Source organism: Acidovorax sp. FG42 (genome assembly GCF_057809195.1).
On the sequence record NZ_JBMDJM010000024.1, the window covers coordinates 1 to 90553 of the forward strand.

General features: G+C 62.4%; 81 protein-coding genes and 1 pseudogene. 34 read left to right on the top strand and 48 right to left on the bottom strand.

From position 1 onward, the window contains the following. The first annotated feature begins 88 nt into the window (after positions 1-88). A pseudogene (locus ACODSM_RS20610) lies at positions 89-801 on the top strand (IS5 family transposase). A 462-nt stretch (positions 802-1263) separates the two neighbouring features. On the opposite strand, the gene ACODSM_RS20615 reads toward ACODSM_RS20610, so the two are convergent. From ACODSM_RS20615 to ACODSM_RS20650, 8 genes are all read right to left on the bottom strand, one after another. Then, positions 1264-2355: a hypothetical protein gene (locus ACODSM_RS20615; RefSeq protein WP_488806723.1), complete on the bottom strand. Its 1092-nt coding sequence runs from the start codon at positions 2353-2355 to the stop codon at positions 1264-1266. Further along, a complete protein-coding gene (locus ACODSM_RS20620) occupies positions 2355-4031 on the bottom strand; it encodes an AAA family ATPase (protein WP_488806724.1) in 1677 nt (558 codons plus the stop codon). Before ACODSM_RS20620 ends, ACODSM_RS20615 begins: the two co-directional genes overlap by 1 nt. Further along, a complete protein-coding gene (locus ACODSM_RS20625; RefSeq protein ID WP_488806725.1) occupies positions 4028-5356 on the bottom strand; it encodes a restriction endonuclease subunit S in 1329 nt (442 codons plus the stop codon). The genes ACODSM_RS20620 and ACODSM_RS20625 overlap by 4 nt, the downstream gene beginning before the upstream one ends. Then, complete coding sequence (locus tag ACODSM_RS20630) at positions 5349-6806, bottom strand: class I SAM-dependent DNA methyltransferase (protein WP_488806726.1); 1458 nt, start codon at positions 6804-6806, stop codon at positions 5349-5351. The genes ACODSM_RS20625 and ACODSM_RS20630 overlap by 8 nt, the downstream gene beginning before the upstream one ends. A gap of 42 nt (positions 6807-6848) precedes the next feature. Next, positions 6849-10352 carry a type I restriction-modification system endonuclease gene (hsdR, locus tag ACODSM_RS20635; protein ID WP_488806727.1) on the bottom strand — a complete coding sequence of 1168 codons (3504 nt, stop codon included), beginning with the start codon at positions 10350-10352 and terminating at the stop codon, positions 6849-6851. Between the two features lie 23 nt (positions 10353-10375). Further along, positions 10376-10585, bottom strand: coding sequence for a hypothetical protein (locus tag ACODSM_RS20640; RefSeq protein ID WP_488806728.1), 210 nt, complete (start codon positions 10583-10585; stop codon positions 10376-10378). Between the two features lie 301 nt (positions 10586-10886). Beyond that, entirely contained in the window at positions 10887-11669 is a 783-nt protein-coding gene (locus ACODSM_RS20645; protein WP_488806729.1) for a hypothetical protein, read from the bottom strand. A 9-nt stretch (positions 11670-11678) separates the two neighbouring features. Next, positions 11679-12584 carry a helix-turn-helix transcriptional regulator gene (locus ACODSM_RS20650; protein ID WP_488806730.1) on the bottom strand — a complete coding sequence of 302 codons (906 nt, stop codon included), beginning with the start codon at positions 12582-12584 and terminating at the stop codon, positions 11679-11681. Between the two features lie 90 nt (positions 12585-12674). Between ACODSM_RS20650 and mblB the strand changes: the two genes are divergently transcribed. The 3 genes from mblB to ACODSM_RS20665 all read left to right on the top strand — a co-directional run bounded on the left by mblB (position 12675) and on the right by ACODSM_RS20665 (position 17139). Further along, complete coding sequence (gene mblB, locus ACODSM_RS20655; protein WP_488806731.1) at positions 12675-13868, top strand: anti-phage 6A-MBL system MBL-fold protein; 1194 nt, start codon at positions 12675-12677, stop codon at positions 13866-13868. Next, positions 13865-16117, top strand: coding sequence for an anti-phage 6A-MBL system cap2_3 protein (gene cap2-3, locus ACODSM_RS20660; protein WP_488806732.1), 2253 nt, complete (start codon positions 13865-13867; stop codon positions 16115-16117). Before mblB ends, cap2-3 begins: the two co-directional genes overlap by 4 nt. 248 nt (positions 16118-16365) lie before the next feature. Then, positions 16366-17139 carry a ComEC/Rec2 family competence protein gene (locus tag ACODSM_RS20665; protein WP_488806733.1) on the top strand — a complete coding sequence of 258 codons (774 nt, stop codon included), beginning with the start codon at positions 16366-16368 and terminating at the stop codon, positions 17137-17139. Between the two features lie 62 nt (positions 17140-17201). Here the strand turns inward: ACODSM_RS20665 and ACODSM_RS20670 are convergent, their stop codons facing one another. The 7 genes from ACODSM_RS20670 to ACODSM_RS20700 form a co-directional block, all read right to left on the bottom strand. Next, positions 17202-18452 (bottom strand): ComEC/Rec2 family competence protein, encoded by a 1251-nt coding sequence (locus ACODSM_RS20670; RefSeq protein WP_488806734.1) that lies wholly within the window; start codon positions 18450-18452, stop codon positions 17202-17204. A gap of 766 nt (positions 18453-19218) precedes the next feature. Continuing rightward, a complete protein-coding gene (locus ACODSM_RS20675) occupies positions 19219-20580 on the bottom strand; it encodes a hypothetical protein (RefSeq protein WP_488806735.1) in 1362 nt (453 codons plus the stop codon). 13 nt (positions 20581-20593) lie between these two features. Continuing rightward, positions 20594-22120 (bottom strand): hypothetical protein, encoded by a 1527-nt coding sequence (locus tag ACODSM_RS20680; protein ID WP_488806736.1) that lies wholly within the window; start codon positions 22118-22120, stop codon positions 20594-20596. A 49-nt stretch (positions 22121-22169) separates the two neighbouring features. Further along, positions 22170-22676 carry an SMI1/KNR4 family protein gene (locus tag ACODSM_RS20685; protein WP_488806737.1) on the bottom strand — a complete coding sequence of 169 codons (507 nt, stop codon included), beginning with the start codon at positions 22674-22676 and terminating at the stop codon, positions 22170-22172. Between the two features lie 219 nt (positions 22677-22895). Then, on the bottom strand, positions 22896-23186 hold the full coding sequence (locus ACODSM_RS20690) for an H-NS histone family protein (RefSeq protein ID WP_488806738.1): 291 nt from the start codon (positions 23184-23186) through the stop codon (positions 22896-22898). A gap of 472 nt (positions 23187-23658) precedes the next feature. Beyond that, on the bottom strand, positions 23659-23961 hold the full coding sequence (locus ACODSM_RS20695) for a hypothetical protein (RefSeq protein WP_488806739.1): 303 nt from the start codon (positions 23959-23961) through the stop codon (positions 23659-23661). Between the two features lie 266 nt (positions 23962-24227). Next, positions 24228-24713, bottom strand: coding sequence for a hypothetical protein (locus ACODSM_RS20700; protein ID WP_488806740.1), 486 nt, complete (start codon positions 24711-24713; stop codon positions 24228-24230). Between the two features lie 179 nt (positions 24714-24892). Between ACODSM_RS20700 and ACODSM_RS20705 the strand changes: the two genes are divergently transcribed. Further along, a complete protein-coding gene (locus ACODSM_RS20705; RefSeq protein ID WP_488806741.1) occupies positions 24893-25126 on the top strand; it encodes a helix-turn-helix domain-containing protein in 234 nt (77 codons plus the stop codon). Between the two features lie 40 nt (positions 25127-25166). Here the strand turns inward: ACODSM_RS20705 and ACODSM_RS20710 are convergent, their stop codons facing one another. The 5 genes from ACODSM_RS20710 to ACODSM_RS20730 all read right to left on the bottom strand — a co-directional run bounded on the left by ACODSM_RS20710 (position 25167) and on the right by ACODSM_RS20730 (position 32010). After that, positions 25167-26507: a TniQ family protein gene (locus tag ACODSM_RS20710; RefSeq protein ID WP_488806742.1), complete on the bottom strand. Its 1341-nt coding sequence runs from the start codon at positions 26505-26507 to the stop codon at positions 25167-25169. After that, the gene (locus tag ACODSM_RS20715) at positions 26504-27940 is read right to left on the bottom strand and encodes an ATP-binding protein (RefSeq protein ID WP_488806743.1); all 1437 of its coding nucleotides are present in this window, start codon (positions 27938-27940) and stop codon (positions 26504-26506) included. The genes ACODSM_RS20710 and ACODSM_RS20715 overlap by 4 nt, the downstream gene beginning before the upstream one ends. A gap of 10 nt (positions 27941-27950) precedes the next feature. Next, positions 27951-30218 (bottom strand): hypothetical protein, encoded by a 2268-nt coding sequence (locus ACODSM_RS20720; RefSeq protein ID WP_488806744.1) that lies wholly within the window; start codon positions 30216-30218, stop codon positions 27951-27953. Further along, entirely contained in the window at positions 30215-31222 is a 1008-nt protein-coding gene (locus ACODSM_RS20725) for a hypothetical protein (protein ID WP_488806745.1), read from the bottom strand. Before ACODSM_RS20725 ends, ACODSM_RS20720 begins: the two co-directional genes overlap by 4 nt. A gap of 266 nt (positions 31223-31488) precedes the next feature. Continuing rightward, entirely contained in the window at positions 31489-32010 is a 522-nt protein-coding gene (locus ACODSM_RS20730) for a helix-turn-helix domain-containing protein (protein ID WP_488806746.1), read from the bottom strand. A gap of 55 nt (positions 32011-32065) precedes the next feature. Between ACODSM_RS20730 and ACODSM_RS20735 the strand changes: the two genes are divergently transcribed. Then, positions 32066-33103 (top strand): hypothetical protein, encoded by a 1038-nt coding sequence (locus tag ACODSM_RS20735; RefSeq protein WP_488806747.1) that lies wholly within the window; start codon positions 32066-32068, stop codon positions 33101-33103. A gap of 18 nt (positions 33104-33121) precedes the next feature. On the opposite strand, the gene ACODSM_RS20740 is transcribed toward ACODSM_RS20735, so the two are convergent. The 7 genes from ACODSM_RS20740 to ACODSM_RS20770 all read right to left on the bottom strand — a co-directional run bounded on the left by ACODSM_RS20740 (position 33122) and on the right by ACODSM_RS20770 (position 40914). Then, entirely contained in the window at positions 33122-34111 is a 990-nt protein-coding gene (locus ACODSM_RS20740) for a TniQ family protein (RefSeq protein ID WP_488806748.1), read from the bottom strand. 676 nt (positions 34112-34787) lie between these two features. Then, a complete protein-coding gene (locus tag ACODSM_RS20745; protein ID WP_209816524.1) occupies positions 34788-35402 on the bottom strand; it encodes a chemotaxis protein CheC in 615 nt (204 codons plus the stop codon). Between the two features lies 1 nt (position 35403). Beyond that, positions 35404-35766: a response regulator gene (locus ACODSM_RS20750; protein ID WP_110960445.1), complete on the bottom strand. Its 363-nt coding sequence runs from the start codon at positions 35764-35766 to the stop codon at positions 35404-35406. Between the two features lie 23 nt (positions 35767-35789). Further along, the gene (locus ACODSM_RS20755) at positions 35790-37451 is read right to left on the bottom strand and encodes a GGDEF domain-containing protein (protein ID WP_488806749.1); all 1662 of its coding nucleotides are present in this window, start codon (positions 37449-37451) and stop codon (positions 35790-35792) included. After that, the gene (locus ACODSM_RS20760) at positions 37432-37980 is read right to left on the bottom strand and encodes a putative pterin-binding protein (RefSeq protein ID WP_488806750.1); all 549 of its coding nucleotides are present in this window, start codon (positions 37978-37980) and stop codon (positions 37432-37434) included. Before ACODSM_RS20760 ends, ACODSM_RS20755 begins: the two co-directional genes overlap by 20 nt. A gap of 197 nt (positions 37981-38177) precedes the next feature. Next, on the bottom strand, positions 38178-40085 hold the full coding sequence (locus tag ACODSM_RS20765; protein ID WP_015012139.1) for a GspE/PulE family protein: 1908 nt from the start codon (positions 40083-40085) through the stop codon (positions 38178-38180). Between the two features lie 25 nt (positions 40086-40110). Then, a complete protein-coding gene (locus ACODSM_RS20770) occupies positions 40111-40914 on the bottom strand; it encodes an exodeoxyribonuclease III (protein WP_110960909.1) in 804 nt (267 codons plus the stop codon). 10 nt (positions 40915-40924) lie between these two features. On the opposite strand from ACODSM_RS20770, the gene pyrE reads away from it, so the two are divergent. Together pyrE and ACODSM_RS20780 are read left to right on the top strand one after the other, a co-directional pair. After that, positions 40925-41623 (top strand): orotate phosphoribosyltransferase, encoded by a 699-nt coding sequence (gene pyrE / locus ACODSM_RS20775; protein WP_060986588.1) that lies wholly within the window; start codon positions 40925-40927, stop codon positions 41621-41623. Positions 41624-41628: 5 nt separating this feature from the next. Continuing rightward, complete coding sequence (locus tag ACODSM_RS20780) at positions 41629-42327, top strand: DUF4124 domain-containing protein (RefSeq protein ID WP_209816519.1); 699 nt, start codon at positions 41629-41631, stop codon at positions 42325-42327. A 106-nt stretch (positions 42328-42433) separates the two neighbouring features. On the opposite strand, the gene gatB is transcribed toward ACODSM_RS20780, so the two are convergent. From gatB to gatC, 3 genes are read right to left on the bottom strand one after another with little or no spacing between them, the layout of a single operon-like run. After that, a complete protein-coding gene (gene gatB / locus ACODSM_RS20785; RefSeq protein ID WP_488806751.1) occupies positions 42434-43882 on the bottom strand; it encodes an Asp-tRNA(Asn)/Glu-tRNA(Gln) amidotransferase subunit GatB in 1449 nt (482 codons plus the stop codon). Between the two features lies 1 nt (position 43883). Then, entirely contained in the window at positions 43884-45377 is a 1494-nt protein-coding gene (gene gatA, locus ACODSM_RS20790) for an Asp-tRNA(Asn)/Glu-tRNA(Gln) amidotransferase subunit GatA (protein WP_209816517.1), read from the bottom strand. Between the two features lie 12 nt (positions 45378-45389). Next, entirely contained in the window at positions 45390-45689 is a 300-nt protein-coding gene (gene gatC, locus ACODSM_RS20795; protein WP_488806752.1) for an Asp-tRNA(Asn)/Glu-tRNA(Gln) amidotransferase subunit GatC, read from the bottom strand. Between the two features lie 207 nt (positions 45690-45896). Between gatC and ACODSM_RS20800 the strand changes: the two genes are divergently transcribed. The 4 genes from ACODSM_RS20800 to mrdA all read left to right on the top strand — a co-directional run bounded on the left by ACODSM_RS20800 (position 45897) and on the right by mrdA (position 50591). Continuing rightward, the gene (locus ACODSM_RS20800) at positions 45897-46940 is read left to right on the top strand and encodes a rod shape-determining protein (protein ID WP_008907364.1); all 1044 of its coding nucleotides are present in this window, start codon (positions 45897-45899) and stop codon (positions 46938-46940) included. A 131-nt stretch (positions 46941-47071) separates the two neighbouring features. Beyond that, complete coding sequence (mreC, locus tag ACODSM_RS20805) at positions 47072-47995, top strand: rod shape-determining protein MreC (RefSeq protein ID WP_060986583.1); 924 nt, start codon at positions 47072-47074, stop codon at positions 47993-47995. Positions 47996-48038: 43 nt separating this feature from the next. Beyond that, positions 48039-48557, top strand: a complete 519-nt coding sequence (mreD, locus tag ACODSM_RS20810) for a rod shape-determining protein MreD (RefSeq protein WP_015012147.1) — start codon at positions 48039-48041, stop codon at positions 48555-48557. Positions 48558-48650: 93 nt separating this feature from the next. Further along, the gene (mrdA, locus tag ACODSM_RS20815) at positions 48651-50591 is read left to right on the top strand and encodes a penicillin-binding protein 2 (protein WP_015012148.1); all 1941 of its coding nucleotides are present in this window, start codon (positions 48651-48653) and stop codon (positions 50589-50591) included. Positions 50592-50675: 84 nt separating this feature from the next. On the opposite strand, the gene ACODSM_RS20820 is transcribed toward mrdA, so the two are convergent. From ACODSM_RS20820 to ACODSM_RS20840, 5 genes are all read right to left on the bottom strand, one after another. Beyond that, the gene (locus ACODSM_RS20820) at positions 50676-51563 is read right to left on the bottom strand and encodes a DMT family transporter (protein WP_488806753.1); all 888 of its coding nucleotides are present in this window, start codon (positions 51561-51563) and stop codon (positions 50676-50678) included. A 79-nt stretch (positions 51564-51642) separates the two neighbouring features. Continuing rightward, positions 51643-52398, bottom strand: coding sequence for an amino acid ABC transporter ATP-binding protein (locus ACODSM_RS20825; RefSeq protein WP_015012150.1), 756 nt, complete (start codon positions 52396-52398; stop codon positions 51643-51645). Further along, positions 52395-53177: an amino acid ABC transporter permease gene (locus tag ACODSM_RS20830; protein ID WP_488806754.1), complete on the bottom strand. Its 783-nt coding sequence runs from the start codon at positions 53175-53177 to the stop codon at positions 52395-52397. Before ACODSM_RS20830 ends, ACODSM_RS20825 begins: the two co-directional genes overlap by 4 nt. Positions 53178-53307: 130 nt before the next feature. Continuing rightward, the gene (locus ACODSM_RS20835; protein ID WP_015012152.1) at positions 53308-54072 is read right to left on the bottom strand and encodes an ABC transporter substrate-binding protein; all 765 of its coding nucleotides are present in this window, start codon (positions 54070-54072) and stop codon (positions 53308-53310) included. Positions 54073-54334: 262 nt separating this feature from the next. After that, positions 54335-55093, bottom strand: a complete 759-nt coding sequence (locus ACODSM_RS20840) for a sulfite exporter TauE/SafE family protein (RefSeq protein ID WP_488806755.1) — start codon at positions 55091-55093, stop codon at positions 54335-54337. A gap of 518 nt (positions 55094-55611) precedes the next feature. Between ACODSM_RS20840 and ACODSM_RS20845 the strand changes: the two genes are divergently transcribed. After that, positions 55612-56964 (top strand): ammonium transporter, encoded by a 1353-nt coding sequence (locus ACODSM_RS20845; protein ID WP_488806756.1) that lies wholly within the window; start codon positions 55612-55614, stop codon positions 56962-56964. A gap of 78 nt (positions 56965-57042) precedes the next feature. Continuing rightward, the gene (locus tag ACODSM_RS20850) at positions 57043-57372 is read left to right on the top strand and encodes a hypothetical protein (protein WP_488806757.1); all 330 of its coding nucleotides are present in this window, start codon (positions 57043-57045) and stop codon (positions 57370-57372) included. A gap of 36 nt (positions 57373-57408) precedes the next feature. On the opposite strand, the gene ACODSM_RS20855 is transcribed toward ACODSM_RS20850, so the two are convergent. Together ACODSM_RS20855 and ACODSM_RS20860 are read right to left on the bottom strand one after the other, a co-directional pair. Then, positions 57409-57759 carry an antibiotic biosynthesis monooxygenase family protein gene (locus ACODSM_RS20855; protein WP_488806758.1) on the bottom strand — a complete coding sequence of 117 codons (351 nt, stop codon included), beginning with the start codon at positions 57757-57759 and terminating at the stop codon, positions 57409-57411. A gap of 14 nt (positions 57760-57773) precedes the next feature. Beyond that, on the bottom strand, positions 57774-59465 hold the full coding sequence (locus ACODSM_RS20860; protein WP_488806759.1) for a GMC family oxidoreductase: 1692 nt from the start codon (positions 59463-59465) through the stop codon (positions 57774-57776). 286 nt (positions 59466-59751) lie between these two features. Between ACODSM_RS20860 and ACODSM_RS20865 the strand changes: the two genes are divergently transcribed. Genes ACODSM_RS20865 through ACODSM_RS20880 form a run of 4 tightly spaced genes read left to right on the top strand, consistent with a single transcriptional unit; the run spans position 59752 to position 63462 of the window. Continuing rightward, entirely contained in the window at positions 59752-60876 is a 1125-nt protein-coding gene (locus ACODSM_RS20865) for an MlaE family ABC transporter permease (RefSeq protein WP_488806760.1), read from the top strand. Beyond that, entirely contained in the window at positions 60873-61748 is an 876-nt protein-coding gene (locus ACODSM_RS20870) for an ABC transporter ATP-binding protein (RefSeq protein ID WP_488806761.1), read from the top strand. Before ACODSM_RS20865 ends, ACODSM_RS20870 begins: the two co-directional genes overlap by 4 nt. After that, complete coding sequence (locus ACODSM_RS20875) at positions 61748-62716, top strand: MlaD family protein (RefSeq protein ID WP_488806762.1); 969 nt, start codon at positions 61748-61750, stop codon at positions 62714-62716. Before ACODSM_RS20870 ends, ACODSM_RS20875 begins: the two co-directional genes overlap by 1 nt. 56 nt (positions 62717-62772) lie before the next feature. Further along, positions 62773-63462 carry an ABC-type transport auxiliary lipoprotein family protein gene (locus ACODSM_RS20880; protein WP_488806763.1) on the top strand — a complete coding sequence of 230 codons (690 nt, stop codon included), beginning with the start codon at positions 62773-62775 and terminating at the stop codon, positions 63460-63462. Positions 63463-63538: 76 nt separating this feature from the next. Here ACODSM_RS20880 and ACODSM_RS20885 read toward each other — a convergent pair whose 3' ends face one another. The 3 genes from ACODSM_RS20885 to ACODSM_RS20895 all read right to left on the bottom strand — a co-directional run bounded on the left by ACODSM_RS20885 (position 63539) and on the right by ACODSM_RS20895 (position 68348). Next, positions 63539-64915 carry an NAD(P)/FAD-dependent oxidoreductase gene (locus ACODSM_RS20885; protein WP_488806764.1) on the bottom strand — a complete coding sequence of 459 codons (1377 nt, stop codon included), beginning with the start codon at positions 64913-64915 and terminating at the stop codon, positions 63539-63541. Positions 64916-65001: 86 nt separating this feature from the next. Further along, positions 65002-66456 carry a DUF1501 domain-containing protein gene (locus tag ACODSM_RS20890; RefSeq protein ID WP_015012163.1) on the bottom strand — a complete coding sequence of 485 codons (1455 nt, stop codon included), beginning with the start codon at positions 66454-66456 and terminating at the stop codon, positions 65002-65004. Positions 66457-66464: 8 nt separating this feature from the next. Continuing rightward, complete coding sequence (locus ACODSM_RS20895; protein WP_488806765.1) at positions 66465-68348, bottom strand: DUF1800 domain-containing protein; 1884 nt, start codon at positions 68346-68348, stop codon at positions 66465-66467. 370 nt (positions 68349-68718) lie between these two features. On the opposite strand from ACODSM_RS20895, the gene ACODSM_RS20900 reads away from it, so the two are divergent. From ACODSM_RS20900 to ACODSM_RS20915, 4 genes are all read left to right on the top strand, one after another. Then, complete coding sequence (locus tag ACODSM_RS20900) at positions 68719-68937, top strand: CsbD family protein (RefSeq protein WP_015012165.1); 219 nt, start codon at positions 68719-68721, stop codon at positions 68935-68937. A gap of 120 nt (positions 68938-69057) precedes the next feature. Continuing rightward, positions 69058-69639 carry a hypothetical protein gene (locus ACODSM_RS20905; protein ID WP_488806766.1) on the top strand — a complete coding sequence of 194 codons (582 nt, stop codon included), beginning with the start codon at positions 69058-69060 and terminating at the stop codon, positions 69637-69639. Positions 69640-69823: 184 nt separating this feature from the next. After that, positions 69824-70360 carry a hemerythrin domain-containing protein gene (locus tag ACODSM_RS20910; RefSeq protein ID WP_488806767.1) on the top strand — a complete coding sequence of 179 codons (537 nt, stop codon included), beginning with the start codon at positions 69824-69826 and terminating at the stop codon, positions 70358-70360. Between the two features lie 183 nt (positions 70361-70543). Next, positions 70544-71590 carry a GGDEF domain-containing protein gene (locus ACODSM_RS20915; RefSeq protein ID WP_060985336.1) on the top strand — a complete coding sequence of 349 codons (1047 nt, stop codon included), beginning with the start codon at positions 70544-70546 and terminating at the stop codon, positions 71588-71590. A 104-nt stretch (positions 71591-71694) separates the two neighbouring features. Here ACODSM_RS20915 and ACODSM_RS20920 read toward each other — a convergent pair whose 3' ends face one another. Together ACODSM_RS20920 and creD are read right to left on the bottom strand one after the other, a co-directional pair. Beyond that, on the bottom strand, positions 71695-72057 hold the full coding sequence (locus ACODSM_RS20920; protein ID WP_488806768.1) for a hypothetical protein: 363 nt from the start codon (positions 72055-72057) through the stop codon (positions 71695-71697). Beyond that, positions 72054-73490 (bottom strand): cell envelope integrity protein CreD, encoded by a 1437-nt coding sequence (creD, locus tag ACODSM_RS20925; RefSeq protein WP_488806769.1) that lies wholly within the window; start codon positions 73488-73490, stop codon positions 72054-72056. The genes ACODSM_RS20920 and creD overlap by 4 nt, the downstream gene beginning before the upstream one ends. Positions 73491-73651: 161 nt before the next feature. Between creD and ACODSM_RS20930 the strand changes: the two genes are divergently transcribed. Then, positions 73652-74188: a hypothetical protein gene (locus ACODSM_RS20930; protein WP_488806770.1), complete on the top strand. Its 537-nt coding sequence runs from the start codon at positions 73652-73654 to the stop codon at positions 74186-74188. On the opposite strand, the gene creC is transcribed toward ACODSM_RS20930, so the two are convergent. The 4 genes from creC to ACODSM_RS20950 form a co-directional block, all read right to left on the bottom strand. Continuing rightward, the gene (gene creC / locus ACODSM_RS20935; RefSeq protein ID WP_488806771.1) at positions 74185-75651 is read right to left on the bottom strand and encodes a two-component system sensor histidine kinase CreC; all 1467 of its coding nucleotides are present in this window, start codon (positions 75649-75651) and stop codon (positions 74185-74187) included. The genes ACODSM_RS20930 and creC overlap by 4 nt on opposite strands. A 66-nt stretch (positions 75652-75717) precedes the next feature. After that, positions 75718-76431: a response regulator gene (locus tag ACODSM_RS20940; RefSeq protein WP_488806772.1), complete on the bottom strand. Its 714-nt coding sequence runs from the start codon at positions 76429-76431 to the stop codon at positions 75718-75720. A 6-nt stretch (positions 76432-76437) separates the two neighbouring features. Beyond that, positions 76438-77073 (bottom strand): MarC family protein, encoded by a 636-nt coding sequence (locus tag ACODSM_RS20945; protein WP_055402029.1) that lies wholly within the window; start codon positions 77071-77073, stop codon positions 76438-76440. A 176-nt stretch (positions 77074-77249) separates the two neighbouring features. Further along, complete coding sequence (locus ACODSM_RS20950) at positions 77250-77996, bottom strand: SDR family oxidoreductase (RefSeq protein ID WP_108497344.1); 747 nt, start codon at positions 77994-77996, stop codon at positions 77250-77252. A 133-nt stretch (positions 77997-78129) separates the two neighbouring features. On the opposite strand from ACODSM_RS20950, the gene ACODSM_RS20955 reads away from it, so the two are divergent. Continuing rightward, positions 78130-78819 carry a dienelactone hydrolase family protein gene (locus ACODSM_RS20955; protein ID WP_108497343.1) on the top strand — a complete coding sequence of 230 codons (690 nt, stop codon included), beginning with the start codon at positions 78130-78132 and terminating at the stop codon, positions 78817-78819. Positions 78820-78926: 107 nt separating this feature from the next. Further along, positions 78927-79787: an amidohydrolase gene (locus ACODSM_RS20960; RefSeq protein WP_488806773.1), complete on the top strand. Its 861-nt coding sequence runs from the start codon at positions 78927-78929 to the stop codon at positions 79785-79787. Between the two features lie 189 nt (positions 79788-79976). Here the strand turns inward: ACODSM_RS20960 and ACODSM_RS20965 are convergent, their stop codons facing one another. Both ACODSM_RS20965 and hemB read right to left on the bottom strand, forming a co-directional pair. Beyond that, complete coding sequence (locus ACODSM_RS20965; RefSeq protein ID WP_488806774.1) at positions 79977-81287, bottom strand: magnesium transporter CorA family protein; 1311 nt, start codon at positions 81285-81287, stop codon at positions 79977-79979. Positions 81288-81345: 58 nt separating this feature from the next. Continuing rightward, entirely contained in the window at positions 81346-82353 is a 1008-nt protein-coding gene (hemB, locus tag ACODSM_RS20970) for a porphobilinogen synthase (protein WP_343736226.1), read from the bottom strand. A gap of 288 nt (positions 82354-82641) precedes the next feature. Here hemB and ACODSM_RS20975 point away from each other — a divergent pair, with 288 nt between their 5' ends. From ACODSM_RS20975 to ACODSM_RS21015, 9 genes are all read left to right on the top strand, one after another. Continuing rightward, positions 82642-83070 (top strand): CopD family protein, encoded by a 429-nt coding sequence (locus ACODSM_RS20975; RefSeq protein ID WP_015012180.1) that lies wholly within the window; start codon positions 82642-82644, stop codon positions 83068-83070. A gap of 18 nt (positions 83071-83088) precedes the next feature. Then, positions 83089-84192: a VanZ family protein gene (locus ACODSM_RS20980; RefSeq protein WP_488806775.1), complete on the top strand. Its 1104-nt coding sequence runs from the start codon at positions 83089-83091 to the stop codon at positions 84190-84192. A gap of 98 nt (positions 84193-84290) precedes the next feature. Then, a complete protein-coding gene (locus tag ACODSM_RS20985; RefSeq protein WP_015012182.1) occupies positions 84291-84650 on the top strand; it encodes a (2Fe-2S) ferredoxin domain-containing protein in 360 nt (119 codons plus the stop codon). A gap of 87 nt (positions 84651-84737) precedes the next feature. After that, entirely contained in the window at positions 84738-85388 is a 651-nt protein-coding gene (locus tag ACODSM_RS20990; protein ID WP_056642991.1) for an alpha/beta hydrolase, read from the top strand. Positions 85389-85485: 97 nt separating this feature from the next. Further along, on the top strand, positions 85486-86655 hold the full coding sequence (locus ACODSM_RS20995; RefSeq protein ID WP_488806776.1) for a D-alanyl-D-alanine carboxypeptidase family protein: 1170 nt from the start codon (positions 85486-85488) through the stop codon (positions 86653-86655). 265 nt (positions 86656-86920) lie between these two features. Next, positions 86921-87298: a 30S ribosomal protein S12 gene (gene rpsL, locus ACODSM_RS21000; RefSeq protein ID WP_015012185.1), complete on the top strand. Its 378-nt coding sequence runs from the start codon at positions 86921-86923 to the stop codon at positions 87296-87298. 175 nt (positions 87299-87473) lie between these two features. Continuing rightward, a complete protein-coding gene (gene rpsG, locus ACODSM_RS21005) occupies positions 87474-87947 on the top strand; it encodes a 30S ribosomal protein S7 (protein ID WP_005798541.1) in 474 nt (157 codons plus the stop codon). Between the two features lie 147 nt (positions 87948-88094). Further along, positions 88095-90197, top strand: coding sequence for an elongation factor G (gene fusA, locus ACODSM_RS21010; RefSeq protein WP_015012186.1), 2103 nt, complete (start codon positions 88095-88097; stop codon positions 90195-90197). Between the two features lie 142 nt (positions 90198-90339). Continuing rightward, positions 90340-90553: GTP-binding protein (locus tag ACODSM_RS21015; RefSeq protein ID WP_488806777.1), on the top strand; the 214-nt coding region annotated here is incomplete at its 3' end.

A 90553-nucleotide genomic window follows, 5' to 3' on the forward strand; every position in this document is an offset into this window, starting at 1 on the left:
AGGTTTGGATGGAAATCCCGGGGGTTAGTGGGTCACTTCTGCGTGGAAATCAACACGATGGGTACTGACAGACGCGCAATGGGCCAAGATGGAGCCCCACTGCCTTGGCAAACCAAGTGACCCGGGGCGCAGCGGCGCCAACAACCGTCGGTTCGTTGAGGCGGTGCTGTGGATTGCCCGCACAGGCAGTCCCTGGCGAGACCTGCCGCAAGAGTTCGGCAAATGGAATACGGTGTTCAAGCGTTTTCGGGACTGGGTCAAGGCCGATGTGTTTCAGACCCTGTTCGATGCGGTGTGCGAGCAGCCGGACATGGAATATGCGATGGTGGATGCCACGATTGTGAAAGTACATCGGCACGGCCAAGGCGCAAAAGGGGGACTTCGGGCCAGGCCATCGGTCACTCGCGAGGAGGCTTGACCACGAAGATACTGGCTTTGACGGATGCGTTGGGCAATCTGGTGAAGTTCATCCTGATGCCAGGGCAGCGCCATGACATTACAGGAGTGAAAGAGCTGATCGCCGATGTTCGCTTTGATGCCTTGCTGGCCGACAAGGCCTTCGATGCCAACTGGCTGATTGAGGAGTTGAACAGGCGCGGCGCACAGGTGGTGATCTCACAGATGCCGCGTCGGCGATCACCTTTGGAGATCGACCTGGAAGTTTACAAGTGGCGTCACTTGATAGAGAACTTCTTTGGCAAGCTCAAAGAGTTCAAGCGCATCGCAATGCGCAGCGACAAGACGGACACCAGCTTCTCGGCCGTGATCTATCTTGCGGCTGCTGTCATCAACTCCCGTTGATTCTCAACAGGCCCTAGTCGACGCACTATCGGATCGGTCCGTGGCCGGTTTGGTCGCCACATTTCGCCGAGCCTAGATAGCTTCCTCGAAATGAGGATGATCCAACTATGTTTATCTCCCGTGTTCGGCGATTCAAATGATCTGTCTTTGCCGCGCGAGAAAGTTACACGGGCTCTCTTGTAAGCAGCGCCAGGCGGTAAGGCCGTGATCCACCTATGTTTCCAATGCCTACTTGCCCACTTGCCCACTTGCCCACTTGCCCACTTGCCCACTTGCCCACTTGCCCACTTGCTGTTTGTTGCTAACAAAGAGTGGCTTTTGCTAACGAAGACTGGTCGAGTCGCTAACAAAGAATGGCGAGGAGCTAACAGCGATAGATCACGCACTTTCGAGGCATGCGATGCGCCTTCGCGGCGACGCCAGAGGCTACCTTCCGCGTTCAGGACGCGTTGGCGTGTGCCGCTATTGAAAAAACAGCTCTTCCATGGCTTGAGTTGCTTGAGGTGTCGGCGTGGTCGCTTGGCGCAGGGCTTCACGGCTTTTGTGGTCCATGCCATAGACCGCAGCGTAGACACGTCCACGCCAATAGTTGAAGGGCGTTTGCCTTTTCGCTTGAATCTTGGCGATTCCACTCTCTCGGAGCTTCATCCGAAAAGATGCTTCATCTGGTGCGCGGGCATCCTCGGCCAACTTTGCTCCCAACTCTTTAAACTCACCCTCCACACGAGACTTGATCTTGTAGACATCATCCCAGGTCGCGAGCTTCTCTTGTCGCTCAGGATCATCACTCCTGAAACTCACAACCACGCGCGGAAACAGGTCGTTCGCATCATCTACGAGCACCTCGATCTCGTGCGATGAGGCACATTCCGTCCAAGGCGAAAAACTGAGGCGTCGCATCCCGCGCTTGAATACCAAATCCTTGGCCAGCTTGGCCTTGGAGTTGCACGTGTTGCAGATGGGCAGCAGATTCTGAGGATCGACTCCGTATAGCGGGTACAGGTCCTTTGCCAGAATGTGGTCGTACGGACCACGCCACTGCTCGTTGTCGTTCGCGTCTGCCTGAACTTGAGCAAGGTATTCTGTACCGCAAACGCAGCAAACATTGCCATTGCCTGGAGCGTTGCCATGGCGGAAACGCGCATAGTGATCGCCAACACCTTCATCACATGCCTGCTCCACCCCTTGGAGTTTTGCCGTGCGCTGAAAGAGGTGCACAGCGAGAGTCTTCAAAGCGGGAAAGACCGCCTCAGGTATGACTGGCAGCGGCGTCGCACGGTCAGACAGGAACACACATGGATTCGCGTTGAGTGCCAACGTACCCATGAGCGCTTGCTTTTGTCCGTCATCAAGCGCCGACAACTTTGCAGAGAGGTCATCAACCGCTGAGCGAGTCGGCTGGTTCTCAGCTATAGCTGCGCACAGACCGGCTGGAAGGTGTGTTTCGTCAACCGGCCGGCCTTCGAGCGTAGCCATCATCGTCTCTTTGAGAAAGCAGTTGAGCCCTTCAAACACCTTCGACTGCTGAAGATTGGGTCTAATCTCGAACAGCATCAGCCCGCTCTCAACTTGTTGATGAGGAACGAGCGTTCCATCGATTCACCGATGGATTCTTCAAGCCATTCCAGCTTTTGTTCGGTTGAGAGTTCAGGGTTTGCCAACTGTTCACGAATTTCCTGGACAGCGGTTTCTGAGATCGTCGCGCGGAGGTTGAAATGCTTTTTGATCAACACTTCGAACGACGCCCCGAAGGTCTCCCCTGGTGGGTTCGTCATCTGTGTTGCGCCATTTGTCTTTTTGAAGTGAAACACTGCTTCTCGTTGCAGTGAGGAGACCAGAAAGGGCGAATGCGAGGAGACGATGGCTTGGGCCTTGCCGTTGGCTGCGTTGGCTCTTTCGAAGTCCAGGTGGAAACGTGTGCGCCAGCTTGGGTTCAAGTGAGTTTCGGGCTCGTCGTAGAGGAACAGCGTCTCGTCGTCCCCGAAAAGTCGGACGGCACCGAGCGTTAACAGAAGCTGCACTTCCCCGTCGCTCAGGTCGTCAAACGCGACGGTTCGCTCGCCATCGGACATCGAGAGTTCTTGCACTGAAAGAGGGAGCTTCCCTTTCAGTGGCTTCTCGACATGACCTTGAAAGCCATCGCGTCGCAGCGCGCGTTTCACAGTGCCCGACCATTCATCAACGCCCAGAAGTTGAAGCTTGTATAGGGCAGAAAACCACTGGTCGGGCTCCCGCGAGTTGTCAGCCATCCGATTGATGACTCCCGGATCGTGGAAATTGATCTCGATGTCGCCCGCCAAATGGTCCAGCTCCAACAACTCATACTGGGTCTCGCTGGTTTTTGGAGAGATCGGCGTACACCCGCCTGGCCCTGCCAACTCGATCAAGCGCTTGATGTCGCGGGCATTGTCCGTAGCCGTCGCTTGCCCGCGAAGGTCATACCTCAACACCACACGGATTGGGTGACGGAACGGAATCTCATGCCAAACTGCATTACGATCTTCCCGCGAGAGCATGCCGAGCATCGCGATCAGTAGAGCTGCGCAGTCATAGTCAAGAAACATGTTTCTGGGAATCGGGGTGTCTGCCTCGCGCAGCCTGAACAATCCCGATTCTGAAGCATGCCCTTCAGGTGCGAATACGCCCGGGTTGCGCTTGAGATAGCGCTCATTGATGGCCAGCGTTGCCTTTTCGTCCACTTTGGGCTGCGCAAGCTCCTTCTTCAAGTTTGCCCGGACTCGAATCACGTCAAAGTACTGAAGCGCGTTGCGCATGAAGGCTCGCTGGAGGTTCTCGGACATGCCGGAGGCGTATCCAATGACCCGTGGTAGCGCCAACTCTTCCAATGAGCCATCCGCCGTAATCTCACACCATGTCCCCTGGGCCGGCTGCGCATCGCCATCGTGAGGCTGGTCAGCGAGCTGATGCACCGCAATACGAAGACCATTCCGCGTGTCTGCGACGAACCGGCGCAGACCTTCGTAGCGAGACGATGCCATCTCGTACGTAACGCGGAAGTCATACCCTAGCGGCGCACGTACCCGGAAGTCCCGTCGCTGTCGCCGTTCAAGGAATGCAAAGGCTTCGGCGATGAGTTCCATCACCTGCGACTTGCCCGAGCCGTTGACGCCGATGAGGACGGCAACATCACCCTGCACCGTGGAGAAGTCAAAGGCCTGATCCTTCAGGCCTTTGTATTCCCCGAACAACTCAACCAACAGCAGTTTCAAGCAACACTCCTCCTGCCGCGTTTCGTTCCAGCTGACGGCGCTTCCTGCAGCAGTCTTCTCAGCAACTGACCCGCTGGTTCGTCATTCGGGTCTTGCGGCACCAGTTCGCCGCGGAACGCCTTGGCCAGCAGGGCCGGGGTCAGGCGCTCGGTGGCGGTCTGTGCAGTTTGCAGACGGGCTTCGAGCCGGTCGGCAAAGGCGAACAAGGTTTCGACGCGGCGGATGATTTCGGCTTGTTCATTTGGTGGAGGTACTGGCACCGGAATTTTGTCCATCGCTGAGCGGGTCAGCTTGATTTGGTCAATCCCAGTCAAGAGGTCACTGATATCGCACCGTTCACAGTTCAACCAGTTCAACAAGTATTTGATCGTCATCCCCCCGTAGCCTTGGAGCACATGAGCATGGTTGTTAACCCAGAACTTCCCTCTCGCAACTAGTGCGATGGGGCGATCTCGACTTTCGAGGTTCTTTCCATCCTCAGCTAGAAGGAGGTATTCACCGTCAAGCAAATAATCGTCGATTGAATCGATCACTCCAAAGGCGCCATAGTAGGGGTAAGGTCCTTTACGGCTCGCTCTGTCGCTTGCCTTCACTGGAACTCGCTTGTTATCCGAACACGTACTCACCTCCCCTAGCGGCTTCCACATCCACGAATCTGGTAAATCCGCAGCTGAGTGATCCCTTGCTATTCGTTCAGTCGGCGCTGCGTTGTGAGAGCGCCAATCCTCCGTCAACCGCCCCGAGGTGGCAGCGGCGAGGACGGACTGGCGGAAGCGTTTGAGGATGGGGGCGACGTGGGCCAAGCAGTCGTTGACGGCGTCCACGCGGGTGAGGACGGTGTCGAGTTTGTCAGCGATGCGCTTTTGCTCACCGGCTGGCGCGACAGGCACAGGGAAACTGGCCACTCGCTTGGGTTGAGCTCGTGTCAAGGAACCACCAACACCAGTGACATCCGAGCACAGCATGTCCCGAAAAACTGGGCTGATGAAGTAGTAGCGAAAGAACCGCGCATCCATTTGACGGGTGCGAAAGCCGATCCATTCTGAAGAGGCGATTTGTCGAATGCCAACGGACGGTCCTACTTGCCAAACGCGGTTGATGCGCGGGTTGATCTTTGAAATCAAGACATCGTTGTGTTCAACCATCTGTTTGGTTGAGCCGACTTCTGATCCGAGTGGCAGTTCCGGTTTTCCTGCTGGAAAAGCAGGAATGCTGTAAAGCTCGAATCTCTCTGTGGGGTGGCTTGCTGGATTAACGTTGGCGCCGTAGAACTTGTTGAGTTCTCCAAATGGACGTGTGTCCCATGAAAGCGGTATCTCATTCATCCAAAGCCCCCAGCTCCAACAAGATCGCATCCAGTTCCGCCAGCGCCCCATTCAGCTCTTCCACCGCCTCCCGTGCCAGCACCGCCGGTTCGGGCAGGTCGGCCGCATCTTCGGCGCTGTCGTCCTTGAGCCAGGCGACGTCCAGGCTGTCGCCTTTTTCGCCGGCGATCCAGTCGCGGCTGAAGCGGCGAAAGCGCCCCTGCTCGCCCTGGTCTTGCCGCGTGGCCTTGCCGTTGGGCTCGTCGCCATACGCGTCGATGAAGCCAGCGAAGTATGCTTCGGTCAGCGGGGTGCGTTTGCCGAACTTGGGCGCGTTCGCGCGCATGTCATATACCCAGACCTCCTGAGTACTGCCGGTGGCGGCCTGGCTAACTTTCTCAAAGAACAGCACATTGGTCTTGACGCCCTGGGCGTAGAAGATGCCGGTGGGCAGGCGCAGGATGGTGTGCAGCCGGCACTTATCCATAAGGTCGCGGCGAATATCGGCTCCCACGCCGGCTTCGAACAGCACGTTGTCGGGCAGCACCACGGCGGCGCGGCCACCGTCCTTGAGGTGGCGCACGATATGTTGCAGAAAGGCGAGCTGCTTGTTGCTGGTGGCGAAGGTTAGGTCGTCACGAGTGGGGCCACCGCCGCCCTTGGCGGTACCGAAGGGCGGGTTGCTGAGGATGATGTGGCTTTTGGGCAAGCCGCTGCCCGCGCTGCCCAGGGTGTTGCCGACGTGCACCACGCCTTCGTCGTCCCCCTCCATGCCGTGCAGCAGGCAGTTCATCAGCGCTAGGCGGCGGGTGCCGGGCACCAGTTCCATGCCCAGGAAAGCCTGGTTGCGCTGGAACTGGCGCTCCTTTTCGCGGAGGTTGTAGAGGTCGTCGGTGTGGTCCTTGATGTAGCGGTCTGCCGCGATCAGGAAGCCGGCGGTGCCTGCGGCTGGGTCTTGGACGGTTTCGCCGGGCCGGGGCTTGATGACTTTGACGATGGTGTCAATGAGCGGGCGAGGTGTGAAGTACTGGCCGGCGCCGCTCTTGGTTTCGCTGGCGTTCTTCTCCAGCAGGCCTTCGTACAGGTCGCCCAGGCCGTCTTGCCTGGCGCTGAACCAGTCGATGCTGTCTAGGCTTTTGACGAGCTGCTCCAAATGTCGGGGTTCCTTCAGGCTGGTCCGCGCGTCGGCGTAGATGGCGGCGATCAGCCGGTCATCACTGGCCGAGAGCTTGAACAAGGTTTCGTGGTAGTGGCGCAATAGATTTAAGCCGCTCTTGTCACGTAGCTCAGGCCACCGTGCATACGCAGGCAGTTTGTGACTTCCAAGGATGCCGCTTTCGGTGTTCTCATACTCCATCTTGATGAAGAGCAGCAGAACGAGTTCGGTGACATAGTCGCTGTAGTTGATGCCGTCGTCACGCAGCACGTCGCAGAGGTTCCAGAGTTTTTGGACGATGTCTTGGGTAGTCATTGAAAAATCATGTGTGGTTGTTGGGGTTTATGAGTGGCACCGTCAGGCCATCCGAAGCCATAGACCATCAGACAGCGCACCCATTACCTCTTCAAGCTGGCCGCCAAGCAGCTTGTCGAGCTGTTTGGCTCCGCCATCGTTGACGAAGGCGCTGTTTACAAAGGCGTGGTCGATGACGAGTTCATGCGTAAGTTGTTTGGCAAGACGGTCGAGCCACTTGCGTTGTACAGGTGTCCAGGGGTGTTTGGTGTAGATCTTCTGCATTGCCTGAACCACACGTTGGTCGAAAGGTTGCAAGGCTTCGCCCAATGCGGCCTGACGGATGTAGGCAATAACGCCTGCAGCGATGTCCTGATTGTTGTGGTTCCGCCAAGCAGCCTTGAGGCTGGCCTCTGAGTACCCCGCACTATCGAGAAGCAGCCTCACTTCTTTGAGTTGGTCACGGGTCAGATCCTTGGGGCGATTCACCACTGTTGCTATGGCTGCAGATAGATTGACTTGCTCGCGCACAAAGTTGCCGAAGCTGTCGAGGTAGTCCTCGGGCTTGGCGTACAGGCCCCAGCTCTGACTGCGTTCCGTCAGCTCGTCAGCATGCGTTGAGATGACGGGCAAGTAGGCTGTGCCCAGGATCTGTTTGACCTCCGCAAGCTGAACGAGCAAGCGCGTGTTATTACGCAAGAAGTCGGCCGCAGCCTGTGGTCCGCTTTCCTGCCCTAGCTGGTGCAAGTGTCGGTGCAACTGCTGAGGGGCAACGCCCCACTGCTGTTCCAGCTGATCGAGCTTCTCTTTAAGTTCAGGTTTCTTTTCGGACTTATGCGCTGCATCACGCAACACACGCATGAGCTTCTGGTTAAGCTGGTCAAGAACATCGTGAGCGTGAGTGCGGTCTTGCGTAGTACCGGCTGCCTCATATGCGGCCGGGTTGTTCAGTTCGTCTAGCAGTTGTTCTAAAGTGACTTTGGGGTCCTTGACCAGAGGCTGCATGGTGTTGACTGCTTGCAACGAGGCATACAAGTCCACCGGGTCGTAAATCTTGAATACCGTCTTGCCGATCTCGTCGCAACGACGGGTGGCGCGGCCAATCATCTGCTCGTACAGGATGCGGGAGCGCACCCGGCGCATGAAAACAAGATGGCAGATGGGCGGAACGTCGATGCCTGTGGTGAGCAAGTCCACTGTGATAGCAATGGCGGGAAAACGTTCGTTCTTGTAGCGGCGAATGAGCAGGTCTACCTTATCAGACGCACCGGTAATCTTAACCACCGAAGCTTGGTTGTACTGGTCTCCGTGCACAGCCTTGAAGGCTTCATCAAGTAGACGTTTGACCATATCGGCATGCGCATCTGTGGCGCAAAAGATCATGGCCTTCTCTTCGCCCATGGGGTCCAATTCCTGAGCGAGCTGTTCGCAGATCACACGGTTAAACGGCTCGTTGATGACCCGCTTGTTAAAGCTCTCAAGCTCGAAATGCAGTTCATCGTCCAGCTCAGCTGTTTCGATTTCGCCTGTGCCAAGATTAATGGCCTCGACCTGTTGGCCGCTGTCGAAGTGAATACCGTGCTGGCCTAGTAGTGTCTGGTAGCGGACGGGAGGCTCGTGATCAATCAGCCAATCGTCGGCCACGGCTTCACGGTAGGAATAAGTGTAGACCGGGCGGCCAAAGATGTCGGTGGTATGGCGTGCGGGCGTGGCAGTCAAGCCCACTTTCACGGCGTCGAAGTAGTCGAGGACGCGCCTATATGTGGAAAGGTACTGAGCTTGATCACGTAGGGCGAGTTCGCCCTCGGTCATGTCTTGGTCCAACGCATAGCCGCGGTGGGCTTCGTCCACGATGATGCAGTCGAAGGCATCCAGCGGGGGCGCATTGTCGCTACTGAAGATTCGCTTAACCATAGCCTGCACCGTTGCCACCTGCACGCGAGTTTCGGCCTCGGCCGCCATGTCACCCAGCTCCGCAATGTTGTAGATCTTGGACAGCGGCTGACTTTGTTCCAACGGCGCTTCGTTGAAGGCGTCAATGGCCTGGTTACCCAAGGCTGTGCGGTCCACCAGAAACAATATGCGGCGGAAGCGCTCAGCCTTGAGGAGGCGGTAAATGAGGCCGATGATTGTGCGTGTTTTGCCCGTGCCGGTAGCCATGGCCAGCAAGCAATTTGTCTGACCGGCGGCAAGTGCGACTTCGACCGCACTGATGGCTTTCTCTTGGTAGTCACGCAGGCCCAGGTAGGCGAATCCTTCCTGCTGCAACTTGGCTTCGGCCTTGGCCTTGTTTCGGTGGAGCTGGTCGAGCAGACCTTCGGGCGAGTGAAAGCCTTGCAGCGGTTTGGCTAGGTTGCCTTTGTGGCGCAGATCTCGGAACCAAGTCCCGCTGGCCTCCGGACTCTGCTTCACCAACGGGCGACCATTGCACGAGTACGCAAATGGCAGATTGAACGCACCGTCTTGCCCGTCAGGCCAGGGACCTTGACGCCCTTCAGTGAGCCACGCTGCCTCGTGCTCTGGTTCGATGTGCAATCCGCGGGCGTAGCGCTCAGCCTGGCCAAGCTTTCCTGCTACGTTGACATTCATGCGCTTTGCCTCAATCGCCGCAATGGGAGTGAGCCCAGCGAAGAGCAGGTAATCAGCGCTCTGCTTACCGGCGGTAGGCCATTCGGCAATCGCCAAGTTGCGGTTGCGCTCAGGACGGACGCCCTTGGAATAGGTAAGTTCGAGTGTGTCTGCTTCCCAGCCGGCATCTCTGAGCATCTGATCAATGAGCAGGCGAGTGGACGCTTCGTCCATCGCCACCTTCTGAGCAGCCTGGGTCGCGCGCTGCGCGAAAGCCTGAATGTCCTGTGAGCTGGCAGTGGCTGTCTGAGCATTGGCGGTCTGCAGTTGGGCGTCAAACTCGGCCTTGAGGGCTGCGTAGCGAGTGCTAGCCTCCTCCGCTAGGCTCTCGTACACGCTACGTTCTTCAGCAGCCCGTTCGGCCAACACCTTCTCTTGAGCCGCTTGGGCGGCCAACAACTCGGCCATCCGAGCCTTGTCTGCCTGTTCAGCTTGGACTTCATGGAGGTGCTGCGTGAGGTCTGTCACCTGCTGCTGCAGCGTCAATAACCTCTGACTTGGATCGTCCGGCAGTATGAATGCACCGGGTTTGAAATTTGGATTGCTGCCGAAGGTGCGGTGGAACCATAACGCTACTTCCCGTGCGACCTTCAGCGCTTCTAGCCCTTCGCGGTAGCCGATTCCGTGATTGGCCTGATGGGCCGCTTCGTTCCCTCTCTGGCGTAGCAGGTGGAACATCTGACGCACCTGCGAATCCAGTCCGAGGCGTTGATCTACGGCCCGCAGCAATTCAGCCTGCGTGGGCTGCTGTAGGCGCACGCCAATGCGTGATGCAACGTCCTGAGTTATCGACTCGGCTAATAAGCGCAACTTGATCACGCAACTCGCTGGATCGAAGGGATAAACCCGCTCTGCAGTCGATCCGAGATCAGCGAGTAACGGACTGTGCACAGCTAAAAAGCTGAAATTGCTGGCCCTAGGTGTGTTGTCTTTGTCCATCGCTTCCCTGATCCCTGATGTTGTCAGTCAGCTCCATGGTTCTTTTCTGACGCTTTCTCTTCGACCACAGCACCTCGCACAGCGTCCAACCCATGCTCTTGCGCATAGGTTAGAACCAATGCTTCGACCATAGACGCTACGGATCGATGCTCCCGTTCCGCCGCAAGCTTCAGCAACTGCTTGACGTTTCTTGAGGTGCGGATGGACAAGGTCTCATCCTTGGCTTGCTTCATGGTCATGTATCCAAACGTGCTGGCCTGAAAATGTACTGCGTTTTGCGTACATTTCACCAAGCCATGTCCTACCATGTGCTAAGAACTCGTACTCAGACTCTCACCTCGATGGCGCGCCTGTGGCAGCGCATGACTTTGCGCAGGTTATTGTGGATGACCGCGTTGCAGCGATTTCGGCCATCCTATGGTATTGGGCGAACATACGATTAGTGCGAATATGCAGTCGCTGAGCTGATTTCCATCAGAACAGGCTGCCGGCAATTGCCGGGGCCCAGGGTCTGCTATGGGCCCTGGAAGTCGACTATGGCGCCGCCTCAGCCTTCTTCCTTTTGACCACCGAAGGCAGCGACGGCAAGCACTCGAAGAGACGCTCAGCGTATGCGAAGCCTACGCGCCGTACGGCGTCAGCTTCGAAATAGAAGAGCCAACTTGCCAGCAGCGCCACAGAGATCACCAAGGTCATCGCAGCAGCCAACCCGGGCCGCGAAAGGCTGACCAGGTTCACAGCGAGCGGGTCTAGTTCAACTACGCCAGCCAGCACCAAGCCGTAGAACAGTCCCAGCATGCAGGTCACGATGCCGATGGGCTTCATTGCCAGCATGTTGCGGTGGAAGCCATACGCGATGTTCTCTTTCAGCAGAAGGCTCTTGTTGCTCCGCGTCAGCTCACGCAGGCGCTTGGTGGCCCCGATGTAGGTGTCGTCGGCTTTTTCTGGGTCCGCCGCCTCTTCTTCGGCTGTCGGCATGGCGATGCCGAGCTTGGAGACGATGGCGTCGTGATAGCGACGCTTGCTGATGCTGTCTAAGGTCTTGTCACGATGCCGCAGTGCCAGGGTGGTCGGCATGCCGCCCCACCCTTGGACCAGCTTGTCCTCCAGCTTCTTGCCGCGCACGCGGGCGACGCTTGCCAGCGTGTACATGGCGCCGCAGCCTGCCAGCAAAGCCACTAACCCGGTCAAGACTGGGTGCCGCGCGCCGTAAACGCACACCAGCGGCACCAGCAGAGGCAGCGCAACAAGGAGGCCGGGCGCGAGCCGCGCCTTGCGTTCATAGGGGTCCTTAGCAAGTTCGACCAGAGCGAGCATTCGAGGTCCTTAGTTGGATGCGGTGAGCGCGTCGATGTAGGGCTGCAACTCGGTGCGATTTCCGAGGCTGATCTGCTGAGCGGCGGGGTCGCTCGGCGTCTCCGTGTGAAGCCCGAGGCGGCGCATGGTGTAGTACAGAAAGGCTTGCCGACACTTCAGAGCGACCTGCCCGTCCTTCATGCTGTAGTCCAGCTCGATCACACGCCTCTTCGCAACAGAAAGATCCGGATGAGGCACAAGAACCAGGGTGAGGATGGTGTGCCAGAAGGTGTCATCGCCAGGGTCGACGCTGCTAGGCCCCGCATCTTTGAGGTCCAGGATGCGCGCCAGCACGAAGTCGATGAAGCGCTGCCGCTTGTGGCAGTACGCCCGCACATGCCAGCGGAACCCGTCGAAGCCAAGCGCATGGGGCGAGATCATGCGGCTGCTCGCTTCGACCGACGTCATCGACTGGTAGAGGACCGCAACAGCGGACTTCTCTTGGATTGCCCGAACCACTGCGTGCACGATCTCGTCGCTGACTACACGCCAAGGAGACGGCGCGGTGTCGACGGCGGGAGCGTGACCGATGAAGCTGGCACCTTGCTCCAACAGGCCCGTGGTCTTCGCGTGGAGCTCCGCTAGATATCGCCGGGCCGAGCTGCGGGGAAACAGGGGCTTGAAGCTTGCACCCGCCACGTAAGTTCGTGAACTACGGTCGTACTCCAGATTGCCGGGGGCCAACTCCAGGTACCGGGCGATGTCCAGGGATGCCTGCGGCATCGAGATGCCGAAGTGCTCGATAAGGTCGGTTCTGTTCAATCGCCCTTCCCATCGCAACCGGAAATCTATGAATTGAAAGCGGCGGTCCAGCCCCCAGCTCACGCCGGGTCCGGCGGTCGCGTCGGCGGGATGTGAAGGTGTCTGGTCATCCATGACTAGAGTCTACTTTATAGACGCGCATAAAAGTTAGACGTATAATTTTTATACGTGTCCAGCATTTCCGGGCATGACAAGGAGCTCGAGATGCCAACTACCATTACCTTTTTCCCTGTTGACAACGGCGATATGACGCTGATCCGCCTGGGTGACGTCGACGCCACCACCATCCTGATCGACGTGAACATCCGCGCCGATGCGGACAACCCGAACAGCAAGGTCCGGGACGTCGCGAAGGATCTGCGCGGGCAGCTGAAGAAGGACGCCGAAGGTCGTCCCTATGTGGACGCGTTCTTGCTGAGCCACCCTGACCAAGACCATTGCCGCGGCCTGAGCCGCCACTTTCACCTGGGCGCCTTGTCGGACTACCCGGACGACGGCAAGGCCTACAAGGACAAGAAGATCGTCATCCGCGAGCTGTGGTCGTCCCCGATCGTGTTCCGCCGTGCCAGCAAGAACCACACGCTGTGCGACGACGCCAGGGCCTTCAGCAAGGAAGCCCGCCGCCGCGTGCGGGTGAACAAAGACCACTATTTCGCCGTATCGGACGGCGACCGCATCCAGCTCATGGGCAAGGACATCGATGGCAAGACGGACGACTTGGTTCCCATCGTTCGCCCGGTGGATGAGGCGTTCAATACCATCTGCGGCCGCACCTCGAAGTTTCTCAGCGCTTTCTTGTTGGCGCCCATCGATGCCAGCACCGACGAGGAGGTCGAAGAGTGCCTCGTGAAGAACCAGTCGAGCGTCATCATCAACTTCACGCTGGCCGCCGACGAAAACACGTCGGACGGTGCCAAGTTTCTCAGTGGTGGTGACGCGGAAGTCTTCATCTGGAACCTTCAATGGGACCGTCACAAGAAGGACCCGTCGGTCCTCGAGTACGACCTGATGCAGACACCCCACCACTGCTCTTGGCACTCGTTGTCGTACGACAGTTGGTCGGAAAAGGGTGAGGACGCGAAGCTGGATGCGGACGCACGCAAGGCGTTGTCCCAGACCCGCAGCGGCGCTGTCATCGTTGCCAGTTGCAAGCCCATCAAGGACGACGACAGTGACCCGCCTTGCATTCGTGCCAAGCGCGAGTACGTGGCTATCGTAGACGGTGCGCAGGGCAAGTTTTACTGCACAGGCGAGTACCCTAAGGTCGGTGAAGAGGAGCCCATGGTCTTCACCGTTACGTCGCAGGGCGTAGCCCTGGCGCAGCGCCGCGAGGCCGGCTCCAAGGCTGCCGCCTTTACCTCGACGACGCTCACGCCCTTGCCCCACGGCGCGGCATGACCGCGCTCGACGACGCCCTCGACCAGTTGCGCCGACACCGGGGGATCTTGCGGGTCGGCGATCCGGAGATCGTCGAAGGTGGCGATGGCGCCTGGCTCGTGGAGATCGATATCCCGGTGGAGTTGCCTAACCGAGCGCAAGCTGCGGGGATATCTGCCAGCGGAGTCAAAGCCATCGAAACTTGCATGCTGGCCTTCAACCGCTGGCCGCTGCAGGCGCCCAGGCCCTACCTGCGGTCCGATTTCCCGCGGGATCTGCCGCACATCAACCCTCACCCCGAGGGCAGCCTTGTGCCGCCCTGCGTTTTCGAAGGGTCGCTGGACGAGTTGCTTCACCGTCTCGGCCTGGATGCGGTCATCGATCAGATAATCGACTGGCTTGGCAAGGCCGCCAGCGGCACGCTCATTGATCTAAGCCAAGGTTGGGAGCCCACGCGCCGCGATTCCTGTCCTTCCACGGTCGAATTCAGCGCTGAGCGTCTCATCGCTGCAACGCCGGTCGACGGCAAGGTCCTGACGACCAACGCCAGCTATGTGACGGTCGGCGACGGCGTGTACTGCCGTGTGCTGCCCGAGTTGACGCCCCAGCCGAATGTCACCTTCACGCAAGTGCTGCGTGGCAAACCAGAAAGGCAGTTTGGGTCGGGCGTGTTCCCTGCCTTCATCGCCAGAGCTGCTGCCACCGACGGCCAGTTCCCGGTGATCGGCAAGTACCAGCCCGACACGGTCGTCGACCTGGCCTCTCTCCTCGATTTGGCGGCCGCGTTGGGCATCGACCGGACGGCAATGGAAACGGCTCTGTCCGACTATTACCGTGCATCCGTCATCGGCCTGCAGAACTACAGGGACTGGAAGAAAGGCTTGCTGGCCCTCGTCGTGCTCGTGGTGAAACGACCGGCGCGGCTTGTGGGTTCGGACGGTCGGGACGTGGAGGTCCTGCCATACGTGATCAGGTACAACATCGACCCGACGTCGGCCTTCAAGTTCACGAGCGATGTGCACGCGGCGTTCCACTCGCACGCCGTATCGCCTGAGCTGCTCGCGCGCACGTCTGCATTGCCACAGGCCGTCACGCAGGCAAAGACTGTACTGATCGGCTGCGGCAGCTTGGGCTCCAAGATTGGCATGCACCTGGCACGCGCCGGCATCGGACAGCAGACGTTCGTGGACACCGACATCATGTCCCCGCACAACTTTGCCCGGCACGCCTTGCTCGAGGACGGGTCCACGCTGGTTCCATACAAGGCCGAGCAAATGAGGGGCGCGCTTGGACGCTTATCTCACCTAGACGCCAAGGCGTATGACCTCGATGCCATCGAACTCTTCAGGGACGATAAGAAATTTGCTGAGGTTGTGCCTGCCGATACGGCGCTGATCATAGAGACCACGGCGTCGCTGCAGGTTCTCATCGCCGCATCAGTTTCTGCTGCCCTGACCGCGAGCCCGGTTCGGCTTGCACGGGCCGTGCTGTTCGGGCAAGGGCGTTGCGCTGTGCTGATACTGGAAGCGGAGGGCCGGAAGGCCCGTGTGGACGATATCACCGCCTTCCTATTTGAATTGTGCCGTTGGCTCCCCGATCTACGCGCGGGAATGGCAGGCACCACCTCTGACCCCAGGAGAATCTTTGTCGGTGATAACTGCAGATCCCTCACGACGCCAATGGCGGATGCGCTGGTCTCTCGGTCGGCTGCCATGGTGGCGATACAAGCGCAGAAATGGATTGCAGAGGGCAAGCCGCCGAGCGGACAGCTTTGCGTGGGCGTTGGTGACCAATCCAACATTGGCAGCAGTTGGGACGTGTTGGCCGTGGGCGAGACAACCGTTCTCAACGTTCCTGACGATGGCGGCTGGCAAATCCGCGTTTTGGCCAGCGTTGCTCACGCCATTGATGAAGATGCACGTAAGTGGCGACACCTTGAAACCGGCGGTGCGCTCGTGGGTCGCGTGTCCTATGAAACACGTACGATCACTATCGCCGGCATGGTGGCGGCGCCGCCCGATAGCATTCGTAGCGAAGCGGCCTTCATTCTGGGCACTCAAGGGCTGGCCCAGAGCCTGACGGAAGCGCATGCGGCGAGTGTGGGACACCTGATGTTTGTAGGCACCTGGCACAGCCACCCCATGGGCGGCCCGCATTCAGGGATCGACAAAGACACGCTTAGAAAGATCGCCACAGACGGCCGAGGGTTGCCCGCGGCATCGCTGGTGTGGACGCCCCAAGGCCTCATTTGCGCGGTTGATCGCTGGTAAACGCACTTCCTGCAGCTGGATGGCGGCGTGATGCGCGTCCGCTGGATAGGTTGGCTGGCAAGAACTTGTTCTGGGCGATTTGCGACGTCTTGGTGTACATCTATTCCACGGGAAAATGCTTGTAGGGAGGCAGGGTTATGGCAGGCTTCATGCGAATTCGGGTTGAGGACGTGGAACACGGGTGCTGCGTGATGCTGCAGCACGTCATCGGGTCTGGGCTTGGACAAGAACAGGGAGGCCGTCTCGCCATGATCGACTCCGGATCCTCGACTGACTTTAAGCCGAGTACTAGCATCAACCGCCTTGGCCGTGACGTGTTGGACTACCTGTTCATTACGAACGCCGATCAGGATCACATGAGTGACTTGAAAGGCTTGGAAGACGCGGGCATCTTCGTCGACACGCTCATCCGCAACCCGTCATATACGAGCGATCAAATGTGGGCCATAAAGCGCGCTGGCGGGCCACTGACAAGCGACGCGCAGTGGTACGTGAACGCTTGTGGGAAGTACTCGGGCGGCCCGCCCGTAATACCGTTCGACCAGGGCATGGGCGGCATCACGTATAAGTCGTTCTGGAACTCATACGGCACAGGTCCCGGTCAGTTCACCGACACGAACAACCTCAGCCTTGTCGTGTTCATCAAGTACGGGAACTTCAAGATGCTGTTCCCTGGTGACATGGAACGTGCCGGCTGGCTCGAATTGCTCAAACGCAGTGACTTCTGTGCCGAGTTGGCTGGTACGGAAGTATTGATGGCGTCGCACCACGGCCGGTACAACGGATACTGCGAAGAAATTTTCGCGTACTTCACGCCGTCCTGTGTCGTCATCTCGGACAAGGCAAAGAAACATGAGACGCAGGAAACGGTGCCCGATTACCGCAAGGTCATTTCTGAGACCGGCGTTAAGGTCCGTACAACTATGAAAGATCGGCACGTGTTGACCACTCGGCGCGACGGGCACATCGTCTTCGACGTTGATGGGACCTGCTACACCATCGATACCGAGTACCAAGGATGAAGAGCGTTGAAAGCTCCCTGAAGTCGCAGCCACGCTTGTCACGATGCAGGGGCACTCGTTGACTAGAGCAACTTTACGGCAATGATGTCGTCGACCCACTTCTTCGATATGACCTCGAAATGCATGTTGTGATGCTCCATCAAGGATTCGGCGCGCGGATGGTGGTACCCCAGATGGTTTCCCGCTGAGAAGAAAGCGATAGATTTGTGCGGAACTGTTGGAGCGACCACTGCTAAAGCGCTCAGTCGATCGCCGTGGTGAGGCACCACCACTGCATCGAACTTCTTCTTTTGCATGGCGTTGACGGTTGTCGCAATGTCCTGAGCCATGCGTTTATATGCGTAGTCTCCCGGCAGGAGTGCCTGTTTGCCAGCCACCGATGCAATCGCAACTAGGCACTCGCCGTTCTTGTCTGGCGCGGTTGGCTGGCTTCTGCGAGCCTCCAGGATCAGGCTACCCCTAGGGTCGCGAACTTCGAGATGATTCGTTGGCACGAGTTTAGGCTTGATAGTTTTGTCGGACAGGACAATGTCAGCCACGTTGTCCGGAATAAATATCTCCTTGATCCGGCTTAGGATGGTTGAATCCCAGTCCAGTAGTCGCCAGTGGTCTGAGTCGGGATGAGAGAGAACCATATGGACCTCGGCTGCCAGAGCCGGTACCAGCTCGTTAGTGAGCGCTCCAAGGTGCGAGTGACGCTTCGATTCGTAGGCTTCCCGCTTGACAGGTGTACCAGCCCCTGCGTCAAGCAGGTAGCTCACGTTGTCGCATTGCAAAACTGAGCACATCCCTTGACCGACGTGAAAGGCAAGAAGTTCTTTCGATGAAGATGGGGCTTCCCGAGAGATCGGTTGCGAGGCCGAGGCTGCGGTAAATGGGGTGAGGGCGGGGCCTGCCACCGGTCGGATTGATTGAATGTCAAGGTAGGTCGGCTCTGCGTCCTGGAAGAGCGCGTAGCCGTATGAGTCCGAGCTGCCGTTTACCGTCAGGTTGTATTTCACCTCCAACCACTCTGTGCCGCTGTTGATCCCGAGGGCATTCTCAAAGATCCTGGCAATTTCAAAGTCCGAGATAGATTTGCCGAGCGACAAACTCAAGATAGCAGCGGCGCTGGATCCATGCTTGAGATTAAAGTCAACAAGGAAGGTCTGGCAGCCGTGATCTTCGTTGAACGCAGCATTTTCAAAGCTGCGCTTATCCACACCTATGAGCCGGAGGCAGAGGTCATATGGCATGTAATCTTGGTACGCGGCAAGTTGATCAACGCGGGCATAGATCACACCCTCCGGGAAGTCGCGCTTCTGGAATGCCATTGTCTCTTACCCTTTAGATATCTGCTTGGCTGCATCACAACCGATGCCCCTCTACGAATTGTGAACTATCGCGGGTATCGAGGAGGTGAAGCAAGCAGCCAGTCATGGAGTCAAGGCACCTTGACGGCGACGCTGATCGACTCAGTCGCCGTTGATCTCGTCGTCAGCATCCCCCGTCATAGAACTACTCGATGGCTTTGTCCAGCCGTTTGAGCAATGCGCTGTATCTTCTGAAGTTCCCGGCGAACCAGCATGGCCACACTGTTGTAGCGGTCAGCGGCGGTGGCCGCGCATTTGATCCGATAGACGCACCAATGGGAATCTCACCACCATGTTCGATGAGCGCTTCAGTGGGCCTCATGCGACGGCATTGTGCCTTTTGCCGCAGTGCTCCAGCGTGGCGGCAGCAACTCATCGATCCGGCGGTTTGGGTGGGCATGTGGTGTTCTCGCGTTCGTGGCGGCGATCGCTGCGGAGCAGGAGCTCTGGCTGCGTCTGGGAGTGTGGCTTGCGCCGGGTGGCTGCCATGGGCGAGGCGCTCCACTCGGATGTTCCCTCCAGGGCCGGCAGTGGGACCTGCAGGCTGGCCTCAGCCTCGGCCGCGGTTTCTTCGAAGATCTGCCGTTGCTGAGCGTTCAGCGCCCTCACGCAGTTGCGCTGCATCAAAGCTTTTCAGGGTGTTAGGACCGACGCGATCCTGACCACCCCCGGATTTGATTGCTCAATACTGTCCAGTCTCGCAAGCCGTTGAGCAACCTGACCACGGTCACACCAGCGCAAAGTGCTGCGCAACCTGCCAACCCAGCGAGGCCAGGACCAGACAAGTCACTACAGCAAAAGCCAGCCGATTGCTGTTAGCTCTCTTATGCTGTTCAGCTTGCATTGCGGCCAGTTGTGCCTCAGTGCGTTTCAGTGCTTCATCCTTGCTGCTCAGATTGGCCTCAAAGCGCTGAACGCTGCTCACCACCGAATCGCGCAGTGCCTGCAGAGCCTTGGTGTGCTCCTGCTGAACAGCTTCATGTTTCTGCTCGACGCCTTTTACCGTCTCGCCCAGTACCAGCACCTGCTGCTCCACGGCCGCAACCATGTGCTGCTGGAATCTTTCCAGCTGGGCTGAGATGGTCTCACGCAGTTTCTGAGCGGCGGCATCTTGAGCATCGGTTTTCTCCAGAACGGACTGGACATGTGTCTGCAGTTGCTGCCCGATGTTGATTTTGAACTCAGCGGTTTCGTTGGAGAAACGCATCAACTCAGCTTGCGCGCGTTGCGACTGGGTGGAGAAGGCGCTGGTCAGTTGTTGTTCAAATTCTTCGCGATGCTGCTCGAGAGCCGCTATGGTCGACAACATCTGCGCTTCAAGGGCTGATTTGAGCTGGGCACTCTCTACGGTGATGTGCTTCAGCTCAGCCTGGGCCTGCTCGGACTGGGTCGAAAATGAACTGATGATCTGCTGCTCGAAATCAGCACGGCGCTTCTCCTGCTCGGCAAAACCGGCTTCCAGTCGCTCCAGGCATTGCGCGAAGTGCTCATTCAGATCATTCTTGACGGCCGATCTCAAGGCGTCGTTTGCGAAGCTGATACGGCTTTCCGCTTCCGTGACTCGAGTGACGCAGCCAATCAACTGCTTCGCCTGCACCTGGGTCAACCCCTTGGCCTCCATCAACCCCTGGTTGGCCTGGTTGATATCCTGCTGCTGCTTCTCCAGCAGCCTCTGCTGCTCGAAAATCTTGCTGTTCTGTTCTTTCAGCGTGTCCGTCTGCTGCTTGAGGATGTTCTGCTGATTTAGCAGGATGCGTTGTTGATCGTTTAGTACCTTGGAGATCGCCGTGTTAACGATCAGTAGCTGCGAAGATTTTTGGGTCAGACGACCGATGGATTTGCTGAGGTCAATCTGGGCATCCTGAACCTTGTCGTCCCGGTCGTTCCACCAGTTGCCGAGAAAATTCCCATCTTTCTTTTCCTGACGCAGATGTTCCAGGCGCCGGGCATCGGACTCAACCGCATTCCGCCCTGCAGTCATGTCCTGGATCAGCTGGTTGATGTTACTTTCGCGAATGATGCGCTCTGGTACATCCACGGAAGAAAAAGCTTGGATGATCTGAAGCTCCTGCTTGTTCAATGCGGTCATCTCCATTGATCTTTCAAAGGGTTTTCAGGAAGGTATCGATTTCCGACTGGCTTTCGTTGATAAAGTCGATCATCGCAAAGCTCCTTGCGACCTGTTCGCCGGTTTGGGCAACGGTTTGCTCCAAGCTGGCCAGGGTCGCACTGGCGGTAAGGCTCGCTGAACCCAGGGTGACACCGATGCGTTGATACAAGGTGATCGATTTTGAGTAGTTCTCGATATTGCCCAGGGAGCTCTCGGACAGGGTCACCAGCTCATTGGCGAACTCGTCGCGACGTTTGGCGTCGGCCAACAGCTCGTCCATGAACTTTTCCGTCAACGAGTGCCGGTAGCGATCAAACAGGCAATCGATCTGATAAGCCAGGAACGCGGAGAGCAGACCGGTCATGATGCCGATCAGCACCGGAGTGATCAGATCAGCGAAGGGCTTTAGAAATGGCAAGGTCGCCATGAAGGTGGCCACCGTCTCGTTGAGCAGCAGGCCGACCGAGGCAACCACCACGGTGGTCAGGATCTTCAGCCCTTCCTGCAGTGCCTGGTCGCCTGTCATGTGTTTGGGCGGGAAGAAGATCATCCTGAAGGCGCGAAACAGCCCGAGAAGGCCCTCGCGGATCACGGTGACGAAGCGCTTTGCAGTGGAGAGGAAGTTGTTGATCAGGAAGGTCAGCAGGTTGCTCATAAAGCCGCTGACGCCGCCCTGAAACATCTGACCTACTACGTCAGGGATCTTCTTGACCACTGATTCGATGACGCGCGCCAGACGTTGGCGGATTTCCTCGAACAGTGTCTTGCCAGCCTCGACGCCCTGCTTGATCAGCACCTTGAATTCGTTGAACAGACCGTTGACAAGTTCGGTAAGCAGTAGTCCCAGGGCCTGGCGCACTCCCATCATCGCGGCTTGCTTGCCGCCGGTCTCGAGTAGTTCAATGCTCTGCTTTTTCATCAACGCCGTGTCGACCGTTGAGGCAATGTGCTCCTCCGATGTCTGCTTAGCCTGTGCCACCAACTCCGGATCAAGCTCGTACTCCTCCCCCTTCCGCTGCACTAGCTCGTCCAAGCTACCAGCGCGTTTGGAACGATTGGTCGACTTGTGGGTGGCAACCAGGTTTTCTTCCGAGTTGGCCATCCTTTTGACGCGATCTAGGCTCTCGCCAGTCTCCAGAGCGAGATGAACTTTCTTGTTCTCCGAGATGGTCTTGAGGGAGGTCACATGGTCAAGATCCAGGTCCTTGGGAGCAACATCCTTACCTGTATAGCCATCTTTGCCCTTGGCCCGATATTCCTCGCTTTTTTTGGCAAACGCAGCGTCGCTGTATTCCTCTCGGTCGTAATCATTCCTTGACTGCTTGTGACTGGCCACATCCTTGTCGGCAATGTAGTCGGCGCCTTCGCGGGAGAAATTGTGCAGCGTGGTGACGTTGCCGCCATTGCGATCCTCGAACATGGCCATCGATAGGCCAAAGGGTCCAATGATCTGGGAAATGACCTGCTGTTGGCAGTCATCAAAGAGCTTTTGCATTCGCTGCTGCTTCTGGTCGGACATGATTTAATCCATTTCTCCCTCTTGGGACTTTTGTTGCGACCTCGAGATATCACACAGTCTTGTCGACGAACTCGGCAAACCACTGGGCAAAGCTGTCGGCCTTTTTCTTGCGTGCGCCATCATCGTGCCAGAGCGTGATGACCTGACCGGCCCGACCGCCGTTCGAGGGGTCAAGATCTAGGCACAAGTGGTCACCGGCACCGTTGTAGGTGAACGGAATCCACTTCGGGCTCCACCAGACTGGTCTTATGCCAGTCCCAGGCTGGGCTTCGGCACCGTCGAAGTCGCCGCCATCGTGCAGGTCTTTCCAGATCGCCCACTCATCCAGAATGCGTTGCGACGATAGGAACTCCGAATCGGAAAATAACCAGCCCGCCCCGCACCGCTGCCCGTCATGCACCTTCAGGCACTCAACAAAATCCGTTGGCAGCTTCACGCCTAGTTGCTGTTCCAGTTTCTGTATATCAGCTTCGCTGGCCGGAGGGTTGAGGTCGGCCAGTAGTGCGGAGTTGTTGGTCTTGAGCCAGGCCTCGAGCCTTTCCCATTGCTTCTTCATAAGAGTTGCTCGTCAGGACTTGGGTGGACGAGACTGATACCGAGGATCGCGCTGCAGTTGATTAAGCATGGCAAGGGCGTGTTGCAGCGACTCTTCAGCAGTGCATGCAGCACGATCAAACTGCTCTCCCAACCTGCGACGCCGGGACTGTGCCTCAAGTGTGAGATGAGGGTCAGAAATCGATCGGAGGTCTATGCCCATAGCCGTGCGGTGCAGGGGTTACTTGATCTCAAACTGGGTGCGGTCTTGGTTCGCAATCCACAGAGGCGGCTTGCCGCGGCCGGTCCAGGTAGCGCCGGTCTGCGGGTCGCGGTACTTGGGCGCAACAGAGTTGCCCTTGAGCGGGCTTTTGGCTCGGCCAGCAGGAAAGATATCAGCCTGGGTGAGGCCGAACTCGGCAATCAGTTGGCGGACGGTTGCAAGCGCATCCTGGGACTCTGATTTGCGCAGGGCCTCAATCTGAGCGTCCAGGTCTTGGCGCCGGGCGAGAAGTTCTTTGTAGCTGGCCATTTTTTCTTTCAGTCAAAGATGGACATATTACGGCCAGCGGTGCTCACAGAGTCTGAACATTTCAGCAGAAGCTCGGTACAGCAAATGGGCGGATCTGCCCGTTGTTCGCTTAACACCTAGCGCGCTGACGTAGGCCACGCTGGCGGCACGTCTCTATGCTCATCGCACCGTGTCCGATGGTAGTTCTCCGCGATGTGCCGCCCTGGGCTACCACAGACCTCGCAGACATTTCTGGACAGCGCTTCAACATATGACACCATCGATATGTCTGCTGGGTCGAGCCTATGGAAGCGGAGACTGAGAAACCCCCACTTCTCACGTGCTTCAAGCGCAATGGGCTGCACCCCAGTTTCGTCTGCGCGTGCTTGAATTCGCGTGCACAGCACATCAAGCATCGCAACCCAGCCTGGCCCTCCGCGGGGCTTTCCTTGAGTGAAGATTCGCGGATACTTCGCCTCAAGGTCGGCAAGATTCACAATGGCGCTCCAATGCGCTGGAAAAACTGCTCCAGGCGAACCCTCTCCGCGTCCTTTTGCTGGAGTGTGAACGTCGGCGAGTACCCCATCTTTGAAAGCAGCCGATAGTGAGTACGCAAGCTGTCCAGCCCCTTTTGCCTCAGCGGATTCGCCTTGGCGTGGCACTGAGGGCAGGAAGAAGCGTCACCTGTTTGATCGTTGGTGCCGAGCCAACTGCAGCGAGGGCACAAACATGGGCTTAAGTCACCGCCGGTGTTCGCTATCTTGACGCGCGCTGTGGAAGTCTCTTCAGGTTGCATGGCTCACTCCCTAAGAGGGAAAAATTCAGACACTATGACACCCAACGAGCTCAAGGAACTGGTGCAGACCTATCGCTACTCCGACGCTGTCTATGTCGTCGTGGACTCGTTGCCCCAACCCTATCTGGATGCATTTTCAAGTTTCCTGCGAGGCTCAGCGTGCCCAGTAGGAGATGGTCGAAATCGCTATGCCTACGTCGCTGACTTTGAACGCTGGCTGGCGACCCTGTCTACTCGCAACGCTCCTTGAGCCAACTTATGTCTTCTCAGCAGTCCAAAGCCGCAACGGCCAGCAGGACGTAGTCTCCTTCGCCGTTGACATAGCCAACACCGATATCCAGGTCCGAGCTTCGCGCTTCCAAGTAGGCCCTTGTGGCTTTGAGCTCGCTGGAGTACTCGTGGCCGGTGAAGATCACGTGCATCGGTCCCAAGCTCATATTGTCAGAGGCAGTTGCGTGCCGCAGGAACTCAATGAACTTCTGCTGCCTTGTCGCCAGGTCCTCGCGGAGAAACTTGGGGCGACCATCCTTGCATTCGGCTCCGTAGATGCTCGCGGTGTCATCGTTCTCAACAAACAGAATTGACTCAAAGAGGCTCGTCTCGCCTCCACTTCGGCGTGCCGTTATATCGGCGGACCAGACCTCTGCCGGATCGTTCGGGAAGCTCGCGACGAATCGGACGTTGGCAACGTCGAAAACGATGGGTCCAGTGTTGCCCATCTCTTGCCCACGCACGTTGTCGAAGTAACTCAAGCGGCCTCCAATTTGTCGGCGGGAGCCCAGTTTCGGTCCCTCCCCCGGGAACGCAGCAACCCTGCCACACCAATCTTCCGCTGGAGGAGACGAATTCAAACCAGCCGCTGGCAACTCCAAATAATGCGATTTTCGCATATTCCAAGATCGCATGGAAGCTCATGGGCTCTTTACCGCCCATGCAGAAGACGCTCTACAGCCGCCAGTACCAGCACATGCTCAAGCTGCTGAGGGAGAAGCGCATCCTTGCAGAGGTCAGCCAAGCTGAGCTGGCGAAGCGGTTGGAATGGACGCAGGCGGAAGTGAGTAAGTGCGAAACTGGGGTTAGGCGTCTGGATGTCATCGAACTCAAGCTATGGGTTGAGGCGCTGGACGGCGATCTGTCTGCCTTCGTGCAGGATCTGCAGCGATAGCAGCATTTCATCTATGGAATGCCGCGAGGCTCGGGTTGGCTCAGTCGAAAGGCAGCCACTGTTGACCTGCTGTTCGATTTTCTAAAGGCAATGTAGCTACAGCGTACGTCTCCGGGGAGTTGAGCCGAATCCATTCAACGGCAGCTTTGCATTTGCGATGTACATCGCTCCTGGTGCATCCCGGATTCTGCTCAATGAACTCTCGGATCGCCTGGACGGCGGCTGAGGCCTTCTCAGGTCGCCGATGCACTGAGCGAAATGCTCCCCCGTCGCTGCCAAGTTGCCCGATCCGCTTGCGTAGCGTCTGTGGCGCGATGCCCATGCTGTTCGCAACGTCTGCGAGAGTTGGGGCATCTAAAACCATTCGATTGGTGTCCACTGGCAGATCTGCTGAGGAGGGATCCCACAGGTTCCCTTGGCCATCCACGTCCCAGCACAGCGCGGCCAAGGGATCAACAAAACGTCTATGGCTCGCGGCTTGATCTTCGTCGTCGAAAGCGGTAGTCCAGAGAAGCAGCCATTTCAGTGGGTGACCCTCGCGCCTGCGACCAAGGAGGTCATGGATCCACTCGCCGGATGACAGTGAGGACTCGGGCGTTTTCAACTCCCTAAGCCACCTCGAAATCGGCGCTGCAACGAACCATGCGGCTAGCGTGGAATGCGCCAGTTTCCGAGACCAACTCACAACGCCGCGTTCACGCAGGCCATTGATGATGGACTGCCGCATCGCTTCAACATTCAATTGCGGTGCCTGAAAAGCGACGTCCGATAACTTTGCGAGGCGTCGAAGGGCTGAAGCCTCCAAAACGGACGACGGGTAATGGAGTGTGGGCCCCTGGTCCTCTTTCGGTAGGAGCCAGTGAGATGCCCCCGAGTCCTCAATAGCGAGCATGCAATCGTGCTCCAAGCACATCCATGAGCCACTGAGTTGGTGGGGAAGTCTCCAGCGAGGTAGCCCGAACTCGCGACGGTCATTAGATACGCAGCTGGCACAAGAGCGGAGTCGGGTGCTGCTTGAAAGTTTGCTGGCAGGCATTGAGAGCTGGACCCCCCATCCGCCAAAGTCAGGATGCCTGTGTTGCTGCAACATTGACTCAAAGCGGTCGGGAGGTAGAAAGGGTATGAACTGCCCTATCGGACAGCGCCTCCTAACAACCGACTCCAAGTCACCCAGGGCTCCGTTCGTGACATGGACAAACTCGTCAATGCCTTTCGGAGCTACTTTGTCGCGGCATGCGTGTTCGGCGCCGAACAGAGTCGAGCCTGTATCGCGTGCGGAGCCATTTCCCTGCACTGTATGGAAGGCCGCTGCCCACGAGTAGAGTGTCTCGTCACCACGCCATGAAGGGAGGAACTTCAGTGGGCGTGGTGAAGTTTTCATTCGCCACCCTTCTTGCCCGATACGGAGAGAAGCGCCTCAATTTGTCGGTCTTGAAACGCTTCTTGTCTGGTGCGTACCTTAGCCGTCTTCGCTCTTGCACGTGGCTTGGCGCGCTTCTGGGCTTCTGTTTTGAGTTCGGCTTGGGTGGGGGCTGTCGCATCTGGTCGGGCCACTTCGACGGGCCTCTCTGGCTGCTCCCAGAGGCGCCGGAACATTGCTGCAGGCATATCGGAAAACGCTTGTAGTGCTGCCCAGTTCCGTTCAGTCAGAGCTTCTATGCGCCCATGAAGAGCCTTCATCTTTGGACTCTGTCTATAGACTTGATCGATCATCGCCGCATCAATCGTAGATGCGCCCCTCCTGAGCGCGAATTCCTGAACTTCCCGCCTCAGCCTGCAAACATACCTGGGCACCCCTCCCGTCCGCCGCCAGATAAAACCAGGTAGTCCCTGGTCAAGGCGATGAGACGTGTGTGGTACATACAGCGCGTCCGGGCTATCCAACAGGGTAGGTGACCAAAGTCCCGGAATCCAATGTTCTTTCCACTCTGCGGATTCTGGATCAAGCACTGGAAGCATCTGGTGCCAACCCCCTTCACTGAATCTGTCAACATCCTGAGAGAATCCGCGAAGTACATCAAAGGCCAGAGGGTTTCCTATCAAGACTGCTGGAATACCCCAGTTTAGGATTCGCAGGAAGAATGTTAAAAATTCACGGCCGAAGCGCGATGAGGATAGGTTCTGCTCTTGTGCCTCTTCAATAATCAAAAGACCGCAGCGATGCACAGAAAGAAGATGCAAAAATACGACTAACTTTTTCTCGACCGTCCACCGAGAGGATGAATACTCTGCGGTGTAGGAAGTTCCGAGGCTCGCATCAAGTGCCCGAAACGCAAGCTCAAGAAATCCGCCGCGAGAACCATCGGCCGGCATATGAACCTTTAAATATACAAGCTGTGTCAAGGCTTGCCAACCGGGGCCGGGGCCGTGATCTATCGTCCGAGGAAGGAAGCTGAGATATCGGTCAACTACTTGAGATTTCCCGGTTCCAGTAATCCCCTCGATAACTATACCTGATGCAAAATTTGGCCACCATTCAAGCTGGCTTGCCTCGGTGCCTTTAAATAGGGCAGAGGAAAATACGAAGTTGCGATTTTGCGCCAATAAAGGATTTCTTGCATTCAGGCCGGAGTGCAGTAGATCCTGTATTGCGATGGCTGCAGTGATGCAAGCAGAATATGGAGTAAATATGGCCTTGAAGCGCTCCACCAAGAAGATTCTATCTTCCATCGATATTTCTCGCACGTGCTCCGGATTGATGGGCCTATTTCTCAGCGCTAGCGCCATCTCTAGTTGATTAAGCTTCTTTGGGAGTTGCTGCGTAAGAGGGTTTTGACGCATCTGCTCTATTGAATGTCGGAGGGGATTATTCATTTTTAACCTCTCAGCTATCCTTGAGTGCCTGCATTACATCTGCCATATCATCTCCGACTGGAGGGTGAGCAGCGAAATCGGTGATTTCAATCTCCGAGGTGGGCGCCTTCTGTGTCAACTGAGCCTCAGCTTTGGGAGGCAGTTTAGGGATGCCGCTACGAGCAGATCTTTCAATTGACGTATTCAACGATACATTGCTCTGCAATTCAGTCTTCGTGACAGTATGAGAGAGTGACTTGATTTCCTGCTTCCGCTCTCTATCTGCGATCTTTGTAGTCCTCTTGATCGCCGCGATTTTCTCAATTCCGGCAACCGTCTCTTTGATCTTTGATCGAAAGAGTGCACGTTTGTCGTCCGAGCATACGTGTAGCCAATCAAGAAGAGTCATGAGACGCAGTTGAGGGTCTTGAGTGCGGAGCGTCAAATGGCGAAGCTCTCCCTCCAAATTGGACCAACATTGAGAAAGATCAGAAGGATTGATATGAATAACAACACTCTTCCTCTTTCCATTGCGAAGCATTTTGATGCTCTTTTGGTGAACCCAGGAGTTGGTATATTCCAATCCAAAAATTACTCGTTTATTGTTTGACAATGGATCATAAAGTTGTACTCCTCTTGAATCGAGAAATCCACAAATCCTAGGAAGACATCTGACTTTTAGGCGGTCGTAGTCGGCGCTCACGGAGCTAAATCTGCCGTGTGCGATTAGCCACTCAACCACGGATTTACGCGTTCCATCTATGCAGTCTCGGCGCATGGCGATAAGAGGTGGGTGGATTATCTCGATGTTGTTGTGAAAGTGTATGCGCTCAATCTCTCTCTCAAGGTATTCATCAAAAGTGAACCGCGCAAACAGGGCTCGTGCTGGTTCACCCCTTCGCTTTCTCCTGCCCATGGTGGAGCCTGGAATTTTGTGATCAAGTGCTTTGTGGCCTTTGTTGTGTGAGGACTCCTGGGTAGCCTTATTTATCGCATTGTAGGCAGCACCATAAATCGCGCCACATTGAAGTTCCTCAAAAGTGTTCATCACCATTTGGGATTTTCCTTCGCCGTTATCTAGCAAGAATTTGGAAAACCTCATAGATAACCATTCTTCGTCCTTGATTGGAAATCCAAATTTTTCGCAGTAATCAACCTTGGACTCGGCTGCGTGACAAATTGCCATAAGCGCTGTTGTCGAGCTAGGACTTTCAAAACCAACATGATGACCAAATATATAGTTTACGTACGCTCCCATGACTTCGGTTTTCCAAGGCGAACTCAACACTCGCAGCCTAGAAGCCGAAGAGACCAGTGTCTGATCGCAACTGGTGCTGTCTAGCATTGCATCGCTATTGACAGATGCAAACTTGCTGGCAGATCGGGTCTGCCGAACTGCGTACTGACGCTGCTGCTCTGTTTCCCCCTTGTTAATTTGAAGCGCTGAGAGCGCCTCTTCGGAGTGAGTGCCCCAATACTCAAACTGCTCTTCAGAGTACTGAAGTGCTTCAGGACGCAGTTTTACTTTCGCGCGATCTCCACTCCAAGAAGTCGACTGGACGAAAAACTCTTCCAAAGTTGCTTGGAAAGCATCTTTCACGGAGACTGATGGCTTCTTGAACTTTTTCCACCCGAGCGCGAAAGCCGCCCTAACGTCGGCCGAGCAGTTGATCCCATCATCTTCGCCCTCTGTGTTATGTTCGCGAGGGCGACCAGTTTTTCTTGCACTGAACTTTTGCTTTCCGGGACATCCACAGTTTGAATAGTTAGGGAGTAGTCCGTTGACTAGTCCTAATGCTTGAATGTAAGCATTCAATGATCGATATACTTTGCCCGCGCCACTGAGCTTCAGCTCCTTCGCGCGCTTGGCAGGCCAGCCAGAGAAATTCGTGTCCAGCAAAATATCGGAGATACTACGGCCTTCAACAAAAGGTCGAATCAAGTCGTATGCGTCGTCTCGGTGTTTTAGCCATACATTAGTGTGGCGCCTTGTGTGCCTCAGCAAATCCTCTGATCTATTAATTAATAGCTGTTCGTCTGAATAATGCCAGTATGACGGGATTTCAAATTGAACGATGGAGTATTCTTTGTCTTGTATTTGCTTTGCTACTGCTGATAGCCTCCTGAATAATGGCTGCTTTATGTAGTGACTAACGTGTCCGCTACTGTTTCGCCGAGGGAATGGAGATATAACGACGAGATCGCGATGGGAATCTAAGTAAACTACTCTGCCGTAAAGCTCAGCAGGGCGGTTCGGGTTGTGATGATAAATGGCGCATCCAGCCCAGATTTTGGTCATGCGAGGTATCCGAAATAGTGGTTGCGCAAGCGCAAAATGGTGCGCCCTCCATCACCGATCCGAGGCTTCGTTGTGTCGATCTCCCTCGTCACATCAATATCAATTAAATGAAGCCAGAACGACAGCCTAAAAAATAGAAATGAGTCCCAAAAATTTAGCCCGACACGTTTGCCTGAGTAAATGGCGGCGCCAGTAAGCGATTGGTGAGTAGATCTCTCGGTGAACGTTGCAGCATAATCTGCAAGCTTAGGCGTACCCTTATGCAGTCGTAGTTCTTCCGTTGTAGGGACGAGCCAAAGGAGCTGTTTGATAACTACAGGATTGATAGAAGTGCCATCCTCATGAATGTGGCAAGCGCCAATCGCCTTGCAATATCCTGCATCTAGCGCTATCCGCTCTTGGGCTCTATAGCTTTGGTCGGTAATAGATCTCGGCTTACAGCTGATGCCCGTCAACATGCCGTTGGAATTCCCCGGTGGCCGAAAAACCAAGTCAATCGATGCCACGTAGGGCACACTGGTGCCGACAAAGCAGCCGTGATCTATGCCCAACTGATGCGAGATATCCAATAGTCCAGGAACGAGGGGCGCACCAGGCGCTTCGTCGAAGCCAGGATGAGGATGCTCAGCGGGCCACAGAGGGAGGCACTCTCGCAGATCTGTAGCGCCAGCAAAGGAACATAAAAGAGCCGTGTGGAACTCTAGCTGGCTTAGAAAATGATGGTTTCGTGCGTTGATGGCTACGCTTGAAAAAACTTGGTAGCTAACCGGCGATGAGAAATTTCTTCTAATCCGAATCCAAGGCTGGTAGTTATCTCCGAAGCCTTGGCCGGCTCCGGACCGGATTGATCGCGCGACTTCATTTAGCTTTTTTTGCGAATAGTGGGAAAAGTTTCGAGACGAAATCGTGACATCGTCTTCAAGTAGGTGGAGATAAGGTGCGCTGTAGCCAGCTTCAAGCGCAACAGAATTCGCACGTGGATAATCGGGCCAGCCAGAACGCACGGCGTCCTCCGAATGAAGTGAGTCATGAATCGGAGTTGCCTGACGGACTGCTCCGAACTCTCAAATTTGCGTAGGGCTGCGTGCAGAAAGAATTGACCAGCGCCAATCAACTTGATAGCTGATATGAGTCAAATTTCTTTCAGCCATGGGATGCACTCATGGCGCGGCATTGACGCCGGTGGGTCTTGGCTTGAGAATAGCAATGCAACGTTTTGGTTTAGGCCAAGACTTACCCGGCGAGCCCTTGTGCTCGCCTTTTTTTTATTTCATTGCTGTCCTCCTGCAGATCCGATCAATGTGACAAGGCCGCTGGTTAGTGATTCGAGCTGCCCTGCGCTGATGCGAACAGACTCCAGGTACTGTCGAAGACCTTGGCGTTGGGCTGAGTTCAGTTGGCTGCTCGTACAGAGAACCTGGGACACAAGGACAACGTCTTCCTGCGACTCGGTTGCATCCCAAGCACATCTGACAAACCGGTCGTGCTTGGCAGACCAAGCCAGGAGGTGGGCACTTTGATCCGAAAGCGACAGAGCTTTCGAGAGCTTCGCGAGCAACTCATCGTTGAACGGTGGGCGGCGACCCTTCTCAACGCCGCACAGGAAGGCTTGGTCCATGCCTAGTTCCAGTGCCAACGCTTTCTGACTGCTCGCGCGATGGCGCCTTGCTCGGCGGAGCTGCACGGGAAACTGAAGCAGTTCCTGCAAAGAAGTCATCAAAATTTGGAAGAAAAATAGTCCAAAGAATTGGTCTTTGAGATGGATGCTAAGAAGGGCTGGCAGTACCGCCAAGGGGTAGGATTGTTTGAATTCCTACCCTAGTGCCGTACGAGTACACGATCCGCTCATGATCGAGACATCTTCTCTCTCCCTCATTCAAATATGTGCTCTGGCTAAGCGACCGCGCTTCCGAAGTCTCGCCGGCAAGTCTCAGGGCCCAGCAGATGCGCTTAAGACTATCTATTGGTTTCGCGAGCTGGCGGCTTGGTATCGGGCAGCTTCACCCTACGCTCTTGGTAAGAAGCTAGAGCCAGAGGGATACGTTGTATCTGGGGAGAAGGGAAGCCGGACACATATGCATCGAAACAAGTGGAGTCGCTACGCGAGAGGAGAATGCGTTCCTCAAAATAGCCTCTTATATCGCATTGATCGATTTTCAGGAGTGATAACTCATCCGTTATGGGATCTGCTTGATCGGCCACCATCGAATTCGCAAGGCCTTAAGAGTGTCCTTAAAAGGTTCGCGCCTGAAGTTCAAATAAAAATCGGAGAAATCCGGAATGTTCTCTATTTACCGCTCAATGTAGGGGTTTCAATCCGGGTGGAGCATACTTCCGAATTAAGCCCTCTTGATGCTTTGGGAGCTTTTGTATATCTTCTTCGAGAAGCAAATATTCTAGACAAATCCCCCAAGTTTGAGATCGTTAAGAGTATTTATTTGGTGATGCTGACAAGAGGAGATGATTTCTATGAGCGAGGGGTTTCGAGGTCACTGTTCGAGCTGATCCAGAAGGACCTGATTCATAAAACCTATGAGTGCGAATCGGTATTGAGTTATTCATCTGCTCACTATGTCAATGCCTTAAAAATACTCAATGTCGTTCGTAACGAGTTTGTTGTGCATCACCGTGGCGTATGCCGTCAGGCACACGTCAAACACTTCAATAAGTTTTTCTATGCGGGTGACTTCGGGGGAAATATCCAGAAGCTTGCATACCCAATCCAAATCCAGATGAATGTTGAATATTCAAAACACGATGCAATTCAACTCATACGGGAGCAAAGAAGTAGTTATACTGCCGCACTTATGTCCGCATCGAGAGGGGAGATGGGAGCAATGTTCTCACCTGAAGTAAGGGCAAAAATCAGTTGTGCGTGCAAGTAAAATTAGGATGCGGCATTGTCATCCAAGGTGGTTCGCGCGTAGTTCCTTGAAATAATTTCGAGATTGCTCGGAGAGGCATTGCTCTAGGTTCAAAAAATCTAAGGAGCCAATGTATCTGTGATGACTTTCTCCATTGAGGATGGCGTAGATGAGTTCATGTGGAAGGTTGAATCGAGTTATCAATCCAATTAGTTCAGATTCCAGAACTGAGTGCATACTTCCATGCTTCTTCACTGCTGTCGCTGATTGTTGATCTACAGTGACCGCACTTAGAAGAAGCTCCTGTTGATCTGAAGGTAATTGGTTCCATAAAAAAACCGATGCGATGAGTATTAGTACGATGTTGTTGGTCACGCCACAATCAAAAAAATGCTTTAGCTGATGAGCGTTGATGTTCAAAAATTGCAAAAGCTCTTCACGCTCGCACCATGCTTTAAAATTTTCGGCCAATTCATCGCTAGGCTGGGCGCTTCTTTTTTTATGCCAAGAAAAAACAGCTTTTCTAAGCTCGGGGCGTATCTCTGGAGCATTTTTGTTAAAGGCTCTCGCAATTGCTGCCTGCAGGGGAGATGCGATGCTTGTAGATATTTTCTGTGCCGTTTTAAAAGTCTGCGATTTTGCTGGAGCATGTCGAAACAACTCATCATGAGGGAGATTAGTCTCGTCTCCAAAGGCGGTTGCTCTTTCGAATCGAGATGAAAATTGAACTCGGAGTGGGGCGTTGTGTTCTGGACATCTATCAAGGAGAGATATTTGGTGAAAAACTCGCCAAAAGGAAATAGAATGCCTTCTGAGATCCTCCTCAACGCAATGTGGGCATAAACGACAATGTCTAGAGATTAGGTCTTGAAATGCAACGGTCGCTCTGAATCTTTTGTGAATTGCCAGATCGCCCTGGATCAGCGCGGTCCTCCACTTCTGAGCGACTTCAGTGCTAAAAAATTCTGAAATAAGAGGAAAAAAAGTGTGATGATCGATAAGGGCATTGCCACTCACTGTGCCATTCATCACGCATTCGGCAAACCGATTTGCCCGATACCCCAAGTGTAAATGGCTACTCAACAGCGTTCCGCCATAGGTTCTTCGAGTTATCGCGTTAATGGATCGATGTCGACCTATTCGCACGGACGAAATCTGAAGCGACCGAAATGTTGCACCGTTAGGGAAAGAGGGAATCATTGGCAATACGGCATGACGAAGGAAATGCTGTGCGAAAGAGCAGTATATGCCGCCGATTCAGTCTTGCAAATTCCGATCGGACCAGATTTTTAGGCGCGAACTGGCAAAACGACTTTACGCTATTGAAGTCGGCCGTTCGGCTTATGGTAAAGCCAAAAAATATGCATTCGAATCAGGTAGGAATTGTGTTGGCTGACAAAGCTTTTCGTAACTATGTTCCTCTCACTAACATAGTTGATGGACCTCGAAAGAGCGAATTTCAAAACTATGTGGCGCTCAAGAGTGCGGGTGGAGTGAACGCCTTCCTTGGAGAAATTTCTATACTATGTTGTGCACTCCCTGGAGGCAGTAAGCCCAGCGCCCGTCTCGCCAGGGGCGCCAGCTACCACAGGGTGACAGCGGGCTGGCGGGGTGGCGGCAGGGCCGGAAGGCAACAGCCGCGAGTTTCGCACAGGGCCTGTGCAGCGCGCGGCTCCCATTGGCGGCCGCTTGGCCGCTTCGGGCCTCAGTCGGCGTCCACAGGACGGCCCAGCAGCCGGTTCACGGCGGTGCGCAGGCCTTCCAGCGACGTGGTGTTGAGCACGAACACCACAAAGCCCTCGATCTGGCTGCTGAGCAGCTCAAAGCGGATGTGCAGGAACACCACCAGGTGGTTCTGGATGCGCGTGCCCAGGATGGTGCGGCTGTCGCCCATGTCGAACCGTGGCGGGCTCAGCTCGAACTCGTGGCCCAGCAGGTCGGACAAGGCTGCGATGCAGGCGTTGAGCATCACATTGCCCACCTCGGTCAGCGCATCCTGCTCGATGGCGCTCAGGTCTTCGCGTGGCACGTTCTGCCCGGCGACGATGCGCACGATCTCCAGGCTGCGGTGCCCCGGAAAGATCAGCAAGGCATCGCCATTGAGCACACCGCGAAACGGCTGGCGCACGCCATACATGGGGTGGCCCTGGGTGCCCAACTGCTGCGCCGCCTCGTTCACGGTGAACACGCTCACATGCGGCACCGACAGCAGCACCTCGTCGCGCAGCAGACTGCCCATGGCGGCAGCGGCCTTGCCCACGCCGATGTTGAAGATCTCGCTCAGAGCATCGATCTGTTCGGCGTCTAGCTGAATGGGCATGTCAGGCTCCTGCGAGGGCGGCGAGCTGTTGAACGGCTTGCGCGGTGATGGGCTTGGCGATGAACACCATGCCCGCTTCTTCGATGCGCTCCTGCACCGCAGTCTGCACATTGGCCGTGAGGATGGCAATGGGCACCCGGGGCAGCAGCTGGCGCAGCGCCAGGGCGGCGTCCAGGCCGTTCATGCCGTGCATGTTGAAGTCCATGGAAACCAGATCCACTGGGCTCTCGCGCACCTGCTGCAGGGCTTCTTCGCCGCTGCTGGCATGCACGATGGTCCAGTCGGGGTGGGCCTGCAGCACCAGACCCTGCAGGATCAGGCGGGACATGCGGCTGTCATCCACTATCAAAAGGCGAAGGCTCATGGTCGTTGTGTCGTGGGTGGAGATCAATGGGCGGGAAGGGCGGCCTCGTGGGCCAGCACCCGGTTGCGGCCGGTGGCCTTGGCGCGGTACAGCGCCGCGTCGGCATCGGCCAGCAGAGGTTCGATGCCCGTGTGGTGGCGCTCGCTGGCAGCCATGCCGATGGAGATGGTGAACGTGACGGGATGCCCGGACGGCGACACCAGCCCCAGCTGCGCGATGGCGCCCCGGATGCGCTCGGCCACCTGGCGGGCGCTGTCGGCACTGGCGTGGGGCAGGAGCGCGGCAAATTCCTCGCCCCCCAGGCGGCCGAGCAGGTCTGCCTCGCGCAGGGCCTGGCCGATGGCGTCGGCGCAGGCGCGGATGGCGGTGTCCCCCATCTGGTGCCCATGCTGATCGTTGATGCGCTTGAAGTGATCGATGTCGATCATCATCACGGTGCACGGTTGCCCGTGGCGGCGGCAGTGGTCGAACAAGGCCGTGCTGCGCTCCATGAAGGCCCGGCGGTTCAGTAGACCGCTGAGGGCATCGCGTGTGGCCAGCTCGCGCAGCTGGGCCTCCAGGGCCTTGTGGGTGCTGATGTCGAAGCCCCACAGCAGGTGGGCCAGCCGTCCCTCGACATCGATCAGGCGTGCCGACAGCGAGCTCCAGCGCGGAGCATGGGTGCCGATCTGGGCCTCCATGGCATCGACCTGGCCGTACTGGTCGAGGGTCTGCATGAAGCGCTGGCGGGTATCGGGGTCGTGCAGCAGGTCGGGCAGGAACAGGGTCTGGGGTGCGGCCGGGAGGCCTAGCCGCTCGGTCAGCCGGTGGTTGATGAAATGCACGCGGCCGCTCTCCACCTCAGCCAGCAGCACATCGCTGGGGCTGGTATCCAGGATGAAGCCCAGCAGCGCACGGCTTTCTTCGAGCTTGCGTGTGCGGCGGGCCACGCGGTCTTCCAGCTCCCGGTTGGTCTGCGCCAGTTGCCGCGACGCGGCGGCGGCGGCGCGTGCGTCCTGCACCAGCCGCGCAATCAGCAGCGTGGTGCCCACCAGCAGTGCGCTGAGCACCACGCTGAGCACGATGAAGCGCTGGTGCAGCTGCCGACGCGCCTTGTCTGTCTGCTGGGTACTGAACAAGTGCACGGTGGCCACCGCCTGGCGCAGGCGCTCCAGCAAAGCGTCGGACTGGCGGGTGATGTCCTCGGCCACGCGCAGTGCTTGGGGTGGTGCGGTGGTGGAGGTTGTGCGCCGCGCTGCGGTGCTGCCAGATTCGTTGGCCTTGGTGTTTGCGTTCGCGCTGGCCAGTGCCGACCAGCGCTCGACCTGGGTGCGCAAGTTGTCCAGGCCTTGCGCGGTGTCCGGCAGCGCATCGCGCAGCTGGGTGCTCACATGCGGCCCGCGGCCTGTGGTGTCCAGCGTGCTGTAGAGCACGTCCAGCCGGTCGATCAGGTCTTGCGCGCTGGCCTCCCGGGCCCGCAGCTGGCGTGCCAGCAGGCTCACCCGCGCCAGCTCGTTGTGCACGCTGGCGATGTACCAGAGGTCGTTTTGCTGGTGGGGCTGCGCAAGGTCTTGGGCCTGGCGCAGCGTCCACCACAGGGCCACCGACGTGCCCAGGGCCATGGCCACCACCAGGGCGAGGAGGCGGTAGGCCGTGCGGGGGCTGCCGGTGGTGGGCGCCTGCGGCTTAGCGGACGGAGACTGCATGGACCTGCCAGATGGTGCGGTTGACGTAGTCCTGCCCTTGCTGCAGGGCAGGATGGGCATCGAATGGGTAGATCAGGATCAGCGGCCCCTTGTCGCGGATGCCCATGCGCTGGCCGTCACGCCGGTAGGCCAGTACGGGGTTGTAGCGGAGCAGGTCGCTCCAGGGGATCTCGACGGCATAGTCGTTCAGGGCCGTCAGCACGATGCGGCTGCGATCGCCACCGCCAAGCTGCTCGACCAGGTGGCGCAGTGGCACACCAGTCCAGCGGTGTTCGCCCGCCAGGCCCAGCGCCGGTGGCAAGGCGGTGGTGATGTCGCGCGCTGGCAGCCGCTCCAGGGCCTGCAGGTCGCAGGCCTGTGCCGGGCCGTCGCCCGCAGGCTGCAGTCGCAGCACGCTGCGGCCCTGGGGGGCGGGGCACACCGGAGCGGGGTGGGCCCACAGCGGCAGGCACAGGCTCAAGGGGCCCAGCAGGGCCACTAGGGCAGTGCCTGTGCGGGCCCGCAGGGCCGCCAGAAATCGGAACAACATCGTCGCCACTTTCACATCCCACCAGCGCGCCAGGGCCCGGAATGGCTCCAGGTACGGCGGCTGGCACGGCTTGACTATGCCCGTGAAAGCAGGAAAACCGATCGCCGTCCAACGGAAAATTGCCGCGAGATGGGTGGTTTTGACAATTGTTGACGGTATTTGCCGGTGGGTTGGCGGCCATCGTGCCGCTGTCGGGGCTACAGGTTGGTGGCGGCCACCACTTCACTCATGTCGGTCAGGCCCTGCAATACCTTTTCGATGCCGTCCTGGCGCAGGGTGAGCATGCCGGCGGTGAGGGCGGAGTGCCGGATGTCCGAGGCCGGGGCCCGGTGGCGGATGTGCTGGCGAATGGTTTCGTCACTCATCATCAGCTCGTGGATGCCCAGACGGCCGTGGTAGCCGTGGCCTTCGCATTTGGCGCAGCCTACGGGGCGCCACATCCGCAGCTCGCCCTGGGCACCGCCGTACTGCTGGCGCCAGCGCCCGATCTGTGCCTGGCGCGCTTCGGCGGTGTTGTGGGTGCCACTGTCCAGGTACTGCGACGCCAGGCCCGTCAGCATCTCGTCGTCGGCCACGCGCGGCTCGCGACAAGAGGTGCACAGGCGGCGCACCAGGCGCTGCGCTAGGATGGCCAGCAATGAGTCCGAAAAGTTGAACGGGTCCAGGCCAATTTCGAGCAGGCGCGCAATGCTTTCGGGCGCGGAGTTGGTGTGCAGGGTGGACAGCACCAGGTGCCCAGTGAGCGAGGCCTCGATGGCGATGCGCGCCGTCTCTTCATCGCGCATCTCGCCGATCATGATCACGTCCGGGTCGGCGCGTAAAAAGGTGCGCATGGCGGCGGCAAAGGTCCAGCCGATGCGCGGGTTCACCTGCACCTGGCGCAGGCCCTCCTGGGTGATCTCGATGGGGTCTTCGGCCGTCCAGATCTTGCGGCCTGCGGTGTTGATGTCGCGCACCACCGAGTGCAGCGTGGTCGTCTTGCCGCAGCCCGTGGGGCCACACACCAGCACCAGACCATAGCTTTTTTGCACTACCGCGCGCAGCGCCAGCAGGTTGGGCTGGCTCAGGCCGATGTTCTCCAGCGGCAGCGGCTTGGCACCCGCCAGCAGGCGCAGCACCACGTCCTCCAGCCCGCGCGAGGTGGGCACGGTGACCACGCGCAGCTCCACCGGCGGGCCACCAAAACGCGCAAAGTCGATCTTGCCGTCCTGCGGTTTGCGGTGCTCCGAGATGTCCATGCTGGCCATGATCTTGATGCGCGCCACCATCGCGAAGCGATAGCGCGCGGGCAGCTCCAGGTAAGGCACCAGGTCGCCGTCGATGCGCAGGCGCACGCGCACGTTGTGCGGGGCGGGTTCGGTCTCGATGTGGATGTCTGACGCCCGGTGGCTGATGGCCTCGTCGATCACCGAGTTGATGAGTCGCACCAGGGTGTTGTCCGACTCGCTGATCACGTCGGCCTGCTCGGTATCGGCGTCCGGCGACGCGGTGGCCAGGTTGGTCAGCAGCTCCTGCGAGGTGGCGCGTGCGCCGGCTGCCGCGCCGCCTGCGTCGGCAGGGCGGGTGCGGTAGGCCTTGTGGATGGCAGGCATCAGCGTGCCGGGCGATGCCCGCAGCGGAATCAGACGCCGTTGGGTCAGAAAGCGGATCTCGTCGATCAGCACCCGGTCCCAGGGGTCGGCCATCAGCAGCACCAGCGCGTCATCGCGCGCGATCAGGGGCAGCACGGACTCTCGCTCGGCCACGGCGCGGGGGATGAGGGCCAGCGCCGACGCCTCGGGCGTGATGTCGCCGGGGTGCACGGTGTATTCGCCCAGCCAGGTGGCGATCACGCTGCGCAACTGGTCCTGGGTGAGGGCCCCCCGGTCCACCAGGATCTGGCCGATGGGCCGCTGCACGCCGTTGCCGCGCTCCTCCTGCTGCGCCTGCAGGCCCTCTGCCAGGTCCGGTGTGGACAGCAGCCCCGCGTGGACCAGCGCCTCGCCCAGGTGCCGCGCCTTGCCCACCGTGGGGTGGGGGGTGGAGATCTGACGCCACAGCGCCTCAGCGCTTTGGGGGCGGAAACTGTGGGCGGGAGGCGGGGCGGAGGTGCTGGCGTCGGTCATCGGGGCAAAGGGGCTGGAGCGAGGCTCAGAGGGTCAGTGCGTAATCCACCGTGATGGGTGCGTGGTCCGAGAACTTTTCGCCCTTGTAAATATGTTCAGCGCGCGCCAGCGCCGCGATCGCAGGGGTGGCCAGGTGGTAGTCCAGCCGCCAACCCACGTTGTTGGCATAGGCCTGCCCGCGGTTGCTCCACCAGGTGTAGGCGGTGTCGGTGGCGGTAGGTTGTAACTGACGGTAAACGTCTATGATGCCGCCGCCTTCATCAGTTGTGTGCAACAACTTTGTCATCCAGGCGCGTTCTTCGGGCAAAAAACCACTGTTCTTCTGGTTGCTGCGCCAGTTTTTGAGGTCGATTTGCTGGTGCGCAATGTTGATGTCGCCGCACAGGATGAAGTCGCGCTCGGCCTTCAGGCGCATGAGGTGGGGGTGGAATTCGGCCAGAAAGCGGAATTTGGCCTGCTGGCGCTCTTCGCCCGACGAGCCGCTCGGAAAGTAGGCACTGATGATCGACAGCTTGCGCTCGGGCGTGTCAAAACGCAGCTCGACATATCGGCCTTCTGCATCGAACTCGGTAGACCCATAGCCAACGACTACATCCGACGGCTCGTGCCGCGTGTAGATGCCCACGCCCGAATAGCCCTTTTTCTGGGCAAAGTGAAAGTGCCCCTGCAGGTCCGCGAGGCGCTCGAACCGGTTGGCCATGTCGGCCGCCTGGGCCTTCACTTCCTGCACGCAAATACAATCCGGCCGCGTGGCTGCCATCCAGCTTTCCACGCCTTTGCTGGTGGCCGAGCGGATGCCATTGAGATTGAGGCTGGTTAACTTGAACAAGGATTTCCCCATGGTGGATGTTGGCGTGCAAACCCCCGAACAGGGCCAGCTGGCGCAGGATTTCGTGCGTTTTGCGGTGGAGTCGGGCGTGCTGCGGTTTGGCGAATTCAAGACCAAAGCCGGGCGCCTGAGCCCCTATTTTTTCAACGCAGGACTGTTTGACGATGGCCGCAAGATTGGCCGCCTCGCGGAATTCTATGCAAAAGCCCTGCTGGCCAGCGGCATCGAATTCGACATGGTGTTTGGCCCCGCCTACAAGGGCATTCCGCTGGCCGCCACGGTGGCCGTGGAGCTGGCGCGCCTGGGGCGCAACGTGCCCTTTGCCTACAACCGCAAGGAGGCCAAGGACCACGGCGAAGGCGGCACCCTGGTGGGCGCGCCCCTCAAGGGCCGGGTGCTCATCGTGGACGATGTGATGTCGGCCGGCACCGCCGCCCGGGAGTCCATCGCCATCATCAAGGCGGCAGGCGCCACGCCCCATGCAGTGGCCATTGCGCTGGACCGCCAGGAAAAAGCCACCGAGAATGGCCAGGACGTAGACCACAGCGCGGTGCAGTACGTGCGCAACCAGCTGGGCATGCAGGTGTGTGCCATTGCACGGCTGGCAGACTTATTGCTCTTCCTGGAGCAAAACGGGGAAGAGGGGATGCGTTCCCATCACGAAAAGGTGCTGGCCTACCGCCAGCGATACGGCGTCAACGAGGGGTAGACGGATTGAGCAAATCGGCGTGGATCGTGGGCGGGGTTCTGTTGGCCACCCTGGGCGCTGATTTGGCGTGGGCGCAAGCCCCCAGTCCGTCGGGTGGCATCTACACCTGCGTGGACCGCAATGGCCGGCGCCTGACGGCCGACCGTCCGATTGCTGAATGCCTGGACCGCGAGCAGCGCGAACTCGGGCCCTCGGGCATTGTGCGGCGGCAAATTGGCCCTTCTCTGACCGAGCAGGAGCGCGCCGCGCAAGAGGCCCAGCGCCGCAAGGAGGCCGAAGCCCGTGCCCGCGAGCTGGAGGAGCGCCGCCGCGAACGCGCGCTGACCGCCCGTTACCCGGACAAGGCAGCACACGATGTGGAGCGCGCTGCGGCCATCCAACTGGTGGACGATGTGACCGCCACCGCCGAAAAGCGCCTGGTCGAGCTGACACAGCAGCGCAAGGCCTTTGACGTCGAGATGGAGTTCTACAAGAAGGACCCCAGCAAGGCGCCGATGTCGCTGCGCCGCAAGATTGCCGAGAACGAAGAGAGCATTGCCGAGCAGCAGCGGTTCATTGCCGGGCAAGACCAGGAAAAGCGCCGCGTGCACCAGCGGTTTGACGTGGAGCTGGCCCAGTTGCGCAAGCTGTGGGAGGCGCAGCGCATGCCCCTGCCGGGCGCAACGCCCGCCAGCGATGCCGCTGCACCCGCCGCCACGCGATAGGGCCATGCGCTGAGAGCGCTCCCTTCACCTACGCTACGCCAGAAGATCCAAACAACAAAGGGCCGCGAGGCCCTTTGTTGTTGGTGTTGCAGCCGATCGGCGTGCCTCAGCCTGCCAGCTTGGCGCGCAGCAGCTCGTTGACCTGCGTCGGGTTGGCCTTGCCCTTGCTGGCTTTCATGATCTGGCCGACCAGTGCGTTGAACGCCTTGTCCTTGCCCGCACGGAACTGCGCCACGTTGTCGGGGTTGGCGGCAATCACCTCGTCGATGATCTTCTCCAGCGCGCCGGAGTCGTTCATCTGCTTGAGGCCCTTGGATTCGATGACGGCGTCCACGTCGTTCGACTCCCCGGTCCACAGCGCATCAAACACCTGCTTGGCGGCGTTGTTGGAGATTGTGCCGTCGGCAATGCGGCCGATCAACGTGGCCAGCTGCGCTGCAGTCACAGGAGCTTGCTCGATACCGGTCTCCGCCATATTCAGGCGGCGCGACACCTCTCCCATGATCCAGTTACTGGCCAGCTTGGGCTGGCTGCAGGCTTTGGCGGCCGCTTCAAAGTACGCCGCCATCGCCTTGCTCTGCGTGAGCGTGGTGGCGTCGTACTCGGGCAGGCCATAGTCCGCCACAAAGCGTGCCGCCATGGTGCGGGGCAATTCGGCCATCTGCGCACGTTCTTCCTGCACCCACTGCTCTGAAATGTGGAGCGGAGGCAGGTCGGGGTCGGGGAAGTAGCGGTAGTCCGCAGCATCTTCCTTGGTGCGCATTGCACGCGTTTCGCCCGTGTCGGGGTCGAACAGCACGGTGGCCTGCTGGATCGCGTGGCCGTCTTCGATCTGCTCGATCTGCCAGCGGATCTCGTAGTCGATGGCCTGCTGCATGAACTTGAACGAGTTCAGGTTCTTGATCTCGCGGCGCGTGCCCAGTGGCTGGCCGGGCTTGCGCACCGACACGTTGGCGTCGCAGCGGAAGCTGCCTTCCTGCATGTTGCCGTCGCAGATGCCGATCCAGGTCACGATCTTGTGCAGTTCCTTGGCATAGGCCACGGCCTCTTCGCTACTGCGGATGTCGGGCTCGGTCACGATCTCCAGCAGGGGCGTGCCGGCACGGTTCAGGTCGATGCCCGACTGGCCGATGAAGTCTTCGTGCAGCGACTTGCCCGCGTCTTCTTCGAGATGGGCGCGCACCAGGCGCACGGTCTTCTTTTCGTCACCCAGGAAGAACGACACCTCGCCGCCCTGCACCACTGGAATCTCGAACTGGCTGATCTGGTAGCCCTTGGGCAGGTCGGGGTAGAAGTAATTTTTGCGCGCAAAAATACTCACGGGCGCAATGTGGGAGCCAAGGGCCAGTCCCAATTTGATAGCACAGGCCACGGCCTCGCGGTTCATCACGGGCAGGGTGCCGGGCAGGGCCAGGTCCACGGCGCAGGCCTGGGTGTTGGGCTCGGCGCCAAACGCGGTGGCGGCGCGGCTGAATATCTTGCTCTGGGTGGCGAGCTGGGTGTGGGTTTCGAAGCCGATGACGACTTCGTAGCCATGGATCAATTTGGCGGTCATGTCAGAAGCCCTCCGGACGGCGGAGGTGGAAGTCGGTGGCTTGCTGCAGGCGGTGCGCAGCGTTCAGAAGGCGGGCTTCCTGGAAGTAGTTGCCCAGCAGCTGCAGGCCCACAGGCATGCCGCCTTCGCCAAAACCAGCGGGCACGCTCATGCCGGGCAGGCCAGCCAGCGAGCCGGGCAGCGTGAAGATGTCGGCCAGGTAGTCGGCCAGCGGGTCGTTGCCGTGGTCGCCCAGCTTCCAGGCCACGGTGGGGGCCACCGGGCCGGCGATGATGTCGCACTCCTTGAACGCGTTCTGGAAGTCGTCGGCGATCATGCGGCGAATCTTCTGCGCCTGCAGGTAGTAGGCGTCGTAGTAGCCGTGGCTCAGCACATAGGCGCCGATCATGATGCGGCGCTTGACCTCGTCGCCAAAACCTTCGGCGCGGGTCTTCTTGTACATGTCCACCAGGTCGGTGTAGTCCTTGGCGCGGTGGCCGAACTTCACGCCGTCAAAGCGGGAGAGGTTGGACGACGCCTCGGCCGGGGCAATGATGTAGTACACCGGGATGGACAGCTGCGTGCGCGGCAGGCTGATGGGCACGAGCTTGGCGCCGAGCTTTTCGTATTCCTTGAGGGCGCCATCCACGGCGGCACGCACATCGGGCGCGAGACCTTCGCCAAAGAACTCGGCGGGGATGCCGATGCGCAGGCCGTCGATGCTGTCGTTGAGCTTGGCGCTGAAGTTTTCGGCAGGCACATCGAGCGACGTGGAGTCGCGGTCCGGGTCCGGGCCGCACATGGCGGACAGCAGCAGCGCGCAGTCTTCGGCCGAGCGGGCCATGGGCCCCGCCTGGTCGAGGCTGGAGGCGAAAGCAATCATGCCGTAGCGGCTGGCGCGGCCATAGGTGGGCTTGATGCCGGTAATGCCGCAGAACGATGCGGGCTGGCGGATGGAGCCGCCCGTGTCGGTGCCAGTGACGGCGGGCGCCAGGCGCGCGGCCACAGCCACGGCGCTGCCGCCGGACGAGCCGCCCGGAATGCGGTCGGTGGCCCAGGGGTTGCGCACCGGGGCGGGGGCATCAAAGCCCACGGGGGCGACGGCGGAGTTTTCGTTGGCCGAGCCCATGGCGAACTCGTCGCAGTTGAGCTTGCCCAGCGTCACGGCGCCCGCGTCGGCCAGCTTGGTGACCACGGTGGCGTCGAAGGGCGACTGGTAGCCCGCGAGCATCTTGGAGCCGGCGGTGCTGGGGAAGCCCTTGGTGACGAAGATGTCCTTGTGCGCAATCGGCACGCCCGCCAGGGGGCCTGCGGTGCCAGCTGCAATGGCAGCGTCCTGGGCGCGGGCCTGGGCCAGGGTGATCTCGGGGTTAACGGCCACGTAGGCGCCCAGGTTCTGGTGGGCCTGTGCGCGGTCGAGGAAATGCTGGGCGGCCTCGACGGCCGAAACGCGGCGTTCGCGCAGTTCGGTGGCCAGCTGGGCCACGCCCAGATCATGCAATGCGGTGGAAGTCATGCGGCGGGGTTCTTACTCGATCACTTTGGGCACGAGGAACAGGCCTCGTTCGACGGCGGGGGCGCTTTGCTGGTTGGCTTCGCGCTGGTTGGGCTCGCTGGCCACGTCCTCGCGCAGTCGCAGTTGCACGTCCTGAATGGCGGCCACGGGGTGGGCCAGGGGCGTGACGCCCGAGGTATCCACAGCCCGCATCTGTTCCACGATGTCAAAGAAGCCGTTGAGCTGGGTGAGTATGCGCTCACTTTCGGAAGGTGTCAGCTCAAGCCGCGCCAAGTTGGCAATGCGGCCGATGTCCTGGGGGGTCAGTGCCATAGGGAGGAAAATCTAAAGAAACCAGACGTAAAGCTGTGATCCGGCCCGCGCCGGAGGGAGTTATTCACAGGGGATGGGGTATTATCCCGGCTTTGCCGCAAAGCTCCCGGAATGGGAGTCAATTGCGTGAAAAAAGCCAATAAACACCCCCTGAAATACCTGGCGATGGCAGGCCGACGCGCATGCCGTGCCCGAGAGGACTTTTGAATGTTCGGAGCTTTCCGTCGGTACTTCTCCACCGACCTGGCCATTGACCTTGGCACAGCTAACACCCTCATCTTCGCCCGCGACAAAGGCATCGTCCTCGACGAACCCTCCGTAGTCGCCATCCGCCACGAAGGCGGACCCCACGGCAAAAAAGTCATCCAGGCTGTAGGCCACGAGGCCAAAGCCATGCTGGGCAAGGTGCCCGGCAACATCGAAGCCATCCGCCCGATGAAGGACGGCGTGATTGCTGACTTCGTGATCACCGAGCAGATGATCAAGCAGTTCATCAAGATGGTCCACCCGCGCACGCTGTTCACCCCCAGCCCGCGCATCATCATCTGCGTGCCTTGTGGCTCCACCCAGGTCGAGCGCCGCGCCATCAAGGACGCAGCCGAGGCCGCAGGCGCCACGGCGGTCTACCTGATCGAAGAACCCATGGCGGCCGGTATTGGCGCAGGCCTGCCGGTTTCGGAAGCCTCCGGCTCCATGGTGGTGGACATCGGCGGTGGCACGACCGAGGTCGGCGTGATCTCGCTCGGCGGCATGGTCTACAAGGGCAGCGTCCGCGTGGGTGGTGACAAGTTCGACGAAGCCATCATCAGCTACATCCGCCGCAACTACGGCATGCTGATCGGCGAGCCCACGGCCGAAGCCATCAAGAAGAACATCGGCTCGGCCTTCCCCGGCTCCGAAGTGCGCGAGATGGAAGTCAAGGGCCGCAACCTGTCCGAAGGCGTGCCACGCAGCTTCACCATCTCCAGCAATGAAGTGCTGGAAGCCCTGACCGACCCCCTGAACCAGATCGTCTCGGCCGTGAAGAACGCGCTGGAACAAACCCCCCCCGAGCTGGGCGCCGACATTGCCGACCGCGGCATGATGCTGACTGGCGGCGGCGCGCTGCTGCGCGACCTGGACCGCCTGCTGGCCGAAGAAACCGGCCTGCCCGTGCTGGTGGCCGAAGACCCGCTGACCTGCGTGGTGCGCGGCTGCGGCATCGCCCTGGAGCGCATGGACCGCCTGGGCAGCATTTTCACGAGCGAGTAAGTCGGCAGGCCTGTATGCTGCAGGCACTTTTTTGCGCTCCGAATTGCATGACTGCCCCTGCTCCAATGCTTGTTTCTGAGCACCCGCCCGTGGAGCCAGCTCCCCGCGGCAGACACTGACCGCTGCGCACCATGCCCCTGGGTACTCTGGAGCGCAGCGCTCCCCCTTTCTTCAAACAGGGCCCTTCGGCCCTGTCGCGTTTGGCCGTGTTCAGTGCGCTGGCGCTGTTCCTCATGGTGGCTGACGCACGCTTCCAGATCACCGGTCCCTTCCGCCAGGCCGTGGCCACCGTGCTGTACCCGGTGCAGTGGCTCATGCTGCAGCCGGTGGAATTTGCGAGCCACGGGCGCAGTTATTTTCAGTCGCTGCAAACCGCACAAGAAGACCTGGACGCCGCCCGCAAGAAGATGACCGTGATGGGCCAGCGTGCCAACCAGGCCGACCAGCTGGCCATGGAAAACCAGCGGCTGCGCAAACTGCTGGAACTGCGCGACCGGCTGCAGACACCCGCTCAGGCGGCCGAGGTGATCTACGACACCGCCGACCCCTACACGCGCCGTGTGGTGCTGGACCGGGGGCAACTGGGCGGCGTGGAGCTGGGCGCTCCCGTGATGGACGAAGCGGGCGTGCTGGGCCAGGTGACCCGCGTGTTCCCGCTGGTCAGCGAAGTCACGCTGCTGGTGGACCGCGACCAGGCGATCCCGGTGTTGAACATCCGCACCGGCGTGCGCGGCGTGGCCTATGGGGACCCGGTGGCGGGCCATGGTGGTGGCATGGAGCTGCGCTTCATGCCCGCCAACGCCGACATCCGCGAAGACGACCTGCTGACCACGAGCGGCGTGGACGGCTTGTACGCCCCCGGCCTGCCCGTGGCACGCGTGGTGAAGGTGGAGCGCCGGGCCGACTCTGCCTTTGCGCGCATCTACTGCGCGCCGCTGGCCCAGGTGCAGGGCGCGCGCCACGTGGTGGTGCTCAAGCCGCTGGGCGACAACGAATTGCCCCGCCCGGATGCGGCCCCGGCCGCGCCTGCGACCAAACGCGGAGGCCGCAAATGAGCCACTGCTTCACCCTGATGACCCCGATACAAGGAGGCCCGCGATGATCATGCCGCGGGGTGAGCCCCTGTTGATGCCGGTGAACCCGGTGTTCATCTGGGCCAGTCTGGCTGCGGGCCTGGCCATCAACATGCTGCCGCTGGGCCGCGTGGTGTGGATGCCCGATCTGCTGATGGTGCTGCTGGTGTTCTGGGGCGTGCACCAGCCGCTGCGCATTGGCATGGGGGCAGCGTTTGTGCTGGGCCTGTGCATGGACGTGAGCCAGTCTGCGCTGCTGGGTCAGCACGCGCTGTCCTACACCGTGCTGTCGTTCGGCGCCATCGCCATCCACCGCCGTTTGCTGTGGTTCAGCGTGCCGTCGCAGGCGCTGCAGGTGTTTCCGTTGTTTGCGATTGCCCATGCCATCGAGCTGATGCTGCGCATGGCGGCCGGCGGAATTTTCCCGGGGTTCTGGAGCTTTCTGGCCCCGTTCCTGGAGGCGCTGCTGTGGCCCCTGGCCAGCTGGGTGCTGCTGGCGCCCCAGCGCCGCCCGCCTGACAGCGACCAGAACCGGCCTTTGTGACATGACGCACCGTGTGAGCTGCTTCGCGTCGTTGTGCTGGGCTGCGCCTGTGGCGCGGTCTTTTGCGTCCGTGTGGCGCCCGGGAGGTGGCGCATGACCGAGGTGCGCAGCAGCGAAGCCGACGCCTCGCGGTTCCGGGTCCGCGCCGTGGTGGTGGGCCTGGTGGTGATGGCAGCGTTCTGCCTGGTGGCGGCGCGCCTGGTGTACCTGCAGGTGGTGCGCCATGAGGACCTGGCTGCCCAGGCCGAAAGCAACCGCACGGCCGTGGTGCCCATCGTGCCCAACCGGGGGCTCATCCTGGACCGCAACGGTGTGGTGCTGGCCACCAACTACTCGGCTTACACACTGGAGATCACGCCCTCGCGCGCGGGGGTGCTGGACGAGACCATCGACGCCCTGTCCAAGGTGGTGGACATCCAGGCGCGCGACCGCCGCCGGTTCAAGCGGCTCATGGAAGAGTCGCGCAACTTTGAATCCCTGCCCATCCGCACCCGCCTGACCGACCAGGAGGTGGCGCGCTTCACCGCCCAGCGCTACCGCTTTCCTGGCGTGGACATCAAGGCGCGGCTGTTCCGCAACTACCCGCTGGGCGATGTAGCGAGCCATGCCATTGGTTACATCGGCCGCATCAACCAGACCGAGAAGGCGCGCATCCAGGACTCGGAAGACGAGGCCAACTACCGGGGCACGGAGTACATCGGCAAACTGGGCATCGAGCACAGCTTCGAGTCGGCCCTGCATGGCGCCACGGGCGTGGAGCAGATGGAAACCTCGGCGGGTGGGCGTGCCGTGCGCAAGCTCTCCAGCCACGCAGCCACCCCGGGCGACAGCGTGATGCTGTCCATCGACATCAAGCTGCAAAAACTCATCGAAGACCTGTATGGCACCCGCCGGGGCGCGCTGGTGGCCATCGACCCGCGCAATGGCGAGATCCTGGCGCTGGTGAGCAAGCCCACCTTCGACCCCAACCTGTTCGTCGAAGGCATCGATGCCGAAAACTGGGCCGCGCTCAACGAGTCCATCGACAAGCCGCTGCTCAACCGCGCCCTGCGCGGCACCTACCCGCCCGGCTCCACCTACAAGCCCTTCATGGCCCTGGCGGCGCTGCAGCTGAACAAGCGCTCGCCCAGCTTGGTGGTGAATGACCCCGGCTTCTACACCTTTGGCGGCCACACCTTCCGCAGCCACGAGGGCGGCCTGGGCGGCGTGGACATGCACCGCGCCATCCAGTTCTCCAGCAACACCTACTTTTATTCGCTGGCCGTGGACATGGGCGTGGATGCCATCCACGACTTCATGAAGCCGCTGGGTTTCGGCCAGTCCACGGGCATCGACCTCAATGGCGAAGTGCGGGGCACGCTGCCCAGCACCGAGTGGAAGCGCAACACCTACAAGCGGGCCGACATGAAGCGCTGGTTCCCGGGCGAAACCGTGTCGTTGGGCATTGGCCAGGGCTACAACAACTTCACCATGCTGCAGCTGGCGCTGGCCGAGGCCACGCTGGCCAACGGCGGCATCCGCTACCGCCCGCACATGGCCAAGGCGGTGAAGAACTCGGTCACTGGCGCGATCACCGAAATCGTGCAGCCCCCCGGCGTCAACCTGGGCTACCTGCCCAAGAACGTGGAACTGGTGCGCAACGCCCTCGTGGCCGTGAACAAGGGCGGCACGGGCACGCGGGTGTTCATGGGCGCGCCCTACACCTCGGCGGGCAAGACGGGCACCGCCCAGGCCGTGAGCCTGGGCCAGAACGTGAAGTACAACGCCAAGGCGCTGGAAGAGCACCAGCGCGACCACTCGCTGTTCGCCGCGTTCGCACCGGCCGAAAACCCCACCATCGCCCTGGCGGCCATTGTGGAGAACGCCGGCTTTGGCGCTGCCCATGCGGCCCCGATTGCGCGACGCGTGTTTGACTACTGGCTGATGGGCGAATACCCCAGCGAAGAAGACATTGCCGCCGTACAAAAGGGCCAGGCCAGTGCGCCCATCGGCAAGCCCCGCAAGGCCAGCGAGGTGCCGCTGCTGGCGCCCTGATCAGACGCTAGGTTGCTCTAAAAATCATAGCTGTTGGCGCCATATCGACTAGCGCTACCGGCCGCTTTTGCTTGCAGAGGGTGCCTAAGCACCGGCGGTGCGCGGTGACGGCTGGATTTGGCTGAACACCAGCGCCGCCACAATCAGCGCCGCACCGCTCAGCCCGGCCCAGCCCAGCTGTTCGCCCAGCAACACCCACGCCGTGAGCGCGGCAAACACCGGCTCCAGCCCGAACACGATAGCGCTGCGCATGGCGTCCACGCGCTGCTGGCCCCAGGCCTGCAGCGTCACCACCACCACACTGGCCAGCAGGCCCAGGTACAGCAAGGCCAGCAGGGCGTCCACCGGCAGGTGGGCCGAAGCGCGCAGCCAGTCCATGTTGCCGCTTTGCACCAGCAGCAGCGCGGTGGAGGCCAGGGCCATCACCGTGGCCTGGGCGGCGGCCATGCGGGTGGCGCGCAAGGGCTGTGCGGCCGTGCGGCGCGCGCATTCTTCCAGCGCCAGGATGTACAGCGCATAGAACACGGTGCTGGCCAGCGTCAGCGTATCGCCAAGGTTCCAGGGCTCGTTCTCATGGAACATCAGCGCCATGCCCGCCAGCGCCATCACACACGCGGCCCAGAGCCGCCAGCCATAGCGCCGGCCCAGAAACGCCATGGCGATCAGCGGCACCACCAGCACGTTCAGGCCGGTCACAAACGCATTGCGGTTGCTGCTGGTGCGCGCGAGGCCCTCGATCTGCAGCCAGAACGCCAGGAACAGCAGCAGGCCCAAAGCACAGCCCCAGCGCCGCTCGTGGCGCAGCATGCCGCGCCACAGCGGTGCCAGCACCACCAGCGCGATCACGAAGCGCAGCCAGATGATCTGCAGCGCGTCCAGGTGCGCCGAGAGCAGTTTCATGGCGGGGAAGGTGGTGCCCCACACCACGGTCACGGCCAGCAGGGCCATCAGGCCCCAGCGTTCAGTACGCATCGACAAATTCCTCAATACCAAAAAGAAAAAAGGGCCGCCGGTTGCCCGGGCGGCCTTTGCAGTGCGGCGCGGATTCTGGTCAGTGGCTGACCTGGCCCAGGAACGCGCGGATGCGGTCGTTGGCCGGGTTGCTGAAGAACTCCTGCGGCGGCGCATCGTGTGCGATGCGGCCCTGGTCGAAGAACATCACCCGGTCGGCCACCTCACGCGCAAAGCCCATTTCGTGGGTCACCACGATCATGGTCATGCCGCCACGGGCCAGGCTGCGCATCACGTCCAGCACTTCCTTGACCATCTCTGGGTCCAGCGCCGAGGTGGGCTCGTCAAACAGCATCACCTTGGGTTGCATGGCCAGCGCCCGGGCAATGGCCACCCGCTGCTGCTGCCCGCCCGACAGTTGCCACGGGTACTTGTGCGCGTGGTCCTGCATGCCCACGCGGCGCAGCAGCTGCATGGCTTCGTCGTTGGCCTGAGGGCGTGGTGTTTTGCGAATGCGGCGCGGCGCCAGCGTCACGTTGTCCAGCACGCTCATGTGGCCGAACAGGTTGAACTGCTGGAACACCATGCCCACCTCGCAGCGCTGGCGCTGCAGAGTGGCGTGGTCGTCGCTCACCTCCACGCCGTCAATGGTGATGCGCCCGCTGTCGTGGGGCTCCAGCCGGTTGATGGCGCGCAGCAGCGTGCTCTTGCCCGAGCCGGAGGCACCAATGATCACCGTGACCTCGCCGGTGTGGAACACGGTGGACACGTCCTTGAGCACCTGGTGTGCGCCAAACGACTTGCACACCCGCTCGGCCACGATGTAGGGCTTGGGCTGGTTCGTCGTCGCGGTCATCGGTTGCGCCCTTCCACGTCGAAGCGGTATTCGACGGCGTTGGAGATCTGCGTGACCAGCGTGGTCAGCAGCAGGTAGGTGATGGCCACCGTGGTCAGCGTGGCGATGGGCTGGAAGGTGGCCGACTGGATGCGGTTGCCCACGTTGGTCAGCTCCACCACGCCGATGGCGTAGGCCAGCGACGAGTCCTTGAGCAGCGCCACGAAGTTGCTCACCAGCGGCGGCAGCGAAATCTTGAACGCCTGCGGGAACACCACATCCATGAACACATGCATGCGGCCCAGGCCCAGCGCACGGGCGGCCTCGGTCTGTCCACGTGGCACGGCCAGCAGGCCTGCGCGCAGGGCCTCGGCGTTGTATGCGCCCACGTTCAGCCCCAGGGCCACGACGGCGGCGGCAAAGTCGGGCAAGTTGAGCCCTGGCACCAGCACCGGCAGGGCAAAGTACACAAACAGGATCTGCACTAGGAGCGGTGTGCCGCGAATCGCCCAGATGTACACGCCAGCCACCCAGCGCACGGGCGTCCAGCGGGCCGTCCGGGCCAGCGCCGCTGCGGTGCCCAGCACCAGGCCCACAGCACCACTGACCAGCGTGAGCCACAGCGTGGTGCGCGCACCTTCAGAAAACGCCTGGGCGTTGGGGCCGATGGGGTCGGGAAAGAACGACAGCAATTGGCCCAGCAGCGAGAGGGCCAGCACCATCACGACCAGTGCAGCGACCAGCGTGGCATTGCTGCGCTGCTGTCGGGACCAGCCTTGTGGCCAAAGAGCGAGAAGCATGGATTAGACGACCATACGGTCTTGGTTGGAAATCGGACTGGGGCAGGGCGATCATGCACCCGTCACCAGAAACGGCAAAGGGTGCGCAGCAGGCCTGGGCCCTCTGCGCACCCCGTGACGCGTTTTTACATCAGTTGCAGCGCACGTCTTCGTTGAAGTACTTCTTGGAGACGGCGGCGTAGCTGCCATCGGCCAGCACTTCGGTGAACGCCTTGTTCCAGGCATCGGCCAGGCCGGTGTTGCCCTTGGCCATGGCGGGGGCGATGCGCTCGATGAACAGCATGTCGCCCAGCTTGAAGCCGGCCTTGGCGTTCTTGGCGGCGGCTTCCTTGGCCACGAACTTGTCGCTGACCCAGGCGTCCACGCGCTTGGAGATCAGGGCGCGCTGGGCGTCGGTGTCTTGCGGGAAGTTCTTCACTTCCTTCACGCCGCTGACCTTCTTGACCTGCTCCAGGTAGCTGGTGCCGGTCTGCACGGCCACGACCTTGCCGGTCAGGTCCTTGGCGTTGCGGATTTTGTCGTCCATGGCCACGATGATGCCGCCCGAGCAGTAGTGGGGGTTGGCAAAGGTCACGGCCTTGGAGCGCTCGTCGGTCACGCCGTGCGAGGCGATCACGGCGTCCCAGCGGTTCTGGCCCAGGCCAGTCAACAGGGCGTCAAAGCCCAGGGTCTTCCATTCGAGCTTGAGGCCCATCTTCTTGACCACCAGCTCCGCCACTTCCACCTCAAAACCCGTCAGCTTGGTGCCTTCGAAGTAATTGAAGGGGGCGAACTGGCCCTCGGTGGCCACGATGATCTTGCCGTCTTTCTTGATTTCGTCCAGCGTGCGGGCCTGGACGGCGAGGGCAGCGCACAGCGCCACGGCGGTGACAACGGCAGACTTGAAAAATTGCATGACAGGTTCCTGTGGGGGGTGGTTCAGGTACAAAAAATCCGGCCTGCGGGTAGGCAGGCCGGAGCGGGTGGATGCGGACATCGCCGTTGGCGATGGGCCTCGTCATCAAACGGAAACGTGCGGAAATTATAGGACGCGCGTTCACATTCGGGCCATGCAGGGCAACCCCGATGACCTCGAGGCGCCCTGGTGGTAGGCCGTGCAGCGCGTTGCAAGTTGGATGCCACCCTGGCAGGCGACACCTGGTGGGTGAAAAGCAGGCCTACCGCAGGAAGGCGTCGTACCCCGTCTTCAGGATCAGCGTGCTCACCACCACGATGAAGATGCCCCGCACAAAGCCGGTGCCATGCTTGAGCGCCATGTGCGTGCCCAGCAGGCTGCCCAGCACGTTGGCCACGGCCAGCGTCACCGCAAAGTGCCACCACGCATGGCCCTTGGCGGCAAACAGCGCAATGGCGGCAATGTTGGTGGCGCAGTTGAGCAGCTTGGCCGAGGCCGATGCATTGAGAAAGTCGTAGCCCAGCAGCCGCACGAACAAGAAGACGAAGAAGCTGCCGGTGCCCGGGCCAAAGAACCCGTCGTAAAAGCCGATGAGCACGCCAATCAGGCACGCGGCAATCACCTCGGCCCGGCCCGCAAACCGGGGGGTGTGGTGCCGCCCCAGCTCCTTCTTGGCCAGGGTGTAGAGCAGCACGCCCAGCAGCACCAGGGGCAGCAGCTTGCGCAGGAAGTCGGCCGACACCACGGTGACGGCCCAGGCGCCCACGAACGAGCCGGCGAAACCGGCGGCTGCGGCCGGCAGCATGGCCGACCAGCGAATCTGCACCTTGCGGCTGTATTGCCAGGTGGCCATGGCGGTGCCCCAGACCGAGGCCGCCTTGTTGGTGCCCAGCAGCGTGGCCGGGGGCGCGCCCGGAAAAGCCGCAAACAGCGCCGGTACCATCACCAGTCCACCGCCTCCCACGATCGCATCCACAAAGCCCGCGAGCAGCGAGGCCAGGGTCATCAAAATCCATTCCATCGCAGGATTGTCGCACCGGGCCTGCTATCGATTCAGGACCGCTCAGGATCTAGGGATGGCCTGCATAACCCCCTGCGGTCGGTGATAGCGCGGCGTCGCGCGGTCCGCTGCGTTGCTTTTCTTGCCAATAGCCGGGCTATTGGCTGTGAAAAGGCGCCTTGCTGCCCATCCCGATCCGCACTACCACTGACTCGCGAGGGTTATGCAGGCCATCCCTGGCAGGCAAGAAAAAGGCGCTGGGATCGCCAGCGCCTGAAAGGGTGTACACCTCGTTGGGTGTTTGGACTGTATTGTTGGTAGAAAGGTTGTCTCCTCGGGCCCCTCGCTTGGCACACCGAAGCGCGCTTTCGAGTGCCGTGACTGTAACGGCTGCACCCCGCTGGTGCATTGGGAGTTTCCCGCCCCCCCGTTGTTGGGCGTCGGACGGCTTTCGGGGGCTTGCTCTGCCCCGATTCGGTGGCAACCGGCTGGCATGGCTCGTGCAATGCGCTTGTAACAAATTGCGAAAGGGAGCGTGCATGCGTGCAGTCAGCCACTGGGTGTTTGTGGTCGTGTCGTTGTGTCTGGGGCTGTGCACCTGCGCGCTGGCCCAGAGCGTGCCAGAGGCTCCCGCCATAGCGGCGCCCCTCACACGCCCCGCCCTGGTGGCCCAGGACACGGTGAATGCGGCCCACACCGGCTGGATGATGACCTCCACCGCCCTGGTGCTGCTGATGACGCTGCCCGGCATTGCGCTGTTTTACGCAGGCATGGTGCGCAGGAAGAACGTGCTCAACACCATGGCCTGCGTGGTCGCCATTGCGGGGCTGGTCAGCCTGCTGTGGTTTGCGGCGGGGTACTCACTGGCTTTCACACCGGGCAGCGCCTGGCTGGGGGGCTGGGACCGCGCCGGCTTTGCCGGGCTCGACTTTCAGCTGGAGGCGGGCAAGCTGGCCGTGAGCCACATTGCGCCGCTGATTCCCGAGTCGGTGTACGCCATGTTCCAGCTCACCTTCGCCATCATCACGGCCGCTCTGCTGGTGGGCGCGTTTGTGGAGCGCATGCGGTTCTCGGCCATGCTGGTCTTCATTGGGCTGTGGACGCTGGTGGTGTACGCGCCCGTGGCGCACTGGGTGTGGGAGCCCGGGGGCTGGCTGGCGCAGATGGGCGCGCTGGACTTTGCGGGCGGCTCGGTGGTGCACGTGAATGCGGGCGTGGCAGGGCTGGTGTGCGCCTGGTTTCTGGGCCGCCGCGCGGGGTATGGGCGCGAGCCGTTTGAACCCTACAACCTGGGGCTCACCATGGCGGGCGCGGGCATGCTGTGGGTGGGCTGGTTTGGCTTCAACGCAGGCTCAGCGGTGGCGGCCGATGGGCGCGCCGGGCTGGCCATGGCCGTGACGCACCTGGCCGCTGCAGCCGGGGCGCTGTCGTGGATGCTGGGCGAGTGGGTGGTGCGCGGGCGCCCGTCGCTGCTGGGGCTGTGCTCCGGCCTGGTGGCGGGGCTGGTGGCCATCACGCCCGCCGCCGGTTTTGTCACGCTGCGCTCGGCCGTCGTGATTGGTCTGGTGGCCGGGCTGGCCTGCTACTGGGGCGCCACGGGGCTCAAGCGGCTGCTGCGGGTGGATGACTCGCTCGACGTATTTGGCGTGCATGGCGTTGGCGGCATCGTGGGGTCGCTGCTGACAGGCGTGCTGGCCAGCAAGACCGTGGGAGGCGCTGCGGGCAGCCTGCTGACCCAGGCCATCGGCGTGGGCGCGGTGGGGGCCTACAGCCTGGTGGTGACGGCCGCGCTGCTGTGTGTCGTCAACTTTGCGATGGGCCTGCGGGTGGACGAGCAAAGCGAGCAGACCGGGCTGGACATTGCCCAGCACCGCGAGCGCCTGGGCGGCTGAATGTGTCGCCGCGTCCTGTGATGTGCGGGCCAGCGAATGCAGTCCGATGGATGACCCCAATGCAGTAAGGAGCCGAACATGCCCGATTCAGACAAGCTGGCGATTGCCGCCCACCTGCATGTGCTGTTGCGGCGCAAGACAGGGCGCGTGACCGATACCGAATGGATGGCGGCCAACGCGGACTACGCGCAGGAGATCGTGCGGTTTGCGCGCCAGCGCGCCACCGAAGACAACGCGCCCGACTTGGCCGAATGGGCCGACCGCCTGGAGCACGCCCTGCACGCCAGCCCGCCGGCCGCCCAGCGCCGACCGCTGCTGGATGCAGCGGCGCAGGCGGTGCGTGCGCGCCCCGCACCGCCCCCCGAGCCCGCCCCCGAGGTGCCGCGCTATGTGGGCGGCATCCGCTGACCTGCCAAGAGGCTTCTGCGCCGTGGCTTGAAAAAACTAGTGGGGCGCAGTGCCCTGTGTGAAGAGCCCGGCCGTGGGCAGCAGCCCAACCAGCCGGTTGTCCCCGTAGGTGCGCAGCACCTGCGCAATCACCACCTGGTAGCCATTGAGCCACTGCCCCTGCGCGGCCTTGGCCTTCAGGTGCGCGGGGTGTTGCATCAGCGTTTGCAAGGCTTCCAGCGACTGCCAGTAGTACACGTTGGACACCAGGCCGTTGCCCGTGTCCGTCCAGGACTCCTCGCCCAGGTAGCCGTCGATGGAACGGGCGGCGGTGGCGATCGCCTCGTCCAGGCGGTGAAAGGCGTCGTCGAACTGTTTGGTCGCAAAGATGAAAGTGGAGGAGTACATCGGCGCGATGGTACTCACGCCGCCCGCCTTGCCTGGATGATCCACTCCGCCGCCTTCTCCGCCATCATCAGCGTGGGCGAGTTGGTGTTGCCGCTGGTGATGGTGGGCATGGCGCCCGCATCCACCACGCGCAGGCCGGCCACCACGCCGCCGCGTCCGTCGCGCACGCGCAGTTGCGCATCCAGCACTGCCATCGGGTCGCCGTCGCGGCCCATCTTCGTGGTGCCCACGGGGTGGAAGATGGTGGTGGCAATGTCGCCCGCCAGGCGCGCCAGGTCTTCGTCGCTTTCAAACTGCACGCCGGGCTTCCACTCCTGCGGCTGGTACTTGGCCAGCGCGGGCTGGGCCACAATGCGGCGCGTGACGCGCAGGCTGTCGGCCGCCACCTGGCGGTCTTCGGGCGTGCTGAGGTAGTTGGGCGAAATCGCTGGGGCGGCCTTGAAGTCGGCGCTCTTGATGTTGACCGTGCCCCGGCTGGTGGGGTTGAGGTTGCACACGCTGGCTGTGAACGCCGGAAAGCTGTGCAGCGGCTCGCCAAACGCATCGAGCGACAGGGGCTGCACGTGGTATTCGATGTTCGGGTAGGGCTGGTCAGGGCTGCTGCGGGTGAAAGCGCCCAGCTGCGAGGGCGCCATGCTCATGGGCCCGCTGCGTTTGAGCGCGTACTCAAGCCCGATCTTGGCCTTGCCCACCAGCGAGCTGGCCATGGTGTTGAGCGTCTGCACGCCCTGCACCTTGAACACTGCGCGGATCTGCAGATGGTCCTGCAGATTGGCACCCACGCCGGGCAGGTCCACTTTCACCTCCACGCCGTGCTGGCGCAGCAGCGCGGCGGGGCCGATGCCCGACAGCTGCAGCAGCTGGGGCGAGTTGACGGCGCCTGCGCTCAGGATCACCTCACCCGTTGCGCGGGCCGTGACCATCTCGTGGCCGTCCCACACCAGCACGCCGGTGCAGCGCTGGCTGCCATCGGGCTGGGTTTCGAGGATGAGCTTGGACGCCTGTGCGCTGGTCCACATCTCGAAGTTGGGGCGGCCGTAGCAGGTGGGGCGCAAAAAGGCCTTGGCGGTGTTCCAGCGCCAGCCGCTTTTCTGGTTGACCTCAAAGTAGCCCACGCCCTCGTTGCTGCCGCTGTTGAAGTCGTCGGTGGCCGGGATGCCCGCTTGTTGGGCGGCGTGGGCAAAGGCGTCGAGCACATCCCAGCGCAGGCGTTGTTTTTCCACCCGCCACTCGCCGGTGCTGCCGGTGGACTTGTTCCCGTGCAGGCGTTTGAAATTTTCGTTCACACCCCCGGGCTGGTCCAGGCGCCAATGGTCTTCGTGGCGGCGGAAGTAGGGCAGGGCGTTGTCCCAGCGCCAGCTGGCCTCGCCCGTCAGTTCGGCCCACTGGTCGTAGTCGCGCGCCTGGCCACGCATGTAGATCATGCCGTTGATGCTGCTGCAGCCGCCCAGCGTCTTGCCGCGCGGGTAGCGCAGGGTGCGGCCGTTCAGGCCTGCGTCGGGCTCGGTGTTGTAGAGCCAGTCGGTGCGCGGGTTGCCGATGCAGTACAGGTAGCCCACGGGGATGTGGATCCAGTGGTAGTCGTCCTTGCGGCCCGCTTCGATCAGCAGCACGCGGTGGCGGCCGTCGGCGCTCAGGCGGTTGGCCAGCAGGGAGCCGGCCGTGCCCCCGCCGATGATGATGGTGTCAAACGTGGTGTCGCTCATGGAGAAGGGGCGGTGCCGATCAAGGGTGGTAACGGTGGGCCATTGTGCGGATGGGGCAGGCCCTGTCGATAGGGTGTGTGCCTATTGCTACATTTTTAGTAGCTGCTGGCGCTTGTAGATATTGCGCTTGGCGTCGATTTGATAATAATTACATGCTTCGCCGCCTGTCTTTGCTTGACAGGCTGGTGTCCGACAGCGCGTGCAGGATTCGCTCCGCTACCATGCACGCTCTTCCTTGCTGCTTCTTGACGTCCTTACCCCTGCGGCTGCCCTGGCGGCCAGACCCATGACCGACCACGCCCCCCACATCGTTCGCGCCGATACGCCCCAAGGGCCGTGCGCGCAGCTGCGTGGGCGCTGGGGCGCGGCCGAGCTGGGCAATGCGAAGCAGTGGCAGGCCGTGTCAGACCAGCTGCGGGGCGCACCGCCCGCACCCACCCTGGGCTGGGACCTGCGGCAGCTGCAGTGGCTGGACCATGTGGGCGCGCAGCTGCTGTGGAACCACTGGCAGCACGCCTGGCCCGCCCAGCTGGCCTGCACCGACAGCCAGCGCACCATGCTCACGCGCGTGGCCCAGTTCACCTGCGTGGCACCGCCGCCCGAGCCCTGGCGCTTGGGCGAACAGATCGACCACCTGGGCGTGCTGGTGCTGCATGGCGTGGACCATGCCCGCCACCTGCTGGAGATGGTGGGCCAGCTGGTGCTGGACCTGGGCCGCCTGGCGCGTGCGCCGCGCAAGGGGCCGTGGCGCGATGTGTCCGGCCACCTGTACCGCATGGGCGCCACAGCGCTGCCCATCACGGCGCTGGTGGGCTTCCTTATCGGGGTGGTGCTGGCCTACCTGATGAGCCTGCAGCTGCGGCAGTTTGGTGCCGAGTCGTTCATCGTCAACATCCTGGGCATCTCGCTGATCCGCGAGCTGGGGCCCATGCTGGCGGCCATTCTGGTGGCGGGCCGCTCGGGCTCGTCCATCACCGCGCAGATCGGTGTGATGCGCGTGACCGAAGAGCTCGATGCCATGCGCGTCATGGGCATCCCGCACGGGTTCCGGCTGGTGATGCCGCGCACGCTGGCATTGGCGCTGGCCATGCCGCTCATCAGCGTGTGGACCACGCTGGCCGCGCTGGCAGGCGGCATGCTGGCGGCCGACATCTCCATGGACATCTCGCCGTCGTACTTTGTGCAGGCACTGCCTGCTGCGGTGAAGATCGGCAACCTGGGCCTGGCCATGGCCAAGTCGGTGGTGTTTGGTGCGTTCATTGCGCTCATCGGCTGCCACTGGGGCCTGCGCGTCAAGCCCAACACCCAGAGCCTGGGCGAGGGCACGACGGCGTCGGTGGTGTCGTCCATCACCATGGTGATCATCGTGGACGCGCTGTTTGCGGTCGCCTTCAAGAACATCGGCATATGACTGAGCGCATCGCCAAGCCCGAACACATCGCCGTCGCGCCCGGCGAGCCGCCCATCGTGGACGTGCAAGGCCTCTGGACGCAGTTTGGCAAGGGCGATGAAACCTTCACCGTGCACCAGGACCTGAACTTCACCGTGCAGCGCGGCGAGATGCTGTCGCTGGTGGGGGGCTCGGGCACAGGCAAAACGGTGCTGCTGCGACAGATCCTGGGCCTGGCCCGGCCCACGCGCGGGCAGGTCACGGTGCTGGGCCGGCCTGCGTCCGAGATGGGGCGCGAGGGTGCGGCCAGCCGGGTGGGCATGTTGTTCCAGCACGGCGCGTTGTTTTCGGCCTTCAACGTGCTCGACAACGTGGCCTTTGCGCTGCGCGAGCAGGGCACGCTGCCGCCCGAACTGGTGCGCGATGCCGCGCTGGTCAAGCTGCAGATGGTGGGGCTGAAGCCCGAACACGCCACGCGCATGCCGGCCGACCTGTCGGGTGGCATGGTCAAGCGCGTGGCGCTGGCCCGTGCGCTCATCATGGACCCGCCGCTGTTGCTGCTCGACGAACCCACGGCAGGCCTGGACCCGAGCAGCTCCGACGATTTTTGCGCGCTGCTGCGCGAGCTGCGCGCAGCGCTGGGGCTGACGGTCATCATGGTCACGCACGACCTGGATACGCTGTTCGCACTCAGCACCCGCGTGGCCGTGCTGGCGGATAAAAAGGTCATCGTCACCGGCCCGCCACACGAGGTGGCGCACTTTTCGCACCCGTTCATCGAGCACTTCTTCATGGGCGAGCGTGGCCAGCGGGCCATGGCGCCCGTGCCTTCTGTGCAGCAGGCTTCGGCGCAGGTCGCCCCCCCGCCCGCGCCCCACAAGGAACATCCCTGATGGAAAACAAATCCCACGCCCTCGCCGCAGGCATCTTTGTGCTGGTGGTCGCCGCCATGCTGGCGGGCCTGGCCGTCTGGCTCACGCGCGACAACGCCAACTACGAGCAGTACGAGCTGTCCACCCGCGACGGCGTGAGTGGCCTGCAGCCCCAGGCCGCCGTGCGCTACAAGGGCGTGGCCGTGGGCAAGGTCACGCGCATCGGCTTTGATCCGCAGGTCAACGGCAACGTGCTGATTCGCATCGCCGTCAACGAGCAGGCGCCCATCAGCCCCACCACCTTTGCCGTGCTGGGCTACCAGGGCGTCACCGGCCTGGCCCACGTGCTGCTGGACGACGCCGAGCAGCCCTACCCCGAGCTGCCCCCCGGCCCCAGCGGCCTGCCACGCCTGCCGCTCAAGCCCTCGCCGTTTGGCAAGCTGGCCGAGCAGGCGCCGGCCATCCTGGGTCAGGTCGAAGAGGCCACGCGCCGCATCAACCAACTGCTGGGCGAGAGCAACCAGCAAAAGCTTACCGAGGCGCTGTCCAACATCGGCCAGGCCGCAGGCAGCGTCAACACCCTGACCCAGCGGCTGGATGCCACCGTGGCCCAGCGCCTGGACCCGGCCCTGGCCGCGCTGCCGCCCCTGGCCAGCGACGCGCGCCAGACGCTGCAGTCGCTGCAGCAGGCGGGCGCCAGCGTGTCCGCCCTGGCGGTGGACCTGGGCAAGACCAACCAGCGGCTCAACGCCGAGGGCGGCGCCATCGACCAGATCACCGCCGGCACCCAGTCCCTGGCGCGCGCGGCGGACCAGTTCAGCACCGCGACCCTGCCCCGGGTGAACCGCGCCGCCGACGACACGGCCCGCGCCGCCCGCCAGATGGGCCGCGCGGCGGGGGGCATCAGCGACAACCCGCAGCTGTTCATCTATGGCTCGGGCCGCATCCCGCCCGGGCCGGGTGAGCCCGGTTTTGGTGGTGGCCGATGAGGGGTGTCTCCGACCGCGACGCATGGGCGGCGTGGGCCTTGTGAGGAATTACTGCGATGACTATCAAAAACATAGCAACCAAGGCATATATATTTAGCGCTACCGCCCTGTGGGGCTGTGGGTTGGCTGCGGTGCTGGTGCTCACGGGCTGCTCGGCCCTGCCGGCCGCCCCCACTCGCCCCGTGCTGTATGACTTTGGGCCCGGCCCGCTGGCCACCGTGCCCACCGACCGGCGCGCGCGCCTGGCGCCGTTGGCGCTGGCCGACATGGATGCGCCCGGCCTGCCCGAGGGCGGCAACGCCGTGCTGTACCGCCTGGCCTATGCCGACGCCCAGCAGCTGCGTCCCTACAGCCAGGCCCGCTGGAGCCAGCCGCCCGCGCAACTGCTGCAGCAGCGCCTGCGCGAACAACTGGGCCTGCGCCGCGCCGTGCTCAAGGCCGACGACGGCGCCGCCCAGGCCCGCGAACCGGCCCAGGGCAACAAGCTGCCCCTGGTGTTGCGCACCGAGCTGGAGGAGTTCAGCCACCTGTTCACCAGCCCCAGCGACAGCGCGGGCGTGGTGCGCCTGCGCGCCACGGTGGTGGAGTTGACCCCGTCGGGCGAATCCCTGCGCGGACAGCGCGTGTTCATCGTGCAGCAGCCCGCCAAGTCGGCCGATGCGCCGGGCGGCGTGGCTGCGCTGGCAGCGGCGTCAAGCCAGCTGGCCGGGGAGCTGGCGGCCTGGGTGGAGCAGGTGGGGCAGTAATGCCCCAGGTCTTTGTGGACCGCCCGTGCCAGCGGGCGCCGGCCTTGGCCGTGGCGCCACGCAGCGCGGGTGGCCGTCAGGTGCCGGGCGGCGAAAGGGACGTGGGCGTGGCCTCATGGCGTTCAATGCCTGTCACCACCCGCGCATAGCGCGCAAAGCTCCAGTACGCCCAGGCCCAGTCCAGCAACACCACCAGCCGGTTGCGAAAGCCGATCAGGAAGTACACGTGGGCAAACAGCCAGAACAGCCACGCAAAGTAGCCTGAAAACCGCACTGGCCCGGCGGGCGAGGTAAGGTCCACCACGGCAGAGTTGCGGCCGATGGTGGCCAGGTTGCCGTAGTCGCGGTAGCGAAACGGCTGCGTGGGTTGGCCCGCCAGGCGCCGCAGGATGTTGGCCGCCGTGGCGCGGCCCATCTGCTTGGCGCCGGGCGATACGCCGGGCACGGGCTTGGGCTCGTGGCCGGGGGCGTGGCTCTTGGCGGCTGCCAGGTCGCCGATCACGCTGATCTCGGGGTGGCCCGGCAGCGTCAGGTCGGGCTCCACCACCACGCGGCCCGCGCGGTCGGTGCTGGCGCCGGTGGTGTCTGCCAGGTGGCGGCCCAGGGGTGATGCGGCCACGCCCGCTGCCCACACAATGCATTTGCTATTTATTTGATAGCTATTTGCGCTTGATGTAGTAGCGCTTGCGGGTGATTCGACCTTCAATCCATCACTGTCGATGGCGGTGACGCGCGCGCCCAGGCGCACGTCCACGCCCAGCTTCTCCAGTTGCTCCTTGGCGCGCTGGCTCAGGGTCTCGGGCATGGCCTGCAGCACGCGCGCACCGCCTTCGAGCAGGATGATCTTCGCGCTGGCGGGGTCGATGTGGCGGAACTCGCCGGGCAGGGTGTGGCGCGCAATCTCTGCCAGCGTGCCGGCCATCTCCACGCCCGTGGGGCCCGCGCCCACGACGACAAAGTTGAGCCAGTCTGCGCGGCGAGCGGGGTCGGGCTCCTTCTCGGCCGCCTCGAACGCCAGCAGCACGCGGCGGCGGATCTCGAACGCATCGTCCAGCGTCTTGAGGCCGGGCGCATAGGCTGCCCAGTCGTCGCGGCCAAAGTAGCTGTGCGTGGCACCGGCGGCCACGATGAGGTGGTCGTACGGCAGCATGGCGCCGTCTGCCAGGTGCACGGTGCGCTGGCCCACGTCGATGCGGGTGACCTCGCCCAGCAAGGTGGTCACGTTGCGCTGTTGCCGGAACAGGTGCCGGATGGGCGCCGCAATGGCCGGGGCCGACAGTCCGGCGGTGGCCACCTGGTAGAGCAGGGGCTGGAAGAGGTGGTGGTTGGTCTTGTCCACCAGGGTCACATCCACCGCCGCGCCCCGCAGGGCGCGGGCGGCTTCGAGGCCGCCGAACCCGCAACCGATGATGACCACGCGCGGGCGAAGCGGGGGAGCAGAGGGAGTCGTCATGCCGCCATTATTGGGGAGCCGCGTGGTGGCCCAGCCTCGTGACCTGGGCCTGACCTGCGGCTCCCGGGGTGCGGGGGCTCAATGCGTTACAGGAACCCCAGATCCACCGGGTAGTCCGGCCGCCCTGCCGCTGCGCCAAAGTGCGTGATGTTGGGCAGCACACCCGCCATTTCGTTGTCGGCCACGCCGAACCATTTGGCCAGGGTGGCCGCGTACTGGTCTACCGAGGTGGACGGCAGCAGGCGGCCCTGGCCCACATGCCACTGGTCTTCGGGGGCGGCCGTGTTGGTGATGCTGACTGGCGGCGCGCTGCCGTAGAAGGCCTTGCCTTTCACCGCACCGCCGACCACCAGGTGGTGGCTGCCCCAGCCGTGGTCCGAGCCATCGCCGTTGGAACTGAGCGTGCGGCCAAAGTCCGACGCGGTGAACGCCGTGACCTTGTCGGCCACGCCCAACTCCACCGTGGCGTTGTAGAACGCGGTCATGGCCTCGCTCACACGCTGCATCAGCACCGGCTGTTGCGAGATCAGGTTGTCGTGCAGGTCAAAGCCGCCCAGCGACACCAGGAACACCTGGCGTTTGCTGCCCAGGCTGGTGCGCGCGCCAATCAGGCGGGCCACCATCTTGAGCTGGTTGGCCAGCGAGTTGTTGTTGGGGAAGGTGGTGGACAGCGTCACGCCCGCGAGCCCGTTGGTGATTTGGCTTTCTGCCGTCACGGCGCGGGTGGTCACGCGGTTGTATTCGTTCTCCAGCGTTTGCGTGCGCGGTTGCTGGATGAGCGACGTCAGCGCGCTTTGCACGGCCGATGAGCCGTAGACCCGGTTCTTCACCCCGTTGATGGCCACGGCCCCGTTGGTGCTGACTTGGTACTGCAGCGCCGAGTCGCCCGACAGGAACACCGCATTGCCCGTGACGGAGATGCAGGTGAACAGCGAGTTGCCGTTGGAGGACAGTGCAAGGTCGCCGATGTTGCCGCCCCAGCCCACGGTGGAGCCCTCGGGCGATGACGACTGCCACACCGACTGCTGGTCGTTGTGCGAGAACAGCTTGGGCGGCACCGGGTAGGTGGCGCGGTCGGCACTGTTGTACTGCGCGCGGGTCAGTGGCACCACCAGCGGGCCCACGTTGAGCTGCACAGCTGCCTTGCCGCTGTTGAACAGGCCAGCCAGCCCTGTCATGGCCGGGTGCAGCGCGTATTGGCGACCGCCCGGCAGCGGCGTGGTGGGCGTCAGCAGCGTCGGGGTGAGGGCTGCCTTGGCCAGCGCGATGCCGCCGGCCGTCTGGCCTGCGCCACCGCCCCGGATGGTGTTGTAGCGGTTGTAGCTGTCATCGTCGTAGGTGACCACGGTGTTGGCGTAGTCGTTGCCGCCGTACAAGAACACGCAGACCAGCGCCTTGTAGTCGGTGGCATTGAAGGCTGCCGCCTCGCCCATGGCGGCCAGGTTGAGGGCAAAGGGCAGGGCCGTGCCTGCCAGGCCCAGCTGGGTGGAGCGGCGCAGGAACGCGCGGCGGGTGTGGAGTTCGGGTTGAAGCAGGTGCATGGCAGGGCTTACTTTTGAACGAGGTATTCGGCCGAAGCCATGACCAGGAAAACGGCTGCCGCCACGCGGTCGAGCTTGACGGAGTCGGTGCTGGCGTTGGTGACGGGCGTCGCCTTCAGTGCATCCGCAATGAGCTTGACGGTGGCGGCAGACAGCTGGCCCGCGCACATCAGCAGGTTGATACGGGCGACCAGCGCATCGGCATCGGTCACGATGGCCAGCTCGTTGGTGTAGCTGGCCTTGATGTCGTAGCCGTTGTTGGAGGTGCTGGCGTTGTTGGGCAGCTCGGGGGCGTTCACGTAGATGCCGTTGCGGATCACGCCCTGCATGTAGTTGAGGTAGCCCCCCACGCTGCTTTCGTTGACCAGCTGGAACTCGGGGGCCACGGCGCCTGCGGCGGCCAATGCGGTGGATGGCGGAATGTAGCCCGGGCGGAAGAAGTTGAACACCGAGGGCGAACGCAGCGGGCTCTGGCCCAGGCGCGAGCCGGGGTCGCTCAGGTCGCCGATCTTCCAGCTGCCCTGTGCCGAGTTGATGCCGAACGTGCGGCCCCACTGCACAAAGCGCAGCATGGGCTCGCGCAGCTTGCCAAAGCCGGGCTGGGTGAGGCCTGCGGGCGAGCGTGCCTCGTCGTCCAGCAAGATGGCCTTGACCACAGCGCGCAGGTCACCCCGCACGCCGGCGCCGTTGTTGTTGAAGGCAGCCGCCACGCGCGCCACGTAGGCGGGCGACGGGTTGCTGGTGACCAGCCGCTGGATGAGCTGCTTGCCGATGAACGGACCCACGTTGGGGTGGTTGAACAAGGTGTCCAGCGCGGTCTTGAGGGCCGCAGCGCCGGGCGTGTTGGCCGGGATCGTCGTTCCGAGGAATGCCGCCGCCAGCGTGGAGTGGCGCGAGGCATTGAGTGCCATGGGCAGCCGCGCAAAGGTGGTGTTGGAAACCACCCGCGTGGTGCCTGGCACGGTGGTGGGCACGTTCTGCGTCTGGTCGTAGTCGTAGCCCGTGAACACGCGCGCCAGATTGGTCACGTCGTTCATGGTGTAGCTGTCAATGGGCTTGCCCGAGCCGTCCTTCTTGGGAGTCCCGTCGATGTTCAGTTCGACCAGCCCGATGGACATGAGCTGCATGACCTCGCGGGCATAGTTTTCGTCGGGCTGACGGCCCGTGGCGGGGTTTTCCTTCTGGTTGCCACGGGTGTTGAGGTAGTAACCCATGGCCGCGTTCAGCGTCACGTTCTCCAGCACGGAGCGGTAGTTGCCGAAGGCGTTGTTCACCAACTGGTCCCAGTACCAGGCCATGGCGTGGCAGCGCCAGGTGATGTCCACGCCGCTGAGCGAGACCACGCAGATCTCGGACAGCGCCAGCGCCACCCGTTTGCGCAGTCCGTCCGGCGACTTCATGAGCTGGTACCAGATCATGTAGTCGGCGGGGTAGGAGTTGTCGTAGTAGGCCGTGTCGTTGCTGATGTCTGCGTAGCCGCGCTGGTTCAGCCAGTCCCAGCCGCCCTGGCTGGGGCCTGCATTGAACTGGCTTTCCAGCCAGTCTGCATAGGTAGTGGCGCGCAGGGCGGCGATTTCGGCGGTCGATGCCGAGAACTGGGCCTGCAGCAGAAAGCGGGCGGCCTCGTTGTCCGACGTGGCTGAAGGGTGTGCGTAGTTGCCCAGGGAAGGGGTGGTGGGTGCGGGTGTGCCTGGGGTGCCGGGGGCGCCCGTACCTGGCGTGCTGTCGCCCCCGCCGCCGCCACAGGCGGCCAAGGCAGTGGACGCGAACAGCGCCGTCAGCAGAGGCGCATGGGCCCGGCTGCTGGTGGCTGTTGATTCGGTGGGAAGGGGCTGGCCCTCAGGTGCCTCTGCAACCGCAGTTGTCAGAGTCTCCTCGTATGGATGTGTCATGGTGGTCGTGGTCAAAAGTCTGCCGCTGGCAGCACAGCCGTGACTAAATCACACGCCGCGCCCGCCTGGAAACACAAGTGTTACCAAGCGAAACACGCCTCTGCAATGCCTGCCGCACCCAGGGTCTGAATGATGGGCCATTGCAACACTTTGTACCTTGCAGGGGCGGCGTTGGGGCTTCGCCAGAGGGCCAGAGCCACTGCATCGGCGATGTCCGTCACGCCCGTAGTCCTGTGCTGACGCGTGCTGCGTAGCGCGGACTACGGCGTCGGCGCCAGATCATTTTTACAGTGAACTCCATCGCATCACGCAAAGGTTCCACGCACTTCGAGTGGATGGCTGAAGCGAAATTCGCACAAGGAGTCACACCATGAATGAAGACACCATCAAGGGCAACTGGAAGCAATTCAAGGGCAAGATGATCGAGCAGTGGGGCAAGCTCACCAACGACGATTTCGATGTCATCGACGGCAAGCGCGAACAGTTCCTGGGCAAGCTGCAAGAGCGCCAGGGCATCGCCCGCGACGCGGCTGAAAAGCAGCTCAAGGAATGGCAAGACCGCCACCCTGACTTCCGCTTCAACGACTGATAGCGCAAACAGCGTGACAGCGCTGCGGGGCCTTCGCCCCGCGCCCCGCCAGGCCACTCCTGGCGCACCGCCCCCCAAAAATTCACACCCATTGCATTCAATTTCATCGAGGAGAAAACCATGACATTCCAACGCACCCTGATCGCCGCCTGCGCAGCTGGTCTGATGGCTACCACCGCTTTTGCCATGACCCCTGCGGAACACAAGGCCGCCAAGGAAAGCATCTCGGCAGACTACAAGATGAACAAGGAAAAGTGCGATGCCCTCAAGGCCAACGCCAAGGACATCTGCATGAAGGAAGCCAAGGGCGCGGAAGACGTGGCCAAGGCGGAACTTGAAGCCCAGTACAAGCCCAGCGCCAAGGCCAGCCAGAAGGTCGCTGAAGCCCGCGCCGATGCCGCCTACGCTGTCGCCAAGGAAAAGTGCGACGACCTGTCCGGCAACGCCAAGGACGTGTGCGTGAAGGATGCCAAGGCCGAACACGTGAAGGCCAAGGAAAACGCCAAGGTGGCCGCCGCCCAGGCCAAGCCTGCAGACACGGCCGCCGAAAAGGCTGCCAACGTAGCCGAGGCCCGCAAGGATGCCACCGCCGAGAAGAACGAAGCCAACTACAAGGCTGCCAAGGAACGCTGCGACGCCATGAGCGGCGACCTGAAGTCCAAGTGTGTGGATGACGCCAAGCGCATGTACGGCCAGAGCTGATCGGCCGGGCGCTGAGCGCCTGACCTGATCCCTTGCCCTATCAGGCTGTACCAGGCCCTGCCCGCTGCGCGCGGTGCAGGGCCTCGCTGCGTATGGGGATGCCATGACCTGCATCAACACCCCGCCGGGCCGGGGCTTCTAAGCTCGCAGCTTCGTTTGATCTGCCGCCCGCCCAAGGAGTCCCATGGCCCACCTCGAATGGTCTGATGCACTGAACCTCGACCTGCCCCTGATGGATGACACCCACCGGGAGTTTGTCGACCTGCTGGCCGCCGTGGACGAAGCCAGCGACGCGGAGCTGCTGCCCTGCTGGCGCACGCTGGTGGAGCACACCGAGCAGCATTTTGGCCAGGAAGACGACTGGATGGCCTCCACCCGCTTTGCCTCGGGCAACTGCCACAGCATGCAGCACAAGGTGGTGCTGCAGGTGATGCGGGAAGGCACGGCCCGTGCCGAGCAGGGCGACCTGAAGGTGCTGCGCGTGATGGCCAGCGAACTGGCGCTGTGGTTTCCGCAGCACGCGCAGAGCATGGATGCCTCGCTGGCCCTGCACCTGCGCCGCGTGGGTTTTGACCCCGCCACGGGCGTGGTGCACGCTCCCACAGCGCTGCCCGAGGCATTGATCCACGGATGCGGTGGCGCCACCTGCTCAGACTCCGGCGCGCCCGGTGCCGACGAGCCCGCTACCCAGCGTGATACTGCACCTGCCGTGGCAGCCTGACCCACCTAGTGACCGCTTGACCGCTGCAGCGGGCAAGCCGAACGTACCGTCCGAGCGATAGGGCCAGCGCACCGCCGGACGAAGCCATACGGGCAATCGGGCTAACACCCATGCAAGCGTGTGGCTTGTATGGCATGCTGCCCCATCTCAAGGCAAATGGGGGCGGCGCGGCCGCTTCGCGTCATGGCCGACACCACCCCTTCTGACGACCCCTGCGACGACACCGACCGCCTGCAAGCCCTGCAGCGCTACGGCATTCTTGACACCCCCATGGAGCCCGCTTACGACGAGCTGGCCGACCTGGCGGGTTACATCTGCGAAGCCCCCGTGGCCCTGATCAGCTTGCTGGACAACCAGCGCCAGTGGTTCAAGGCCGCGCGCGGTTTTGCACTGCGGGAGACCCCGCTGAACGAGTCCGTGTGCCGCTACGCCATCCGGCAGTCCGGCGTCTTCATCGTGCCCGACCTGGCGCAAGACCCGCGTTTTGCGCACTACGCCATCGTCACGCAAAAGAACCCGCTGCGCTTTTACGCTGGGGCGCCCCTGGTCACGCCGGACGGTTTTGTGCTGGGCACGCTGTGCGTGCTGGACCACCGGCCGCGCGAGCTGTCTGCCAAGGTGCAGGACCTGCTCAGTGCCCTGGCGCGCCAGGTGATCCGGCTGCTGGAGCTCAAGCGCGCCAACGACCGCCAGGGGCAGATGCTGGTGGAGCTGGAGGCGGCCCGCCACCAGATGGACGTGCTGGCCCATACCGATGTGCTGACCGGCCTGGCCAACCGCCGCTCGTTCACCGACCGCCTGCGCCAGGAATGGGCGCTGCTGCAGCGGGGCCATGAGCCGGCCTGCCTGCTGATGATGGACCTGGACCACTTCAAGCGCGTGAACGACGTGTACGGCCACCATGTGGGCGACCAGGCCCTGCAGCTGTTTGCCACGCTGTGCCGCGACGTCTTCCGTGCGGCCGATGTGCTGGGGCGCTGGGGCGGCGAGGAGTTCCTGGCCCTGTTGCCCGCCACGGGGCTCGACCAGGCACAGGTGGTGGCCGAGCGTGTGCATGCGGCGCTGGCCGCCCACCCGCTGCCCGGTATCGAGCCGGCGCTGGTGCTGTCGGTCAGCATGGGGCTCACGCTGTTCGACCCGCTGCGGCCGCTGGACATCACCCTGCGCCTGCTCGACTCTGCGCTCTACACCGCCAAACGCGAGGGGCGCAGCCGCACCGTGGTGGTGTAAATGCTCTGTTTTTGATAGCTGCTGGCGCATATTGCACTAGCGCTACCGGCCATTTCTATTGAAAACTGTGCCCAGAGGCCTGCGCAAGGCCCCCTGGCACACCTTCAGCACTCCGGGCGGCGCGGCAACAGCAAGGCCGCTGTGCGCCACGCCAGGTCGCGCAGCGCCCGGCGCAGGGCGGGCGAATCTGCGGCGCCGGTCACAGACCCTCCGGGGTCGAGGTGCGCCTCGGGGCGGCGGGGGCAAAAGGCCGCGTCCAGCACCTGCTGCTTGGCACAGTGCAAGGCCAGCCGGTCCTGCGACCGCAGGGCCGCCATCAACTGGTCGCGGTGGCGCTGTACGCGGTCCGCTTCGGCGGCGGTCAGCGCGGGGCCCCTCGCGGCGCCGGTGCTGGCGGGCGGCGTCAGGGCCTGGGCCTGCGCCAGGTACTGGGCCCAGCGCGTGGTGTGGGTGGCGGTGGCGTTCATGCGGCCTCCGTGCGGGGCGCTGCGGGGCGCTGCACCGGTGGCATGGTGGGGCGCGGGGGCGTGCCGCCAGAAGCCAGGCCGTACCAGTTCACCTTGCGCGTCAGCACCATCACCGCCGCCAGCACCAGGAAGAGTGCAATCGCCCCCACCACCAGCGCCGTCTGCTCCAGCTGCAGCAGCACGTACAGCAGGCCATACAGCAGCGCAATGCCCGCCCCCAGCGGAATGCCGCGCGTCAGCCCACCCAGCATGTGGCTGGCGTAGTAGGCCAGCAGCAGCACACACGCGCTGGCGGCCACCGCGTACGAGATGCCAAACGGCAGGTGTTCCGACAGGCTCACCAGCAGCAAGAAGAAGCTGCACAGCGCGCTGCCCACCAGCAGGTACTGCACCGGGTGCACACGCAGCTTCTTCATCAGCTCGAACAGGCCCACGGCCACGAAGGTGAGGGCGATGAACAGCACGCCGTACTTGGTGGCGCGGTCAGAGAGGGAATAGGGATTCACCGGGTCGATGAAGGCCACGCTGAAGCTGTCGGCGCAGTCGCCCGGTGTGGCCCCGGTGTGCGCATAGTCGCTGCCCTCATCCGCGCCCAGGCAGATGCGCTTGCCATTCGCAATGTCGGCCTGCGCCGTGGTGGCCAGCGACGACAGGCGCCACTGGGCCGAAAAGCCGGTCTTCTTGACCTCGCGCTCCGACGGCAGAAAGCGCCCGGCAAACGACGGGTGGGGCCAGCTGCTGGTCATCAGCACCTCGGTGGTGCCGCCCAGCGGCACGATGGCCAGGCGCTCGGTGCCCACCAGTTCCAGATCCAAGGTGGCTGTGAGGCCGTCGGCCTTGCCACGTACGGATTCGGGCAGCACCGCATGCAGGCCCCGGCTGTAGGTGGGGTGGAAGGTGCCGGGCTTGAGCGCCAGCGCCTGGCTGCCCATGGTGAACTGCGCGGTGCGGATGCCGCGCGCATCGCCCACAGCCATCATCACGATGGGCGCGCCGCAGTGCATGCGCGAATTCTTCATGCTGCTCTGCGGCAGCAGGCTGGCCAGCGAACCCCATTGCGCCGTCACGTTGGCTTTGAGGTTGTAGGTGTTCACCTTGTGCAGCCCGCGTGCGCGTTCTTCCATCGCGGCGCCGGCGGTGAGCTTGAGCAGCTCGGGCATGGCGGTCAGGATGAATTCGCGGCGCTTTTCGACCATGCGGCGCTCGTCGCCCTTGCCGACTTCTTCATCCCAGCTTTCCACGCAGGCGCTGTGGATCATGGGGCCCATCAGCGTCTGCGGCCCCGCCAGGCTCTCGGCCACGCTTTGAGCGGTGATGCTGCGGTAGCGCAGCCGGTCGCGCACCACGTCTTCGATCAGGCCCAGGCCAAAGAGCAGCAACACGGTGATGGCGGTCAGCGCCGCCAGCTTGGTGAACAGGGGGTGTTTGAACAAAAGATCCTCCACAAGTGACTGTTGTGGGGGCAGTGTTGTGGCTCGCTGTGAGGGCGCTATGAAGTTTGTGAGGCCAGTGTGAAGTGGCGGGGGTGACGTGCGAAGTACGGAGTGGGGTACTGGCAGAATCGACCGCCTGTGTCATCCACCTGGGGAGTGCCATGCGAAAAACAGCGTCCCGCTTCATGCCCCCGGTGGCTGTCCGCCCGCCCTTGCGCTGGCCGGCGCGGTGCTTTCTGGCCGTGATGGCGGTGGCCTTCATGGCCGTGTTCTGGACGCACCCCGTGGCGGTGGGCGGCTCGCTCCTGGCGCTCGGCAGTCTGGTGGCCGTCCTGAGCCGGCGCGAGGCCCTGCGCCTGGCCCATATGGCGCAAGGCCGTGCCGGGGAGTCGATCTGCCAGTTTGCCCGCTCCATCGACTGCCGCCGGGTGGACACCTGGGTGGTGCGCGCGGTGTACGAGGAACTGCAGCGCAGCTTGTCTGCCGTGGTTGCCGTGCCTTTGAGATTGACCGACAACCTGCAGAGCGACCTGCGTCTGGACGCTGACGACCTGGATGACCTGGTCGTTGACATGGCCCAACGGGCCCGCCGCAGCCTGGCCGACACATCGGCCAACCCCTTGTTCGGCAAAGTGATCACGGTGGGCGACCTGGTCGAATTTCTCCAGGCCCAGCCCCGCCTCCCGACAGGCTCCTAGGCTCTACGGAACTCCAGCGCCACCCGCAGCCCCGGCGCCGTATTGCGCGCTACCATCTGCCCGCCATGCAGCGCCATCACGCGCTGCACAATCGCCAGCCCCAGACCCGATCCGCTGCGCTCGCCGCCCGGCCGCGCGGTGGTGAAAAAGCGCTCGCCTAGGCGTGGCAGCGCGTAGTCGGGCACGCCGGGGCCGCTGTCTTGCACGGCCACAGTGGCGCCGTCCAGTTCCACCCGCACCGTGCTGCCTGTGGGCGCAAAGTCGATCGCGTTGTCCAGCAGGTTGGTCAGCGCCAGCGTCACCAGCTCGGCCTCCCACGGGCCGCTGGTGCCGTGGCCTTGCAGCGCCAGGGTGATGCCGCGCTGCCCGGCGCGGGCGCGGGTCTGGGCGATGGCGGCTTCGGCGCAGTCGTGCAGCGCCACGGGCGCGCGGCCTTCGGCGTGCTGGCGCTGTTCCAGCTTGGACAGCTCCAGCAGCCGGTCGATGATGCGCTGCAGGCGCTCACTCTGCTGCACCACCTGGGTCGCAAACTCGGCGCGGTCGGCGGCGGGCAGCTCGTCCTGCAGCAGCTCGCCCGCACCCCGGATGGCGGCCACAGGGCTTTTGAGTTCGTGCGTGAGCGCGCGCACATAGCCCTCGATGTAGTCGCGCCCCTCCAGCCGCGCGCGCATGCGGTCCATGGCGCGGGCCAGGTCGCCCAGCTCGCCGGGCACCTCGGGCACGGCCAGGGCCGTGGGGGGCGGGAGGTTCGGGTCGTGGCGCTCGCCGTCGGCCGGGCCCTGCACGCTCAGGGCGTAGTCGCGCAGGCGGCGCACGTTCCACACCATCCACAGCGTCACCGCCACGCCCACAGCAGCCGACAGCGCCAGCAGCAACAGCCCGCCCATGAACACCTTGCGCTCGGCCCGGTCGATGAAGCGCTGCACCGTGCGCGTGGGCTTGGCCACAGTGAGCACGCCCGCGATCTGGCTGTTCACGTAGATGGGCGCGGCCACATGCATCACGCCACTGGTGTCGTCGTCCTCCACATCGCGGGTGGAGCGTGCGCCGTACTCGCCGCGCAGCGTGCGCGCCACATCGCGCCAGCGCGAGTAGTCGGCGCCCACGGCGCGGTTTTCCGAGTCGAACAGCACGCGACCCGTGGTGTCGGTCACGTAGATGCGGTAGTCGAGCGACTGCTTGGAAAAGCCCCAGATCGCCGCGTCGATGGGCCGCGTGGCATAGCGGCGCACATGCTGCGCAAACGGGCTGGTGCTGCTGTTGTTGGCCTCTGCCGCCAGCCGCCCGGCGGCCAGGTCTTCACTGGCCAGCTCGGCCAGGATGTTGGCCGTGTCCACCATCATGTCCTCCATCACCTCGCGCACGCTGGGTTTGATCTCGGCCATGAACACGCGCAGCACAAAGAACGCGGCGATGCCGTTGATGAGGAAGAAGGCGAACAGCAGGCGGATGCCGAGGCGCATGGTGCGTTACTTCAAAAACAATAGCTTTCAGCGCTTGATAGATATGCGCCAGCGGCCAATTGGGCTTCAGATGTCCAGGCAGTACCCCATGCCCCGGTGCGTGCTGATGTACTCGCGCCCAGGGTCCACCTCGCGCAGCTTGGCGCGCAGGGTCTTGATGTGGGTGTCCACCGTGCGGTCGGTGCTTTCGCTGTCGTCGCCCCAGGCGGCGGCCAGCAGGGCGTCGCGCGAGTGAATGCGGCCTGCGCCGCGCAGCAGGTGGGACAGCAGGCGGTATTCGCGCCGGGTCAGCGGCAGGGCCTGGCCGCGCAGGCTGATGCGCTGGCCGGCCTCGTCGTCGTGGAACGGCGCAGCGGCCGAAGTGGCGGGCGCTGAGGCCTGGTGGCCGTTGCCATTTCCGTTCCCGTGGCCCGCACGGCGCAGCAGCGCCTTCACGCGGGCGGCCAGTTCGCGCGGGCTGAAGGGTTTGGTCAGGTAATCGTCCGCGCCCAGTTCCAGGCCCAGCACGCGGTCGATTTCTTCGCCGTGGGCGCTGAGCATCAGCACGGGCAGGGCGGCGGTGGGCGCGGTGTTGCGCACATCGCGCAGCAGGTCCAGGCCGCTGCCGTCGGGCAGGCCCACGTCCAGCACCAGCAGGTCAAACCGTGCGCTCTGCAGCTGCTGGCGCGCGTCGTGCACCAGCAGGCTGTGCGTGACGGTCAGGCCATCGCGCTCCAGCGCATAGGCCACGGTGCGGGCGATGGCGGGGTCGTCTTCGAGCAGCAGCAGGCGGGCGGACATGGAGGGTCAGCGTGCGACGAGGATGGGGAACAGCTTGCCCAGCCCGTCGGCCATCACTTCCACGGCCAGCGCAGCCAGAATGAGGCCCATGAGGCGGGTCATCACATTGATGCCGGTCTTGCCCAGCACGCGCGCAATCGGGTCGGCCAGCGCAAAGCACACGGCCGTGGCCAGCGCGATGACCACGCCGTAGCCCACCAGCGCGGCGTGCTGCCAGAAGGTCTGCGCGCGGTCAGCATAGATCACCACGGTGGACATGCTGGCCGGGCCGGTGAGCAGCGGGATGGTGAGCGGCACCACGGCAATGCTGCTGCCCGCAGCGGCCTTTTCGGCGCCTTCTTCATATTCGTTGGTGCTGGGCTTGGCCTCGGCGGGCTGGGCGTTGAGCATGTTCATCGCGCTGATGAGCAGCAACATGCCGCCGCCCACCTGGAAGCTCTGCAGCGAGATGTTGAAGAAGTCGAGGATCTGCAGGCCCAGCAGCGCACAGGCTGCAATCACGCAGAACACGCTGAAGCTGGCCACCTGGATGGTGCGGCGCCGCTGCGGGTACGAGAAGCCCTGCGTGTAGTGGATGAAGAACGGCACGATGGCCAGCGGGTTCACGATGGCCAGCAGGGTGATCAGGGGTTTGAGGTCCATCAGGGCGCTCCCAAGGGCAAGTGGGCAGGGTGGTTCTTCGGGGGGCTCAGGCCAACGGCCGATGAGGGTGGCGCAGCCCGGGCTGTGCGCGAGTATGCGGTGTTTTCTGCGCCGTTTGGCGGTCGGGCATGCTGCGCTGCAGCGTGCCTGCTACGGGTGGCTCCGGGCCTTCTCCCCTAGCGCCCGCCCGACACATCCATCAAGGTGGCGGTGGTGTAGCTCGCAGCGGGCGACATCAGCCAGACGATGGCCTCGGCCACCTCGTCGGCCGTGCCGCCGCGCAACATGGGCACCTGGTGCGAGAGGTCGCGCACGCGGTCGGGCAGGCCGCCGCTGGCGTGGATGTCGGTCTCGATCAGGCCCGGGCGCACGGCGTTCACGCGGATGCCCTCGGCCGCCACCTCGCGCGCCAGGCCGATGGTGAAGGTGTCGATGGCGCCCTTGGCCGCCGCGTAGTCCACATACTGGTGGGCCGAGCCCAGGCGCGAGGCGGCGCTGGACACGTTGACGATGGCGCCACCGCTGCCGCCATGGCGCGTGCTCATGCGCCGCACGGCCTCGCGGGCGCAGACGATGCTGCCGATCACGTTGGTGTCGAACATGCGGCGCAGGCGCTCGGTGCTCATTGCGTCCACCCGGGCGGTCACGTCCACCACCCCGGCGTTGTTGACCAGGGCGCTGATGCGGCCCAGCTCGGTGTCCACCGCCTGGAACATGGCCAGGATGTCGGCCTCGCTCGCCACGTCGCCCTGCACCGCGATGGCGGTGCCGCCGTCTGCACGGATGGTATCGACCACGCCCTGCGCGGCGGCCTCGTTGGCGAGGTAGTTGACGACCACGGCCCAGCCATGTTTTGCGGCCAGCCGTGCGGTGGCGGCGCCAATGCCCCGGCTGGCGCCGGTGATTAGTGCGATCTTCTCCATGGGGTGGGGTCTCCTGCAAGAATGGCGCATTGGAACAGGTTCTGCGCCCCGCCGCGCAGCGTCCTGGCCGACATCGCGGGCCTATTGCGGCCCATTCACGCGCCATATTTACCAAAGCAAAGGAGCATTCAGCATGGGACAGTTTGTTGATCTGACATCGAGTGACGGTTTTGTGGCCCCCGCCTGGATCGCCAAGCCCGAAGGCACGCCCCGTGGCGCCGTGGTGGTGCTGCAAGAGATTTTTGGCGTGAACTCGCACATCCGTTCGGTGGCCGACCGCTATGCCGCCAGCGGCTATCTGGCCGTGGCGCCCTCCACCTTCCACCGCGTCAAGCAGGGCGTGGAGCTGGGCTACACCGGTGACGACATGCAGGCCGGCATGGGCCTGAAGGCCGCCGTCGAGGCCTTGCCCGCGCCGGGCGTGATGCCCGACATCCAGGCCGCCATCGACTACGCCGCGCAGCAAAGCGGCGGCAAGGTGGGCATCGTGGGCTACTGCTGGGGCGGCCTGCTGACCTGGCGCTCGGCCTGCCAGCTGCAGGGCCTGTCGGCCGCCGTGCCGTACTACGGCGGTGGCGTGACCACACCGGAAGAAGTGGCCCGCACCCCCAAGGTGCCGGTGCTGGCCCACTTTGGCGAGCGTGACCACTGGATTCCGCTCGACAGCGTGCAGGCCTTCGGCAAGGCCCACCCGGAGGTCGAAGTGCATGTGTACGCCGCCGACCACGGCTTCAACTGCGACCAGCGCGGCAGCTACGACGAGGCCGCTGCCAACACGGCCCGCGAGCGCACGCTGGCCTTTTTTGCCAAGCACCTGGGCTGAGACCGCCCCAGTGACCGCGACACGATAGCGAACGACCAACGGGGGTGATCATGGCGGATTTCAGGCGTTTTTGGCCCCAAGCGCTAGTCCGTCATGCGCTGGCAGCTATGGGTTTGATAGCGTTGTGCGCTAGTGTCCATGCGGCCGACTACACCGGCCCCTTGTTCGACGCCCACCTGCACTACAACGAGGAAGCCTGGGACGGCAAAGCAGGCCCGCACCCACCTGCCGACGTGCTGGCGCGCATGAAGGCCAGCGGCGTGCGCGCCATCGTGGCCAACTCGCGGCCCAATGCCGGGTCGCTCACCCTTGCGGGCCTGCCGCAGACCCGCGAGGCCGGCGTGACGGTGGTGCCGTTTGTGCGGCTGTACCGCAACCGCGCCGACTACACCGGCTGGTTTGCCGACGACACCATCTACGACATGGTGCAGACCGAGCTGGCCCGGGGCACGCCTGCGGGCCCGTACCGGGGCCTGGGCGAATTCCACCTGTACGACAGCGCCAACGCCAACGGCCCCGTGGCCAAAAAGCTCATGGCCCAGGCCGAGCAGCGGGACCTGGTGGTGCTGGCCCATGTGGACGACACCGCCATCGACCTGCTGATGGCCAACACCCCATCCAAAGGCCAGAAGGCCCGGCTGATCTGGGCCCACACCGGTATCGGCGGCGCGCCGGTGGAGCGGGTGGACGCCCTGATGGCCCGCTACCCCGGCCTGGTGGGCGAACTCTCGTACCGCCCCGGCCTGGTGTGCGACGACAACCAGCTGTGCCCCGCCTGGCGCGCACTGCTGCTCAAGTACCCCACACGCTTTGTGATCGGCTCGGACACCTGGGTCAACCAGCGGTGGCAGCACTACGAAGCCCTGATGCAGGGCTACCGCCAGTGGCTGGGCGGCCTGCCCGCCGATGTGGCGCGCAAGGTGGCGTGGGACAACGCGGCGGGGCTGTTTGGGGTGGCCAGGCCGTGAGTGGGCCATCGCCGGTGCATTGAGGCTTGTGCCCTGGCAGCCTTCTAGCTGGCAGCCATTGAAACTGGCGCTGCCCCTACCAGCGACCGCCGTGCAAGGGCCGCCCCGCCGCACTGGCGGTGTCCCTCTTCCCGAATCGCGCCAGCGAGTCGAGAGAAGGGGGAAGGCGCGTAGCGCCTCAGGGGGATGTCACCGCGTCCTCGCCAGATACCGCTTGCGCCAGAACAGCAGCACCAGGGCCACCGCGATGAACACCATCGACCCCATGGCCCACCAGAAGCCATCGGCCTTGTGCACCAGCGGGATGAACTCGAAGTTCATTCCGAAAATGCCCGCGATCAGGTTCAGCGGCAAAAACACGGCCGTGAGTGCCGTGAGGGTGCGCATGATGTCGTTGGTGCGGTTGCTCTGCACCGAAAAGTGCATCTGCACGGCAGTTTCGGTGCTCTGCTCCAGGCGCCGCACGTGGTGCACCACGCGCTCGATGTGCTCCAGCACGTCGCGGCTGCGCACCTTGAGCAGGTCCAGCTCGCGCAGGCCGGTGGGGGTGTCGGGCAGGGCCCAGGTTTCCAGCGCGTCGATCCAGTCCTGTACGGCGGTGCGCTGGTCTTCGCAGATCTCGTCCAGCATGTGCAGCGACAGGCGCGCTTCAAGCAGCGAGGTCCAGTTCACATACCGCGCGCGGGGCTTGAGCAGTTCGGTCTGCCAGTGGTCCAGCTGGCGGGTGAGCTCGCGGCGCAGGTCCAGGTAGCCGTCCACCATCTGGTTGACCACGCGCAGCATCAGGTCGGCCGGGCTGGTGGGCAGGCGCGAGCCCGAGATGGGGCTGCTGCGGCCTTCGCCCATGCCGGGGCCCGCGTGGGCATTGCCGTGGGCGGCAGCATGGCTGGCGGTGGCGGTGGCGGTGGCGGTGGCGTTGGCGTTGGCGTTGGCGTTGGCGTTGGCGTTGGCGTTGGTGCCATTGCTATTGCCGTTGCCGTTGCCATTGCCATTGGCCGGCGTGGCCGCCAGCAGCCGCGTCGCGTAGGCATCGCGCACCGCGCAGTCGGTGGGGTGCACGGTCAGCAGCAGCTGGTCGAACACCGCAAACCCCACGGGGCTGGTGTCGATGCGCCGCAGCACGGGCGGGCCGCTGCGCTTGGCGGGGGCGTGGGGGTTGTCGGGCTCGGTTGCCACGGCTGGTGTGGCGGGCGGAGCCGTCACCAGCTGCTCGGGCGGCGCAGCATCGCCCTGCACCGTGGCCAGGCGGCGGAACACCAGCAGGTCGTACTGCGAGGTGTAGTCGTAGTGCGAGGGCAGCTGCGCGTTGAGCAGGTCGGACACATGCAGGTCCACCAGCTGCAGCCCGATCAGCGCCTGCAGGCGGCCCTGGATCTCGGCCAGCCGCGCCTGGAAGGCCGGACGGGCGCAGGCCACCCAGAGAAAGCCCTGCGCCGGCATCTGGGCGGGCAGGGCGGTCAGCTCCTGCACGCCGCTGCTGTGGATGTGAAAGATGCGCATGGACACCGTTTTCAGTCAAAAGCGCCCGTGGCGCCAGTGGAATATGCGCTGACAGCTATTATTTTTGTAGCTTGCGTGCCACGTCGCGCGCAAAGTAGGTCAGCACGCCGTCGGCGCCTGCGCGCTTGAAGGCCAGCAGGCTTTCCATCATCACGGCATCGTGGTCCAGCCAGCCGTTGGCGGCGGCGGCCTTGATCATGGCGTACTCGCCGCTCACCTGGTAGGCGAAGGTGGGCACCTTGAACTCGTCCTTCACGCGGCGCACGATGTCCAGGTAGGGCATGCCGGGTTTCACCATCACCATGTCGGCGCCTTCGGCGATGTCGATGGCCACTTCGCGCAGTGCTTCGTCGCTGTTGCCCGGGTCCATCTGGTAGACGTTCTTGTCGGCCTTGCCGAGCGCGCCGCGCGTGCCCACAGCGTCGCGGAACGGGCCGTAGAAGGCGCTGGCGTACTTGGCGCTGTAGGCCATGATGCGGGTGTGGATGTGGCCCTGCACCTCCAGCGCCTCGCGGATGGCGCCGATGCGGCCATCCATCATGTCGCTGGGCGCGACGATGTCCACGCCCGCTTCGGCATGCGTGAGCGCCTGGCCGGTGAGGATCTCTACCGTCTCGTCGTTGATGATGTAGCCGGTCTCGTCCAGCACGCCGTCCTGGCCGTGGCTGGTGTAGGGGTCCAGCGCCACGTCGGTCATCACGCCCAAGTCGGGGAATTCTTTCTTGAGTGCCCGCACCACGCGCGGGATCAGGCCGTTGGGGTTCAGGGCTTCCTTGCCGTCCGGCGTTTTGAGCGACGGGTCAATCGCCGGGAACAGCGCCAGCACCGGGATGCCCAGCTTCACGCAGTCTTCGGCCACGGGCAGCAGCATGTCCAGGCTCAGGCGGTCCACGCCGGGCATGGAGGTCACGGCCTCGCTGCGATTGGTGCCCTCGTGCACAAACACGGGGTAGATCAGGTCGTCGGCGGTGACCACGTTCTCGCGCACCAGGCGGCGGGTGAAGGCATCGCGGCGCAGGCGGCGGGGGCGGTTCTGGGGGAAGGGGGCAGGGCTTTGGAGGTGCATCATCGGATTATGAAGCCCTCCCTGTGGCGCTGTGTACCGGCTCGCGCCCCGGGGGCAGGAGGACGGGCGGCGGTGGTTGGCGCTTCGGGCGCGCTCTGAAAAAGCCGCTTGTAACCGCCCAGGCCCAGTGCTAGATTGGTGCCGGGCGGCTTGCCGCCCCCCGCTTTTCCTCCCTGAGCGGGACCTGGGCTGCAGCGATGCGGCACAGGCTTTCCCGGCCCGGCGGATCTGCCGGGCTTTTTTTTGGGGTTGTCCCGTCAGAGTGGCGTAGGCCCGTAAACTGCCCCCATGCTCTGGGTCAAAGCCTTTCACATCGTTTTCGTGGCCAGCTGGTTTGCGGGCCTGTTCTATTTGCCGCGCATCTTCGTCAATCTGGCGATGGTGGCGCCCGGCTCGGCCGCCGAGCGCGACCGCCTGCTGCTCATGGCGCGCAAGCTGATGCGCTTTACCACCCTGCTGGCCGTGCCCGCCATTGCACTGGGGCTGTGGCTGTGGCTGGGCTACGGTATTGGCCGGGGCCCGGGCAATGGCTGGATGCACGCCAAGCTGGCCGTGGTGGTGCTGGTCATCGGCTACCACCACGCGTGCAGCGTGCTGCTGCGCAAGCTGGCCGACGGCACCAGCCGCCGCAGCCATGTGTGGTTCCGCTGGTTCAACGAAGCACCCGTGCTGCTGCTGCTGGTGGCCGTGGTGCTGGTGGTGGTCAAGCCCTTCTGACGGAGACGCAGAGGGCGCATGCACAAAACCTCTGCCTGGCCGCTCGCGCTGACGTACACGGCGCTGATCGTCTTTGCCAGCCTGTTCCCGTTCGACGGGTGGCGCGAACAGGGTATTGACCCCCTGGTCTTTTTGTTTGCGCGGATCCCCCCGCCGTACTGGACGGGGTTTGACGTGGTGACCAACCTCGTGGGCTACGCGCCCCTGGGCTTCCTGCTGGTGCTGGGCCTGTTGCGCTCGGGCTGGCGGCATGTGCTGTGGGCGGTGGCGCTGGCCACGCTGGGGGGCTCGCTGCTGTCGCTGTGCATGGAGTTTCTGCAGATCTACCTGCCCCGGCGTGTGCCCTCCAACCTGGACCTGGCGCTCAACGCGCTGGGCACGTTGGCCGGTGCGTTGAGCGCCGCACTGCTGGAGCGGCTGGGCGCGCTGGACCGCTGGAGCGACTTCAGGGCGCGCTGGTTCGTGTCCGACGCTTCGGGCGGCATGGTGCTGCTGGCGCTGTGGCCGCTGGCGCTGCTGTTTCCGGCAGCGGTGCCCTTTGGCCTGGGCCAGGTGCTGGAACGGCTGGAGGCCGCACTCATCGACCTGCTGGCCGACACCCCGTTCCTGGAATGGCTGCCCCTGCGCGAGACCGAGCTGGACCCGCTGTCGCCCAGCGGCGAGCTGCTCTGCGTCACCCTGGGGCTGCTGATTCCCTGCTTGCTGGGGTATTGCGTGATCCGCCAGATGGGGCGGCGCGCCCTGTTTGCGCTGGCGGTGGTGGGGGTGGGCATCGTGCTGACCGCACTGTCGGCAGCACTCAGCTGGGGCCCCGTGCACGCCTGGGAGTGGATGGACCTGCCCGTGCGCGTGGGCGTGTGGGCGGCGCTGGGGCTGGCCCTGTTGATGCTGGCCCTGCCGCGCCGGGCCTGCGCTGCCGTGCTGCTGCTGGCGCTGACTTGGCACCTGGCGCTGCTGAACCAGGCGCCCACCAGCGCCTACTTTGCCCAGACCCTGCAGATCTGGGAGCAGGGCCGGTTCATCCGCTTTTATGGCCTGGGCCAGTGGCTGGGCTGGCTGTGGCCCTATGTGACGTTGCTGTATGTGGTGTTTCGGGTGTCGCGGCGAGACGCTGGAGCCTGAGACGCCGGGCGGCGGCCTCTGGCGTTCTGTATGGCCGCGCAGGGGTTTGGGGCTGCGCTCCGCCCAGTCTGGAAGGTGGGTGTCCTTAAAATGCGGGGATGAGCGACACCCCTTCCGCACCGGCCGCAGCGCCCGGTTACTACCAGCGCCACATCTTCTTTTGCCTCAACGAGCGCACCAACGGTGAAGACAGCTGCGCCCACCACAACGCGCAGGCGGGTTTTGACCGCTGCAAGGCCCAGGTCAAGGCCGCCGGGCTGGCGGGTGCTGGCAAGGTGCGTGTGAACAAGGCCGGTTGCCTGGACCGCTGCGCGGGCGGCCCTGTGGCTGTGGTCTACCCCGAGGGCACCTGGTACACCTATGTGGACGCGGCGGACATCGACGAAATCGTCGAATCGCACCTCAAGAACGGCCAGGTGGTGGAACGTCTGGTCACGCCAGCGGAACTTGGCCGCTGAGCGCGGCTCCATCCCTGCCTTGGAATGATTTTGGCAGCAGGCGCCAGTGGATCATGCCCCTGCTGCTATTGATTGAGTAGCAAATCCGTGAATGCCCAGACCGAACGCCTGACCCTGTCCGGCCCCGCAGGCGCCATCGAGGCCGTGCGCGACAGCGCCACCCTGGCCGATGGTGCTGCGCCCCGTGGCGTCGCCATCATTGCCCACCCCCACCCGCTGTTTGGCGGCACCATGGACAACAAGGTGGTGCAGACCCTGGCGCGTGCTTTTGTGCAGTGTGGCTGGACGGCGGTGCGCTTCAACTTCCGCGGCGTGGGCGCCACGGCCGGCGTGTACGACGAAGGCCGGGGCGAGTTGCAAGACCTGCTGGCCGTGGTGGAGCAGGTGGCGCCCGCCGCCGAGGGGCAACCCCTGGCGCTGGCGGGGTTTTCTTTCGGTGCGTTTGTCACCAGCCACGCCCTGGAGGCCCTCTGGCCCACGCAACGCGTGGAGAAGGCCGTGCTGGTCGGCACGGCCGCCAGCCGCTTCACGGTGGCCCCGGTGCCGCCCGACGCCCACCTGCGCACGCTGGTCGTGCACGGCGAGCAGGACGACACCGTGCCGCTGTCGGCCGTGATGGACTGGGCCCGGCCCCAGATACTGCCTGTCACAGTCGTCCCCGCGGGCGGTCATTTCTTTCACGGACAATTGCCGCTTCTGAAGAACCTGGTGGTCCGCCACCTGCAATCGGGCGCCTGAGGGGCGCTGCCCGGACCGGCTCCGGCCGTCTGCCGTCCTCCCTCTCCCGCCTTTTCTCCCATCCTTTTTTCGAGCCTCTCCAGCCCCCTCCTGCCCCATGAAACGAATCCTGTCTGCGTTGCGATCCCTGGCCGTCTTTGCTGCGGCGGCCCCGGCTGCCTTTGGCGCCTTTGCCCAGGCGCCCCAGCCCCCCGAAATCGCCGCGCGCACCTACATGCTGGTGGATGTCACTGCCAATCAGGTGCTGGCCGCCAAGGACATCGACGCGCCGGTGGAGCAGGCGTCGCTCACCAAGCTCATGACGGGCTACCTGGTGTTTGACGCGCTGCGCTCCAAGAAGATCGCGCTGGACCAGAAGCTGCCCGTGAGCGTGCGCGCCTGGAAGATGCCCGGTTCGCGCATGTTCATCGACCCCAAGATGCAGGTGCCGGTCGAAGACCTCATCAAGGGCATGATCGTGCAGTCTGGCAACGACGCCACCATGGCGCTGGCCGAAGGCGTGGGCGGCACGGCCGAGAACTTCGTCAAGCTCATGAACGACCAGGCCCAAGCGCTGGGCATGAAGGGCACGAGCTACAAGAACCCCGAAGGCCTGACCGAACCCGGCCACACCACCACGGCGCGCGACCTCTCCGTGCTGGCCATGCGGCTGATGAAGGACTTCCCGGAGTACATGCATTACTACTCCACCAAGCAGTACAGCTACCCCGGCACCCCGGCATCGAACGGCAGCAACCGCAATTCGCTGCTGTTCCGCGATCCCACGGTGGACGGCCTCAAGACTGGCCACACCGCCGCTGCGGGCTACTGCCTGGTGGCTACGTCCAAGCGCGAATTCCCCGGTGTGGGCCAGCGCCGCCTGCTGTCCATCGTGTTGGGTGCCGCGAGCGAAAACGCGCGCGCGAACGAAAGCCAGAAGCTGCTGAACTGGGGCTACACCGCGTTCGAGGCGGTCAAGCTGTTTGACGCTGGCAAGCCCGTGGCGACGCCTCCCGTCTGGAAGGGCACTGAAAGCACCCTCAAGATCGGTCGCGAAGACGCCATCGTGGTGGCGGTGCCATCCGGCAGCGCCGGCAAGATCACCACCCAGATCGCCCGCCCCGATCCGCTCGTGGCGCCCTACACCAAGGGCCAGGCCATCGGTACCCTCAAGGTCATGCTGGGCGACCAGTCCATCGGCGAAGTGCCTCTGGTGGCGCTGGAGGCCGTGGAGCAGGCCGGCATCCTGGGCCGTGCATGGGACGCCATCCGCCTCTGGATCAAGTAAGGCTGGGTGGAAGAAGTGAAGGGGTTACTTCTGAAACCATAGCTGGCTGCGCAGGTCCGGCAAGCGCCGGGCCTGGTTTGAGCCTCCTTTTCCCGGTCGGTGCGTGCCAGTTGCCGGGGCCGCGACAGGTGCCCCAGGGTGCCGTAAGCCGCAGCAGGCTTGCCTTTCAGGGGGCATCCTGCTACATTAGAAGGCTTTTCGGAATTTCCGAAGGGATTCACGTTTTCGCTTTCACGAAGCAAATTCACGTTTAGGGACGTATTTCATGCCAACCATTAATCAACTGGTCCGTCAGGGGCGCGAGGTCGAAAAGACCAAGTCCAAGAGCCCTGCGATGGAAAACTCTCCACAGCGCCGTGGCGTGTGCACCCGTGTGTACACCACGACGCCTAAGAAGCCTAACTCCGCTCTGCGTAAGGTCGCCAAGGTGCGCCTGACCAACGGTTTTGAGGTGATCTCCTACATCGGCGGTGAAGGCCACAACCTGCAAGAACACAGCGTGGTGCTGGTTCGCGGCGGTCGTGTGAAGGACTTGCCCGGTGTGCGTTACCACATCGTACGTGGTTCGCTGGACTTGCAAGGCGTGAAAGACCGCAAGCAAGCCCGCTCCAAGTACGGCGCGAAGAAGCCAAAGGCCAAGTAAGCCCTGGCCCTTTCGGTCTGAAGAATTTTCGGTGCTGTTTTTCCGCGTGGCGCGGAGTTGCAGCGTAGTGACCCCAAACGCAGGTGTTCTGCGCGGGTCGAGTAAGTGGGAGTCCAGAGATTGGCTCTCGCGGTGTCTGAAAAGATGCCAACTGAAGCAAAGATAGAGGTAAAAAATGCCACGTCGTCGCGAAGTCCCCAAACGTGAAATCCTGCCGGATCCCAAGTTCGGCAATGTAGAGCTGTCCAAATTCATGAACGTGATCATGGAAGGCGGCAAGAAGGCAGTTGCAGAGCGCATCATTTACGGCGCCCTGGAACTGATCGAGAAGAAGCACCCCGATAAGGACCCTCTGGAAGCCTTCACCGTTGCCATCAACAACGTGAAGCCCATGGTGGAAGTGAAGTCCCGCCGCGTCGGCGGTGCCAACTACCAGGTGCCTGTGGAAGTGCGTCCCGTCCGTCGTCTGGCCCTGTCCATGCGCTGGATCAAGGAAGCCGCCCGCAAGCGCGGTGAAAAGTCGATGGCCCAACGTTTGGCCAACGAACTGCTGGAAGCCACCGAAGGCCGTGGCGGCGCCATGAAGAAGCGTGACGAAGTGCACCGCATGGCCGAAGCCAACAAGGCATTCAGCCACTTCCGCTTCTAAAACGCGGATTTGCCCTGATATAGGCCCAAGGCTGCTGGCGTTTTGCCTGCAGCCTTGTGTCGATTTCAGGCAGTCACAAAATTGACGGGTTGCAGCGCCAGAATGCTGGGCCCGCCCCCGAAAACACGAACCATCCAAGGATCCACCATGGCTCGCAAGACCCCCCTCGAGCGTTACCGCAACATCGGTATCTCGGCCCACATTGACGCTGGCAAGACCACCACAACCGAGCGTATTCTTTTCTACACCGGCGTGAACCACAAGATTGGTGAAGTGCACGACGGCGCGGCCACCATGGACTGGATGGAGCAAGAGCAAGAGCGTGGCATCACGATCACCTCGGCGGCCACCACCTGCTTCTGGAAGGGCATGGACATGTCCTTCCCCGAGCACCGCATCAACATCATCGACACTCCCGGCCACGTGGACTTCACGATCGAAGTGGAGCGTTCCATGCGCGTGCTGGACGGCGCCTGCATGGTGTACTGCGCCGTGGGTGGCGTGCAGCCCCAGTCGGAAACCGTCTGGCGCCAAGCCAACAAGTACAAGGTGCCTCGTCTGGCCTTTGTGAACAAGATGGACCGTACCGGTGCCAACTTCTTCAAGGTCGTTGACCAGATGAAGCTGCGCCTGAAGGCCAACCCTGTGCCTATCGTGATCCCGATCGGTGCTGAAGACAACTTCAAGGGCGTGGTTGACCTGCGCAAGATGAAGGCAATCATCTGGGACGAAGCCTCCCAGGGCATGAAGTTCACCTTCGAAGACATTCCGGCTGATCTGGTCGAAGTGGCCAAGGAGTGGCGCGAGAAGATGGTCGAAGCGGCTGCTGAAGCCTCCGAAGACCTGATGAACAAGTACCTGGAAGAGGGCGATCTGTCGGAAGAAGAGATCACCCAAGGCCTGCGCACGCGCACCATCAACGGCGAAATCCAGCCCATGCTGTGCGGCACGGCGTTCAAGAACAAGGGTGTGCAGCGCATGCTGGACGCCGTGATCGAACTCATGCCTTCGCCCCTGGATGTGCCTCCCGTGCCCGGCTTCGACGAAGACGACAAGGAAGTCACCCGCAAGGCGGACGACAACGAGAAGTTCTCGGCCCTGGCATTCAAGCTGATGACCGACCCGTTCGTGGGTCAGCTGACGTTCGTGCGTGTGTACTCCGGCGTGCTCTCCAAGGGCGACACCGTGTACAACCCCGTGCGTGGCAAGAAGGAACGTATCGGCCGTATCGTGCAGATGCACGCCAACGAGCGCCAGGAAGTGGACGAAATCCGCGCCGGTGACATCGCTGCTTGCGTGGGCCTGAAGGACGTGACCACGGGTGAAACCCTGTGTGATCCCGCCGCCGTGGTGACGCTGGAGCGCATGGTGTTCCCCGAGCCTGTGATCCGTCAGGCTGTGGAACCCAAGTCCAAGGCCGACCAGGAAAAGATGGGCATCGCCCTGTCGCGCCTGGCTGCAGAAGATCCATCGTTCCGCGTGCAGACCGACGAAGAATCCGGCCAGACCATCATCGGTGGTATGGGCGAGCTGCACCTCGAAATCATCGTGGATCGTATGAAGCGTGAATTCGGCGTGGAAGCCAACGTGGGCAAGCCCCAGGTGGCCTACCGCGAAACCATCCGCAAGACGGTGGAAGAAGCCGAAGGCAAGTTCGTGCGCCAGTCCGGTGGTAAGGGCCAGTACGGTCACGTTGTGCTCAAGATCGAACCCAACGAAGCCGGCAAGGGCATCGAGTTTGTGGACGCGATCAAGGGCGGTGTGGTGCCTCGCGAATTCATCCCAGCGGTGGAAAAGGGTATCAACGAAGCCGTGACGCAAGGCGTGCTGGCTGGCTACCCCGTGGTGGACGTCAAGGTCACGCTGCACTTCGGTTCGTACCACGATGTGGACTCGAACGAACTGGCGTTCAAGATGGCTGCCATCTTCGGCTTCAAGGAAGGTTGCAAGAAGGCCGGTCCGGTCATTCTGGAACCCATGATGGCCGTGGAAGTGGAAACGCCTGAAGACTACGCCGGTAACGTGATGGGCGACCTGTCCAGCCGTCGCGGCATGGTGCAAGGCATGGACGACATGGTCGGTGGCGGCAAGGCCATCAAGGCTGAAGTGCCCCTGTCCGAAATGTTCGGCTACTCCACGACCCTGCGCTCCATGTCGCAAGGCCGCGCCACCTACACGATGGAATTCAAGCACTACAGCGAAGCACCTCGCAACGTGTCTGAAGCCATCATGGCAGCACGCGCCAAGTAAGTAAGCATTTCGCCCGGGCCGATCTGGTCCGGGCTTTGTTTTGTCTGCGATCCGGTGCCACTCTGTTCCCTGTGCGGAGTGAATCAGCAACCAGATGCAGACGTAAAACCACTACACAGGGATTGCTCTTTGGAGAATTAAAATGGCAAAAGGTAAGTTTGAACGCACCAAGCCCCACGTGAACGTGGGCACGATCGGTCACGTGGACCATGGCAAGACGACGCTGACGGCAGCTATCGCCACGGTGCTGTCCTCCAAGTTCGGCGGCGAAGCCAAGGCCTACGACCAGATCGACGCTGCGCCCGAAGAAAAGGCCCGCGGTATCACGATCAACACCGCCCACGTGGAATACGAAA

Coding starts and splice junctions, on each gene's coding strand:
- ACODSM_RS20615 (WP_488806723.1), bottom strand. CDS start 2,355: ATGCTGTTCGAGATTAGACCCAATCTTCAGCAGTCGAAGGTGTTTGAA.
- ACODSM_RS20625 (WP_488806725.1), bottom strand. CDS start 5,356: ATGAATGAGATACCGCTTTCATGGGACACACGTCCATTTGGAGAACTC.
- ACODSM_RS20630 (WP_488806726.1), bottom strand. CDS start 6,806: ATGACTACCCAAGACATCGTCCAAAAACTCTGGAACCTCTGCGACGTG.
- hsdR (WP_488806727.1), bottom strand. CDS start 10,352: ATGGACAAAGACAACACACCTAGGGCCAGCAATTTCAGCTTTTTAGCT.
- ACODSM_RS20640 (WP_488806728.1), bottom strand. CDS start 10,585: ATGAAGCAAGCCAAGGATGAGACCTTGTCCATCCGCACCTCAAGAAAC.
- ACODSM_RS20645 (WP_488806729.1), bottom strand. CDS start 11,669: ATGCTCGCTCTGGTCGAACTTGCTAAGGACCCCTATGAACGCAAGGCG.
- ACODSM_RS20650 (WP_488806730.1), bottom strand. CDS start 12,584: ATGGATGACCAGACACCTTCACATCCCGCCGACGCGACCGCCGGACCC.
- mblB (WP_488806731.1), top strand. CDS start 12,675: ATGCCAACTACCATTACCTTTTTCCCTGTTGACAACGGCGATATGACG.
- cap2-3 (WP_488806732.1), top strand. CDS start 13,865: ATGACCGCGCTCGACGACGCCCTCGACCAGTTGCGCCGACACCGGGGG.
- ACODSM_RS20665 (WP_488806733.1), top strand. CDS start 16,366: ATGATCGACTCCGGATCCTCGACTGACTTTAAGCCGAGTACTAGCATC.
- ACODSM_RS20670 (WP_488806734.1), bottom strand. CDS start 18,452: ATGGCATTCCAGAAGCGCGACTTCCCGGAGGGTGTGATCTATGCCCGC.
- ACODSM_RS20675 (WP_488806735.1), bottom strand. CDS start 20,580: ATGACCGCATTGAACAAGCAGGAGCTTCAGATCATCCAAGCTTTTTCT.
- ACODSM_RS20680 (WP_488806736.1), bottom strand. CDS start 22,120: ATGTCCGACCAGAAGCAGCAGCGAATGCAAAAGCTCTTTGATGACTGC.
- ACODSM_RS20685 (WP_488806737.1), bottom strand. CDS start 22,676: ATGAAGAAGCAATGGGAAAGGCTCGAGGCCTGGCTCAAGACCAACAAC.
- ACODSM_RS20690 (WP_488806738.1), bottom strand. CDS start 23,186: ATGGCCAGCTACAAAGAACTTCTCGCCCGGCGCCAAGACCTGGACGCT.
- ACODSM_RS20695 (WP_488806739.1), bottom strand. CDS start 23,961: ATGCAACCTGAAGAGACTTCCACAGCGCGCGTCAAGATAGCGAACACC.
- ACODSM_RS20705 (WP_488806741.1), top strand. CDS start 24,893: ATGCAGAAGACGCTCTACAGCCGCCAGTACCAGCACATGCTCAAGCTG.
- ACODSM_RS20710 (WP_488806742.1), bottom strand. CDS start 26,507: ATGAAAACTTCACCACGCCCACTGAAGTTCCTCCCTTCATGGCGTGGT.
- ACODSM_RS20715 (WP_488806743.1), bottom strand. CDS start 27,940: ATGAATAATCCCCTCCGACATTCAATAGAGCAGATGCGTCAAAACCCT.
- ACODSM_RS20720 (WP_488806744.1), bottom strand. CDS start 30,218: ATGACCAAAATCTGGGCTGGATGCGCCATTTATCATCACAACCCGAAC.
- ACODSM_RS20735 (WP_488806747.1), top strand. CDS start 32,066: ATGATCGAGACATCTTCTCTCTCCCTCATTCAAATATGTGCTCTGGCT.
- ACODSM_RS20740 (WP_488806748.1), bottom strand. CDS start 34,111: ATGAATGGCACAGTGAGTGGCAATGCCCTTATCGATCATCACACTTTT.
- ACODSM_RS20745 (WP_209816524.1), bottom strand. CDS start 35,402: ATGCCCATTCAGCTAGACGCCGAACAGATCGATGCTCTGAGCGAGATC.
- ACODSM_RS20750 (WP_110960445.1), bottom strand. CDS start 35,766: ATGAGCCTTCGCCTTTTGATAGTGGATGACAGCCGCATGTCCCGCCTG.
- ACODSM_RS20755 (WP_488806749.1), bottom strand. CDS start 37,451: ATGCAGTCTCCGTCCGCTAAGCCGCAGGCGCCCACCACCGGCAGCCCC.
- ACODSM_RS20760 (WP_488806750.1), bottom strand. CDS start 37,980: ATGTTGTTCCGATTTCTGGCGGCCCTGCGGGCCCGCACAGGCACTGCC.
- ACODSM_RS20765 (WP_015012139.1), bottom strand. CDS start 40,085: ATGACCGACGCCAGCACCTCCGCCCCGCCTCCCGCCCACAGTTTCCGC.
- pyrE (WP_060986588.1), top strand. CDS start 40,925: ATGGTGGATGTTGGCGTGCAAACCCCCGAACAGGGCCAGCTGGCGCAG.
- gatB (WP_488806751.1), bottom strand. CDS start 43,882: ATGACCGCCAAATTGATCCATGGCTACGAAGTCGTCATCGGCTTCGAA.
- gatA (WP_209816517.1), bottom strand. CDS start 45,377: ATGACTTCCACCGCATTGCATGATCTGGGCGTGGCCCAGCTGGCCACC.
- gatC (WP_488806752.1), bottom strand. CDS start 45,689: ATGGCACTGACCCCCCAGGACATCGGCCGCATTGCCAACTTGGCGCGG.
- ACODSM_RS20800 (WP_008907364.1), top strand. CDS start 45,897: ATGTTCGGAGCTTTCCGTCGGTACTTCTCCACCGACCTGGCCATTGAC.
- mreC (WP_060986583.1), top strand. CDS start 47,072: ATGCCCCTGGGTACTCTGGAGCGCAGCGCTCCCCCTTTCTTCAAACAG.
- mreD (WP_015012147.1), top strand. CDS start 48,039: ATGATCATGCCGCGGGGTGAGCCCCTGTTGATGCCGGTGAACCCGGTG.
- mrdA (WP_015012148.1), top strand. CDS start 48,651: ATGACCGAGGTGCGCAGCAGCGAAGCCGACGCCTCGCGGTTCCGGGTC.
- ACODSM_RS20820 (WP_488806753.1), bottom strand. CDS start 51,563: ATGCGTACTGAACGCTGGGGCCTGATGGCCCTGCTGGCCGTGACCGTG.
- ACODSM_RS20825 (WP_015012150.1), bottom strand. CDS start 52,398: ATGACCGCGACGACGAACCAGCCCAAGCCCTACATCGTGGCCGAGCGG.
- ACODSM_RS20830 (WP_488806754.1), bottom strand. CDS start 53,177: ATGCTTCTCGCTCTTTGGCCACAAGGCTGGTCCCGACAGCAGCGCAGC.
- ACODSM_RS20835 (WP_015012152.1), bottom strand. CDS start 54,072: ATGCAATTTTTCAAGTCTGCCGTTGTCACCGCCGTGGCGCTGTGCGCT.
- ACODSM_RS20840 (WP_488806755.1), bottom strand. CDS start 55,093: ATGGAATGGATTTTGATGACCCTGGCCTCGCTGCTCGCGGGCTTTGTG.
- ACODSM_RS20845 (WP_488806756.1), top strand. CDS start 55,612: ATGCGTGCAGTCAGCCACTGGGTGTTTGTGGTCGTGTCGTTGTGTCTG.
- ACODSM_RS20850 (WP_488806757.1), top strand. CDS start 57,043: ATGCCCGATTCAGACAAGCTGGCGATTGCCGCCCACCTGCATGTGCTG.
- ACODSM_RS20855 (WP_488806758.1), bottom strand. CDS start 57,759: ATGTACTCCTCCACTTTCATCTTTGCGACCAAACAGTTCGACGACGCC.
- ACODSM_RS20860 (WP_488806759.1), bottom strand. CDS start 59,465: ATGAGCGACACCACGTTTGACACCATCATCATCGGCGGGGGCACGGCC.
- ACODSM_RS20865 (WP_488806760.1), top strand. CDS start 59,752: ATGACCGACCACGCCCCCCACATCGTTCGCGCCGATACGCCCCAAGGG.
- ACODSM_RS20870 (WP_488806761.1), top strand. CDS start 60,873: ATGACTGAGCGCATCGCCAAGCCCGAACACATCGCCGTCGCGCCCGGC.
- ACODSM_RS20875 (WP_488806762.1), top strand. CDS start 61,748: ATGGAAAACAAATCCCACGCCCTCGCCGCAGGCATCTTTGTGCTGGTG.
- ACODSM_RS20880 (WP_488806763.1), top strand. CDS start 62,773: ATGACTATCAAAAACATAGCAACCAAGGCATATATATTTAGCGCTACC.
- ACODSM_RS20885 (WP_488806764.1), bottom strand. CDS start 64,915: ATGACGACTCCCTCTGCTCCCCCGCTTCGCCCGCGCGTGGTCATCATC.
- ACODSM_RS20890 (WP_015012163.1), bottom strand. CDS start 66,456: ATGCACCTGCTTCAACCCGAACTCCACACCCGCCGCGCGTTCCTGCGC.
- ACODSM_RS20895 (WP_488806765.1), bottom strand. CDS start 68,348: ATGACACATCCATACGAGGAGACTCTGACAACTGCGGTTGCAGAGGCA.
- ACODSM_RS20900 (WP_015012165.1), top strand. CDS start 68,719: ATGAATGAAGACACCATCAAGGGCAACTGGAAGCAATTCAAGGGCAAG.
- ACODSM_RS20905 (WP_488806766.1), top strand. CDS start 69,058: ATGACATTCCAACGCACCCTGATCGCCGCCTGCGCAGCTGGTCTGATG.
- ACODSM_RS20910 (WP_488806767.1), top strand. CDS start 69,824: ATGGCCCACCTCGAATGGTCTGATGCACTGAACCTCGACCTGCCCCTG.
- ACODSM_RS20915 (WP_060985336.1), top strand. CDS start 70,544: ATGGCCGACACCACCCCTTCTGACGACCCCTGCGACGACACCGACCGC.
- ACODSM_RS20920 (WP_488806768.1), bottom strand. CDS start 72,057: ATGAACGCCACCGCCACCCACACCACGCGCTGGGCCCAGTACCTGGCG.
- ACODSM_RS20930 (WP_488806770.1), top strand. CDS start 73,652: ATGCGAAAAACAGCGTCCCGCTTCATGCCCCCGGTGGCTGTCCGCCCG.
- creC (WP_488806771.1), bottom strand. CDS start 75,651: ATGCGCCTCGGCATCCGCCTGCTGTTCGCCTTCTTCCTCATCAACGGC.
- ACODSM_RS20940 (WP_488806772.1), bottom strand. CDS start 76,431: ATGTCCGCCCGCCTGCTGCTGCTCGAAGACGACCCCGCCATCGCCCGC.
- ACODSM_RS20945 (WP_055402029.1), bottom strand. CDS start 77,073: ATGGACCTCAAACCCCTGATCACCCTGCTGGCCATCGTGAACCCGCTG.
- ACODSM_RS20950 (WP_108497344.1), bottom strand. CDS start 77,996: ATGGAGAAGATCGCACTAATCACCGGCGCCAGCCGGGGCATTGGCGCC.
- ACODSM_RS20955 (WP_108497343.1), top strand. CDS start 78,130: ATGGGACAGTTTGTTGATCTGACATCGAGTGACGGTTTTGTGGCCCCC.
- ACODSM_RS20960 (WP_488806773.1), top strand. CDS start 78,927: ATGGGTTTGATAGCGTTGTGCGCTAGTGTCCATGCGGCCGACTACACC.
- ACODSM_RS20965 (WP_488806774.1), bottom strand. CDS start 81,287: ATGCGCATCTTTCACATCCACAGCAGCGGCGTGCAGGAGCTGACCGCC.
- hemB (WP_343736226.1), bottom strand. CDS start 82,353: ATGCACCTCCAAAGCCCTGCCCCCTTCCCCCAGAACCGCCCCCGCCGC.
- ACODSM_RS20975 (WP_015012180.1), top strand. CDS start 82,642: ATGCTCTGGGTCAAAGCCTTTCACATCGTTTTCGTGGCCAGCTGGTTT.
- ACODSM_RS20980 (WP_488806775.1), top strand. CDS start 83,089: ATGCACAAAACCTCTGCCTGGCCGCTCGCGCTGACGTACACGGCGCTG.
- ACODSM_RS20985 (WP_015012182.1), top strand. CDS start 84,291: ATGAGCGACACCCCTTCCGCACCGGCCGCAGCGCCCGGTTACTACCAG.
- ACODSM_RS20995 (WP_488806776.1), top strand. CDS start 85,486: ATGAAACGAATCCTGTCTGCGTTGCGATCCCTGGCCGTCTTTGCTGCG.
- rpsL (WP_015012185.1), top strand. CDS start 86,921: ATGCCAACCATTAATCAACTGGTCCGTCAGGGGCGCGAGGTCGAAAAG.
- rpsG (WP_005798541.1), top strand. CDS start 87,474: ATGCCACGTCGTCGCGAAGTCCCCAAACGTGAAATCCTGCCGGATCCC.
- fusA (WP_015012186.1), top strand. CDS start 88,095: ATGGCTCGCAAGACCCCCCTCGAGCGTTACCGCAACATCGGTATCTCG.